The following is a 115343-nucleotide window of genomic DNA, read 5'->3' as shown; positions in this document are numbered from 1 at the left end:
TACCGGCACACCGGCACCCTGCCCAACGCCGGAGGCGCAGGCATCATCCTCCTCATCACCGCAGGCGCGCTCGGCATCGCGACCGCCAAGGCCAACCGACACCGGCACAACCTGCCCACAACCACCAATACTTCACCTGAGTAAGAGGCCACACAAAGAGGGTTCCCACCCTCCGGCCATCTGGAGGCGGCCCACCCAACATCCCAACACCGGGCCGCCTCCACCCAACACCAACATTACAAACTAACACCCTGTCCACTCCAGCGAGCGCCGACCTCGTCAAGGCTCCGACCATCGAGGCCCAGCACCTCACCATGGCCGCATCTTCGACACGGTGGGTGAAAGACCTTGGGTAGAGTTATGACCATGCAGATCGACATCATCTCCGTTTTCCCCGAGTACTTCGACGTAACCGGCCTCAGCCTGCTGGGCAAGGCTCAGGAGAAGGGCCTGGTGACCATCAAGGCCCACAATCTGCGCGACTGGACCCACGACGTTCACCACTCCGTGGACAGCACGCCGGTGGGAGGCGGGGCAGGTATGGTCATGAAGCCCGAGGTATGGGCCGAGTGCCTGGATGACCTGCTTGGTCTTGATCCCGCAAATCTGACCATGCCCAGCGACGGGGAAGCCACAGCCCAGCCCGATGCAGAGGCGGATGCAGGCCAATCGAACCGGAACACGGTTGAAGCCGGCCAGGAGCATGTGAACCCGTCAGGGGAGGATGGCCCCGTCCTCATCTTCCCCAACCCTTCGGCTCCGCTCTTCACCCAGGCCGATGCCACCGCCCTCTCCCATGCCGGCCGGCTGGTCTTTGGTTGCGGTCGTTATGAAGGATACGACGCCAGGATTCCCACCTACTATCGCAGTCAGGGCATCGACGTTCGAGAGTACTCGATAGGCGACTACGTGCTCAACGGTGGCGAGGTGGCGGTCTCGGTCATGTTGGAGGCCATAACCCGCCTTCTGCCCGGATTCATGGGGAACCCCGAATCCATCGTTCAGGAGTCCTACACCGGCGACGAACCCCTTCTGGAATACCGCCAATACACCCGCCCCACAACCTGGCGCGGTATGGGAGTCCCTGAAATCCTGACAAGCGGCGACCATGGCAAGGTGGATCGTTTCCGCCGGGATGAGGCCATCAGGCGAACCAGCCGAATCCGCCCGGACCTGGTTGCCCGCCTGGACTGCTCTTCCCTTGACAAGCAGGATCGCCGCCTCCTGGATGATCTGGGCTGGCGGACCGACGGAGCCCACCCCGTCAAGGAGAACTGACCATCAGGAGCAAGGGGCGCTCCAAACGACTCAAGCCGGAACGCTACCCCAATCCTGTAGCACCCAAGCCTTATACGGCGGCTGATTCGATGTAGTAGACCACGGTTTCGCCGTAGGACCTGGATGTGGATACAGCCCACCCAGAGGGGGGCAGAGGCGACGCTGAGCGCCCTGAGCGCTCCAGGACAATCACCGAATCATGACCGACGAGGCCACCCTTGACCAGGCCCGCCATAATCTCCTGGCAGTCTTCCGTGGGCAGGTCGTAGGGAGGATCCATGAACACCAGATCGTAGGGGACTGCGGCAGGACCCGACTCGGCATCAGTGCCAGCCGGGAGGGGCCTGACAAACCGCTCCGCCTTGACCCTGCTCACATGGATGCTCATGGCCGGATTCCAGGAAGGATGATGGGTCAGCCTGGCCGCTGACTTGGACAGGAGTCCTGCAGCCCGTCCGGATGACTCCACAGATTCCAGGAGGTCGGCTCCTCGGGACAGGGCCTCGAAGCCCAAGGCCCCGGTGCCTGCATAGAGATCCAGCACCCTGGCCCCCTCCACGGCCCCGATGGCCTCCAGATGGGAGAAGACGGCCTCCTTGGTGCGGTCGGTGGTTGGGCGGGTGCCTCTGAGAGCTGCAGGGATGGGGAATCCCTTGAATCTGCCGGAAATGATGTGCATGTATCCAGTTGTCCTTTCAGGCCGAGACCAGGAAACCCTCGTTGCCGCGCATGAAGTCCAGAACCGCCCCCGCCAGTTCCACCTGCCCCTTGAGGTCCGGGTCTGACTCCAGGAGATCAGAAGCCTCCTGCCGGGCCTGGGTGATCATCTTGGCATCGGTAACGACCCTGAGCAGCTTCAGGGACGAGCGTCCACCGGACTGGGCCTCGCCCAGTACATCGCCGGCCCCGCGTATCTGGATATCGGCCTCGGCTATTTTGGCCCCGTCGGTGGTGCTGCGGATGACCTCCAGACGCTCGGCGGCCGGCGATTCCGCAGGAGCCCTGGAAACCAGGAAGGCCCATGAGTCCGTGCCACCTCGCCCTACACGGCCACGAAGCTGGTGAAGCTGGGAAAGACCGAACCGGTCCGCATCGAAGATGACAATGCAGGAGGCCTCGGGCACATCCACCCCGACCTCAATGACCGTGGTGGCCACCAGCAGGGGGGTCTCCCCCGATGCGAATTCGGCCATCACGGCGGTCTTGGCGCTATCGTCGTCGCGGCCCGTCAGGGTGGCTATTCCGATGCCCTGGAACTGGGGCAGGTCGGCAAGTCGCCTGCTGATTTCCGCCACTGAGTGCAGTGGTGCCCTGGTCCCCTCCGAATCGGTATCGCCCTGGTAAAGGTCCGGCTGGGGACTGTCCTGCTCTCCCCGTCCCTTTCCGGCCCCCTTGCCCTGGTCGGCGGCATCCTGGGCGGGGTCATCGTCCTCGTCAATCCGGGCGCATACCACGTAGGCCCGCTCCCCCGCTTCGATGCGCTCGCGAAGGTGAAGGAACATGCCCCCCATGGTGGCCCCATCGTTCTCGGAGACCACGTAGGTCTTCACCGGTTTGCGGTTGCTGGGCAGCTCGGTCAGGGTGGAGATGTCCAGATCACCGAACCAGGTCATGGCCGCGGTGCGGGGTATAGGGGTGGCTGTCATGACCAGAAGGTGGGGTGAGCGCTCCGATTTGCGCCTCAGTTCCTCTCGCTGCTCCACGCCGAAACGATGTTGCTCGTCAATCACGGTCAGAGCCAGGTTGGGTGCCTGGAAGGTCTTGGAGAATGCCGCGTGGGTGGCAACGACGATGCATGGCCTGCCCGAGGCCGAAACCGCCAAGGCCTGCCTCCGCTGCGCCAACCGCATTCCACCGGTCAGAAGCACCAGCGGCAGGATGCCGTCCTCAATCTCAGTGGACTGGTCGGAACCCATGTCGATCATGGTCACGTTATCGGCCTGGGTGGTTTTCCCACCGGAGCCCTTGGGCCTGACCTCGGTGCCCATGGCGGCCAGCATACCCTTGATGGACTCGTAGTGCTGTTCCGCCAGAACCTGGGTGGGGGCCACCAGAACCGCTTGGTGACCGGCATCAACCGCCTGAAGCATGGCGGCCAGGGCCACCACGGTCTTGCCCGAGCCAACCTCGCCCTGGAGAAGGCGCTGCATGGGGTAGTCACAGCACATGTCCTCGCCGATTTGCTCGATGACCCGGCTCTGCCCGTTGGTCAGCTCGAAGGGCAGGGACTTGATGAACCGTGCACGCAGGGAGTCTGAAGCCGCATCCATCCCGGCATCCCGACAGGGATAGGTCGGGCTCTTTCTGGTCTCCTGACGGGTCTGGAGGAGGGCTGTCTGCGAGACGAATGCCTCCTCGTACCGCAAGGTCTTCCTGGCATCCCCGAAGTCCTTCAAGGAGTCCGGATCATGCATGCCCAGCAGGGCCTGGGCCCGATGCAGCAGTCCCCTTCCGGCGCGAACCGGTTCGGGAATGATGTCAGGAACGCCATGCCCCAGGGCTTCCGGATCTATCCGGGACTGATCTTGGTCACCTTCGCCGCCGCTGGAATCAATCCCGGTATCAGATTGGGCCAGAAGCCGCATGAATCCAAGGATGACATCGTGGATATGGTCGGACGATATGCGTGAGTTGGCATGATAGACAGGTCTGGGACGAGCGACCCTGTCCAGGGCCTCTTGGACGTTGGCCGCATCGGCCTTGAGGCTGCCCCCCTCGCCTGAATCCGGGTCCTCGACGATCAGGGTCTCCGGATGGGTGAACTGGAGTTGGTCCATGTAGGTACCGGGTTCACCGGCCACGACCACCCTGGCCCCGGTTCGGAGCCGCATGCACATCCAGTCCATGTAGGTCTTCCTGTGCGAGAAGAAGACCAGGCGGGCAACCAGGCCTGGCCGCCCCTGCTGTGCCGCGAACTCGGAATCGTCCACGACCACATCGAAGCGGAATCCGCGGCGTCCGTTCAAGGGCACCACCCGGGCACTCTCCACCCTGGCGGCAAAGGCACAAGGCCTCCCCAGGACGATGCCGCTGATGGTGGTGACCGGCACAGGGTCGGTGACACGGAACGGGTAGTATGTCAGCGCATCCCGGACCGTGTTGATGCCCAGGGATTTCAGGGCTCCCACCCGTCGCTTGTTGGTCATCAGGGATGATACGGGGCTGGACAGGCTTGCCTTGACTGTTGCCGCCATGCCGTATCACCTCCTTTGCACCGGAACCAGATCATCATTCGACTCGGCCTCATGCTCCGTGCTGGCGTAGCCTAAGTACCCTAACCATTTTCATGGGACCCCTGCCTCCAAGGAGCCCCGCGGTGCGCTCTGACCGTTTTGAACCTATGTGTTCCTGTATAGCAAGAACCCCCGGAGACTGTTGCTCCGGGGGTTCAATCAAGACGAAAACCGCACTCAGGCGGCGACGCGCTGCACCTTGCCGGCCTTCAGGCACTTGACGCAGACGCGAACGCGAACGTTCTCCCCGTCAACCTTGGTGTGCACCGACTGCAGGTTGGGACGGAAGACGCGCTTATTACGAATATGCGAGTGAGAAACAGTGTAACCGGTCTGCGGGCCCTTGCCGCACACCGCGCAACGAGCTGCCATGATGACTCCCTTTACGTTGTTTTTCCAAGTCGTTCCAGGTGTTCATACCGGCAGCACAAGGCTACGGTCAAACACACAACTTTGTCAGATTACTACACTCAGCCGACTAAGGCAAGTCAAGGGGTCGGGCACCCGACACCCCCGCCCAGCATGGATGCGGTCGTGGGCCTGTAGGGAGCTACTGGCCCAGCTCGGGCAAATCCATCCGATCGGCCTCGGTGATGGTGCGTATCACCCGGCAGGGCACGCCCACCGCCAGGGAGTTAGCCGGAATATCGTGGGTCACCACGGACCCGGCCCCGATAACAGACCCCTCCCCTATGGTGACCCCACCGGTCACCGTTACGTTCGAGGCCAGCCAGCAGTTGGAGCCGATGGTGATTGGTGCACCGAACTCGTAGTCATAGAGGGACCCGTCCTCATGGCGACGCAGGTTCCGCTCCTGCCAGCGGAGGGGATGCAGCGGGGTTGCCAGGGTGACGTTGGGGCCAATCATGACGTCATCGCCGATCACCACCGGGCAGGTATCGAGGACCGTGAAGTTGAAATTGGCGAAGATACGGGACCCGAGTTTGGTGAAGCATCCGTAATCGAAGTAGATGGGCCCCATGAAATCGGCGTCCTGGCCGTGTCCAGGAACCAGATCATCCAGAATCCGGGTGCGCAGGTCCCGCTCCTCTTCGGATGAGGCGTTGAAGCGACGGCAGAGCTCGTGGGCCTTGACCCGCAGGCGACTCAGCTCGGGGTCCGAGGCATCGTAGAGTTCGCCTGCAAGCATGCGGTCCCTCTGCGGGCGGCTGCTCTTCTGAGAGTCCATGCCTACGGCATCCTCTGGATTACGGTCCTTGCCCATCGCCATTCCACCTTTCATGTGTCATGTACGCGCAGGCCCCTATTGCCTGCGATCTCTCCATCCATGTAATCGTCCAGGTCAGACAGGACCAGCACACCCCCGACAGGGCGATCGGGGTGGGAGGCCACCGAATCGTCCATCGGCATCACCGACCGGAATCGGCCACACTCCCAAGGGTCGCCCCCTGCTCGTTTCCGCCCGGAGGCGGCCTTGGTACATTGGAACCAGTCAGGGTCCGACAAGGAGGAACCATGAGGTATGAAGTCAGCGAGCGCATCCCCCAGGATGCCAGGTCCATCCGGGAAGCCGTCTTCGTGGATGAGCAGGGCTTCCATGACGAATTCGACGAGACCGATGAAATCAGCCTCCATATCGTGGCCTATGACGGCGATGCGCCGGTAGGGGTCTGCCGCGTCTTCCCCAACGAGGGGAACACCTGGACCCTGGGCCGCCTGGCCGTCCTGAAACCCTACCGAGGCAGGCACCTGGGGGCCGGACTGGTTGGCGAGGCCGAGAAAACCGTCCGGAGCCGTGAAGCGGACAGGCTTATACTCCATGCCCAGGAACGGGTGAAGGACTTCTACCGGTCACTCGGATACAGGGATATGGGCATCCACGACCTGGACGAAGGATGCCCCCATATGTGGATGGACAAGCCCCTGGCGGAAACCGTCGGGAACAAGGCAGGAGATGACGAGGAACTATGAACCTGATGCCTCCTCTTCCCGGCGGGCTTGCAACCCTGGCCGTTGGGACCTTCGCCACCCAGGTCCGGACCGCCGAGTCCGGCAAGGTACCCATGGATCGGCCCGAGCGGGCCATTTCCGGCTTCACCGATGCCGTGGTGGGCTGGTTCCACCAGAACTTCGGCAAGATCATCCTTCTCATAATCGTGGCGGCCTGCGCCACCCTCATCTCCAGGATTGTGGCCGCCGCCATGCGGCGCACTCTGGAGCGGACCAACCTCCCCAGCGCTTCCATTTTCATCAACATCGTCCGTGCCCTGATCTGGATCTTCGCCGCCGCCACGGTTCTCCAACCGGTCTTCGGCATCAACCCGTCCACCGTGGTGGCCGCCCTGGGAGTCAGCGGTCTTGCCCTTTCCTTCGGCCTGAAGGACACCATCTCGAATATCGTCGGCGGTTTCGGGCTGATGGTCAGCAAGGTGGTTCAGCCCGGCGACATCATCACCATCCAGGGCACCACCGGTACGGTCCGTGACGTGACCTGGCGCCACACCATCGTCATCGACAGGGCCGGCAACCAGCTGTTGATTCCCAACTCCATCCTGAACACCACGGCCCTGGAGAAGATCACAGAGGCCGGGGAGGCGGCCACCACCATCCCCTTCACGCTGCGTGGGGATGCCGATATGGCCAGGTCCTCCCGGTCCATCGCCATGACGGTCACCCAGGCCACCAAGGGCATGTCCATGTCCACCAACCCGCCCATCGTCCAGTTCCAGGGCTTCACCCCGTACGGCATCAAGGGCCAGGTGGTCATGTTCGCCAAGCAGGGTGTCGTCGCCGCCGACATGCAGGATGCCGCCACCCGTGCCCTGGCCGGACAGGATTACCTGGTCCAGGAGACCGAACTCGAATCGGATACGGCCGCCTAGCCAGAGGCCCCTCGGGGTTCGTCAGCGTCCAGACAAAGGCAGCACCCCGCCCGGGAGCACCATGCACCCGGCAGGGATGGGCGTCAGGTCAGGCTGATACACCCTCGATCAGCTCGGTAATCAGGTCGGTGTAGGTGACACCGCTGGCCTCCCAGGCCTTGGCGTACATCGATATGGGCGTAAAGCCGGGCAGGGTGTTGATTTCGTTGACGATGATTCCGCCCTTGGCGGTGACAAAGCAGTCGACACGGCTCAGACCGGTAGCGTCCACGGCCTTGAAGGCCCTGGAGGCAAGGGCTCGTATCCTGCTCAGGGTCTCGTCGGGCAGGTCGGCGGGGACCTCCACATGGGAGGCCGAGGAGTCCACATACTTGCTGTCGAAGTCGTAGAAGGCCTCATCCTGGTCCGTCCTGTCCAGCACAACCTCGCCGGGCCATGCGGTGCGGGGTTCACCTTCGCGGTCGGGAGCGAGCACGGCACACTCGATTTCACGGCCGTCCACACCCTCTTCAATCAGGATCCGCCAGTCATGCCCGGATGCCTCATCGACGGCAGCGGCCAGAGCATCGGCACCGGTCTCCTCCACCTTGACCACACCGAAGCTCGACCCGGCGCGGGAGGGCTTGACGAAAAGCGGATAATGCAGCCCAGCCTCTTCCACAGCGGCCTTCAGATCAACACCGGACAGGCGGTCGCGGGCATCGATGGTGATTCCCGGTGCCACGGGAATACCGGCCTGGCTGAGAAGAATCTTCGTATAGTGCTTGTCCATGCAGGCGGCAGAGGCGAAGACCCCACATCCCACATAGGGCACGCCCATCATTTCAAGCAGCCCCTGTACGGTGCCGTCCTCGCCATACGGGCCGTGGAGCACCGGAAAGACCGCATCCACATGCCCCAGAGGTTCCAGAGAGCCGGAGGCCTGCGTGGAGTCCGTTTTGAGGCTGTCGGGACCGGAAACCAGGTCGTCATGATCACCGACCATGAACCCATCCCCGCCACGGGCCATGTCGAGAATGACCGGACAACTGCCCTCGGTGACCTGCACGGTGGGCAATTGGGTGTCGTCCAGGCTCCACCGCCTGGGATCCTCGCCGCCTACGAGCCAACGACCGTCCTTGGTGATTCCGACCGGAATGGGCTCATAGCGGTCGGTATCGATGGCATTGAGCACACCGGCCGCCGATACACAGGATATGGAGTGCTCGTCGGCACGACCGCCATACAGCACAACAACACGTTTCCTGGCCATCATTCCTCGGCTTTCCTCATGCAGGGCATGAACCGCGACACGGCACCATGCAGCGGGAGGAGGTCTCGCGCGTCAGCCCGTGCGTTTTCGTCACTTACTACAGCAGAATATCCCCTCGGCAGGAGGTAGGGGGCCGCCGGAAACGCTCATCCACAAGCCTGGCACGAACCAGGCATGACTGAACCGGTCGGCGCCTCCTGCCGGCGAATCAAATCCGGTGGATCGGGGTTTGCCTGCCGTACAACCTACTCCGGAGTAATCTCCCCGCCGAACAGCTCCTCAATCATGCCCCGGCAGTCCAGACCCTGGTCCAGCACATGGCTCATGGCCGTTGCCAGCGGGGTCTCTACATGAAGGCTGCTGCCGAGGGCGACCACGGCATCGGTCGTGGGCACGCCTTCGGCGACGCCCTTGCTGACCCGGGTGGCCTCCTCGATGCTCTTGCCCTGGCCCAGATTGAATCCGAAGGTATAGTTCCTGCTCAGCGGAGATCCACAGGTGGCCACCAGGTCACCCACCCCGGCCAGACCGGCAAAGGTCTTGGCCTTGGCTCCGCAGGCTGCACCAAGAGCGGTGAGTTCAGCCAGTCCCCTGGCCTGGATCATGGCGGCCGTGTTCTCGCCGTATCCGGCCCCGCGCGACATTCCCACGGCCAGTGCTGTGACGTTCTTCAGGGATCCGCACAGTTCCAGACCAATCACGTCGTCGGTCACGAAGGCCTTGAAGTAGTCGGTGGTGCAAGCCCGGGCAACCCGCATGGCCGTGTCGGCATCAGAGCTGGCCACCACGGTGGCACCAGGCTCACGCGCTGCCACCTCCTTGCTCAGGTTGGGGCCTGAAACGGCGGCGAACCGCGACTGATCCAGGTCCAGGGTCTGGCTGACCACCTGGTCCATGCGCCTGTGGGTCCCCCGCTCGATTCCCTTCATCAGGGAAATGACGATGGTATCGGGCCCGAGCAGACCCTTGAACTCCTTCAGGGCCTCACCGGCATATTGCGCGGCTATGGCGACCACGACCATGTCGGCACCCTCCACGGCCTTGACCCTGTCACCTTCTGCACCGATGGCATCGGGCAGCTTCTCGACAGTCGGCAGGCGGCGCGCGTTCGAATGCCTGAGGCTGATTTCCTCGACCACATCCGGGTCGATGTCCCACATGACCACTTGATTGCCTGCATCGGCCAGTACCTGGGCGAAGGCGGTCCCCCATGCACCTGCTCCCAATACCGTGATCTTCGCCATCATTCTCCTTTGCGTAATGCCGTGCGCACGGGAACGCCGACCAGATGCCTTATCTTTTCGTCACCATCCTATGACACCGTGCCCGATGAGGCGGAATCAAGGGTGAGTTTCGGCCCTATTGCTCACTTCTGGGCCGACGTGTCATGGTTACGTAATCGAAGTACCCCTCTGCCGGAGGCTCCTCGCCGCGAATCTCCGCCATGACCTCCTCCATCCGGTCGCGCAGGCGGACACAGAGGGTATGCACAGCCTCCTTGGGAGGCTCCGGACCCCACTGGTCCATGCCCTCAAGGAGGTCCGAGTAGTCCAGGGGCCGGTCGTAGCACATGACCACGTTCTTCCGGGGCCAAGGCCACTTGTGATTGATCGAGGCAGCACCCCAGGTGATGCTGGGATACAGGGGAACCATCCCCCCCAGCTGCCTTGAGGCCTCCAGGGCGATGAAACCGACACCGGGTTTGAGCGACATGGGCCATTTCAGGGGATCCCGGGTCACGGTGCCTTCCGGCCATATGGTCAGGGGGCGGCCCGAGGTGAGGATGCCTATCGACTCCTCCTCGATGGATCGGGCCTTGCCGGACTTGCGCTCCACCGGCTGCATTCCGACCATCTGGAACCAGTTCCCGATCAGGGGCCAGTGGGCCATCTCCGCCTTGGCCATATAGCGCGGTCTACGACCCAGGTGGAACATCGACATCATGGGGATGAAGACATCGAACTGGGTAACGTGCGTGGCCGCCGTAATGAAAGGCCCCGTCTCGGGCACCCTCTCCAGACCCCATGCATAGAGTTTGCAGGAGCTGCGCATCACTTGCACGACACCATGCAAAAGACGGTGGGTGCCGGTCGGATGCTGCCCGCCTATCTCATCCAGGGCCGGTGCCCGGTGCCCGGTGGGATAGTACCGGGTCGGGTCCACCAGGTGGTGCCGCTCGCCCAGGAGGGCCACCTGCTGGTCAGACAGGGGCTTTACCGCGGAACGCGGTGACGGTTTGCCTTTGGAAGCCATCCCATCATTGTGCCCTCTGTTCCGTGCAAGCACGCCGGTGGGCCCGTAAAAACCATGATTCCATTACGAGCCCATCCGGCTCTCAGTCTATCTGGGCGTCCAGGGCCGCGAGCTTGTCGCGGAAGTCCTCGTAACCACGATCGATCAGGGAGATGCCGCGGACGGTGGAGGGACCGGATGCCGTCAGCGCGGCAATCAGATGGCTGAATCCACCGCGCAGGTCCGGCACGTCGATATCGCGGCCGGTGAGCGGCGTCGGCCCGAAGATGACCGCTGAGTGTTCGAAGTTCTGCTGCTGGAACCGGCAGGGCAGGGACCCCAGGCACTCCCTATAGAGCTGGATGGTGGCGCCCATCTTGATCAGAGGCTGGGTGAAGCCGAACCGGTTCTCATAGACGGTTTCGTGAACGATCGAAAGGCCCTTGGCCTGGGTCAGAGCCACGACCAGGGGCTGCTGCCAGTCGGTCATGAAGCCCGGATGAACATCGGTCTCGATGGCCACAGGCTTCAGGTCGCCACCCGGATGCCAGAAGCGGATGCCATCGTCACGCACGTCGAATTCGCCGCCGATTTTGCGGAACACATTCAGGTAGGTCATCATATCGGGCTGCTGGGCACCCTTGACCATGATGTCGCCATGCGTGGCCAGGGCCGCCGAAGCCCAGGAAGCGGCCTCAATCCTGTCGGGCAGGGAGGTGTGGGTGTATCCGTTCAGGGACTCGACCCCCTCGATGCGGATGGTCCTGTCGACGTCAACCGAAATCTGGGCGCCCATCTTCTGCAGGACGGCCACCAGGTCCATGATCTCAGGTTCGGTGGCGGCACCAGAGAGCTCGGTCTTCCCCTTGGCCAGGACGGCCGCCAGGAGGGTCTGCTCTGTGGCCCCGACCGAGGGGTAGGGCAGATGGATCTTGGCCCCGTGCAGACCATCGGGGGCAGTGATGTGGATGCCGGCCTCGTGCTCCTTGTCGACCTTCGCCCCCAGCTTGCGCAGGGTCTCCAGGTGGAAGTCAATCGGCCTGCTGCCGATGCGGCACCCACCCAGGGCCGGAATGAAGGCCTCCCCCAGCCTGTGCAGGAGGGGGCCGGAGAAGAGAATCGGGATGCGGGATGAGCCGGACAGGGTGTCCACATCGGCCACATCCGCCAGTTCCACATGCTTGGCATCGATGGTGACGGTGCCCTCACGGGGCTTGACATCGACCCCGACGCCGTGCAGTCTCAACAGGTCGGAGACCACCTGCACATCGCGTATCTCGGGTACGTTCTTCAGGACGGACACATCGGATGCCAGCAGGGCCGCAACCATGGCCTTGCTTACGAAGTTCTTGGCACCACGCACCTGAATGGTGCCGTGGAGCGGTCTGCCACCGACCACATGCAGAAGATCGTTCTCGGGATTCACCTTGGCCATATCGGTTTCCTTATCCTATCGGCTCCAGACCAGGGCACCTCCACCTGGTCAGACCACGTACATTGCCAGTCTGCCATACAGGGTGTGGGGGCAACGTGAATTGTCACCGTTGGGCGTAGCGGAATTCAGGAGAGAAGCAGATGCAACATGGATATGCCCTCTGTAATCAGCAGGACGACGAACCAGGGAGCGGCCCAGCTGCTGTAGGCGTTTGAATAGGTGCGGTTTGCCATGACAAATGCACGAATCCTACGCTCGCTCAGACTGGGGACCACAATCAAACCCACGAAGCAGGCAATCAGCAGCATGAGAGCAACGAGGTCGGCCACGTTCCCATCCAGGCCGCTGATCCAGGGCCCCAAGAGATTGCTGACAATCAGGTTGTTGCTGATGTGGAGGAGAATGGACCAGAAAATGGAGTACTCACATGAAAGGTAGCCCAGAACCAGCCCAACAACGAAGGCGAACAGGCCCTGGGTCAGGTCTCCGTGGAAGAAACCGAACATGGCGGACGTGGTGACAATGGCGAAGACCTTGCCGTATGGCTTGAGGGAGTTCAGTATCGCCCCCCTGAACAGGATCTCCTCGACGACGGGCGCAACGAAACAGGTATAAGCGAGCATGGGCAGGGTGTCACCGGCCGCCTCGATGATCTCGCTTGTGGTCCTTATGGGACCCAAACCCATGACCTCCGTGGTCCAGTCAAGGCCGGTTCCATAGATTCCCGCAATGAGCTGGGCCGAGAAGAGCAGGAGGAAGCAGCCCAGGAAGACCGACCAGGTCATCCGGTACCGCGAGCGGTGGAAGATACCGGTCGGTCCTCCGTCGGCGATTTGACGACGACGCATCAAAACCAGGAAAGCCAAGCCGCACAGACCCATAACCAGGTTGATCGTACCGGCATACTCGGCATCGGTGTGCTCAACAATATACTCGATGCTCCGATGCGATTCATCGGGGTCCGCCAGGATGTTCCACTCCAGCTGGGCCAGAAGCCCGACGAACAAACCAGCGAAGTGGGTAATCAGGGCATAGAGGAGGAGGAAGCCGGCTTGACTGTTGAGCACCCGGCGCAACGATTGCATCCATTTGCGTCCGGACCACCCGGATCTACCGGTTGCAGGGACGCCGGGCATGGGGGCACTGGCGCTTCCATGATTCGGGTGCATCGCAACCCCGATCCCCTCATTCACCTCTGCCAGCTGCATGCTATACACCCTTCCGGGCGTTGCGAATCATTCCACCACCCGTGTTCCATCCAAATGACTCAATCCTACCCTACGAGCCCCACCTTGCCACCGGGACATTGAAGGCCTCTGGAGGCTGAGGGGCCTACATGTACTGGAAGACCGCCACGGCAAGACTGCACAGGCAGAAAATAACGAACCAGGACTGCCTCCAGGAGGCATAGACTCCCTTGGGGGCCCGGTACTCCCTGGCATATGCGCGCAGTGAGGAGAACTTCCTGACCAGGATGACCAGCCCGGCCACGACAATCAGGGCAAGCACAACGGCCACGGCCCAGCGGACCTGGACAGGGGCATTGGAGAGCCAACGAGGAATCAGACCGGAATACCCCACGCTTGCGAGAATATGCGCGCCGATGGCCCAGACCAACCCGTACTCCATGGACAGGGCACCGAGCACCAATCCAATCAGGAAGGCCCAGATGGCCTGCACCGGCTGCATCTGCATAAAGGCACAAAGGAAGGCCGAGGTGATGATGGCGAAGACCCTGCCGAACCGTCGCAGCCCGTTCATGATGACACCCCTGAAAATAATCTCCTCGGTCAGGGGCAGGATCAGCAGGGCGTAGAGCATCATGGGAATCGACCCATACAGGTCGTTCAAGGGGCTCATGAGTACGGCCGGGGTGACATGAATCATGGGCACCAAGGCCTCAAGACCCCGGTTCAATCCCAGAACGATGCCCTGGCCGACCACCAGGAGGGCCAGCGCGAGAACCAGGGGCCACGCCACGATTCGGCGTCCGATATTCCATCGGACCTCGTCATCACCGTGCAACTCATGTCCGGTCATGGTCTGCCGCTCGCTGCTGAAGGCATAGACGACGGCAACCAGGCAGGAAAGCAGATAGAGGCCACCGCGCAGGAGGAAGTTCTGTGTCTCACTGCTGATTCTGCCGCGAAGGTAGGTGATGACCACACTGCTGCCGAGCACGACGACCATGATGTTGATGGCCAGGTAGACAAAGGCGAAGGCGCTCTGTCCAACAGCCGCATCCATGGCCTGGTTGACGTTCACCCTGATTTTGGCCTTGTGCTCCTTGACCGCCACCGCCTTGCCGGTCGGTGTTGCGGGCTTGCGCGAACCAACCTGCTTTCCGGAAATGGCCTTCTTGTTGGGATTGCGGGAAACGGTCTGTTTGCTTGGGCCCCGAGAACCAGCAGGCTTACCCGATCTTGGCGTGCTGGTCGGCTTATCGACCTTTCGGGCTTCGCTCGGCTTGATGCGCTCTTTCGAGCCGGCAGACTTTCCGATCTTGACCGAATCGACCGGCTTGTCCGTTCCGACCTTGGGCTTGGTCGCAGCAACCGTCTTCTTGGCAGTGTCGGCAACACCTCGTACCGTCCGCGCCTTCTGAGGAACAGTCGTCCGCTTGGCATGGCGGATGGCCTTGCTGAATCCTGCGGTCTTACCTGCTCCACCGATGACCGAAGACCAGGTTGTATGGGTACCGCCGGTGGAGCCTGCATCACCAGGGTTCAAGTCCTTCTTGGGCGAGCCGGAGACCGACGCAGGCTTCTTCTGCGCGGGCTTGTCATTGGCCTTGTCCGAACTTGCGGCTTTCTTCCCCGAGCCGCCGTCAACCTTCCCGGCCTTGACAGCGTCCTTCGGGGATTCAGACTTGCGGGCAGGCTTGGACTTAACCACTCGCCCCGATCCCGATGGGGACTCAGAGCCGACGGACTGTCGCTTCCTTGCAGTCGACGGTCGGGGCGTGAAGGAGGGGCTCTGCTCAACAGCTCCGACCGTCGCACTGGGCGCAGTGGGTTCAGGCTCACTTGAGGGCCTAGATACCTCTGCAGCGGCAGGGGTCGTGGCGAAGGACCATCCGGCATTGGCTGCGGACGCCTGCTTGGCGTTGGGGACCGATTCGGAGCGCGACTCCGGCTTGGCCTCTGTCCGAGACTCGGATCGGTGCTCGGTTGGAAGAACAGGCTTCTGCCAACTCCAGCCTTGCTTGGGAGCCACCCCCACGGCCATGGAACTGGCCGCAGCGGGGAAGGTGACCTTGGGCGAAGCAACCTTGGGCGAAGGTGTTCCCGTCCCTGTCCCCTCGACGGAATGCACAGCCTGTTCCGGCTGTGACGAAACCGCCTGCACCGATTTCGGCACATCAGCCTTGACTTCAACCGGATCACCAGCCTGAAGGGATATCGGCTTCGATGCCGATACAACATCACCATCGCCTGCGGAGTTGGCAGTCAAAGACGTGGGCAACGACGAGACCGGCGAAGACACGCCAACGCCAACCGGGTCATCAGTCAACGGAAGAACCGGAGACGAAGCCGAGCCAACGCCATCAGCAGCAGCCGGACCAGCCGAATCATCAACCGATGGAAGAACCGGCGAAGAGGACAACCCAACGTCACCGATACCGACCGGGTCATCATCCAGGGGAAGAATCAACGACGCAACCGGCAAAGAATCATCAACACCCACAGGATCATCATCCAACGGAAGGACCGGAGACGAAACCGCAGCACCAGCACCAGCACCAGCACCAGCACCAGCACCAGCCGAATCATCAACCGATGACAGGGCCGGCGAAGACACCGTACCGACATCACCGACACCCACAGGATCATCATCCAGGGGAAGAATCAACGAGGCAACCGACGAAGAGCCTCCAACACCCACCGGGTCATCAGCCAACGGAAGGACCGGAGACGAAACCGCACCAACGCCATCAGCGACAGCAGCCGGACCTTCAGTCAACGATGCGACCTCTACAGGGTCTGATCGGAGCGATCGGGGGGTTCCTGTCTTCGAGGAATCCTTGGAAGACTTGACGGGGTATAATTTGGCCTTCCCGGATTCAGTCGGTTTATTGGTCACGGGAGCGGCCAGGTCTTTCCCCTGCTGCTTCTGTTCTGCCTGGGTCTTCGGGGACTTCCCCCCGGTCGGCTTCCCCTTGACGGGTTTCTCCTTACCGGCCTTGCCCTTGGCTGGCTTGTCTTTCGTGGGTCCACCCTCCGCTGATCGCACCTTGGCGACTTCGTCCTTTGTGGATTTGGTCTTCCTGGTCACGGCCCCTACTGGCTTTGCCGCCGCCCGCTTCCCGCCGCGCGTCGAACCTGCCTTATCGTCCCAACCTTCGAAATCCCCATCCTCAAAAATCCTCTTGTCTGGAATCCAGGCTACGGAACGGGTTCGACCTCGACGCCCCACCCCATGATCGGCGCCCGTACCCAGCTCCCAGTGCTTGGCGTGATTCTCTTCGGCGGATAACCGCTCGGTCCATGAATACCGAGGGGACTCCTGCCCCTCCCGGTGCGCGTTTGGGGGTCGCTGAGCCTCTTCCTGGCTACTCGCCCCCCGCTTGTACGCATGCCTCATGGCCGACGTCCTCCCCGAGTGTCAACCTACCGTTCCAACCTAACCCGCCATCCGCACAGATAATACACGAATAGTCAGGAAAAACCGACCCGGAAGCGTCGGATGGACAACCATGGGCGGGTCTCGATCAGGCCCAGCCGGGAATCAGCTCGACCACAGCCATGACCAGGCAGACCACCAGGAAAATCAGGAACCAGGGGGCCAGCCAGGATGCATACACACCCTTGGGCGCCCGGTTGCCCTTGCAATATTCCACCAGCGAGCGCGCCTTGACCACCATGCCGATGACCCCCGCCAGCAGCACCATCAGAATAACCACTCCCACGCCGATTCTGATCTCTGCGGGGACCGATTCCATGACCCGGGGAAGGATACCCGAATAGATGCCGTTATTGAAGATGTGGAGCACCAGGGACCACACCAGGCCGTACTCCATGGCCACATACCCCAGAACCAGCCCGGTAAGGAACCCGAACAGACCCTGAACAAAGCTGCCGTGCATGCAACCGAACAGGAGGGCCGATGTGATGATGGCGAAGACCCTGCCGAACCGCCTCAGCCCATTCATGATGACTCCGCGGAAGACGACCTCTTCGGCCAGCGGTCCGAAGATGAAGGCGTAGAAGAGCATGATCGCCGAGGTTGAAGGATCGGAGGTGTCGCCTGCCTGGCTGGGCATCCGCAGGCCCACGAATGACACCAGGGAGCTCATACCCGCACTGGCAGCCGTGGCCACCAGTTGGGCCAGGAAAAAGAGTGTCAGGCTGATTATCAGTGCCATCAGGGTGATTCGCCGCCCTGTCAACCACTGGACCCTGTCATCGCCTGCACCCTCAGCATCGAAGATGACCCTCCACTGGCTGATCAGGGCGACGACCAGGGCCACCACGACCGAAAGGAAGAGGAGCCCGTCGCCATAGCGGGCGTCGAGCTGGGACGCGGACATATCGGGGAACATCCTCGGCAGGACCAGCTTGGCCCCGACCAGCCCGATCAGTGTTTCGATGGCCAGATAGACCAGGGCGAAGGCACTGAGCCCGTTGACCCTTGACCAGACCTGTCCTGACTTGCCGTTGGTATTGCCGTGCCTCATAATCCCTCCCTGTCTCGATGGAATCGCCTACACTTCCATCCTAGGAGGCCAAAGGGCGCAATCCCGAGATACGACACCTCGGGCTCGAAGACCGGAATCGAATCAGATGATGCCCTTCTCGGCCAGCGGGCCGCCCCACTCGACCTCCTGCTCCCTGGCCGAGGTGATGTGCCGCTCGGGCATATGCTTGGCGGGTAGGGTCTTGGGCTTGAAGGGGAAACGTTCGGCCCGCATCTTCTCGTAGGCCACGATGTCATCCTCATGATGGAGGGTCAGATCGATATCGTCATACCCGTTCATGAGCCTCCAGCGCACATAGTCGTCCACCTGGAAGGGCAGGACCACATCAGCGCAGGTCACCGTTCGGGTTTCCATGTCCACGGTCATCTCCAGCCCTGGCTCCTGATCCAGGAGCTTCCACAGGAGCTCAACCGACTCCTGGGGCATGATGGCTGCCAGAACGCCGTTCTTGGCGGTGTTCCCGTAGAAGATATCCGCGAAGCGGGGGGCGATGACCACCCTGAACCCGTAGTCACGCAGGGCCCAGACCGCATGCTCGCGGGAGGAGCCGATGCCGAAGTCGGGACCGGTCACCAGAATCCGCCCCTTGGCATACTCAGGACGGTTGAGCAGGAAGTTCGGATCCCTGCGCCAGGAGTAGAAGAGGGCATCCTCGAACCCGGTCTTCTTCACCCGTTTCAAAAAAGCGGCCGGGATGATCTGGTCCGTGTCGACGTTCGATCGACGGAGTGGGACCCCGACACCGGTGATGACGGTGAGCTTTTCCATGATTACCTCGTTTTCCTGCCTTTGGAAGAGTGGGTTGCCGCAAGCGGGACTACAGGTCGGCGGGGCTGGAGATAGTGCCCCGTATGGCCGTTGCGGCAGCCACCTGGGGCGAGGCCAGGTGGGTGCGCCCACCCTTGCCCTGACGTCCCTGGAAGTTCCTGTTGGATGTTGAAATGGACCGTTCACCCGGGGTGAGCTGGTCGGGGTTCATGCCCAGGCACATGGAGCAACCCGCGTTGCGCCACTCGGCCCCGAAGTCCTTGAATATCTTGTCGAGCCCCTCGGCCTCCGCCTGGAGCCTCACCCTGGACGAGGCCGGCACGACCAACACCCGATGGAGGTTCTTGGCCTTGTGGTTCCCCTTCATGATGGAGGCGGCAGCCCGCAGGTCCTCGATGCGTCCGTTGGTGCACGATCCGATGAAGACCGTATCGACGGCAATGTCCTTGATGGGCATGCCGGGCTTGAGCCCCATGTAGTCGATGGCCTCCTGGGTGGCCTGGCGCTTGGCCGCATCGGCGATATCCTCAGGTACAGGCACCTGGGAATTGATGGGCAGGCCCTGGCCGGGGTTGGTCCCCCAGGTCACGTATGGCGACAGGTCGGACGCATTCAGGGTCACCTCGGCATCGAAGACGGCATCGTCGTCGGTCTTCAGGGTCTTCCAATACTCCATGGCCTTGTCCCACATCTCGCCCTCGGGTGCATGGGGGCGTCCCCTGAGGTAGTCGAAGGTGGTCTGGTCGGGCGCGATCATGCCGGCCCTGGCGCCCGCCTCGATCGACATGTTGCAGATGGTCATGCGGGCGTCCATGGAGAGGTCGCGAATGGCCTGGCCCCGGTACTCCAGCACGTATCCCTGCCCACCACCGGTGCCGATCTTGGCGATGATGGCCAGGATGATGTCCTTGGCGCTGACCCCTTCGGGGAGCTTCCCCTCAACATTGATGGCCATGGTCTTGAAGGGCTTGAGGCTCAGGGTCTGGGTGGCCAGCACATGTTCCACCTCGGAGGTGCCGATACCGAAGGCGAGCGCCCCGAAGGCCCCGTGGGTGGAGGTGTGCGAATCCCCGCAGACGATGGTCATGCCCGGTTGGGTCAGACCCAGTATGGGGGCAAAGGCATGGACGATGCCCTGGTCGGCATCCCCCAACGGATGGAGACGGACCCCGAACTCCTTGCAGTTCTTCTCCAGGGTCGAAATCTGGAGGGCCGAGACCTTGTCGGCGATGGGCCGGTCGATGTCGACGGTCGGGGTGTTGTGGTCCTCGGTGGCGATGACCTGATCGACATGGCGGATGCCTCGCCCGGCCAGGCGGAGCCCCTCGAAGGCCTGGGGGCTGGTCACCTCATGCATGAGTTGCAGATCTATGTAGATAAGGTCCGGCTCGCTTCCCTGTCCCTTTCGCACCAAATGATCGGCCCAGACCTTTTCCGCCAACGTCTGCCCCATAACTCCTCCTAAACCAATGCTCTTAAGCCGGATCGGACCTTGAGCGGGCCCCCATCCGGCTTCTACCCCGAGTATGAAACCCCGCAGCCCTTATGAACTTTTGCATTTCACATACTGAGATGCCATAATGCAACCATGACCGAACCAGCCAGAACCGCCAGCGGGGCACAGGATTGGCCCCCGGAAAAAGCACCCGCCCTCAACCTTCAATCCCAAGGTTCGCATGAGTCTCATGATGGTGAGATTCACTCGGGTGTCGGCGTTCTGGACAAGACGGTCAAGATTCTTGACACCCTGGAATCTGGGCCGATGACCCTGGGCCAGCTGGTCAACGCCACCGGCCTGGCCCGGCCCACGGCACACCGCCTGGCCATCGCCCTGGAGCGCCATCGTTTTGTGGTGCGTGACGCCCATGGTCGCTTCGTCCTGGGTTCACGGTTTGCCGAATTGGCCGCCGCTGCAGGCGAGGACCGCCTCCTGACGGCGGCAGCCCCCATCCTGCGGACCCTGCTTGACCGCTCCGGCGAGTCGGCGCAGATTTTCCGCCGCCAGGGCGACATGCGTGTCTGCATCGCAGCCGTGGAGAGGGCCTCCGGCCTGCGTGATTCCATCCCCGTGGGTGCCCTCCTATCCATGGATGCGGGTTCTGCCGCACAGATACTCCTTGCCTGGGAGGACTCCGAACGGCTCCACCAGGGGTTACGCCACGCCAAGTTCAACGCCTCCACGCTGGCGGCCGTCCGCAAGCGCGGGTGGGCCGAGTCCATCAACGAACGCGAGGAGGGTGTCTGCTCCATCTCCGCCCCCATCCGCAACGGATCGGGACAGGTCATGGCCGCCATATCCATCTCCGGACCGGTCAACAGGATGTCCACCACACCCGGGCGCCACTACGCCCCGCTGGTCATGGCCGCCGGCAAGTACCTGACCGAGGCCTTGCAGAGGGCATCATCCGGCACCCACCGCAGGGCCTGACCTGATTCGGTCACGGTCTCTTGCGCCTGGATGACCCCCAGGAGGCGACCAGCCCGGCCAGGGCCGTGAGCCCTCCTGCCAGGAACCCCGGTCGACGCAGGAGATTGACCGCGTCTCCGGTGGATGTGGGTACATGGCTCATGGCGAAGGTATAGACCTTGTGGGAGCTGGGTCTGCCGACCAGATCACCGAACTCCAGGAGCTGGGTGCGCGGATGGTGGGGGTGGCGGATATCGAACTCGAAGAGCCTGGCCGCCCGCTTGCGCGGCACAGGCCCATAGGACCCGAAACCGCAGGTCGGCGTGGCACCCAGGACAATCCCATCGGTCTTCCCCACAAATCCGTTGCGGTGGTCATGACCGGCGAAGAGGGCAAAGTACCCCTTGCCCCTGGTCAGGATGTCGAATTCCCCACTGTCCTCGTCGGGGCAGGAGACTCCCTCGCCCAGGTAGGAACCGGCATAGGTGCGGGACTCGTCCAGGATGTAGCACTGGGAGTCGAAACGGCGATATCCCTGGACGGCATAGGCCGTGGTGGACGATACCGGCTTCAGGAGATTGTAGAACTGGGGCAGGGGCATGTGCTGGAAGACCATGGACCGGTTGCCCACCAACCCCGGCACGGCACCCAGGAAGTCCAGAGCCTGGCGGGATGGGGACCCATAGCCACCGGACTGGGCATAGTCACCCGAATCCAGCAGGACCAGTCCCATCACCCTGCCCTTCCCCTCCGTATCCGCCACGGGTAGGGCGAAGGTACCCGGCTGGCAGACATAGGCCTCCTGATCGGGCAGAACGGAACCGCGCAGTGCATACGGTTTGGTCGGCCTGGCGGCTGTGGCTTCAGGGTTCAGGCAGCCGGGGAATTCACGGTAGATGGCATCCATCTGGTCGGTATCCAGTCCGCACTGAAAGTCGTGGTTCCCGTAGGTCACCGCAAAGGGTATCCCCCGCTCCACCAGCGGGCCCGTGATCAGTTCGACGGTCCTGCGCACCAGGTCCTCGGTATGGTTGAGTTCCTGATGCCGGACCTGGTCCGCATCCCTGCCGGAAGCCCCCGACCCTTCGGCCTGGGAAACGGCACCGTTGGATGCCGCCGATCCGCCATTGACACCTGAACCGCCGGTCCTGGACACCGATGCACCGCCAAAGCCCAGGGCACCGCCCATGCTCAGACCTGCGGAGTAGACCCCATCCAGGGGTGTGCTCCAACGGCGCTTCCGGAAGGTCCGCTCGTAGGCTGTGTCGTATCCCGCCAGCTGGTTGCCGGTGAAGACGACCAGGTCGGGTCGGGAGGCATCGCAGGCTGCGGCAATCAGCTTTACGGTGTCCGGGGAGACCTTGGGCCCCTCCTGGACATCAGCCAATTGCAGGAGCCTGAATTTGCCGGAATGGTGGAACTGCAGGCGCCCCAGCCGGGCGGATACCGACAGGGGACGTCCGTCATCCTCACCGGCCTCCCCCGGGGAGACCTGGGCCAAGTGGTTATGCTGACTCATACCAACCAGACTACTTCACTTGGCTGGGAGCCCGCGGTCGCCGGAGTCTTCCCCTCCCTGCCGGCCCTGGTACCGACCCGGGTATGGTGGTCGCGACTTGCTATATTGAGTACATTGCATTCACTGATGAGTATGAGGGAGCGGTTCTCCATGGCAGAAGGGCAAGAGCTCCTGGTACGCAAGGACATGAAGCGGGTCGTTGCCCGTCTCCACGAGGAGGAGACGAAGGTCGAACCCTATAGGGACGACTACCGCAGGCTCCTGGACAACCACGGAAAGATGATTCGGGCGGCAATGGTCGTCGTCTTCGCCCGGGCCTGCGGGCCCACCCGGGAACCCGTGGACGAGAGCGTCATCACAGGAGCCGCCGCCATCGAGATGCTTCACCTGGCCACCCTGGTCCATGACGATGTTCTGGATGACGCCCCCATCCGGCGTAAGCAGCCCACGGTCCATACGATTCGGGGCAACAAGGCGGCCATATACCTGGGAGATCTGATCCTCTCCCGGTACATGGAAATCATGGCGGAGATTGCCCCGGATACCGACTTCATCAGGGAACAGGCCGGGACCGTCTGCGAAATCGTGGGCGGGGAGCTCTACCAGGAGTCCGGCCGTCACCACACCGACATCACCGTGGACTACTACGACAAGGCCATTTCGGGGAAGACCGCCGCCCTCTTCCGCCTGGCCTGCCTGACCGGCATCCGCCTCTCCTCCCCCCGGCCCGGCAGCCGCATGGAGGAGGCCGCCCGGGCTTTTGGGGGGAACCTGGGCATGGCCTTCCAAATCATCGACGACATCAACGACTTCGACCTGGGCAAAGACACCGGCAAACCCAAGCTGGAGGACATACGCGACGGCATATACACCCTCCCCGTCCTCCTCGGGCTCCGGAAGGACAGGGGGTTCAGGTCCGTCATCGAATCCGACAACCCCGAGGAGGTACTGGGGTACCTCCAGGCTCACCCCGAATTGCTTGAAGAGAGCCGGCAGACGGCCCGTACCTATCTGGGCAGGGCCGACCAGGCCCTGGAGGGTTCACCACTCAACGAGGATGTCCGCAACCTCCTGGGTAAGATGGTCACGGCCCTGACCCGTCAGGTCTGAGGCAAGCGACACCGGGCCTCACCCGGAATCGCTTACGAAACGACCCTGCCGACGTCGCCGACATCCATTCGGTACAACTCACGGAATCGCGGATTGGTCCGGTAGAGGTCAACCGGGGAACCCTGCATGGCGATGTGTCCGTCCTCCATGAAAATGACCTTGTCGGCATCCTCCAGACCCTGGAGGTGGTGGGTGACCCAGAAGAGCGTGCGCCCGAGACTCACCTGGAAAATCATCTCCATCAGGTCACGCTCGGTAATGGGATCAAGTCCGATGGTGGGTTCGTCCAGCAGGATGATCGGCGTGCGTTTAAGCACTATCCGGGCCAGGGCCAAACGCTGCCGTTGCCCGCCGGAAAGCCTGTTGCCGGCCTCATCGACCGGGGTGTTGATCCCCTCGGGCAGGGACTCCGCATATTGATCCAGTTGGACGGCCTTCAAGGCCTGGCGAACCTGGTCGTCAATGGCCTCGGGAGCACCCAGACGAACGTTGGATGCGATGGTCGTGTTGAAGAGGAAGGCCTGCTGGTTCAGGTAGCCGAAGAGCTCCGGACGTTGATCCTGCAAGGCGGCAACCGGTGTTCCATTGATCAGAATCCGCCCCTGGGAGGGTTGGAGGTCGCCAAGGAGCAACTGGAGGACGGTGGTCTTCCCCTCCCCGCTGGGCCCCAGGAGGGCCACCCGCTGCCCGGCCTCGATATGGAGGGAGAAGTCGTCCAAGAGGAGGGGGTCGTTCGGCCCATAGGAGAAGCTGACATGCTCGAAGTCGATGGTTCGGACCGGCCCGTCCAATCCGGATTGGTCCACTTCGACCTGCTGTCGTGATTCCACACGGTCGGTCAGGTCATTGAGGTGGTTCAGGGAATCCGTATACAGCGGGACCTCGGCCACCGCCTGCGAGACCACGATGAAGCAGTCGACCAGGGGGAAGACCGAGAGAACCACAGCGGCGGCAAAGTCCGCCAGTGAAGTCGATCCGGTCATAAGGAGGTCGGCTCCGATGATGAGGGCGACCACCATGACGGCGAAGATCATCTGGATGCAGAGGTTCCGCCACCGCTCGAAGCGCTTCTGGTCATGCCTGTCACGGGCGATGTCCTGGAAGTCGTCGGCGGCCGTATCCACGAACTGCCTTTGACGGTGGGTGATGACCCAGTCGCCCAGACCCATGTAGCTTTCGGTCACCTTGGTGTACTGGTCCTGCTGTCTGGACTTCTCCTCGGCGTACCGACTGTCGGAGTATGCCAGGGAAACGAGGGGAACCAGGACCAGGATCAGGGCGAAAAGGAGGAAAAGCAGCAGGGAGGTCACCCAGGAGAAGACACCCACAGCTATGGTCACGACCAGCCACATCAGATAGGCCACAACCGTCGGGAAGATGGTACGCAGGTAGAAGTTCTCCAGATGGTCCAGATCGTCGGAGAGCATGCTCAGGACGGTGCCTGTCCGTTCGTGCTCGTTCAGGAAGGCCGCATCCTTGGATAGGGTCCGGTAGAGCTGGACACGCAGCTTGGAGACCACCCTCAGAACCCAGTCGTGGCTCTTGATCCGTTCAAGATACTTGAAGGTCGGGCGACCGATGCCGAAGGCCCTGGTCAGAACCACCGGCACATATACCGCAAAGATGTTGTAGGGGTGGCGGGCCGACCTGCTGATCAGGAAGCCGGACGTGAACATGAGCCCGGCTGCGCAGACGAAGGTGAGTGTGCCCAGGAAGAAGATCAGTGCGAGCAGACCCTTGTTCTGGCGCAGGTAGGGCCAGAACCAGTGATCCTTATGCCAGATGCTGAGGTAGTTCGTGCGACGGCCGGGCTCTGCCGGTGTCCCCTGACCGGTTTCAGTCCTGCTGGTAGTCGGCAATCTGGTTACCTCCCATCTCATTGATCAGGGCATCCAGAGGGCCGCCCTTCCCTATCAACTCCCCAGGGCTTCCCTGGGCCACGACCCGGCCACCGTCCAGCATGATGACCTGATCCGCCTCCGCCAGCCAATGCAGGCGGTGGGTGGCAAAGATGACCAGGTGCCCCTCCATGATGGGCAGGATGGTCTTCTTCAGCTCGTATTCGGTCTCGATGTCAAGGTGGGCGGTGGGCTCGTCGAAGATGAGGATCTCACGGTTCTTGTCCAGGAGCACCCTCGCCAGGGCGATGCGCTGGGCCTGCCCCCCGCTGATGCCGCGGTTTCCCTCCCCGATTTGGGTATCCAGACCCTCGTCCAGGGTGTTGATCCAGCTGGTCAGGCCGGCCTGGTCGGCCGCCTCGGCAACCGCCGTCGCCGGGGCATCCGGATTGTAGAAGCGGATGTTGTCAGCGACTGTACCGTTGAAGATATAAGGGTTCTGGGGTATATAGCTGATGTGGCGCTGCCAGGTCCGAACATTGAAGTGGTCCAGGTCATGCCCGTCGAGGTCGATTCTGCCCGACTGGGGAAGGTTGAAGCCCGCCAGGAGGTTCATCAGGGTGGACTTGCCCGCCCCTGACCTCCCGACCACCGCCACCTTGGTCAACCCGCTCAGGGTGAAGGAGAGCCCCTGGAGGGCATCTGGCTGAGGGGCATCATCGCTGTCCACACTCCCGCCGGACTTGGCTATGGCATCCATCTGCGAGCCACCGGACTCCCGACCCTCCTCGAACTTGGGGCCGGGATAGGAGAAGTCCATGCCTTCGACGGTCAGGCGACTGTCGCTCCCCCACCCGTTCCAGTCCAGGTCCTCCATGTACTCGGGTTCCGGGGCTGCCAGCATGGTCATGATATCGTTCAGGGCGTTCTTGCCGTTCAGGGTGGCGTGGTAGTCATCACCGAACTGCCTGATGGGCATGAAGTACTCCGGGGCCAAGATCAGAGCCAGGAGGGCCGGGAAGAGAGCCACGCTCCCGTTGATCAGATTGTTGCCCAGGAAGACGGCCATGATGGCGATGGCCAGGGTGGCAAAGAAGTCCAGGGCGAAGGTCGAGGTCATGGCCACGCGTATCACGCTCATCGTCCGCCTTCGGAACCTGTCGGAGACGGAATATATCTCGTCTTCGTATTCCTCACTGATTCCCAGCATCTTCAGGGTGGGCAGACCCAGAACCGTATCCATGAACCGGGTGTTCAGCTTGCGGAACTGGGCATACTGCTTGTTGGACCTGTCCCGGGCGGCCATTCCCAGGATGGCCATGAAGAAGAAGAGCAGCGGAAGCATGAGAAGGAGGACGATACCGCTGAGGGCATCCTGAATCCAGACCACCACCAGGATCATCAGGGGGATGAAGACCATGTCCATCATCTTGGGAAGGACCGTGAAGACATAGGTCCTGACCTCATCCAGCCCGTCAATCAGCATGGTCACCGCCGATCCGGTGCCCCGCTGTGCCAAGGCAGCAGGCCCCAGGCGAAAGACCTTACGCTGAATCCGTGGTCTGAGTTCGCCGACGATACGGTCTGCATGGTCCGTCGCCACCCGCTGCTTGGCTACGTCGCAGAGCTGGCGGATGGTGAAGGCCACGAAGAAGATCAGAACCGGTCTGACCAGGCTCCGGAGACCATGCCGGCCCCAAATCTGCACCAGGGCCAGGGTGAGCCCGTAGGCCTGGGCGACCACACTGGCTCCCTGCACCAGGGAAAGTGCGGCCAGGAGGCCCATGATTCGCCTGATTCCGGTGAACCGGAAAAGACTCTTGTCAATCACTGGGCCTCCTCAACCTGATCTCAGCCGGCTGCCTGACCGCTACATCCTACTTGGACACAGCTGCCGTGGCCGTAGACCGACTCACCTCAGCAAGGTCGGAGTCATCGGCGACCAGCCGCTTCCGCTGGATGAAGTAGCTCCAGATGAAGTAGGCCAGCATGATGGGCAGGAAGATGCAAAGAACCACGGTCATGATCTTCATCGTGTAGGGGGATGCGGCGGCATCCTCGATCATGATGCTGGAGGCCGGGTCAGTGCCTATCATCACCCGCGGGAAGAGCCCGTTGAAGATGAATGCGATGATGGCCATCAGCGTGATGCCGGAAGACGCGAAGGCGAACCCTCCACGTTTCTTGGTCACAGCCACATGGGCGCAGATGGTGGCAGCCAGGATGATCACGGTGATCAACCAGGTGGAGATGGGCCGGACCCTATAGAAATCGGTCCTGAAGAAGGCCAGGAGAACGAAGACGACCAGGGCCGGGTAGGCAATCCAATACAGCTTCTCGCTGATATTGAGCATCCGGCGCGATGCCACGGGTCCCAGCTTCAGGCTCAGGAAGTGCAGGCCATGGACGAAGCTGAAGAAGACGACAGCCACACCACCGACCACCGAAAGCCAGTTGACCACCCCGAAGAACCCGGGCCTGGCATCACCGTTGACATCCAGAGGGATGCCCTGGATCATGCTCGTCAACATCATGCCGAGGAAGAAGGGGGCAAATAGGGAGCCGATGAAGTTGGCCCACTGACAGAACCCGCGCTCACGCACAGTCAGGGCATGGCTGGCGAACTCGAAGGAGACGCCACGCAGGATCAGACTCACCAGAACCAGGAAGAGGAGGATGTAATACCCGGAGAAGAGGGAGGCGTACCAGAGCGGGAAGGCGGCGAACATGGCGCCTCCTGCGGTAATCAGCCAGACCTCATTGCCATCCCAGTGGGGACCGATGGCCCTCATGAAGGTGGCGCGCTCGTCACCATCCCGGGCAACGAACCGGGTGGCCATGCCCACGCCGAAGTCGAACCCCTCCAGCAGGAGGAATCCGGCGAACAGGAGACCTATGACAAAGAACCACAAACCTTGTAGGATACTCATGCCAGTGCCACTCTCCTCTCGTTCCTGCCGGTCTGCATCTGCAGGCCGAGACCTTCACCCTGGTAGTCGGGGCCCTGGTGCAGCACCCTGCGCGAGTAGAAGATCATGACCCCTCCCAGGAAGAGGAAGAGCAGGAAGTAAACGATATTGGTAAACAGGAGGCTGGGAACCGTGGCCGTGGGCGAAACCCCGTCCGCGATAGTCTGCAGTCCGTAGACCAGCCAGGGGTAGCGTCCCAGCTCAGTAATCAACCAGCCACCGGTGTTGCCCACGAAGGGCAGGTATGTGCACAGGCCCAGAATCCATAGTTTCCAGTTGCTGGACCAGAGGGTATCCTTGGCCTTCCTGGTGAACCACAGCACCAGTATCGATAGAAGCAGGACACCGAAGCCAACTGCGGCCATGAACCTGAAACTCCAGAAGAGCACCGTGACCGGCACGTAATAGTTCATGTCCTTGCCGAACTTGGCATCGTACTGCTGATGCAGCTCCTCATTGGCTGTGTTCATGCCCTTCACCGAACCGGAGGGACTGTGATAGGCCAGGAGGGAGAGCATGTCGGGAATCTCTATGCTCTTGGCGGTCTTGTCCTTTTCGTTGATCAAGGAGACCACAGCCCAGGGGGCGGGATCCTTGGTGTCCTCATAGATACCTTCCGTGGCGGCGAACTTCATGGGCTGATCATCGATGATGAAGGTGGTCTGAAGATCGCCTGCGATGATGACCAGGATTGCCCCAATCAGGGCGATGATGGCGTTGAGCCTGATCGACCGGGTGTAGAAGGCCCGCTTGGAAATATGCTCGGATCCGTCAGCCTCAACAGTGGGCTCGACCTGGGCCGCGCCGTCCTGCTCCTGCTTGTGTGCCCGGAGCAGACCCCAGGCGCTCATGCCGACCAGAACCATGCCGCCTGTCATCACGGCGCCAAAGAAGACATGGGGGAAGGCTCGCCAGAGCTGCGGGTTCCCCAGGACATCCCAGAAGTTGGTCATACGCACCCGCCCGGTGGCCTTGTTGATCTCGAAACCGGTGGGATGCTGCATAAAGCTGTTGGCTGCCAGGATCCAGATGGCGGAAACCGAGGACCCCAGGAAGGTGAGCCAGATGAAGATGGCGTGGACAGCCGGCTTGAAGCGGTTCCAGGTGAACATCCAGACGCCGATGAAGGTCGACTCCATGAAGAACGCCAGAAGCGCCTCGATGGCCAGCGGGGCTCCGAAGATGTCGCCCATGAACCGCGAGTAGTTCGACCAGTTCATACCGAACTGGAACTCCTGAATGATGCCGGTGACCACACCGACGGCGAAGCTCAGCAGGAATATCTTCCCCCAGAACTTGGTCATTTTCTTGTAGATTTCTTTCCTCTTGACCACATACAGCGTCTCCATGATGGCCACGCAGAGCGCCAGGCCTATGGAAAGAGGTACATAGAAGAAGTGGAATACGGTCGTCATCGCGAATTGGAATCGCGACAGACCCAGAACGTTAAGCATCTTCCTTGCCTTCCCAATTCTCTCTCTTGTTCAACCCGGACGGGCGAATCAGTTGCCTTCCAGCATGGTCCTGATGTTGGCGAGCTCAAGGACGGAACGGTCGTTGACGATCTTCTTCACGATCCCAACCACAGCGCCCTTCAGCTTCCACTTGCCCATCATGTCGATCTCGGCAACGCCCACATGTGGTCCCAGGGAGCAGACGGTACCGATGCTCTTGAAGGTGAACCGTTTTGTTGGGCGCCCCTGCACCCTGGCGATGACGTTGGCTGCAGCCGTATCAGCCTGGGCGATCGAGATCTGTGCTGTGGTGGGGAACAGCCTGCCCGACTCGGGATCAGGAACGGCGCTGATATCGCCGATGAGGTATTCCTCAGGGTGATCCTTGAGCGAGAGGTCATCCTCCACTACAACGCGGTTGCGTTTTTGATTATATCCGGAATCGGCAATGACGTGGTTACCACGCACCCCTGTGGTCCAGATGATTGTATTGGCCTTGAACTCCTGGTCGTTGCTGATTACAGCACCCGGCCGGACCTCGGTGATGGCCGTGGAGGTGTGGAATTCGACGCCCTTCTTCTTCAGGTAGCCAACGGCCCAGTCAACCAGCTTCTGCGAGAACATGGGGAGGATCTTGGGCGAGGCCTCGATGCATGAGATTTTGATCTGATCGGCCGGCAGACCATACTCGGCGACCAGCTTGGGCATACGGTAGACCAGCTCCCCCAGATACTCGATGCTGGTGAACCCTGCACCACAGACCACCACGTGGAGGTCATTGGGGTCGTGGCTGTTCCGGTAGTTGGCCAGGGTCTGCTCCAGGTGGTGCCTGGCGGCCAGGGATGTGTCGATGTCGACCAGGGGCCAGCCGTTCTCCTCGGCCCCCTTGATGCCGAAGGTCTCCGATTCGAACCCCAGGGCGTTGATCAGGTAGTCATATCGGAGGGGTTCATGCTCCTCCAGGGCAACCCGGCGCTCCTCCTGGTCGATGCCCGTCACCGTGTCGATGAGGACCTCGACCTTGGGTGAGACGACCTTGCGAATATCGAAAGTCACATCGGCCGGTTCCTTGGTGCCGGCGGCAACCTGGTGGAGCTGGGTGGCCTCATAGTGATAGGGGTGCTGATTGACCAGGATGATACGGGCATCAAGATTGGCATGAGCCAGCTTCTTTGCGGCACGCATGCCGGCATACCCTGCGCCCAACACAACGATAGTATTCATAGTCCTTCACAACCTTTTGCTCGAACAACCTTGTACAGCATGCAACGGGACAGTCAGGACCGATTCCATCCGTACCGGCCCACCTGCCGTTTATCTCTATCGTATCGGCTCGGACACCCCGAAAGGCCGAACCTGACCTTACGTGGCGAAATCATGTTGTGACCTAGACGACAAATCCGACGGCATATGGCAGTCGGGACTACAAGCCTTCAACGGAAAAGGGGCCGAGAACGGAAAAGCCGCGGCCCCCTGAGGGAAACCGCGGTTGAATACTCGCTGGGGTACCTGGACTCGAACCAAGAATGGATGAACCAGAATCACCTGTGTTGCCAATTACACCATACCCCAATTGGCTATGTGGCAACCGCTTGGACGGTTGCCACATAATCGTACCCCCGACCGGATTTGGACCGGTGTTGGCGCCGTGAGAGGGCGTAGTCCTAGACCGCTAGACGACGGGGGCTTTCTCTTTTCGTAGCGCGCCGACCTGATTCAACAAGCCGGTAGCACAACAAAAAGATAATATACCCGCTCAGAGATGTTGGCGCAAGTTGGTCAGCCGCTGGAGTGTTGCGGTCTTGCCGATAATCTCCAAGGACTCGAAGAGCGGGGGCGACACCCGGCGACCGGATACGGCGATCCGCACGGGCCCGAAGGCCAGACGGGGCTTGTACCCTCCCTGCTCAACCAGGGCTTCGGTAAGAAGGTCATGAAGATGGTCGGTGGTCCAACTCTGGTCGGGCACCTCCCGGAGCGCCTGCTCGGCCAGCTCCAGAACGGCAGCGGCCGACTCCTTGAGCTGCTTGCGTGCGTCGGGGTCGGGCTCGATGTAATCGGCATCGCTGAGCAGGCTCCCCATCATCCCGGAGACCTCGCCCAGAAGACGGACACGGGGCTGGACCAGGGGGCCGGACGCCGTCAGGACCTGACGCTCACGGTCGGTCAGGTCATCCCAACTCTCGGCAGTGACCAAACCATCACGCTTCAGATAGGGCAGGGATCGATTCAGGAAATCCTGCGGATCCAGCATACGGATGTGCTCGGCATTGATGGCGATGGCCTTGTCGATGTCGAAATGAGCCGGATTGGCCTTGACATCGCGAACATCGAAGCGCTCAATCATCTCATCCATGGAGAAGACATCGCGGTCGGGGCCTATCGACCAGCCCAGGAGGGCCAGGTAGTTCAGGAGACCCTCGCGGATGAAGCCATGCTCACGGTGCAGGAAGAGGTTGGACTCGGGATCGCGCTTGGAGAGTTTCTTCTTGCCCTGACCCATCACATAAGGCATGTGGCCGAAGAGGGGCATGGCCTGGGCGACACCCAATTCCATCAGATACCGGTAAAGAACGATCTGCCTGGGCGTGGAGCTGAGGAGGTCCTCCCCGCGCAGAACCACGTTGATCCGCATCATGGCATCATCAACCGGGTTGGTCAGGGTATAGAGGGGGTCCCCATTCGGGCGGACAATCACATAGTCGGGCACCGATCCGGCCTTGAACTCAATCCGGCCGCGAATCAGATCGTCGAAGGCAATGTCCTCATCGGGCATGCGGATACGCAGGGCGGGCTTACGGCCCTGGTCGCGGAAAGCCTGCCGCTCCTCCTCGCTCAGGTTCCGGTCGTACCCGTCGTACCCGAATGCCTCGGGTCGTCCGGCGGCAACATTACGTTCCTTGATTTCGTCCGCGGTGGAATAGGATTCGTACGCGTAGCCGGCATCCACGAGCTGCTGGGCGACCTTCTTGTAGATGTCGCCCCGCAGGGACTGGCGGTAGGGACCATCGGGGCCACCTACCTCCACCCCTTCATCCCAGTCAAGCCCCAGCCATCTCAGGGCATCCAGGATCTGCCCGTAGCTCTCCTCGCTGTCGCGCTGGACATCCGTGTCCTCGATCCGGAAGACGAAGGTCCCCTTGGAATGACGGGCCTGGGCCCAGTTGAAGAGGGCCGTACGGACCATGCCCACGTGGGGGGTGCCCGTGGGGGAAGGGCAGAACCGCACCCTCAGATCCTTGGGCAGTTCGGGTTTCGAGTCGTGATCATGCTCATCAGTCATAGTCACCATTGTGCCCCGGCAAGGCGACGTTCGGAAAGAGGCCCGGTCAGCCCCGCTTCTGCTCCTGCTCCCTGTTCTTGCTGTAGGTTTCGGGAATGAACCTGGTCTGGTCGTGGACCTTCGCCCAGAGAACCAGCTGACCGGTTTCAAGAGACTTCGGAACGTCGATGATGCGCTGGTTGGCCGATCCTCGGAATTGGAGGAGGGAGTTCTTCTGGTCCTCCAGGTAGCGACCATCGACCAGGACATCCAGGTAGGAAATCAACTCGGCCTTGTCAGGGGTCTCACCCGGGCGATTCAGCTCCTCCCAGGTGTAGCCCGTCCAGCACCAGATGTCCTTTTCCTGGCCGAACTCCTGACGGATTCGCTTGGAGAGTCCGAGAAGCATGGGTGTATTAAGGAGGGGCTCACCACCCAGGTAGGTGATGCCCTGCACATAGGAGAGGGAGAGGTCCCTGATTATCTGGTCCTCCAACTCCTGGGTGTATGGGTGCCCGGCCTTGAAATCCCAGATGGAGGAGTTGTAGCACCCCTGGCAACGGAAGGGACAGCCACTGACATACAGGGAGGAACGGATGCCTTCCCCGTCGGTCATGACCAGTTGCTTGTAGTCGGCCACAATGCCCTGGCTGAGCTTGCGTCCGTCCCACTGACCGGCTTTGGGGTTGTTGGTCAGGAGGGAGGGAATTCCCGGGCCCCTGTCCTGTTCGTCGGCCGCGAAGTCACGGTGGCCGGCAGCACCGGTCTTCCTCATGACACCCTGCTTACCCATTGCCATCCTCCAAACTCCGCCCGGTCTGGCCGCCGGTCACGAAAATGGCGGGCCGTCACTGCACGGCCCGCCATCGGTATTGCTCTTCGACTCGCTTGGTCAGGGCCTACTCGGCCTTGTCGTCGAACCACTCCTTGGTGTTGCCGTCCTTCAGGACCACGCGACCGGTCGCGCCCTGCATGTGCTTGACCCTGTGGGCGATCTCCTCATGGCGACCGTGGACCATGGGCCGCTGGACCGGATTGCCCAGGTAGCCGCAGGTGCGCTTGGTCACGTTGCACTTCTCAGGATCGTCGTTACCGCACTCCGGGCACTTGAATCCCTCTTCAGTGGGCGCGAAATCGCCCTCGTACCCGCAGACGAAGCAGTGATCGATGGGAGTGTTCGTGCCCAGGTACCCTATGCCGATCTGATAGGCGTAATCCCAGACGGCTTCCAGGGCCTTGGGGTTCTGCTGCATGGAGGGGAACTCGCAGTAGTTGATGAACCCTCCCGAGGCCAGGTAGGGGAAGTCGCGCTCATAGCTGAGCTTCTCCATGGGGGTGGGACGCAGCCAGACCGGGTAGTGGAAGCTGTTGGTGTAGAAGTCGTGGTCGGTCACACCCTCGACGGAACCGAACTTCTCCTTGTCCATTCGGCAGAAGCGGTCGGTCAGGGATTCGGCGGGGGTCGAGTAGACCGAATAGTGATACCCCTCGGACTTCTCCCACTGCTTGCAGAGCTGGCTCATGCGACGCACGATACTCAGGGCGAATTCCTTGCCCTCCTGGTCCCAGGTGTGGTCCTGCATCCAGTCCTTGCCGAAGAAGACGCTAGTGGCCTCATACAGACCGATGTACCCCAGGGAGACGGTGGAGCGGCTGTTACGGAAGAGGGTATCGACGCTGTCGGTAGGCTTCAACCTGCCGAAGGCGCCGAACTGGTAGAGGGTCGGGGCGTTGATGGGCGTGGCCTGCTTGCAGCGCATGATGCGGAACTGCAGGGCGTGGTGGGCCACCTCCATACGCTGGTCGAACAGCTTCCAGAACCGGTCCTTATCGCCACGGGATTCCAGGGCGATACGCGGGATGTTGACGGTGACAACACCCAGATTCATACGGCCGTCCTCTTCGTCCTCCCCGGTCTCCGGGTTGGTCCAGGCCTGGAGGAAGGAGCGGCAGCCCATGGGGGCCTTGAAGGAGCCGGTGATCTTGATCAGGTTCTCATAGAAGACCACGTCGGGGTACATCCGCTTGGTGGAGCACTCCAGGGCCAGCTGCTTCATGTCATAGTTGGGGTCACCCTCGTCGGCGTTCAGCCCATGCTTGATGGTGAAGACCAGCTTGGGGAAGATGGCCGTGTGACGGTCCTTGCCAAGACCACGGATGCGAATCAGGAAGATGGCGCGCTGAATCTCCCGGGCGAACCACGAGGTGCCCAGGCCGAAGCCCACGGTAACGAAGGGGGTCTGGCCGTTGGAGACGCGGTTGGAGTTGATCTGGTACTCCATGGTCTGCATGGCATCGTAGATGTTCTTCCGGGTCAGAATCTTGGCGTAGACCTGACGCAGGCGAACCATTTCAGGGGCATCCAGATCGAAGGGGGCATCCTCACCGATGGGCTCACGGTCGTCCAGGTGGAGCCAGTCGGCCTCACGGGCCTTGAGACCGCGGACGACCTCCTTGGCCACCTCGATGGGCTCCTCGTCGGGGAGAACGGCCTCGGCCATGGTGTAGTTCTTCTTGTAATCAAGCCGGGCATAGCTGTCGAGCATCTCGTCGCAGCGGTTGACGGTCTGGCCACCGTACTGGGAACCGGCGATGTCCTTGATGATCTGAGTGATCTGCGTGGCAGCGGTACCGATGGACTTCGGTGAGTCCATCATGGCATTGCCCAGCTCGAACCCATGCTCCAACATGTCGCTGAAGTTCGGCAGGGAGCAATTGGTCTCCGCGGTGAAAGGCGAGTAGTCGGCATCATGGAAGTGGATGTCGCCCTTCATATGGGCATTGGAAACATCCTTGGGCAACATGCTGAAGGCCGATGCCTTGGACACGGCACCCGCCAGGAGATCACGCTGGGTGGCGTAGACGTTGGCGTCCTTGTTGGCGTTTTCCCGTACCAGGGACTCGTCCTTGCTGGTCAGACGGTGGACGGCCTCATTGACATCAGTGGCCTTGGCCCTCTGAATGTCGCGATCAAGACGGTAGGAAGTGTAGGCCCGGGCGATCTCGTAGAGATGGGCATTGACCAGGGCGTGCTCGACCAGGGTCTGTATGTCTTCGATCTTGACCGGATTGGTATAGCGATCACGGATCTCCGACTGAACGGTCAGGGCCATCCTGCGGATCTCCTGACGGTCGTCCGGCCCGATCTCGTGCATGACATCCGTAAAAGCGGCCTCAATGGCGTTCATGATGTTGACGGGATCGAAATCGACGATCCGGCCATCGCGCTTCTCGACCAGAATGCCATCGACCGAGTCGCGTTCGGAGGTGTTCTTCTCCTCTGCGCGGCTTGCCACCACCTGCGTATCCATCGTCACTCCTTGCATTGCCGCTCTCCATGCCCGCGAAACCGCTGAAAGGCCGCGAACTACATTCTTGTCATCTGTGATAACGAGATAACTCTACCACCATACGCCACAATATCTAGTGCGAGTCACAAAGATGAGCACTAGATATAGTGCAATGGCGCAAATGTGATTTGACTCACATTTGCCGGCAATCATGCCGACTCACTGAGCCGCGTTATCCCGGGAAAAGTGGATGACAACATGTTGGTCAGGGACGACACGGCCCTCCAACACACCCTCATCCTGTCTATGGGACCATCCACATGCATGGAGAAGAAGTACCCGACGGAAGTCCTCGTCCTGGATTTCGCGCGGTCCATTTATGGTAGGTTCTAGAGTGGTTTTGTTCGCGCGGTTGGTGGCAGCAACCGTGTCACGACACGTTTCATACACGGAATCGACTACACCGGTCAGGAACGTCGCGCGGGCTCCTCACCTTCCCGTCGAGACACCTCACCGGTCATGGCACCAAGGAGTGCCGGGAAGGCAAGGTGACGAGCATGAGGAAATCCATGGCGGGCGCAGCTCAGGCAAGAGGACCACACGGATTGGCCTTCAGACTGGCTGCCCTGACGAGCGCAGCAGTCATGGGGCTCTCTCTGGCAGGCTGCGGTGCCGGCAATCAGGCCGAAAACGCGGATGACGACTCCCACATCTCCTTCATGCTGGACTGGACCCCCAACACCAACCATGTGGGCATCTATGCAGCCCGTCACCTGGGATACTTCAAGGACGCCGACATCGAAGTCAGGATACTCCCCACCGCGCAGGCCGGTGCCGAAACCTCGGTGCAGAACAGGGTGGCGGATGTCGGCTTCTCCAAGCTGAGCAATCTGGCCACCTTCAACTCCCAGGGATCCAGCCTCAAGCAGGTCTTCAACCTGGGGCAGCACTCCGTGGCACGTTGGTGCTCCCTGGCCTCACGCACCGATATCCAGACCCCCAAGGATTTCGACGGCAAGACCTTCGTCAGCTTCGGATCAGCCGAGCAAACGGCCGTGGTACAGCAGATGATCAGGCATGCGGGAGGCAATGGCGATTTCAAGCGGGTGACCAGCGGGACCAACACCTTCGCCACCCTGACCAGCGGCAAGGGGGACTTCGCCGGCTTCTACGCCAACTGGGAGGGCGTGGAAAGCGAGATCGAGGGCCCGGCCCTGCACTGCTTCACCCAGTCCGACTGGGGGGTGCCCGGCAACCCCGACCAGCTGGGCTTCGTGGTCAGGAACTCCTGGCTCGATCAACCCGGGCACCGCAAGGCCCTACAGAAGTTCATCACCGCCAGCATGAGGGGATACGACTACTCCCTGGCCCACCCCGATGAGGCCGCCAGAATCCTGGTCCAGGAGACCAAGGGATCGAACATCGACCCGGAGCTGGCCAGCAAATCAATGGAGAGCATCGTAAAGGAAGACTACTGGGTCGAGACACCTGGCCAGAAGACCATCAGTGGAATGATCGACATGGACGATGCCCAGAGTTATCTGGACTTCCAATTCAAGGCCGGCACCTACAAGGACGCCAAGAAGGGAGACCCCGACAAGGCACCCCAGGCCAGCGACCTCTGGACCGACGAGTTCGTCAAGGAGGCAAGGAAGCAGTGAGGCGGACCAGCCCCAGACCCGGATGGACACGGCTCCTGGCACCGACGCTGACCCTGGTGGCCCTCTTGGTCATATGGGAGGCCGCCGTGCGTCTGGGAGGGGTGTCGGACCAGGTCCTCCCCTCCCCCAGCCAGATCGCCCAGGCCACCTTCGACAGCCTCGACGATTTGATTCCGGCCACGGCCATCACCGGAATCGAGGGACTTCTCGGTTTCCTCCTGGCCACCGCCCTGGGTCTGGTTATCGGCCTGGCGATCCATGCCTGGCGGACCCTGCACGATGCCATCTATCCGCTGATTGCCGGGGCACAGATGATTCCTCTGATCACCATCGCCCCGCTCTTCATCATCTGGTTCGGGTTCGAACCCCTGGGCAAGGTGGTCATCGTGGCCATCTTCGCCCTCTTCCCCATCGTCGTTCAGACCTGCCGGGGCCTGGATGCCGTGCCACGTTTCTACCAGGACGTGGCTCTGAACTGCGGGGCGACCAAGGCGTGGGCCCTATGGCATGTGAAGCTGCGGGTGGCGGCCAGGCAGATCTTCGGCGGATTGCGAATCAGTGCCGCCTATGTCTTCGCCACCGCCGCCACGTCCGAATACCTGGGCGCCCAGAGTGGTTTGGGAATCTGGCTCCAGTCGGCTTTCAACTCCTTCAGAACCCCGCTGATATTCTCCGCCACCCTGGTCATCGTGATTCTGACGGCTGCCCTCCTGGCACTCATCACGCTGGTCGAGCGTCTGCTCCTGGGAGCACCCGAGAAGGACTAGAGGGCCTGCCTGCCAAGAATCGGAGTAACTCCGTGATGAAGCCCACCCGAAGCACACGGACGATTGCTGCAACGATTTTCTTAGGAAACACACTGTCCCAGCCAGGTACCAGCCCCGGATTCAGGCTGTTATACGTATCCTCTGAGACACGGATATGGAAATATTGAAAAACTCTTGCAATAATATTTACATACCGCTAATTGGTATGCGGGGATTTTCGTTTATTACACAAGGGGAAGAAGTATCTATGAACCAGCCGAATAATGGCAATGAGGGTAATCTGCCTGACTTCTGGACGCAACCCGACCAGAACCAGCCCGAACAGGCAGCGGGAAGCACCCCCGATTATGCGTATGGGGCGGGGCAGGACCCGGCTGGCGCACAGGGATACCAGGGAGGGAACAACCCCTACCCATCATATTCAAATGAGCCGGTCCAGGAACAGCAGTTCCCCCCGGCCCAGCCGACCCCTCAGGAGCCTTCTTACACTTACACCGAGCAGCAGCCCCAGGAAACACCTGGAATCGGTACTGAGCAGACCTACCAGCCGACGTACCAGCCGATGCCCACACCCGAGCCCACTCCGGTCGAGCCGGCCTATGGAAGCCAGGCGGCGTACACCAACAACCATCCGACTCCTGCAATGCCCGACTACCAAGAGCAGGCATACGGCCAGCAGCAGGCGGCCTACCAGGGTCAGGACCCTTATGCACAGCCGGTCGGATATGAGCAGGGGGCATACCAGCAAGGGACTTACCAGCAGCCGGGTGTGGGACCGCAGATTCCGCAGACACCTGCCTACCCCACAGGGGCGGGTTACGCCTACACCGGTGTTCCACCGATTGACCAGCCCTGGTACGGCATCGACTTCATCAACGCCAGCAAGCGCTTCTTCAACAAGTACACCACCTTCAAGGGGCGGGCCTCCAGGGGAGAGTACTGGTGGTCCATCCTGCTGAACATCCTGATCTATATGGCCTGTGGCGTGCTCCTCGCTCTGGCCCCTGACACTGCCGCCGAGGCAGTGGCGGACGCTGTTTCGATCGCGCTGTTTGTCCCCAACATCGCGGTTGCGGTGCGCAGATTGCACGACAGCAACATGTCCGGCCTGTGGTACCTTCTGCCTATCGTCACCACCACTGTCGGCGTCATATTGTTGATCTTCGGAATCGCGGCGGCTTTCATGCAGACACCAGGGGTAGTCATTACCCTCATCGCGCTGGGTGCCATCATCACGCTGGGGGGAGGCATCGCCAATCTCGTGTTCATGCTTCGGCCCAGCGACCCACGCGGCGCCCGCTTCGACAAGTGAGGGCGATGCCCTGGGTCAGATAGAGACAGCAGGACTCCGAACATAACCGAACCCCCGATACCGAGCAGTTCACGACCATGCAGGTCGAGATCCGAGGTATCGGGGGTTTGTCTATTTATCCAGGTCGAAACTCAGAGTTCCACAGGAGGCTTGTTCGGGTCTTCCGGGACATGCGCAAACTTCGCCTGGAGAGCCTCGCGACTCTTGCGCTCATCGTCCTCCTTGGCCTGGCGCTTGGCCTCTTCCGGATCCCAGACCACCTCATCCAGGTGCTTATTCCACTCGGCAGCCACCTCGGGGGCCAAGGTATCCGCCAGATCGTGAATCGTCTTCGACGAAATGACGGCAAGGGCCCCACGGACCTGCTCATCGGTCAGGAAGACCCTGGGGATACCCATTCGCTCATTGAGCTCGTTCAGATAGAGCAGAATCGGCAGGATTCTGACCACCTGATCCCCGTCGGCATGGACTGCCGAGGCCAACCGGTCCAGAGCGATCACGGACGTGGCCAGGCGTCGGCCCACCTCGGCCTGCTCCGCCGAAGACTCCAGGGGCTCCCCTCCTGGCGTGACCTCCTTGGCGAGGCAATCGACCAGGTCGCGGGCGGCCTTGACATCCTCCTGGTTCCAACCGGCCCCGAGGACCTCGGCGGCCTGGACCAGCTTGTCCGATTGACCCTGTGCCGCCCCGCCGACCATGCCCTCATATGCGTCGTTGGCGGCCAGGAGGGCATCAACCAGTTCCTGCGGCCGGCCGGGAATATCCTCGGCTCCTTCATATACGTACTCGGCATCGGGGATGGTCACATCCTGGCCTGTCATCACCCGAGCCAGGACCCTCGTTATCCTGACCTGCAGGGTCTCGGCGTATTTGGCGTCGTTCCTGAGCCTGACCGCATCGGTCAACGGCCACAGGTCAATCAGGTCGACCCCGGCCTGGATGGCCTCCCCCATCGACGGCCTGGATGCCAGCTCTTCGACCAGATTCTGCTCATAGACCACAATCATCACGCTCCTTCACCTGAGTCGCGGTCCAATCCGCGTTGCAATCCTCCTGCCATCCTATGACACCGGAGACGGCCTTACACACCTGCCGCCGGATCCGCATATGTGATGCCAAGCACCTTCCGGGAGCCGCAGTCCAGGGTGATGGAGGTGACCGAGGCAAGAGCGGTGCCACGACGCAGCATATTGTGCTCGGGATGGCCCGTCTCCAACAGGTGCCGGAAAGTCCAGATGGGCGACTCATGGGAGACGGCCAGAATCTGTGCATCCGGATACTCCTCGACCTTTTCGTATACGAAGTCCGAAACCCTGCGGGCTATCTGCCGGTAGCTCTCGCCCCAGCTTGGTTTGGAAAGATCCAGGACCAGTTTCAGATTGGAGGGGTACCAGAGGGCACCCGCACCCCGGCCGATCCGTTTGCCGCGGAACTCATTGCCGGCCTCGATCAGCCGCTCGTCATAGTGCGGATTCAGTGGGTCCAGGCCACGTTTCCCCCTGGCGGGATTGACCTCTTCCAGAAGGATGTCCGTGGTCTCCCTGGTCCGGTCCAGGGGGGAGGAATAGACGGCGGCGATGTCCCTGAAGCCAGGCGCTGCCGCCAGGAATCTACCCGTGGCATGGGCCATCCCCCGCCCACGTTCGGACAGATGGAAGCCTGGAAGGCGTTCGTAGAGAATATGGTCGGGATTGAATACCTGACCGTGGCGGATGAAATGAATGGTCGTTGCCGGCAAGTGACCTACCTCCCGATGGCTCCCCGGGTCTTCCCTCAGGACGAGAGCTCGGGGTAAACTTATATCAGCCCGAGACCGGCTTCAAGGGTCCGGAGCGGTTACCAGTCTAACAGTCCGTAACAGCCACCAATTCAACCCTTCTTCCCCTGTTTTCCGGGATTCCCCGGAGCGACCCGCGTCTTTGCGGATGGAGGGAGCGGAAGCACTACGTTGAGCGGCAGGCCCCGAGGAAACCAAGCACATAGGCATACGAGCAGAGGAAAAGGCAGGAGGAGCAATGCCGCAGCAGGTAAGGGATGCACTGGGTCAGGTCGGCCATCGTATTTTCGGGGGCTACGCGTCACTTTTACGTATGCCCCACACAGCCCGCTTCGCAGTCGGCTCGGTCATCGCCTCCATGCCCTTCCCCATGGTCGGCATGACCATCACCATCTCGGTCCAGCATTACTACGGCAGCTACTCACTGGCCGGAGCCCTGACCGCCGTCCAGGCCATATCGCTCGCCCTGGTGAGCCCGATCCTGGGTAAACTGATTGACAAGTTCGGCCAGCGACAGGTCTCCATCCCCACCGTGGTGGTATGGATGGTCGCCGCCGCGGCCCTTATCACCTCGATCACCTCTCATGCGCCGGCCTGGGTGTTGTACTGCATCACCCCCTTCATGGCGGCGATACCGCCGTGGGGAGCCATGAGCCGCAGCAGGTGGACCAACATCCTCAGGGGAGACAGGAAGGCCACCGACCAGGCACTGTCCCTCTCCGGGGTCTTCGACGAGGCCATGTGGGTCATCGGAAACCCCTTGGCTTCCATCCTGGCCGTCATATCCGGGGTATTGGCCTTCTCCTTCACCGGAGTCTGTGTCCTGGTCGGCGCCTGGATGTTCCTTTCGATCGCCACAACAGAACCACCGTCCCAGACCAGCCTGGCCAAGGCCCAGGGCATCACACGCAAGGAGTACCGGGCCAGGCAGGCTGCCAGGGCGGCCGAACTGCAGGGGCAGGAGGGGCAGAGTGCCTTCTGGAGCTCGGGCATGATAGCCGTATGCGTCACCTGGTTCGGCCTGGGTGCCTTCCAGAGCGCCGCTTCCATCTCCATCATCTCCTTCGCCACCGAGCAGGGCATGAAACAGATGACCGGGTTCGTCTTCGCCTGTTTCTCCTTCAGCTCCTTGATAGGCGCCCTGCTCTATGGTGCCAAGAGCTGGACCATTCCCCTCTGGAAGCGCTTCTACTTCTGCCTCCTGGTGGTCAACCTGGGCATTGGCACCTTCCTCTTTGCCGGAAACCTCTGGACCATCATGCTCATCTACCTGGTCATCGGCATCTGCCAGGCACCGACCTGGATCAACGGGAATCAACTCATGCTCCACCTGGTCCCCCCTGCCAGATTCACCGAGGGGATGGCCTGGCTGAGCGCCATGAACTCCATCGGGTCATCGGCAGGGTCCGCAATCGCCGGTCAGTTCATCGACCGATACGGCTCCCGGGGCGGATTCGGGGTTGTCACGGCTCTAGCACTGACCTCCCTCACCATCGCCTTCGTAGGGTTCCGTCAGATTCGAGACAGTACCGAGAAGCCCATTCTCACCGAGCTCAAGGCCTGAACCCTCTGCCTCCAAGCCTGGGTACGGCATTCCGGCTCCGTCGGAATCATCAACATGCACCGGTGCCGTTGCGATTCCTGCCGTCGTGAGATTTCTGCATACAATTCTCCGGCAGTATCGGCCCGGCTGCCGGGGAGTGGTTCAATGGTGCCTTATGCGCAAACTCATCGAGCAACTTGTCAAGTTCGGCATCGTGGGCGCCATCGCCTTCATCATCGATGTCGGCATCATGAATCTGCTGATCATCCTGGTCCACTTCAACAACGTGCTGGCCGGCGCCATATCCTTCCTGATCTCCCTGGCCTTCAACTACCTGGCCAGCATGAAGTTCGTTTTCAAACACCGGAACGATATGGCCCGTTGGATGGAGATGACGGTCTTCCTTATCTCCTCGGTCATCGGATTGGGCATCAACGAGCTCATCCTCTGGGCAGGCACGGCCATGCTGCCCGCCGACGCCATCCACTCCATGCACAGCAAGTATGTGCTCTACTCCAACGCAGCCAAGATAGTGGCAACCGTCGTCGTGGCCATATGGAACTTCATTATCCGCAAGTGGCTCCTTGATGCCCCGGCACCCGGCCAACCAGCCAAGGAGGGCTCCCTCTCCCATCGCCTCGGGGCCTGGTCCCTGACGCATCGTCCTTTCGGATGGAACTGACCGGCACCGTCTAGTATTGAAGGGGTCGGCGGGCCAAGTCCAGGCCCTCTCCAGTCCAGTCAGGAGGAACATCATGCCTGTTATCCATACCCACGTCAGCACCTCGATAAGCGCCGAACAGCGTGAACGGATCAAGACCGCCTACGGCAAGGCCATCACCGCCGTTCCCGGCAAATCCGAGGGGTGGCTCATGTGCCCCTTCGAGTCGGACATGCCCATCTACTTCGCGGGCGACGACTCCCAACCGGCCGCCTATGTGGAGGTCAACGTCTTCGGCAGCGAGGTTCCCAAGTCGGCCTGGGAGAGCCTGACCAAGTCCATCATGCAGATTCTGGACACCGAGCTGTCCATCCCCCAGGACAGGACCTACATCCGCTACACGGCCACCAAGGACTGGGGCTGGAACGGCGGCAATTTCTGAGCCGAGGGATTGTCCGGAAATGAGATACCGGACACATGAAGAAGGTCCCCCGCACCACATCGGGTGCGGGGGACCTTCTTCATATCTTGCTTAAGCCCTGATGCCGGGACCGGGAATACCGACCCCGAACCCTGGCATCAGCATTACCTGGGTCTCATCCAGGGTGGTTCACTCGCCGGCAATCACCTTGACGGTGAAGTTGGCGGTGATTTCCGGATGCAGGGCTACTGTTGCCGGGAATTCGCCGGTGGTCTTGATGGACTCAACGGAGATGGTCCTGGGGTCCACATCGGCCATGGGTCGAAGGGCCTGGGCGATTGCCTCGTTGGAGATACCACCGAAGAGCTTGCCGGAATCGGAGACCCTGGCGCTGATCTCGACGCTCTGGCCTTCGACGGCGTTCTTGGCTGCGACTGCATCCTCACGGGTTGCCAGCGACTTGGCGCGACGAGCCCTCTGCATGGCCTCGATCTGGGCCGCGGCACCCTTGGACCAGGCGAAGGCCAGGCCCTGGGGAATCAGGTAGTTGCGGGCATACCCGGGCTTGACGGCGACGACATCGCCCTTGTGCCCCAGGTCGGTCACGGTATCAGTGAGAATAACCTTGGTTTCCTTTGCCATGTCTGTATCCTCCCTCAGCGACCGGTGGTGGCGTAGGGCAGCAGGGCCATCTCACGGGCATTCTTGATGGCCGTGGAGATCTCGCGCTGCTCCTGGACGGTGACGCCGGTGATACGACGGGAACGAATCTTGCCGCGGTCCGAGATGAACTTGCGCAGCAGGGCGACGTCCTTGTAATCGATGGTGTGAACCTTGGCGGCCCTGAGCGGATTCGGCTTCTTCTTGAAGGGCTTGACCGGTGGTTGCGGCCTCTTGCGTGACATATGTTCTCCTTATTGCACTTATGAAATCTTGCCTTGAGCCATCAGCTCAGAACTCGGGCTCATCTCCTGCGCCGCCGAACTCCCCCGAGGACCCGAAGGATCCGAAGGAGTCACCGGAACCGGTGGACGACCAGGGATCCTGGGCAGGAGGCTGAGCCCCCTGCTGGGGCGCGGCTCCCGCCGCGGCACCGCCCTGGTAGGAGGATCCACCCTGGTAACCGCCGTTCCCGGCGCCTGCGAACCCACCACGGCCGCCCCCGTTGGGGGCACCAGTATTGGAGTTCCGGGTCACCTGGGCGGTGTTCCTGGTCAGTGCAGGGCCAATCTCATCCAGACGCAGCTCCACGACCGAGCGGTTGTTGCCCTCACGGTCCTGGTAGGAGCGCTGTACCAGACGACCCTGGGCAATGACCCGCATACCCTTGGTCAGACTGGCCTGAATGTTGGAGGCCAGGGGGCTGTAGGTGGAGTCCCATGCGGAGCACCGCATGAAGAGGGCGTCCCCGTCCTCCCACTGACCCGAGTTCCTGTTGAACTGCCTGGGCGTAGAGGCGATGGTGATGTTGGCCACCGTACCGCCATTGGAGGTGGTGCGCACCTCCGGATCCGCAGTGAGGTTCCCCACCACGGTGACGTATGTATCTCCTGCCATCTCACGACCTTTCCTCTTGTCGGGAATCCCGGATGTTCTGCCATCCTGTGGTTCCCCTGCCCACGGCGGACGGATGCCCCGCAGGGTCCGTCAATGCTCGATAGCTGTTTTTACTTGGCATCCTTACGAAGGATCTTCGTACGAATGATGGATTCGTTCAGGTTGAGGACACGGTCGAGCTCGGAGCTCACAGCCGGCTCGCAGCTGTACTCGACGACCACGTAGTTGCCCTCGTTGTTCTTGTCGATCTCATAAGCCAGCTTGCGGCGGCCCCAAATGTCGATATTGTCGACGGACCCACCTTCCTTGGTGACCACCTCGAGATACTGATCGGTCAGCTTCTTCAGGGATCGCTCATCCAGGCTCGGATCAGCAATGAACATCAGTTCATACTTGTGCGCAGACATCACCCACCTCCTTTGGACCTAACGGTCACGGACTTTCCGTGACAGGAGGGTGTATAAAGCCGGCGGCCCAATCACCACATGGCGCCGGAACCACCAGACAATGTTTCGAGTATATATCGCCATCAGGACCGAAGTCGAACAGCAGACTACACTGGAGCCAATCATCGCCCGGCGCTGCCGGAAACCCGTTCCCGTCGAGAAAGATGGCAGGGCCTGCGGTTCGGCTCAGGCATCACACGGGCCATACCCACCCCTGACCTTGCCGACCCTTCATACACGTCGCAACCCGACCATGAGGCTTCCACTAGACTGGCTTCTATGACAGTCAGCCAAGACCTGGTATCCATCATCGTTCCCGTTTACAATGCGGCAGAATACCTACCCCGCTGCTTGGATTCCATCTGCGGGCAGACCCATGACAATCTGCAGATCATCCTGGTGGATGATGGATCCACCGACGGGTCCGGCTCCATTTGCGACCGATATGCGGCCCGGGACCACCGCATTCAGGTGATACACCAGGAGAATCAAGGCATCTCTGTGGCCCAGAATGCCGGACTGGACGCCACCCGAGGCACCTACCTGGCCTTCGCGGACAATGACGACATCCTTGATAGAAGGAACATTGAGTTACTGCTCCACGCCCTCAAATCCACCGATGCCGACATGAGCAAGGCCAGATGGCAGCAATTCGGCCCCTCGCATATGGACTCAATCGTTAGCGAAGCTGCTCAAGGGGCGGTCACGCCTGAGAGCATCAAGATCTTCTCCGACCCCCTCAAGGCTTATCAAACCTACTTCTGCAAGAGCCTCCGTCTCTTCATGGATATGATCGGCAAGGCTGGCGAAGCCAGGTATTTCAACGAGGCCAATTGGTGCAGACTATACAAAGCCGAGCTGTGGGAGGGTATCCGCTTCCCCCCCGGTCGCTACGCACAGGACATCATGGTGGCTGGCCCGCTATACCGACGAATGTCCAAGGTTGCCGACATCAATACAGTCCTGTACTACTGGCTGCAGTCGCCCTCATCCGTGACCCACTCCCTCCGCAGCGTGGGCTTCTACCGCGACAATGTGGCTGCGGGTCTGGCCAACTTTGAGCTGGCCCTGGACGACGGAATCACCCCTATGCGCAGTTACTATTCCATCTGGGATGGGCTCCGTTCCGAGACGGCTGCAGCTGGCTCGGACCCGCAGAGCCTGGAGGAACTGCACCAGGACCGGCAGAGGGCGTCGGCCCTCTTCCACAAAATGGGTATCGCCCGACGCGCCCTCTGTACCGTTGCCACCTGGGTCAGGCATCTGGAGAAGCTCGTATATGATGCCAGGGTCAAAAATATGGCTTAATCTGCTGGGTGTTCAGTCCTCCCGGACCCAGAAGTTGCCCGAGGTCCGGGAGAGATTGGGATTGTAGTAGGGGTCATTCTCGACTGCCTCCGCGTGTCTGCTCCTGAATTCCGCGGACTCCTTTTCCAACCTCGCCCTCTTCTTTTTGTCTTTGGCATCCTTCCCGCGAGTCACCGACTCGAAGTGATAGAGCTCGACCTCATGGGCCCAAACGTTGTCTCTGCCCAGCTCATCGTGGATTCGTGCGCAGAGATCGACATCGTTGTATGCAACCGCCAGAGTCTCATCAAATCCGGAAACCGCCTGGAAGTCCTCGGCCTTGACCATGCAGCATGCTGCCGTCATGGCGTAGTAGTTGACATTCTCGATGAGTCTGCCGAAATAGCCAAAGTGGGTCCGTGGCGTGCCGACCATGATATGCCCGGCCACGCCTCCAAGCCCCAGAACAATGCCTGCGTGCTGAATGGTGTTGATCGGGTAATAGAGCTTAGCGCCAACCACTCCTATCCGTTGCAGCTGAGCGAAAGAGACCAAGCGCGTCATCCAGAGCGGGCTGATGACCTGGGTGTCGTCGTTAAGGAAGAGAAGGTACTTGCCCTTGGCCTCCTTGGCAGCCAGGTTGTTGATGCGGGAGAAGTTGAAGGGGATGTCGAGATCAAGCACCCTGAACCGGTCCCCCAGGCGCTCCTTGTACCTGGCGTACAGCCTTTTCATGGCCGGGTTGGTGCTGCCGTTATCGGCAATGAGCACCTCATAGTTGGGGTACTTGGTCTTTTCGATCACCGAATCCATGCACCGCTCGATGTTGTCATACCCATTTTTGGTAGGGATAATCACTGACACCAGGTCAGGGTCTTGAATGCCGTAGTGGACGTTGTAGATGCCGCTCGGACCGGCAGAGACCACCTCAGCGTCAATCCCCCTGCGTTCCATGGCCGAGCTGAGGGCGCGCAACCCCGCGTCCGAAGCGTAGTCCTTAGCACCGCCGCTAGAGGCAGTCGATGTGGGCAGAGTCCTCCAGTGGTAGAGGACCTTGGCTATGTGCTGGACTCTTGATGGCTCGGTACGCTCCATGAACCGCAGGAGCATGTCATAGTCCTGGGACCCCTCATATCCCACCCGGAAGCCACCGATCTCATTAACGATGGATCTGCGGTAAACACCCAGATGACTGATGTAGTTGGTGCTCAGAAGAAGATCAGGCTCATAGTCGGGCTTGAAGTGCGGGTCGAATCGATGACCCTCTTCGTCCTCCTTGTCCTCATCGGTGTAGACCAGGTCGGTTTCAGGCTTCTCGTTGAGCCGCTTGACCACTTCGTAGAAGGCCTGGGGAGGCAATTCATCATCGTTGTCGACCAGAGCCACGAACTCCCCGGTTGCGATCTCGAGAGCCGAATTGGTCGCCTTCGATATATGCCCGTTCTCCTTTCTGAATACGACCTTGATCCGGTCATCCTCTGCGCTCATTTGCTTGAGGACTTCAGCTACACGAGGATCTGTGGAACAATCATCGGCCAGGCAAAGCTCCCAGTTGGGATAGAACTGGTTACGGATGGAATCCACACAGGCTCGTAGCCACTGCGGCTCAACATTGTAGACAGGCACCAGAACGGAGATCATGGGTCTGTATGTGAATCCATCGATCTTGGATTCGACATCAGCTTTGTCATATTGCTCGGTACGCGCGATGAGCTTCCTGTACGCCGTCTTCTGCCGACGTGGCACCAGATATCGATCGAAAACACGCCTGGCGAAGCTACGGGGATGCCTGATGGCAGCAGCTTTTCTGAGCAGTAGTTCGAACCTCGACATGGCTTGGGAACGAGGCACTTTCAGGGTCAAGGAAACCTGTCCGGACGGCCCGGAGATAACCAAGGACGGATGCTCGGCACGGAAAGCAGCCAGGCCGTCCGGCAGACTGATCCGCAGCTTGAATCCAAGCTCGGAATCAATGGGCATGGCCTTGGTCATGTTGACATCCGGCCGAAGAATCCGCTTCACATCATTCAAGCGGGCATGCTCGCAGGGAGATATACCGACAGAAGCCGGCTCATGCGCGTCCAGATCGGCTGCCCAACCCGTCACCGTGATGACGGAGGAATCCGATGAGACCAGAACCTGATCAATGGACGCCTCTACAGGGGCATGGTCCGGTTTCTCGGAGGGGAAGAAGGCCGAAGCGAAGGGATCCACAATGCCCTGGTGGGAAGCCAAGTACCGGTCCAGGTCTTCCTGGGGTATCTTCGCAGGGTTTTTCGCCTCGTCAACGAAGAGGGAATATGGTTGCCAGAGGGTGGTAAGACCGCATTCCTCCTGCAACCTGACACAGTAGTCAATGCCTTGAAGACCGGAAGAAAGAGACTGATCGAACCCCTTTATCCTCTCAAAATCACGGCGACGAGTAAGCAGGCAATCCTCCGTGACGGCGAACATATCACGAGGCAGGAGATCACGGAAGTAGTATCCGATGCCCTGGTCCCAGTCTCCGCGCATCTCGAAAGGCTGGCCTGTCTTCATCGCTCGCAGGGTCACGCCCACATTCGCAACCCGTCCACGGTCATCCAGGATTTTGCCTCCGACAACCCCAACCTGATCGTCGCGAATATAGTTGACCATTTCGGTCAGCCAGTCCGCCCTCCTGGGGTTCTTCCCATCCAGGAAGACCAGAAGGTCCTCATCGCATTCTCGCGCCGCTGCGTCGGAGCCGGTCTTGCCAGCGGACACAAATCTCACCCGAGGGTAGTCTGTTCCGAGCTCAAGATCATGGAGCTTCTCACCCGTATACCCGGAAGCAATAACAGCCACCGAGGGCACTTCTCCATGGTAGTCGATCTTGTAGGTGCCGAGGTTGTCGAGCATACGGACGCTGCCATCTATTCCCCGGCGCTCAAGGGCGGCTTCAAGCGCAGCCTTGCCTGCCTCATAGGCGTACATCTTGCTGCGGGGATCACCGGCCACTGAACTGGAGAGGGTCCTCCAGTGATACATGATCTTGGGAATGTGATGGACCTTCTGCGCCTGCTCGGTCGCCCTCAGGACGAAGTCATAATCCTGACTACCGTCGAAGGCGGAATCCAGATCCCCCACCTTCTGCAGCAGGTCCCTTGAGACGGTCACGAAGTGAGTGATGTAGTTATGGCCCAGCAGAAGGTGCGGCGAGAAATCAGGCTTGAAGAAGGGATCGAATCTGATCCCCCTCTCCGTGATTTTGTCCTCATCGGTATAGATGAAGTCAATTGATGGATCGGAGTTGATTGCCGAAACCACCTCATAGAGTGCACTGGGAGCCAGCTCGTCATCATTGTCCATGAAGCCGATGTACTGCCCCTTGGCCAGCTCTATCGCAGAGTTCGTTGCGGCAGCTATGCCACCGTTCTCATCCCTGTACACGGCATGGATTCGGGGATCACCGGCGGAGATCTCCTTCAGCAGGGTTCTCACCGACTCATCAGGAGAGTGGTCATCGGCCAGGCATAGTTCCCAGTTCGGATACCACTGGGCATCCATGGACTCCACACACTTGCGCAGCCATTGCTCATCCACGTTGTATACGGGAACCACGATGGAGATCAATGGCTTTTCAGCGAAGCCCTCCATGACCTGCATGGCATCCGCGGGCTTAGTAACCTCATGAGTCCGTATCCACTGGTCATAGGACTTCTGCCGCTTGGTAATCTTCCTCTTGGCGCGCTTCACCAAGGACCTAAAGTTAGACGAGAAGGAATCATGAAGAAGACGGTAACTGATTTGCCTCAAACGTTGTTTCTTCCTGTCATTGCTGAGTTTACGCTCCAAACGGTTCAGATCGATCTGAACCGGCCGTTCAGTACCGTTGATCATGAAAAGAAGTTGGAATGATCCCTTGTTGGAAAGGGTTGCAGCGGTAAAACCGGGCCGGGCGGAAGAATCCAGATCGAAGACCGTGGCAATGTCATTCCTATCTTGCCGTTCAACGGTGACATCCTCATCTTGGGGACGAATGCGTATTCCGGTCTTACGATAGGTATCCACAGCCCAGCCGGATACCGTTACGGTGCCGTCTATGGGGTTCTTCACCAGATCCTCGATGGCAACCTCATAATTTACGGCGCTATGAACGATCATCCTTTTTTCTTCCTCGTCTTCGCACTATCATCAACAAGGCCACGTGTGGCTGACTTCTGAATATGTGTCACCGCTCCTTCTCGGAACGGAATCAGGCCCGAAACAGCAGATACATCCTAATGAACTCCCAGCGGTAAAAACATGCGTACCCACTATGCGTCTATATGCCGTCATCAGGTCAGTTTCACACTGACTTTCGGATGAGTCAAACTTTGATCGTAGAGTTTGGCCTTGCGAACCTGGAAGTGGTACACAGCCGACTGCTTGAGCAGAAGGTCATCTCCCGAGGCAGCAGTGATGTTAACGTCATAATCACCAGAGGCCAGAACATTCTCGATCTTAAATATGATCTCGTGACGACCCTTGGTAAAAGTGTCCTTGTCTGAATTGACCAGGTTCGAGGTAGCCAGAACCACCCTGCCCTGCTGGTCTACCAGATTGATCTCGAAGATGCCGTGTGGAACGTTCCGCTCGCATTCGAAGGCGATCCTGATGTCGAAGTTCTGGTTGATGTCGAGGAGCTGGGTGTTCTTCCCATCGGCTGCGACCTGCATGTCGATCATCCGAACACCATCGCCTTGCTCCAGTCGGACCGCCTCATTGTCCTTCTGGACGGCCTCCTGCTCCTTCTCTATGAAGTAGTCGGAATAGGCACTGGCGACTTCGTCCGGTTCGCCGAACTTGGCAATGACACCGTCCTGTATCAGCATGGCTTTGTTGCAGAACTGTCGAACATCACCCATGGAATGAGTGACCAGTATGATGGTCTTATTCTCTCTCTTGGCCTCGAAGAAATAATCCCGGCACTTCTTCTGAAAAGCTTCGTCTCCCACGGCCAGTACCTCATCAAGGACGAGAATGTCACCCTGCGACTTGATGGCTACTGAGAAGGCCAGCCGAACCTGCATACCACTGGAGTAGTTCTTCAGCTTCTGTTCCATGAAGTCGCCCAGCTCGGCGAAATCGACAATATCGTCATACATATTGTCGATCTCTTCCCTGGAGAACCCGAGCATGGCACCGTTCAGATATACGTTTTCCCTACCCGTAAGCTCAGGATTGAAACCCACTCCCAGCTCGATGAAAGGCACCAGTTTCCCATTGACCTGAACCTTGCCACTGTTTGGAGAGTATATGCGAGAGATGATCTTCAGAAGCGTGGACTTGCCGGAACCATTCTTGCCCACAATGCCAAAGAAATCACCTTTCTTCACCTCGAAGGAAATGTCCTTGAGCACATGCTGGATGGTATATCCGTTCTGCCTTCGGATGGTATTGAAGACGAAACCCTTGAGGCTGTTGGTCTTCTCATAGGGCAGTTTGAAGTCCTTTGACACATGGGAGACACTAAGTGCCACGTCATCAGGCAGATTATCGGTTTTATCGGAAAGTTTCATTTATACCAGCTCCGCGAAGTACTTGGATTTGACAGTAAAGAACTTCAAGCCCAGCAGGAAGATCAACAGGGAGAAGACAACAGGCCAGCAGGCGACGAAGAAGTTGCTTGTCCATCCCCACAAGGTCGGATTGGCCGGGGATATCAGCACATGACGAGCATCCTGCACAATCTGGGCCATAGGGTTAAGCATGAGGTCCAGCTTGGCGAAAATAGGTCCGTTGTTACCGGCCCTGGAAGAGATCATGCTGATTGGATAGATGATGGGCGTAGCATAAAAGCCGGCTTGCGTCACGACCTCCCAGATGGGGTTCAGATCACGCAGGTCGACATAGAGCGCACTGAGGAAGAATGAGATACCCAAGGCCAGCAAGTAGAGCTCAAAGACTATCGGCAGAATGAGTAGATTCGACCATGCCGGCTTGACTCCGTTGATCAGGGCAAAGACAATCACGACGATGAAATTGAACCCGAAGTTGATCAGAGCGCTCATGGATGACGCAACGACTACCACATACTTGGAGAAGTGTATCTTCCGCAGAAGATCTCCATGCCCCACAATCGAGAGCATACCGCCAGTTGTTGTTTCGTTAAAAAGATTCCACAGAATGATACCAAGCAAGAGAGCCACGGCGAAGTGCGGAACATCCGCTCCAAACCGCATGAAGCGCACGAAGACGACATACATAATGGCAAAGAGCATAAGGGGCTTGAGAACCGACCACAGGTACCCCAAGACCGATTCCTTATACCTCAGTTTGAAATCCGTGGAGACCATGGCTTTGAGCAGAAGCCAGTTCTTCTTGCTGAAAATCTCTAATCTCTTCAATTTCCTCTCCTTGGTCGCACTCGACAATAGAACCCGTGCTTGAAGGTGCGGGTTCCTGAATCGTCAGGCTTGATCCACATGCTTCTTGAAGATGATCTTGTTGTTGGCAACATCCAGCAGATGCTGTCCATATGGAGACTTGCCATACCTTTGACCTGCTTCTACCAGCTCTTCACGGGTGATCCAGCCATTCTCGTAAGCTACCTCTTCCACAGCGGCGATGGGAAGACCCTGGGCCCTCTGAACGGTTCTGACGAACTCCCCTGCCTCGTAGAGGGAATCCATGGTCCCTGTATCCAGCCAGGCATAACCGCGACCCAGGGTCTGAACACGCAGGGATTCGTCTTGAAGGTAAAGACGATTCAGATCGGTGATTTCCAGTTCGCCACGTGCAGAAGGCTTGACCTGCTTGGCAAACTCAGTGACTCGCTCGTCATAGAAGTAAAGCCCGGTAACCGCGTAGTTGCTGGCCGGATGCTCAGGCTTCTCCTCAATGCTGACAACCTTGTTGTCTTTGTCGAACTCGACCACGCCGTACCTCTGTGGATCGTCCACATAGTAGCCGAACACCGTTGCCCCGTGCTGGCTGCCCGCCGCATTTCGCAGAGTACGACCAAGACCATTCCCGTAGAAAATGTTGTCGCCCAGAACCAAAGCGCAAGGTTCGCCGCCGATGAAATCCTCGCCCAGGATGAATGCCTGGGCCAGACCATCCGGGCTGGGCTGGATCTTGTAGGAGAGACTGATGCCAAACCGGCTCCCATCACCCAGTAGACGCTGGAAATTGCCGATATCCATGGGCGTTGAGATGATCAGTATCTCATTGATACCTGCCATCATGAGCACGCTCAGGGGGTAATAGATCATAGGCTTGTCGTACACCGGAAGCAGCTGCTTGGAAGTGACGGTGGTCAGCGGGTACAGACGCGTGCCCGAACCGCCGGCAAGAATGATGCCTCTCATCGCGTGACGCCTCTCTTATGATTCATACATCCGTGTCAAACTCAAGATAGCTTACTGCCGACCGCCAACAGGAATCGATGAGTGGCAAAATCTCTGCGGTTCCCACGCATAGCGGCCGGGCCGGAAGCGAGCCGCTCAGCGGGAGTCGATGATGGACTGGACGTAATCCTCCAGGGCGCCCTCCCAATCACCGGGATGGAAGCCGACGGCCCTGATTTTATCCAGGGAGAGGGCACTGTTGGTCGGACGCGGGGAAATAGGGCCGGCGGCTCCCGCGTAGTAGTCCTCGGTCGATACCGGTTTCACCTTGTCGCCGTTGCCATTGGTCTGATCGAAGACGCGACTTGCAATCTCGGCCCAGGAGGTGATGGACCCCGAGCCGGTCAGGTTGTAGGTACCGTATGGTGCCTGCGAATCCAGAAGGTGGAAGATGGCTGCGGCCATGTCTTCGGTGAAGGTCAGCCTGCCAACCTGGTCGTCCACGACGGTAACCGAGTCGAGACCGTCATCCGGGTCAGCCACTCGGTCGGAAAGCCCCATCATGGTCTTGACGAAATTATGCCCCTGACCAATCACCCAGCTGGACCGGAGAATATAATGGCGGGGTATATTCGAAACCGCGATGTCACCGGCGGCCTTGGTCTGACCGTACACGCCGAGGGGTGCGAAGGGTTCGGACTCAGCGTGCTCCTTTTGCTGCCCATCGAAAACGTAGTCACTGGAGACATGCACCAAGGTCATGTTGTGTTCTTCCGCGACCCTGGCCAGCATAGCCGGCCCCACGGCGTTGGACTTCCAGGCATCCTGCCGCCCCTGGTCCGTCTCGGCCATATCGACCGCGGTATAGGCACCTGCATTGATGATGGTGCCATACAGACTCCAGTCGAACTGGTCGTAGGCCTCAGGATCGGAGAAATCGAAGTCCTCGATGTTCGTGAACTCGAACCCTTGGAGATCGTGATCCTGCACGTACTGACGGATGGCCTGCCCCAGCTGGCCGCTGGCACCGGTCACCATGGTCCGGCGCGGAGCCATGGGCTTGGCCTGGGCCAGCATGGGATGATTCGCATCCGCTTCACTCAGCTCGCACTGGTCAAGCGGTATAGGCCACTCGATGCCGAGCTGGGGGTCGGCGAGGTTGACGAAGGTATAGGTCTTCTTCTGTTCCAGGGACCAGTGAGCATTGACCAGATAGGTGTAGACCGTGTTATCGGCCAGGGCTTGGAAACTGTTGCCCACTCCCCTAGGCACATAGATGGCCTTGGAGGGGTCCAGCCGGGTGGTGAACACCTGTCCGAATCCTTCGCCTGGGCGGAGGTCAACCCAGGCACCGAAAATCTCACCGCTCCCGATGGAAATGAACTTGTCCCAGGGCTCAGCATGGATACCACGGGTAACGCCACGGCTGGCATTGAAGCTGATGTTGTTTTGCACCGGGTGGAAGTCAGGCAGACCAAGTTCCGTCATCTTGGCCCGTTGCCAGTTCTCCTTGAACCAGCCGCGGTTGTCACCGTGCACCGGCAGGTCAAAGACCAAAAGCCCGGGAATGTTGGTCTTGCTGACCTTCAGCTCTTTTTCGAAATCAAAAGACATGGTTACTACTCAGTCACTTTCTAGCGGAATCGGAAATCGCTCCTCAGAGAGGAATCAGTCACACACCGATCGACGCAGAAGGCAACCCCCACCCCCGACCGGTAGCGGTCCTTGTCACTGTCCGTTACGTCGGTACTTCTCTTCGGTGGCGGCCTTGGCGGGCTCCCACCAATCCCGGTTGTTCCTGTACCAGTCTATGGTCTGCTCCAGGCCGCTTTCGAAATCGGTATGCGCAGGGTCCCACCCAAGCTCGGTACGGAGCTTGGTGGCATCGATTGCATAGCGGCGGTCGTGACCGGGGCGGTCCTTGACCTTGTCGAAGGCATCTTCAGGTTGCCCCATGACTTTGAGGATGTCACGCAGGACGTTGATGTTGTTGCGCTCCCCGTCCGCCCCAATCAGGTAGGTCTCACCCAGGCGCCCCTTGGTCAGGATGGTCCAGACCGCACTGGAGTGGTCTTCGGTGTGAATCCAGTCCCTGACATTGAGACCGTCGCCGTAGAGCTTGGGACGAATTCCATCCAGAATGTTGGTGATCTGGCGGGGAATGAACTTCTCCACGTGCTGGTAAGGACCATAATTGTTGCTGCAGTTGGAGATGGTCATGCGAACCCCGAAGGTCCGGTACCAGGCGCGGACCAGGAGGTCCGACGAGGCCTTGGTGGACGAATAGGGGCTTGAGGGATGGTATGGGGTTTCTTCGGTGAACCTTGCGGGATCATCAAGCGCCAGGTCGCCGTATACCTCATCAGTGCTCACGTGATGGTAACGGACATCGTACTTCCTGGCGACTTCAAGGAGTCTGAAAGTGCCCACCACGTTGGTCTCGACAAATGGCGCAGGGTCCTTGATTGAGTTGTCGTTGTGGGACTCGGCGGCATAATGCACGATGGCATCGTGACCTGGCACGATTTTATCCAGCAGGTCCGCATCACAGATGTTGCCGTGGACGAACTCGACCCTGTCCTCCGGCAGCCCCTCGATATTCTTCAGGTTGCCGGCATAGGTGAGCGCGTCCAACACGGTGACGTGCACATCAGGGTGGTGGTCAACCACATAGTGCACGAAGTTGGAGCCGATGAAGCCGCATCCGCCGGTCACAAGAATGTTCCTGGGTGAAAAGAAATCTGCCATGCGGACCATTATACGATACCGGTGCCTCCATTTTTATGTGTGCTAATGTACCCCTGTTGTATTCAGCTACGAGCCTCTATGACCACTAAGCAAAGGGGGCCTGCGTGAAACTGCAAGCCAGACGATTGAACAGTCACAGCACCTATGCAGTACTGCTCTTCCTTGTCATCTCCATTCTCGAAGGCACGGTCTTCCTGACCAACGTCGGAGCCCTGACTCTGCCGGATGGCGATATGCACGCAAACGCCTCATATGCCATGGCAACCGGACAGATCTTGAACCTGCCTGAGCGCAGTACGGACCAATTCGGGAACCCGGTAAAGAGCCAGCATATTTCCGGAGACTCCCGATACCTGCATAACAAGGCCATGCACAACGCCCTGGTGATGGACATCATCGCCGACCCCATGGCCACAGACCCCCATATGGCGAATCAGCGTCTTGCCGACCATCTGCCGTCAACACAGGTAACCCTCCCGGACAAGTCGTTCCCCTCTCGAACGAACCAGTACTTCCCCCTGGTCTATCTGCCCCAGGGGATAGGCGTTTGGGTTGGCCTGCACACCGGACTCGGCCCCTACAACGTCTGGCAATGCGGAAGAATAGCGAATTTCATCTTCTACCTGTTCCTATTCGGCCTGTCCATCGTGATGATTCCCAGGGGCAAGTACCTCATGGCTGTACTGGGGTCCCTGTATCCGACCATATTCATGGCGACCAGCCTTATGTCGGATGCCATGTTCATCAGTGTCTGTGCGTGCTTCATCGCTTACTTCTTCTCCCTTTCAACCCGCGAGAGACCAGTAACCCGTGTTCAGATGGGAATCCTGATAGGGCTCACCGTCTGCCTCTTCCTTTTCAAGACGGTGTACGTGGCATTGGCTCTCCTGGTATGGGCCCTGCCAGGGTCGCTGCTGACGACGAAACGCAAGGCTGTATTCACGGGTCTGTCCGCCCTCATCGCCCTCCCGATTTACGGCCTGTGGAGTTCGCTCTATCAGAATGTACCGGCAATCGCCAGTATCTCCGGCAACACTCGCTTCATGTTCAGGCACCCCCTGAAGGTCATATTCACCATTTCTTGGAACCTCGTGGAATTCCCGAAGACCCTGATGAAAATCGGTTCGGCTGTCATCGTCCCGACACTCTTCATACTGGCGGCCTGGCTCATCCTGTTCATGACCAGCAGGCCTGCACCGGCTGACCAGAGTTCCCCGACCGCATCCGTACGCCGGTACCGGTACGTCTGGGTCTCCATGGTCGCTTTCTTCTGTGCTGCCTTCCTGGCATATCTCTTCATTGATCTCACCTGGAACGATATGATGGCCATGAAGAACGCCCACGCGATACAAGGATTCCAGGGCAGATATCTCACCCCGCTCCTACCCCTCCTGACCTGCATATGCTTCTCCCCGCCCGAGAGCACCGCTGATGCCTTGCCCTCTCACACTGTGGCCGACACCATCATTGAAACTCTCGAAGCAGAGGGTTCTTCTCCAACGCGATAGCTATAATCCTTGACACTGCTGATGCCCGTCTCCATTGTCCGGCACCGGCAGGTTCCGATTGTCCATTGACTTACCGATCGGCAGGTGTTCAAATATGGAAAAGCAGGCAATACAGGCCCTGAAGAAAAGCAGGGGGGCCATGTTGTTCTTTCTCGTGTTTGCCCTGTTACAAGGCAGTTTCTTCATCACTACGATTGGGGCATTGTCCTTCCCTGATCCGAACATCCATGCCTACGCCTCGTACTCAGCCGCCACCGGACAGATTCTCAGCAAACCCGACCGACAGATTGATGAGTACGGGAATGCAGTCAAAGTCCAACAGCTTCATGGCGACCCACGCCTTCTGAGCCTTCAAGGATGCCGGAATGAGCTGGTGGTGACCCTTCTCAATCAGACCTCGAACTATGATTCCAAGCTCGAGGAGCAAAAAGCCGTTGACGACCTGGCCCCAAGCAAAGAAGCCACCGCCGCATCCGCTAAACACACAAACCGAGCGAACCAGTATTTCCCTGCGGTATTCCTCCCCCAGGCAATCGGCATCTGGACAGGTCTACACACCCATCAACCCCCCTACCAGACCTGGCAACTCGGGCGAATAAGCAACCTGGTGGTTTACATCCTCCTGTTCTGTCTGGCCATCGCCATCATCCCCCGGGGGAAGATGTTCTTGGCTGTCATAGGCGCCTTGCCGCATGGCATGTTCATCGCTTCAAGCCTTATGGCGGATGCTCTTTTCATCAGCCTCTGCGCCGTGTTCGTCGCTCTCTTCATGGCTGTCGCCACCCGCAACGAACCGGCATCAAGAGGACAGCTGGTGGCCTTATCAGTACTGACGGTGCTCTTGTTCATGTGCAAAACCGTCTATGTCAGTCTTGCGGTCCTCATTCTCGTCCTGCCCAGACGGATTCTCTCGACCAAGCGCAAGGCCCTGTGCCTGGGTTCCTCCGCCCTTGCGATCCTCGTGGTCTATGGCACCTGGTCTTCCTTGTACTCAACGGTTTGGGCATCGGCATCCGTCTCCCAGAATCTGAGATTCATGCTTCGCCACCCCTTCAAAATGTGCATGGCAGTGGCGTGGAACTTCATGAGGGAACCGCTTCATCTACTGGGACTGGGAGCTCCTTCAGTCCTCCTGGTAATCATCCTGGGACTGGCATGGGGTGTGCTCTTCCACAACTCTCACCCGACCCGACGGAAGGTCACATCGACACGTGGATTCTTCAGTCTGTACCGTTATCAGATTGCCTCTGCTCTGGCCTTCCTGCTCCTCATCTGCCTGGTTTATGCGTCCATGATGCTCACCTGGAACAACCTGCCGCAGATGAAAATCGGCGACCCCATCAATGGAATCCAGGCAAGGTATCTTGAGCCTTTCCTGCCTCTCCTGGTCTCCACCGTCTTCCATCCTGCCGATGAAGACATAGCGGATACGGCAGGCCTCTCGACGAAATCCGACGAGACTGGTTCAGCAGTAGTGGAAATCGAAAATCACGGGCCCGAAAAGAAAGCCCTCAAGCGCGAAACGGCCTGAATTCCCAATCGCTGCGGCCTAGTTAACTTCGTCAAGGTCGGTAATCACCGACCTTCAGTCACGCTCTTTGCGTCTCAGTCGGCAGGTTGAATGCCCTTGCGCTGAATGAAGCGGTTCTTGAAGATCCACTTCAAGTGACCAAGACCGGTCTTCAGATAGGACTGCTTCGTCTCCCCGAACCTGCTGCCCTGCCGTATCCTGACTTCACCGAAACGGGGACCCAGGTACTTATGGGCATTGAGCTTGATCTGGGGCGACAGGTTCCAATCGCCCTCAGTCAGATGAAGGGAGGGAACCACATCACGCTCGAACACCCACATCCCCGACAGGGAATCATGGATGACCTTGGCGTAAAGAAGGAACATCTCGAAGTTCAGAATCTTCACCCCGAGCTGTAATTTCAAAGGAATGCTCTTATCGGGATACCTGGAGCAGGAGGCGAAGCTGAGGCCACGCTCCTTCATGACACCCATGATGCGAGGGAGGTCCTCAATCGGGTACGTGCCATCGGAGTCCGCACACACGATGATTGAACTCTTGGCCTTGTTGATTCCAGTCATGTGGGCGAACCCATAACCGATTCCCGAGGCGACCCTGTCATCGACAAGCATCTCGAAACGAGGATTCGACCGCTCAATCTCACGGCCGACCTTTACCGTGTCATCGCTCGACTTGTTGCTGACACAGATTATCTCATCGTAGAAATCCGGAATGTCGGCGACCATCCGGGCCAGGTGCTTTGCCTCATTGCGGCACGGCATGACCAGGGAAACAGTCGAACCGTTCAACATGACTTGCTACTCCTTCGAATCGTATCTTCGTCTTATCGGACAACCAGCCGACAGCAATGCAGGAACGAAGGCGTGGCCAGGTCCCTCACATCATAACCCACTCCCCCCACGAGAGAGGGCTTCATCCCAGCCTCCTGTCCGCCGCAGAGCTTGCGGATCAGCGTGTCAGCCGATGTTCCACTTCTGGTTGACCTGCTCTCGGAATGTATAAGTGATGACAGGAGTGCCCGGGGTGAGACCGCCGGCGTAGATGTCAATGGCCTTGTTGTTGACCATGCTGCGGATGGCATACCCACCCTGGTACTTCTGCAGGTACCACATCTGATTGGACCCGTCCGTTTGGGTGTACTGAACGATATTGCCGCCGTCTCCCGGGAAACCGTACTGGAGATCCAGATACATCTGGGAGTGCACAACCCTGATTTTGTATCTTCCATTGCCGGTATCGATAAACTCGAAACTCTGATTGGGACCTCCGTTGTACGGCCATGTCTGCAGGCGGGTATCACGATCCAGGCTGCCGGCGGGTACATCAAGGCTGTTCCCATTTGCATATGGACTGGTGATGGACCTTTTACCACCGGGGAGGGCTGCTGCCTGCATCAGTCTGAAAGCCTGGTTCTGTCCACCGTTGTACTGCCAAATCTCCATCTTGGTGCCCAGTGCCATATTGCCGCTGGTCACGTCGAGGGCCACGCTTCTACCGTCCCCAAGCGCAGAGATGATGAAGACGTATCCCTGTGGTGACCGATAGAAGTACCAACGCTGATTGGGGCCCATATTGGTCGAGTACTGGATGACCGTGTTCCCGTTAAGGGTAGAGCCTGTACTGACATCCAAGGCCTTGCCGGAGTTCTTCGACGTGATGATATATGACCCGTCGCCGTGCGGTGTTACGTGGTACAGCTGGTTCCAACCGTTGGTGGGTGACCACGTTCCCACCGGGGTCTCGTCCTGGTGGCTGCCGCCCGGTATGTCCAGGTACCGGTCTGGAAGGGCCGAACCGATGAAGTAGTCACCTTCGGTTATATCCGTGATTCTGTCGGCCGGGGAGAGCTCGGGCACTCTCCCCCCTACGTCCACCGGATTCCTGTACCCGCAAGCGTTCAGATCCACGCTGTTGCCGATACCGTTGATTCTGCCGTTATCCGCATACTGCCAGCAACGCTGGTTGGCGGAGAAGTTGAAGCCGGTACGGGCACCATAACTGGCCACCCAGTGGGTCCTGGAGCGGATGGTGCCGCTGTTCAGAGCCGTGTTCAGGTAGTAGGTATAAGAGTAGATCGAGAGATTGTTGTACCCCGCGGACTGCAAACGGTTGTACCAGGAGTTGACGATGCTGTCGTACACGGCGGGAGATGTAGGAGGGGCGTGGCCGGTCCAGACCCACTGCTCCAGGTCATAGTAAACGGGGTAGGTCAAATCTCCGGGCTGCACACCCGCACGGCGAAGAAGATCCACCGTGCCGTCTCCCTCGGCCCAGCCGGTATTGCCGTCGTAAGCGTAGGAGTAGAGGTAAAGGCCGAAGGGGATACCCAGACGTTTGCACTCATTGATGTTGTATAGGGCGGTATTATCGAAGCCGTTTCCCCATCCGTACCCGATACGGATGATGGCGCCTTCCACGCCAGCGGCACGGGCTGTTGCCCAGTCAATTCGCCCCTGCCATTGAGAGACATCGATGACGCCCTTCGCCTGCTGAGCAAACAGGGTGCCATCTGCTTCGAAGAATGCCTGGGAGCCGTTGTAGGTTCCCCAGTGGGCCCCATATGCGTTGTTGCCCAGCGAGGCCGTTTTCACAGCAGCTTCCGACCTCCCTTGCGGGCGGTAAACACCGCTTCGCGCTGCGGAGGAATTACTATCGTCGATCTGCCTTTTAATGACCGGATTTGCCGACCCTGTCCGGTCGGACCTGTCCAGCTGCTCCTTGACTTCACTGACAGGAACCGGGATGAAACTCTTTCCTCCGGTCTTGGCCAGTGGATCGGCGGGACGGTCCGGGGTACCGACGACCGAGGCATCGGTCACGGGCCGGCCGGTGGTGATATCCCTGGCCTCGCCCCGATCGGTGACGGCCACACTCTTGGATACCATCGTGGCATCTTCGGGAATGGAATCATCGATGGCGTCAGGAAGCATATCGCGGGGTACGACACCTGTCTCCCCCGTCGCCGCGGAGTATGTCTGGTTGCTGGTCTGGCTCGCCAGCCCAGCTGCCTGGGCCGGATTGACACCTGCGAACGGCATCAGGGCCAGGAGGGCCATAACGGTTCCTGCCGCACATGCTCTGCCCAGGTGCCTTTTCCACTGCAACCCCATATCCGACACCAGCCACACGCTCCTTGCCATGGCGACCACACGAACCCTCAAGAAGGAAGGTACCTCCTGCCTCCTGTCGCCGAGAATCCTTGTAAATCACAACTCGTAGGATAATCAGATTACCTGTATTCCTTCTGACGGACCCGCACACCCCAGGAAGATAACAGAAGATTCGCAAACAGCAAGGCCACGCCGGCTTCCGAGTTCAGGCGAGCCTACCTGAATCATGTGTAAATCAGGCAGTACAACCAAAAACGACGGTGCGAACACACATGGGCGGGAGCGGTTGAACGACCTTGGTTACCGGCAGGCGAACCGGTAGAGCGCCCAGTGCTCCCCGTCACCGGCAGGAGCACCAAAGTCCTCCACCTTCTGCAAGGCACCCGAGCTGACATACCCGTCAATGAGGTTCTGATCGTGGAAGGGGTCATACTGGGCCCTGTAGGTGAACATCTGCAGGTCGGGTGCCTGAGGCCCCATGGTCAGGAAGTACTTCGGAGCCGCGACGGCGCCACCGGGACCATGATGGGTGAAGCTGGGATCCACCGGACAGACCGTGGTCAGGAGCCTATCGGCATCACCAGAGGCAAAGGCATGTTCAACCTCCCCGAATACCTTGCCGTTTTTGGTGTCCATAGGATTGTAGACAGGGTAAAGCATGTTGAGCCCATACAGGGTCATCCCATACATGGATCCGTTCAAAGGGTCGGAGACAATCACCGCATCGTCCCGACCGACCCGGTTCCTGACAGTGGTCAGCGCCTCGAACTTGGCCCTCGTCAGCTGCGAGTGCGGATCCTCCCTGTCCAGGACGGTGTTGGCCTCAGCCAGCAGAGCCAGATCATCGCGTCGGGGATTGTGTATATTCCCCGCCACAACCAGGACCAGAGAGAGTGCAGTAACCGTCAGCACCCGGAAAGCACCATTCACGGCCGGCGCAGACAGCCGGTCGGTGGTCACATCCGCCGGACCTGTCAGGACCTTCCTGCCGCACTTCCACACCACCGGTTGTGGATTCAAGAGGCAGCGCGCCCCGAAAACAAGGAGGGGAACTATCGCCAGGGGCAACATGGCCAGGGGCCTGGTCTCACCTCGGTACCAGGCAGCAGTCAGGATATTGGCAAGGGGGCCGGAAACCGCCGCACTGCAGACGTAAATCAACCCAATCAGCAGGAAGGAGAGGACCAGGGATAGCCCTTCGCGGAAACGCCTGCCACTCAGCAGGAGTGAGGCGGTCAGGGCCAGTACGATGCATACCGCCATGAGCAGACCAGCGAACCCGGACAGGTTCCCGGTAAAGAGGACGCCTATGGCATCGGGCAGACTTCTGGTCGGCTGGAAGGTATGGAACCACGTGGACGGATGCAGGTAGTCCTTTCCATGGTCCCGGCGCATCACGTAGACGGCAAAGAGGGCTGCTGCCAGGCAGCCGAATCCGGCCGCCCCTGCAATCAGCTTCCAGGAAAGGCGGAAGAGGATGAAAAAGACCATGAGCACCAGGTAGGTGAAAGCAATCCGCGGATGGGCAAGGAGTACCAGGACCGCCAGAGCCAGGTTGACCGGCACCCAGAAGACCAGCCCCCTGCCTGGGGTATCCGGCTTCCTCCGGTCAGCAATTGCATCCATCAACCTCAGCCCCGAGTACAGGGAGAATGGCAACAGAGCCGTTGCCAGCCCGTAGGCGAAAAGAGGGCCCGCGTCGAACAACCAGAAGGGGAAAGCGCCTGACGTTACCGAAAGGACCGGCACCAGGAGGCACATCCCAGCAACCTGCAACCTCGGCATATCACCGAAGAAGTAGGAGCACCACAGCAGCATTCCCATAGGGAAGAGCAGTCCGGAGGCAAAAATCCAGACCAGGTTGAGCCCGGTGAAGATGTTGACCGTGCAACCGAAGAAATCGGCCACCTTGATCAGGCAGTAGACCATAAGATGGAAGAGTGGCGGATAGAAGGAGTCATTGGGATTCAGCTCGAAAGCGACTGGGAGCCCATTTCGAAGAAGTTTGCGAATGAAGTAATAGTGGGAGGGGGCGTCGATGGCCTGGATGGGCATGTTCCACATCTCCCAGGTCTTGGGAAACCAGGCGACGACCAGCCCGAACGCCATGGCCACCCCGGCCACGGAGGCAAGAGGAACCAGCCAGGCAGACTCCAAGAAGCGTGGCCCGGCCGCATGGGAGTGGGAGGTCCCTGATGGAACATCCGGCTCTGCAGGTACGACCACGTCCACCGCGTCGACTGTCTGAGACGTCATATCCATCCTCCTGTAGGGCGGCAACTGCATAAGAGACTACACGCAGGGCGGCCCCGCCCATCCCCATCCGGATAAGACCAGGTCTGCGATTACCGGAGATACGATTACCGAAGAACACCAATTACATCCGAAAGGTTCACGAGCATGTCGAAGTCCATTGCGGTGATCTCCCTGATTGGCGACTGGCTCCTCTTTTCCTTCCCGCTCTACCAGGGACTTATGGAGCTCAAGGAGTTCAAGGCGCTCTTGGAGGAATTCAAACAGGTCAGCAAACGATGGAGCCCAATCTCACCATGGTGGTGGCTGATTCCGCCCCTGAAGGTCCACAAGGAACGAACACGCGGCAACAACATCCTCCGAGAGGCGGCCGACACCAAGCGCGAGCGCGGCCAGGTCGTCAACTTCCTGGACAAGGCCACAGCCTGGTACTTCGTGGCTCTGGCCGGCTGGCTGAAGATGATTGCCTCCTTATACGAACTCCTGGAGCAGTATGAGGTCGAGAGCATCTGGATCCTGGTCGGACTGGTGTCCATCCTGACGGCTGGCGGCATCTTCAACGCCCATTACCGAATCGACTCCAGGCGGGTGGTGAAGAAAGAGACGGAGCTCGACTCCGACCTCGAGCGAGCGAAGGAATAATAGGAGCCGCTCGGCGCTCCTGATGCCACGTAAGAGGATGTAAACCCTACGCGAGGGCCGGACTGACCTGGATCAAGGCAGCCTGAGCGAAATTCAGCTGCAAATCATCGCCCTGCCTCCCGACGGCCTGGTCCGGCTGATCCTCAGAATCGGTCACCACCCGCAGCGTGACCGGTTCTTCCTGTTGTTTACGGACCACTTGAAGCAGGGTCCCATGGCCGATTCCGTGCTTACTCAGGTACCTCAGCATCGTCGAGTCCTCATCGCTGACACGGTGCACACGGATGGTGTTCCCCTCCTCCACTTGCGAGAGGGGCTGCGTCTCGGGGATGACCGGGATGGTCCCGGTTTCAGAAGGTATGGCATCACCATGCGGGTCCAGCGTGGGGTGGTCGAGATACTGATCGATTTTCTCTACCATCTTGTCGGAAACGGCATGTTCCAGGGCATCCGCTTCCTCATGCACCTCGTCCCAGCTGTAATCCAGCACCTCGACCAGGAAGGTCTCCAAGAGGCGGTGGCGGCGGACCATCGTAACGGCCGAGCGTACCCCGGCGGGGGTGAGCCCCACCTTCCCATACGGTTTGTGCTCCACCAGGCCGGCATCAACCAGCCTGCTCAGGGCACCGGAAACGGTGGACAGCTTCATCCCTGTCCGTTCGGCCACCGCCGAAGGCTGGACCGGACCCTCGTCCCACTCCTGCAGGTCCCAGATGACCTTCAGGTAGTCCTGGGCATTGGCCGAAAGCTGCGTGACATCCATGTTGCACAGTTTATAGCATGGCGATTCACACCCTCTTCGCCCCGGCGACAGGATATGGCCGCTCCACCCATGCAGATGGCAGCACCGGCCGGACGAGATGTTGGCAGGGTCACAGGACAATCTTCCATAGGGGATGGAAATATCGGCAGGGCATCATTAGACTTCGAAGGGTCGAAGTTTTACCGAGGGCCGTCAGGCAGACCAGATTCCCAGGAAGGTGCCATGCTGAAATCAGAGGCAAGACAAGCAGTAGAGTCCGTACCCCGGGGCGGCGCCGACCAGGCCAATCCAGCCAGCAATGAACCGGGCCGGGGACACTCGATCATCGAGACCGCCAACGGTCGTTCCCTGGAGGAAATCAACGCCACGGTGGCAGTGCCCAAGTCAACCACTTCCTTCTGGAAGAACCTTGTGGCCTTCTCCGGTCCAGGCGCCCTGGTGGCCGTGGGCTACATGGACCCCGGCAACTGGATCACCTCCATCGGCGGCGGAGCCCAGTACGGCTACCTCCTCATGAGCGTCATCCTCATATCCAGCCTGATTGCCATGATGCTCCAGTACATGTCGGCCAAGCTGGGCATCGTGACCGGTCTGGATCTGGCCCAGGCCACCCGCCTGCATACCGGCCGCAAACTCAGTTTCGTCCTCTGGATCTGCACCGAGCTTGCCGTCATGGCCACCGACATCGCCGAAGTGATCGGCGGGGCCATTGCCCTCAAACTCCTCTTCGGTATCCCCCTGGTATTGGGCGTGGCCCTGACCGTTCTGGATGTTCTGATACTGCTCCTCCTGACCAAGATCGGATTCCGCCGAATCGAGGCCATCGTGGCCACGCTGATCCTGGTCATCATGGTCGTCTTCGTCTACGAGGTGGTCCTGGCGCGACCCGACCTGCCTGCCATGTTCGAAGGATTCGTGCCCACCCCGGAGATTCTGGGCAATGGGCAGCTCACCATGGCATTGGGCATCGTCGGTGCCACGGTCATGCCCCACAACCTCTACCTCCACTCCTCCATCGTCCAGACCCGCGACTTCGACCGGGAGGACGAGAACCAGGTCTCCAACGCGGTCCGATTCGCCACCTGGGACTCCAACATCCAACTCACGGGCGCCTTCATCGTCAACTGCCTCCTCCTGGTACTGGGTGCCGCCATGTTCTTCGGCCACGGTGAAGGACTGGACACGTTCACCGCCCTGTACAACGCCCTGGGCGACAAGACCATCGCCGGACCTGTGGCGTCAGGACTTCTCTCCACCCTCTTCGCCGTGGCCCTGCTGGCCTCCGGACAGAACTCGACCATCACCGGCACCCTGACCGGACAGATCGTCATGGAGGGCTTCATCCGCATGAGGATCCCACTCTGGTTGCGCCGCCTTGTGACCCGTGTCGTCTCCATTATCCCTGTCCTTATCTGCACCATCGCCTTCGGCGGCAAGGAATCCGCCCTGGACAGTCTCCTGGTCTACTCCCAGGTCTTCCTCTGCGTGGCCCTGCCCATATCCATGGTCCCCCTGGTCTGGTTCACCTCCTCCAGGAAAATCATGGGGAAGCATGCAAACCCCCGGTGGATGGCCTTCCTTGCCTGGATTATCGTGGCAATCCTGACCGGACTGAACCTCCAGCTGGTCATCCAGGATGTGGGCGAGCTGATTCAGATGCTCTGATTTGCGGGCCGGTGATTCCACACGCCAAGGCCTGCCAAATCCGGCACCTATGTTATAGTTTCTAGTTGTGTCGTTACGACAGGTTCATACGAACTGGTCGCAGCAGACATCTGGAGGATTCGCCTAGTGGTCTATGGCGCACGCTTGGAAAGCGTGTTGGGTTCACGCCCTCACGAGTTCGAATCTCGTATCCTCCGCCAACAAGGGCTTTGAACAATCGTTCAGAGCCCTTTTCATATAGCAAAGCACTTCCGTTGCACACATATCCGAGCTCGTTTGACTGTCTTACCGTTGTCTCGCTCGGCTCTATTTGATGACGACGGCATGGAAAAGTTATGGGTCAGGCGTGCATAAAAAGTGCGACAATTCCAACCGTACCTATATGACCTGCCTGGATACGTCAGAGGGTGATAGTTGGCGGAATCACGGGAATCAGACGAAGAATGACAGAGACCACTGAAAGCAAGAGCATACGAACACCGTCAGAGTCGAGAAGAACGACCAGCAAACCACTGTTTGCAACTCCCGCCATGCTCGCCAAGCACTACAAAGCGGACGACGATTCATAAAGAGATACTCGGCCGCTGCGACGGGTTCATCGACTTCGCGGTTCATTGTTTCCTATCTCCGAGCCGCGATACAGGCGGGATTCTTGCGGAAAACAAGGAAGTTTCCCTACCTGGTTTCAGAATTACGTGACTTGAGGAAGAACGAAGCACCTAGACCGACTACAGCTATGAAAGCCAGGAAGAGGAAGGCCCATCGGTAGCCCCGATCGAGAGCCTGAGCCGACAAGGCTCCGCCATGGCGTCCGCTCTGTGCGCCGATTGTGACAATCATCATGGCTGCGGCAGTGCCCAGCGAGCCCCCGACCTGTCTGACAGTTGAGGCGGCCGCATTGCCGTGGGCAGCAAGTTCCGGAGGAAGAGCGTTGATGCCCTCGGTAAAGGTGGTCATCATGACCAACGCGACACCCGCCAAGCGTAGGGCATAACAAGCGGCAACCACGATAAGGCTGGTAGTGGTTCCGAACCATATCATCGGCAAGGTGCCAGCAAGCAGCACCGTATACCCCAAAAGGGAGATTCTCCTTGCCCCAATCCTTTGATAGATCATCCCGGAAAGCGGGTTGAATATGCCCATGACGACAGCTCCCGGCAGCATGACCAGGCCCGAGACAAGCGCGCTTAACCCTCGCGTGTTCTGCAGATAAAGAGGAAGAACCAGCTCCACTCCGACCATGGCAATGTTGCTCAGGGTGCTCAGCAGACTGGTCAGATTGAAAGTGGCGTTCGCAAAGACCCGCAAATTCACCAGCGGAGATTCCAGATGCAGCTGACGCCAGCAGAACAAGACCACCACCATCAGGCCAGCCAAGAGCAATCCCAAATCAAGAACCGATGCCCCGCCCCTGTCCCCAATGGCGGACAGGGCATAAAGAAGAAGCCCGAAACCCAGGCAGGAGTAAATCACGGACGCCACGTCCAGATGGGTCCTCGTCCGGTCGTTGACCGTGTAGACCAGGAAGAAAGACATCACCAAGATAGCGGCACTCAGAATGGCAAGCAGGATGAACAGAGCCCGCCAGGACCAGTGCTCCAAAACAAACCCAGAAAGCGTGGGGCCCACCGTAGGTCCCAAAGCCACAACCAGCCCCACCACACCCAGGGCCACGCCACGCCTATCCGGCGGAAACATCAGCAGGACCACGTTCTGAATAAAAGGCATCAAAGACCCTGCGGCTACAGCTTGGATGATTCTTCCCGTCAGCAGTAAAACAAAATGCCCTCCGGAAAAGGTACAGACCAAGGAGCCCGTCAGGAAAGTCGTCATCATCGCAATGAAGGCATACTTCGAGCGGAAGTTCGAGAAAATCCAGGCCGATACGGGAATCATCAACCCCACCACCAGGAGATAGGAGGTACTCAGCCACTGGGCAGTGGATTGGGATACATGAAAATCGTTCATGATGGTGGGAAGCGCATTGTTGAGGAAGGTCTCCGCCATCAAGGCGATGAAAGCCCCCGCCAGAAGCGTCCCCATCATTGCAAAGCGATTTCCTCCAACACTGCTTTTGACGTCATCCTTGTCCATATCGCTTCCTCCATCGCATCTCCAGGACCCCAATCCGATTACCATTCCGCTTGATTCAGCGAGGCAGTTCAAGATTCCATGTTTCCGATGATTCGTTCCAGGTAGTTGATTAACTGTCTGCTTTCCTGATCGCTGAATCCATTCAGGGCCAACTCTCCCGTAGCCTGCAGCGCATGCCGGACCTCGGTTCGGTGGGAAGTCAAATCCGCCCGTGCTCGGTCTGTGAGGATCAGAACCATCTGACGCCTGTCATCGGCCTGTGGTTCCGCAATAAGCCATCCTGCTTTGACCAGCCGTTTGACGATTCCCCGGACCGTGGGATGACTCAATCGGAATCTGTCCGACACCGCTTTTTGAGTTACTTCCAGGCCATCATGCTCATACAGGTAATAGACAATGACGAACTGAGGGCCGGTCAATTCGGGGAAGATGCCCCGCACAGATTCATTCATTTGCTTTTCCAACAAGGTGTTGGCTATCTTGACCAGCCCCTCCGGTCGATGCTCAGACAATTCCGGTTGCATTTCCCGCCCTTCAAAAGTATAGCTTGCTACATTATTGGAGAAACCGATCTCGTTGTCAAGGCAAGGCCCAGAGCCGGGAGCGCTACGATTGCCCACACCGACGCTAACCACAGCATAGATGGCGGTCATACGCACACTCCTCCGCGCCGACGACACCCAAGTGGACAACCCGAGTCATACTCGTTATACTCGCACCATAACGTTATATAACGTTATGTGATGAACAAGGAGGTTATCATGCAGGATATTACCGATGTGGCCAAGCGTCTGGTCCAGCACAACAAGGGCAAAATCACCGAGGTCTATTTCGTGGCCTGCGGCGGTTCACTGGTCGACATGTATGTGTCGGACTATTTCATCCGCAGCGAGTCCACAACCATTACCAGCGGGTGGTACACAGCCAACGAATTCGTCCACGCCACCCCCAAGCGCCTCGGCAAGAACTCTGTGGTGATCGCCTGCTCCCACGGCGGCAATACGCCCGAGACGGTCGAGGCCGCCAGGATTGCGAAAGCAGCCGGGGCGCAGACGGTCGGACTCACATACAACGACAAGGCCGACCTGCTCGCCGTTTCGGACTATAGCTTCCTCTACGAGTGGGGCGACGAAACCCGCGTCCACAACAACCCCATGGCAATCATGTTGGAACTGACCGTCGGCATGGTAAACGAATTGGAAGGTTACGATCACTACAACACCTTTATGGAAGGGATGAAGCTGATCGATACCATCGTGGCATCCGCGGAAAAGCAGGTCGAGCCCAGGGCCAAGGCCTTCGCCAACGCCTACAAGGACGAGGAAATGTTCTACGTGATGGCCTCCGGAGCATCCTACGGCCATGCATACGGATTCTCGATTTGCTCCTTGATGGAGATGCAGTGGCTGGATGCAACGGCCGTGCACACCGGCGAGTTCTTCCACGGCCCACTGGAGATCACCGACGAAAACACCCCCTTCATCCTGGCGATGGGTCTTGGACGTACCCGCGAGCTGGACGAGCGAGTGCTGAAGTTCCTCAAGCGGTATGCCAAGAAGATCGAGGTCGTCGACGCAAAGGAACTCGGACTGGACATGATTGACGACTCGGTCAGCGAGTACTTCAACCCCGTGCTCTTCTACAGCGTGCTCAGCAAGTACCGCTATGCCCTGTCCAAGGTCCACAACCATGACCTGGACGTGCGGAGGTATATGGGCAAGGTGGAGTACTGATATGCCGGGCCATATTCCTCACGAGAGCACAAAGGTCATCGGCCTGGGAGACCAGGTTGTTGACCAGTACGTCAACAAGAACGTCATGTATCCCGGTGGCAACGCCCTGAATTTCGCGGCATTCGCCAAGAAGCTGGGGTATGAGGCGGCATTCATGGGGGTATTCGGCGATGACCGTCAGGCCCGGCTGGTCGAATCCAGTATTGACGACCTGGGGATAGACCGCAGTCACAGCGTGGTACGCCACGGTGAGAACGGCTGTGCCAAGGTCAACATCATCGATGGCGACCGCGTTTTCATTGGAAGCAACGAAGGCGGCATCGCGGGACAGGAGCCCCTGCAACTGGACGAGGGCGATCTGGATTACCTGCGGGGGTTCAGCCTCATCCACATGGGAGTATGGGGAAACGCCAATCATCTGCTGCCCGAGGTCAGCAGGCTGGGCATTCCGATCTCCTATGACTTCTCCGACGAGTTCGACAATGCCATGGTTGATGCCGCAATCGGGTACGTGCAGTATGGCTTCTTCTCGGTCAGTGGGATGGAGACCAATCAGGTGGAGGTGTTGCTCAAACACCTCTTCACGGAGCCCAACAGGGCCCTGATCGCCACACGAGGATCCCGGTCCACCGTGGTCTATGACGGACAGGAATTCCATGAGCTGACACCCCACGTCGTCGAAGCCGTTGACACCATGGCGGCCGGAGACTCGTTCCTGACCGCCTTCCTGCTGAATCACGTTGTGCAAGGGCGCGGTTTGGACGAGAGCCTGGTCGCAGGCCAGGACTTTGCAGCAGAGGCGGTGCAGTTGAATGGCTCTTTCGGATATGGCGCACCCATCAGGTAGCCATATCACCATCCAGGTCCAGGCAGTTCGGATCGGGATGTAATCGGATATAGATATGAACCCGGGCAGCAAGGATCAACCGAACCTTGTAAGAGCGGTATGTCAGCCTCGATGAGGTAGCATACTGTGTTACATGACCGATAGGGAGAACCTGATGCTCAAGGGCGATACGCAGATACCGAAGTACGCTCAGATCAAGGCGCTCCTGCTCTCCGAAATTCGGTCCGGCCAATTGGCCCCCGGTGAGAAGATCCCTACTGAGCCCCAGTTGTGCGAACAATTCGGCGTATCCCGTATCACCGTTCGTCGTGCCATTGAGGAACTGGTGGACGATGGTTATCTTCTCAAGAAGCAGGGGAAGGGCACCTTCGTCAGAACCCACAAAATCGACCGGAGAGTCGAATACGTCATGGGATTTACAGAGAGCCTGACCAAGGCCGGCTACAAGCCATCAAGCAAGGTGCTTGAATGCCGTCTGATCCATGCCGAACAGTGGATTACCGAGCAACTTGGCGACCAGTCGTCCGAGGATGTGGTCTATCTGAAGCGGTTGCGAATGGCCGACAACCAACCGGTCATGGAAGAGAACAACTACTTCCCTGCCGATAGGTTCGCCTTCCTCATGCACGAGGATCTGTCAGGGTCCCTCTATGATCTGCTTGAGAGGAAGCACGGAATCCGGCCCATCAATCCCAAGACGACAAGGCTTGGTATGACCTTGGCCGATGCCCGGCTGGCCAAGGAGATGAAAGTGGTCATAGGCACTCCCTGCTTTGAGGTTCATACACTTATCTGCGATCAGGATGACCGACCGGTTCATGTTGGTCATCAGTTTTATCTTGGGGAGTTCTATACCTTCAGCCTCTAACAAGGTGGTCGGCTGAACCCGGAACGCGCATCCTCTTGCCATCTCATAAGGGCAAGTGCGCCCAAAGGACTCCCCAAGTCCTGACGATAAGGACAGACAATGAGGACTGTTGTAAGGTCCCGTCATATCTTTGACGGGATTTCCCCGCACCTCTTCAAGGGGTTTGTGGAGTTTGAAGGATCGACCATCACCAAGGTTGGTCGCGACTGGAATCACGAAGATCCTGGACCCGATTGCGAGGTGCTCGAATATGACGAGTGCCTGGTCATGCCGGGCCTTCACGACAACCATGTTTTCTTCTCCGGATGGATGGCGGCAAACGCCGGCCTGAATCTGTCATCCGCGGATTCCGAAGAGGAGGCCGCACTTCTCTTGGCCAAGGAGCACAGGGAGAATCCGACAAGACCCATATACGCCCATGGATGGAATCGGCAGCTATGGGGCCAAGACCCCGAGCGGGACAGTCTGGATGACATCAGCGACCAGACCCCGATAGTGGCCATCGACTCACTACGCAGCCGTTACTGGATGAATACAGCGGCGGTTCGGCGGTATGGATTCTCCGAGGACCAGCTTGGGGCAGAGGACCGGGCCCTGCTGATCAAAGAGATGACCGGTGACCGAGAGCTGGTTCGGGCTTCATGGAGACGATTCGAGCAATTGCTCCTCGAAAGAGGAGTGGTTTCCTGCAAGGACATCGTTTTCGACGACACAGGCGTACATGGCTGGCTGGCCGATAAGCGCCTGAGGGCCGATCTCTACATAGAGCCCGTAAGGGAGCAGGTAACCGGAGCAAGGCTGAAGCAGATCGCCACACAACCGCTGGGTTCCAAGACCAGGCTACGCGGAGTCAAGCTCATGGTCGACGGAGTCGTCGCTGACGGAACCGCGGATATTCACGGTCGCTATGCCTCCGGTGAGCCCACCCCACAAGTCGATTACCGCGAATTGGAACATCGCGTCCAAGACATCGCAGGCAGCGGGTTTTCCTGTTGCATGACCGCCGAGGGCGACAGGGCCATAGAGGAATCCGCTCGGATACTGTCCTCTGCGGCCGCGCCGGGATTGCACCACTCCATCAGCGACTTGGAGATGATCAATGATCGGGCAGCCGGCGTAATGGCCCAGGCAGGCATCACAGCCGAGTTATATCCGCAGATATTGGGCTTGAACCCATCCGCCCAGGATGCCTACATGCCAAACACCATTGCCGACGATGACGGCAGTGATTTCTTCCATTACAGCAGTCTGACGACGCCTGGGCTGAATCTGACATGTGGTACGGACTGCCCCCTCTTCCTGCCCAGCCTTCCCGAATCCATCCTGCGGGCCAGTCTGCGGGAATTCGACAAGGGAGGCGAGCAGTGGTTCCCCCAGTACGCCCTCCCGGCAATGGCTGTATTGTCCGCCTGGACCAATGATGGTCACTCCAACCGGAATGACCCTGATCCGGATTCACCCGATGCATCCCCGAGTCTGCGACCCGGACAGAGAGCCACCATGGCCATCTTCGACAGGGATCTGGTCCATGCCGACGCGCAGGGCCTGCGCGAGGCCCGGGTGGCAGCCACCTACGTCGATGGACAACCCGCCTACGAGGCCTGACCCGCATTACCCGTATACCCCAAGAAATGAGACAATCATGTCCACAACCAAGACACGCAAGTCATTTACATTCCCCCATAGCTACGCCCTGCTGTTCTTCATGGTCATTCTGGCCGCAGCATCGACCTGGTTGATTCCGAGCGGCCAGTTCGATTCCAAAAAACAGATGGTGGACGGCACGGAGAGGACCGTCATCCTTCCCGGGACCTTCCATGAAATCGGCAAGATCAGCGACGGTCTGGACCACCGTCAGGGTCTGGCCGCCATCCTGGAAGCACCCGGCAACGGAATCATCCAGGCCGTGGAGGTCATCTCCTTCGTGCTCATCCTGGGAGGAGCCTTCGGCATCATCCTCAAAACCGGTGCCATCGATCGGGGTCTCAGGGCACTGGCCGACTCTTTGGGGGCCAAGGGCATTCTGGTCATCCCGATCATGATGCTCCTTGTCAGTCTCGGCGGCTCAACCTACGGCATGAGCGAGGAACTGATTCCCCTGTTCATCATCTTCATCACGTTCATGCTGACAATGGGGTTTGACTCCATGACGGCCATACTGACTCTTTTCCTGGCCAGCCAGGTCGGGTATATCGGTTCAACCATCAACCCCTTCAACGTGCTGATAGCCCAAGGCATCGGCGAAGTGCACGGGAATCCCCTGCTGATGTGGCGTATCGTCTGCTGGGCCATCTTCACCCTGATAGCCGTTGCCTTCACCATGCGGTACGCCTACCGGGTTCGCAAGACCCCCCAATCCTCAATCGTCTATGACAGCGACCAACGCCTGCGCGCCCGACTGCTTTCCGGAAATGAGGGCGCGAACGGCAAGGACGAAACCGGCAAGACCGACACTTTCACCACTCGCGACAAGATCATCATCGGCATTTTTGTCCTCGGATTGGCCGTGATGGTATACGGCATCCTGGCCCTGGGCTGGTATATGACCGAAATCGGCGCCCTCTTCCTCGCCGTGGGCCTCATTATCGGGATTGTGGCGCGTTTCTCGCTCAATCAGATATGCGAGAGCTTCGTAAGCGGATGCGGGGACTTTGTCTATGCAGCGGTAATCATCGGTCTGGCCCGCAGCATCCTGGTCATTCTCCAGGACGGCATGATCATCGATACCATCCTGAACTGGCTGGTGGGACTGCTGGGCAATCTGCCCAAGGGTCTCTTCACCACCATTCTGCTTGCCGTCCAGTCGATACTGACCCTGTTCGTCCCCTCATCCTCCGGCTCCGCAGCCTTGACCATGCCTGTCATGGGTCCCCTGGCCGATCTGGTCCATATCAACCGTGACGTGATCGTGCTGAGCAACCAGTTCGGCAACGGCCTGATGAACATCATCAACCCGACCGGCGGCGTGCTTCTGGCCGGGCTGTCCGTGGCCGGAATCAGCTTCGGTAAGTGGCTGAAGGTCGGCGGGAAGATATTCGCCATTCTGTTCGTTGCGGCAGCCATCCTGCTTTGGGTGGCCACACTCCTCTGACACCGGAGCCGGCCGCGCAGTACAGACCGGAAAACACGGGGCCACACTCCTGCCTTTCGGGTGGATCGAATCGCAGGAGTGCGGCCACGTTGTCATTCATGACGCTATCGGTCTATGCGCCAGGCTTTCCACCGACTGCCCGTAACGGGCCTGTTCAAACCCCCTGGCAGAGCAGGCCCGATTCGGGCTTTCCGCACGACGATTACTTGGCGTAAACGGAAATACGCTCACCGACATGCTTGCCGGATTCGGCCTCGTCCACCATGGCGATTGCATAGTCGGCATAGCTGATGAAGCTCTGACCCTCCGCATTGGTGGTCAGCTCCTCCCCGGCCAGCCCGTAGGAGCCGGTACGCTCACCCTCGGCCTGGAAGTCGGCGGCCGGACTGACATAGGTCCAGCGCACATCGGAACGGGTGCGCAGGTGGGCCAAGGCCTTGCCATGGGCACTGGAGACCGGCTTGTGCGCATCAAGGAAGTCCGGGGTGTCCTCAAGGGCCAAGGTGTGGTCCTTGTTGACGAAGAGGCTCCCGGCGCCACCGACCACAAGCAACCGGGTATCCGTTCCCGACAACAGGTCAGCCAGATGCTTGGCCGCATCGGCGATGTAATGCAGGGTATCCGGTGTCCAGGCTCCCGCCGCATCCACCACCACATCGAATCCGGCAAGGTCGGCCGCCGTCAGATCGAACAGATCCTTGATGATGGCGTGCTGAGCATCGGTCTTGTTGTCGCTGCGCACCACCGCAGTCACTTCATGGCCGCGCTTCACTGCCTCTTCGACAATGAGCCGGCCCGCCTTACCATTTGCCGCAACTACTGCAATCTTCATCATGTGTCCTTTCGTTCAACTTTTTGGAGGTCACTCCGTTTTCCTTGTCGTGATGTACCCTATTACCATACGGATGAAGAAGATAGTAGGCATAAAGAAGTTCCATAGTTACCAAAAGGGAACGTTTGTGGAATTTCATGGTGTTCTGGAATGGAGATTCCTCTGATGCAGGATGAACTACCGGCGTGTCCCGTCGAAACGACACTGTTGCTGATTTCCGATAAGTGGAAGGTCCTGATATTGCGGGATCTGCTGGGCGGGACACTACGTTTTGGAGAGCTGCGCCGCTCCCTGGGCAGCGTCTCGCAGAAGGTGCTCACCGCCAATCTGCGCCAGATGGAGCGCGATGGCCTGGTGCATCGCAAGGTATACCCGGAAGTCCCCCCGCGCGTGGAGTACTCCCTAACGGAAACAGGGAAGAGCCTCAGGCCCGTCATCGAAGCCATGCGCGATTGGGGTAGCAACTACCAGGCCGAACACGCCGCCTGATGCTCCCGCTTGGCGGTATACGGGCTCAGCCGAGCAGAGGCAGGATATACCCCGCCCTTGTCGGGCCCCTGTATTCATGCTCCCTGGTATTCTGCCCATCGGGAGTCCCCAACAGGATTCATGCCGGGAAGACTGGTCGGCGAAACAGACAACATACATCTCTCAGAAGGACCAACGACCGTATGTTTGCGCGCCAGACCAACCCACTCAGGCCTATTCGACACCTCGTCACCAAAACCTGGCTGCACCTATGCAGCACCGCCCAGAACGACCGCAGCACCGCCTTGCTCATGGTATCGGCTGCCATCCTGGGACTTGTTGGGGCCAACTTACCGGCCACTCTCGATACCTATCAGGCGATTTCCACATGGGTTCCCCTGCATGCCCTGGACCACCTCATACCGGGTCTGGACCTGACCGTCAAAGAATGGGTGCAGGACGGCATGTTGACCCTGTTCTTTCTGGTCATCGGCCTGGACCTCCGGCAGGAGATGTCGACGGGAACACTGCGCAACCCACGCCAGGCCCTGACACCGATGCTTGCGGCAATCGGAGGGGTGATCGCCCCCATCGGCATATACTGGGCCATCAATCACTCCGACCCTACAGGACTACGGGGCTGGGCCATACCGACTGCAACAGATGTGGCCTTCTCCCTGACGGCCCTGCGGATACTCGCCCCCGGCACCGGTGCAGGACGCCAGTCATTCCTCATGACCCTGGCCGTATTCGACGACATCATCGGCGTACTGCTGATTGCCGTAGGCTATTCACACCTTTCTCAGCCCTGGATGCTGCTCCCCGCCATGCTCTGTCTGGGCGGCTGGTATCTGCTTATGCGGATGAGGCGAGTCCTCCGCCCAATCGCCCTACTCGCCGCCCTGGGCGCCTGGTACGGGTTTCTTCGTGCAGGGATTCATCCGGTCCTGTCAGGCGTGGCTCTCGGGCTGCTCACCCCGGTCAGGTCTTCGCTTCAGGGCAAGGAATCGAGAGCGGAGAGCTTGAGCAGGAATCTCACCCCCCTATCCGCGCTGCTGGCACTGCCCCTGTTCGCCTTCCTATCCATGGGAATACCTCTGCGCGACTTCAGCCCCATCTGGCTGACGAGTCCCATTTTCCTGGGGATTACCATCGGGTTGGCATTAGGCAAACCACTGGGAATCATGTCCGTGGTTCTGGTCTGCTCGCGGCTGGGACTGAGACTCCCCTCCGGAATCCGTACGGTTGACCTGGGCGCAGTGGCCCAGTTGTGCGGGATCGGGTTCACAATGTCCTTCCTGATCGCCGACCTTGCTTACTCCGGCACAAGTCACATCAGCATGGCCCTTGTGGCGGTCCTGGCCGGATCCGCACTCTCCTTCCTTCTGGCTGCCGTCACCATCGCCTTCACGAAAAGAAAGACCACCAGCCGCGGTTGAAGACTATGCTTGGGAAACCACGAGGAGTGACAGTCCAGGATCGGGGGCAGGTATGCGGCTGTGGCATCAGGACCTGATTGAGGCACTGCCCCGGCAGCAACTCCTGGGGCAGCATAGGGAAATCACCGCCCTCAGGGGGCTTGGCTGGGGCCGCAAGCATGCCACCGTGGATTACGTCTTCTCCCACTCGCCATACAAGCTCTATCAATTCCACATCCTGGTCATGGATGAGATGGCGGCCAGGGGATACCATCCGGATCCGGACTGGCGCGATCCCCTCTATCGCGGCAGGCACTGCGACCCCTATGAACATCTGGAGGCCGTCCGACTCACCTCGCCAATCTATCCGGAGCACGATGAGGCCTATCTGGAGGAGTGCCTGGAAAACCTCAGAGGCAAGGGCATCATCATCAGCCCGGACAACCTTCACACAGCATAAGGCCGCCTCGACAACAGGCGGTCAGCCTTTTCTGCTGACCGGCCTGACCAGCAGGGTGACCAGAACCAGGACCAGCGCCAGGGGCAGGAGGGCGGGCCGGACACCGGTATGGTCGGCCAGGAAGCCGATGGCGGGCGGGATGATCCAGGAAACCCCGTAATAGGCGGTCGAGATGACCGAGGCCCGTTGGGCCGCCATGGACGGGTCCCGTGTAGCCAGGGTGGTGACGATGGGGACGCCCAGGGCCGCACCGATGCCCCAGATGCAGGTCCCCACGAGGGAGACCACCAGGACCGGCGAAAGGGAGTAGACCAGGATGCCCAGAGCCGAAACCACAAGGGTCAGATAGAGACTGACTGTGTTGCCCAGACGCTCGACAACCCAGGGACCCAGCACCCTGGAGACGATCATCGCGGCCGCAAAGACCGTTGGAGCCAGGTTGGCCGTGGATTCCGGCGCGCTGAAGGAATCGACCAATCCGATGCTGCTCCAGTCATTGACGGCACCTTCGCTGGCCTCCAGGGCCACATTGATCAGTGCCAGCATCAGCACCAGGGAGTCCCCCCAGGCCGCCATCTGCTTGCGCATGGGGCTACGGTCGTCGCCAGCGCAATCAGCACCTGAATCTCCGACGGGGCCGGTGTCATCGCCCTGGGGATCGGCCGGGCAAATAAGAAGGCAGCAGGCCATCAGACACAGGGTCACCAGAGCATTGACCGCCAGGTGGACCTCCACCGGTATGCCCAGATGGGAAATCAAAGAACCCAACCCCAAGGCCAGGAACATGCCGAGGCTGTAGGAGGCATGGAATCTGGCCATGACCGAGTGCTCGGCGTTGCGCTCAACGGCTCCGGCCTCGACGGTGTTGACCGTTCCCCAGAGGCTGATTCCCGCCGAATTGAAGAGAAGTCCCAAGACCACGCCAGGCAGCGAGAGCCGCCAAATGGCAACCGAGGCCATCAGCATGCCCAGGCACCAGGTAGAAGCACCCAGAAGCATGGCACGACGCACACCCAGACGGTTGGTCAGAACGCCGGAAACCACCATGCCCACCAGGGCGCCGCACCCGCCAAGGATGGTCATAAAAGCCAGGGAGGAGGGCTGCAACCCCAGTATCTCCTTGACCGACGGCAGACGGGAGAACCAGGCAGAGGTTCCCGTCCCCATGAAGATGAAGAACCCGAAGGTGGCCAGACGTTCGCGCACATTGCGCCGACCGGTATTGACAGCCATCGAATCCTCTCTTTCCTCTTCTCCCCAGCGAGCTGTTTCCATCCTCACACCCTATGGGGACCACGGCGGGACCCGCACGAATCTATCCGTGCAGGCCCGACCATCTTTCTGTACACTTAGGACCGTCAGTTCGTTCTATCAAAGGAGAGTAGTATGACTGATCGTCTCAATGGCAAGGTTGCCATCATCACCGGCGGAACCGGCGGAATCGGACTGGGTGTGGCTGAGTGCTTCGTACGGGAGGGAGCCAAGGTGGCCCTGACCGACATCAAGGAGAGCGACGCATCCAGGGAATTCATGGACAAGTACCATGACCAGGTCATGTTCACCCCCCTGGACGTGACCGATGAAGACCAGTGGATCGAGGCCATCGACAAGGTCCAGGCCGAACTCGGCGAGCTGACCACCGTGGTCAACAATGCAGGCATCGGCGGCAGCGGTGCCACTCTGGACCAGGAGAAGTACGAGGACTGGAAGAAGGTCATCGACATCAATCTGAACGGCACCTTCCTGGGCACCAAGCACGGCATGCGGGTGATGAAGGGCCGCGGCGGCTCCATCATCAACATCTCCTCCATCGAGGGATTCGTGGGCCTGAGCGGGGCCGGTGCTTACAACGCCAGCAAGGGCGGCACCAGGATCCTGACCAAGTCGGCGGCCCTGGACTCGGCCAACAACGACTATAAGGTCCGAATCAACTCGGTCCACCCCGGCTTCATCAAGACACCGTTGATCAGCCAGGACCTTGAGGATCGTATGAGCAAGCTGACCCCCCTGGGGCACATCGGCGAACCCCGCGACATCGGCGAGATCTGCGTCTACCTGGCCGCGGATGAGTCCAAGTTCGCCCTGGGCTCCGAGTTCGTGGTCGACGGCGGATTCATCGCCCAGTGATTCGACCGCCCGGGGGCCGGATCGGCTCCCGGGCACCTAACCCGACCAGAGACGCCATCCTTGCACAGGACAGATGGCGTCTCTCTATCACAAGGTTCAAGTATGGCTGAAGGCGCAGGCACCTCGGACACCCGGGGGCACAAACTCCGACGATCGAAGAAGGTTGCCCTGTCTGTGGCCCTGCTGGTCCCGCTTGCCCTGGTCTCCGGGCTGGCCGCCTACAGACCCGTTTACAACCACTACAGATCGAGCATCTCCAGGTGCATGGAATGGGGTAACGCCTGGAGAATCAGTGATGCCCACCTGAACAGGCTCCTGGATGCTATGGAAGCAGGTCAGGGCGGAGCCCAGCCATCGGCATCCACACAGAAGATCCTGGACAGGATACGGCTTCAGGAAGGCAGGGACCGCAAACAGGCCATGCAGACGGGCGCGTTCGGCCAGGACGGATGCACGGCCCGGCAGATGCCCAGCCACCGGCACAGGATGGCCGATACCCTGAGCGGTCTGACAGCTAAATCCGAGCGGGCCATCGTCGACCTGCACAAGCTGGATACCCGCCTGCCTCCCCGGGCGGACGACCTGGACCGGCTCAGGGCAATCATGCCAGGCATGGCCGAGTTCGCCGAGGACTCCAAGGCCCTGGTCGGCCAGAACAATGCCGACCGATTGACCCTGGTGGAGGACCTGAAGGTCGCGGAGAATCAGACGGACCCGTACAGCGCCAGGACCTTGGAAGAGACCCTCTACAGAGATGCCGACCGCCTGGTTCAGGCCGGGAACAACCGCAAGGGCATCGACTGCGCCCGGCAGTCCTGCCTTGCTCTGACCTTCGACGATGGACCCGACACGAAGCTCACCAACCAGATACTTGATGACCTGATCGACAGCCAGTCACCCGCGACCTTCTTCCCCATAGGGCAAAAGGTCGGCCCTCGGACCACCAGGATCCTGGAGCGGATGACCCAAAAAGGGTACCCGGTCGGCAACCACACCTGGAGCCACCAGGACCTCCCCGACATCATGGCCAGGCATCAGGAGGAACTGCAGATTGCACAGTCCGGTCAGGTAATCCGGAATGCGGCCAAGCGGGCCGTCACGATGGTCAGACCTCCCCATGGCAGGGTGGACGAGGCCAGCAGGTCATACATCGGCAATCATCTCGGGGCGGCCATCGCCTCGTACAACGCGGACTCCTACGACTGGGCCCGTGGCGCCTCCCCCGGCTCGATCACCGGAAAGATCAAGGCCGAACTCCAGCCCGGCTCCATCGTCCTCATGCACGACATCCAGCCCCACACCGCACGGACCCTGCCCGGTCTGCTGGATGACCTGCGCAGGAAGGGATACCGCCCGGTCACCATACCCGAGCTGACCGGGGAATACCCTCGCGCCGGGGCGGTCTATATCTCCCGCACCAACATCCTCAGACCCTGACAGACAGAACCTGCGACCACTTCGTATGTCAACCTGAGGCAATCCCAATTGTCGCGTGGTTTTCGACCGCGACATTTCCTCGCCCACCATCCCACTTTCCGCCCCGGAATTTGCTAACGTAAGAAATGGAAGCACTGTTGCATCCAGGCGGGTCGTCAGAAATTGATGGCCAGCCACTTGTCATGGCACTGCACGGCCATGACATCTGCTTGACCCCGTGCAGGCGGACCAATCAGAAAGGTCAGTCATGGCAGAAGATACACTCATCGTCGTCGATACGTCCATGTTTGCAAAGGACGCTGCATCAAAGACGGCCAAGGCCAACGAGGTGGCCAAAAAGTTCGGGATCAGCGATGAGGCCTTGAAGCAAGTCGAGGACTACAAGGACCAGCTGAGCTATCACCAGGCATGGGACCTCCCCTTCCTGGGATATGTGGACGAGGATGGTTATGGTTATGCCTACGTGCCGGACGAAGCGGTGGCGGCCGACGGGTGGGATGCCCACAAGGCCTTCCTGGATCTGCCTGACGATGTGCAGACGGCCTTCGCCATCCGCATGCTCTTCACCCACCGCGACCTGGACCGCCACGGCGCCGAGATGTTCCTCCACCATGGCCGCGGCCTGACGGTGCGTTTCGAAGGCCCCACCTCAACCAGCTACTGATTCGCTGCCTCACACCGATGCCCCGGAAGGCCAAACCTTCCGGGGCATCGCCTGTTCCCGGAAACTCCGCCCCGCCCCACGCTCCAGATAATCCCCGGGAACTCGGCAGGGTCGGAGGGTCAGGAGACCAACCCGAAGATGCCGGGAAGAACCACACCAATCACTGCACCAATGCAGGGGCCTACAAAGGGAACCCAGGCGTACCTCCAATCCGCGTCCCGCTTGTCGGCCATGGGCAGGAGCGCATACGCCACCCGGGCGGAGAAGTCACGGGCGGGATTCAAGGCGGCACCGGAGATGCCACCCAGGGCCAGAACCAGAACCGTAATGACCAGGGCAACCCCGAGCGGACCGACCTGGGTGGGTGTTCCGCCATTGACAAAGACCCAGGTGACCAGGACGGCCGTACCGACAATCTCGGATACGGCATTCCAGAAATTCGACCTGATGCCCGGCTTGGTGCAGAAGACCGTGAGTTTCACATCAGGGTCGGTGTGCAGGTCGAAGTGTTTGCGGGTGGCCAGGTATCCGATACAGCATCCCACAAAGGCACCCAGGAACTGGGCCAGGATGAAGATACCGACATTGGCGGCCGTGACAGGTATGCCGCCCTTCCCCATGGGCATCCCGTTCAGGGTGGCGCCCGGATTGAACCAATGGTTGACCACCCTTGCCAGGGTGATCGAAGGGTTGAGGTGGCCTCCGGTCCGCCAGCCCACATAGACACCGACATAGACGGCAAGCCCCCAGCCCAGGGCCGCGTTGATCCAGTCGCTCCTGAAGGCGGCGCTCTTGGGCAGTGACCTGCTGGCCGAGACCATGCAGGCGATGGCCATCATGACGGCCGTTCCCAGAAACTCCGAACCGAACATCTCAATACCGCTCATCATGCCTGACCTCATCGTTTCTCGTAATCGAACGCGCGGAGTGCAGCCACCCCCGTAACCCGGGCGGTCAACAACGACCAGCCCGGCAGGTACCGGTAAGGCACCCGTCAACCCTATGCGGCGCAACCGCCGGATAGCATCAGTCCATCAAGCGTAGCCGGAACAGGGTACTCCTGCACAACCGGGGAGATACCGCCACCTTCCCGGCAGACCTACAGTCCGGGTCAGCCCAGGAGGGCAAGGAGGTCTCTGCGGCTCAGGCGGCCGATATCGGAGGCGCCGGTGACCGCTGCGGAATCAACGAACCGGGAGGCCAGATCGCTCTTGGTGTGTTGGAGACCAAGAATCCGCTCCTCAATCGTGTCCTTGGCCACAATCTGATACACATTGACGTCCTGAACCTGTCCAATCCGGTGGGCACGGTCGTTGGCCTGCTCCTGGGCGGCGGCGTTCCACCAGGGGTCGGCGTGAACCACCACACAGGCCCCGGTCAGATTGAGGCCCGTGTTGCCGGCCTTCAGGGAAATCAGGAAGACGGGGGTCTGGTCCTGATTGAACCGATCGACCAATTCCAGGCGCTGCTTCTTGGAGGTGGCGCCGGTTATCATGTCGTACCCCACGCCCAGACCACGCAGGCGTTGGGCAATCAGGTCCAAATACGAGGTGAACTGGGAGAAGATCAGCATCTTCCGGCCAGCGTCCTGACAGGAAAGGACCAGGTCCTCGATGGCATCGAGCTTGGCCGACTGACCATGCCGGTCGGTTTCGGACTGGGTTCCGCCCTCCGGAAAGGCTTCATAGACCAGCCTCGGATCACAACAGACCTGTCTCAACCTGGTCAGCTGGGCCAGAACCTGAATCTTCCCGGTCTCGTACTCCCGGTCCTTCTCGCGGTTCAGGGTGGAGCGGAGTTCCTGTTCGAGAGCGGCATAGAGCTTGCGTTGGCGCCCCTCCAAGGGGACGGTGATGACATTCTCGATCTTCTCCGGCAGGTCGGTCAGGACCTGGGACTTGAGCCGGCGAAGGATGAAAGGACCGACCAGGGCCTGGAGTCTGGCCTGGGCGTCCTGGTCACCACTCAGGATGGGCATCTCGAACCTGTCGCGGAAGTGGCTGTACGGCCCCAGGATTCCGGGCATGAGGAAGTCGAAGATACTCCAGAGTTCGGAGAGCCGGTTTTCCACGGGTGTGCCCGTCAGGGCAAATCGATGGCGAGAATCCACGGTTCGCACGGCCCGGGAGGCCTTGGTGGCGTGGTTCTTGATGTACTGGGCCTCGTCCAGAACCAGGGTATCAAAGGAATATCCCTGGTAGTCCTCGATGTCACGACGGAGCAGGTCATAGGAGGTGATCAGGAGGTCATAGGATCCACTGCCCTCAAGCATGGAACGCCTGTCGGTCTTGCGCCCTGCCAGGATACCAACCTTCAATTCGGGCGCGAAGCGACTGGCTTCGGCAGCCCAGTTATAGACCAGGGAGGCAGGGCAGACGATCAAGGAAGGCAGGGACACCTCGGAATCGCCGAGTGTCCGATTGTGACGGGAGAGCAGGTAGGCAAGCATCTGCACGGTCTTGCCCAGACCCATCTCATCGGCCAGGATGCCGCCGAATCCCCTGTCACTCACCGTGTTAAGCCAGCGGAACCCTTCAATCTGGTAGGGCCTGAGCTGTCCGTGGAGGGTCTCCGGCACCCGGTAGGCCTGGGGGTCCACGGCTTTGAGTCCCTCCAGATAGGAGCTGAAGTCCGGGTCCCGCTCGTCCTGCCCCACCTGGTCATCCAGATAGTAGGACTGGTAGGCCGGCACGGGCACCTGGCCGGCATCCAGAGTCGCAACAGGAATGCCCAGATCCGAGGCCACGGCATCGACCTGGCCGGCATCCAGGGTGGTCAGATCCACAAAGGCCCCGCTACGCAACCGGTGGAATCGCCGACGTTTACGGTACTGGGCCAGCAACTCGGGCACCTCGTCCGGGTCGATCTCCTTGGCGATGGGAGATATTTCAACCAGACCCGACTTGAGTCTGACCCCCACCCTTATCTGGGTATGACTGGTTACGGTCAGGCCATCGAAGGCGGGGGTGGAGAAGACATGACCCATGCCGCGCAGAAGAGGCAATCCCTGGGTCAGGAAGGCATAGACGGCCTTTTCGTCAGACTCCGGAATCCTGGCCACGCCCTCCTGGGGAGCGGGGAAGTACTGACGGACCGCCTCCCTGGCCAGGCGCTCGCTGTCCAGGTCTCGCACGGCATCGGCTGCTGTGGGAAGGTCTTGGAACACAGGGTACCGATGCTCCCCGTACTTGGCCTCCAGATCGCAGCTGATCCCCTCCTGGTCCCGGTCCAGATAGAACTCGATCTGGCATGGGGGACGGCGCAACTCCACGAGTTCAGGTGGGAGGCTGGCGGTCAGGGCAGGGCTGCGCAGCCCACCGCGACCCTGCCTGGGCTCGGCACCTGGCCTACCCAACTCGGGCAGTACGGTCCGGATGAAGAGTTCAAGGTCGTCCCGACCCAGGTAGAGCCGGGAATCCTCCTGGCCCCCACATAGGGTCTCGATAAGCTCACGGTCCCTGATGAAGCCGGGGGAACACCTATGGAATAAGGGGGCGGCATCCTGAATCCCACCGGAAGCGACGGACCTGACCACCACGAACGAGGCGGCCTGGCCTGGAATGAACCGTTCCACCGATGCCTTGTGCTCAATCACATAACCGTCGGAACCGGCATCACCGGATCTGTCGGAGCTGATGCGGATTCCCAGGTCCGGGTCCCCGTCGACCACCCGAGCCGGCAAGGTCTGACGCAGGAAGCGTTCGGAAGGCGTGTAATCCAGGGTCAGATCGGAATCCAGGTAGAGCTCGAGAAGCTGGGCCACCTCGTCGTCGGTAAGGGTCATCCGTCCGAGGGACGACCTGGACACGTGTCGGCCAAACGGATCCTGCTGGGCGGCCAGGCTCCGGCGGATGGCTGCGGCCCGCTCAATCAGCCCAAGCAGGGAGAGCGAACGCTGGTCAAAGGTGTCCCGGGAATGCACAAAGGCCAGGCGCCGACCGTAAGAAACGAATTCGGTCTGGTCCACGGCCCGAAGAAGGGCGGGAATGTCCTTGACCAAGTAGGAGACACCCCTGGAGGCCATGCCGATATGGAGTCGAATTTCCCACCCGCCGGACAGATCGGACAGGTCGGGTCTGAGCCCCACCGACCCGATCGGCAGATGACGCTTTTGGTCAGTGGCGGGAATGGCCTGACCCTCGGCACGAGTGCCGACCTCCCGAAGGAGCTTGAGCTGCCTTTCCCGATAGGAGCGCCTGATGTTCCCGTCCTCCCGGAGCATATAGGCACCCAGGGCATGGGATGTTCTGCGGGTGCCGGTCCTTCGAGCGCCCTGGACCGTTCTACGGTCGAATTGGTCCGGATTCTCGTTGTAGGCCATTATCAACGCAATCACGTGCTTGCACACGGACCCCTGCCGCCCGAAGGCCTGACAGGTGCAGGATGAGCCGACGACCTCGCCGGCGGATTGGTCAAGTCGGGTCTGCACCAGGTAGTCATCGGTCAGGTCATACGTGGAACGGATCCTGGACGAGAGGGTGAGGATATCGCCCTCCTCACGGACCTTCAAATCGGTCATGCGGTGGGCATCCAGAATCTCGTGGGCACGGAAGTAGGCCCTCCCGCCCAGACGGCGCAAGGTGGAATCCGCTATGGTGTCCAGACTGCCGTATGTGGTTGAGTCGTCATCATCGCCTATGTCGAAGAACCCGGAATCGTTACCCCTGCCGGACCTTCCGCCGTAGACCGCCGCATGCCAATCCAAACCCAGGACCTCCTCTGCTGACCATCTTACTTAGGGGAGAGGGGCAAGACTTCTCGTCTCTCCAAGAGCCCACAGACAACGTTCCGAGTCTACCAAGCGAGACACACCGATGAATTGATAAGAAAACCTATATGATTCCTTGCCGCCGTATGATATGTTCTTTGGAAGTTTCATCACGAGGGGGACCGCCTTTTGTGCTGACTCGTCATTGGGGTGGCGAGTGCGGAGACCGATAGTCTCTCAGTTGCAAGAGGCGGGATTATTGGGGAGTTCTCGCTATGCACAATAACAGCGTATCCAGGCACATCGCCAGGCCGATCATAGGCGCGCTTGCCGTCCTGGCCGCCATGGGGGTTGGCCTGATGGCAGGTTCCAACCCGGCTGACGCACAGTTGGCGGACCAGTCCGCACTGTCCCGGACAGAAGGTGATGCAGGTCTTCAGACCCTGAACCCCGGCAAGGGTTCCACCTTGTCTCCCTCGGATACGCCTTCATCGCCGCTCCCGACACCGTCTGCCTCACGGCCCGCTGAACCGGCACCATCGTCAACCACTTCCACCCCGCAATCCGATTCCGGACCGTCCCAGCTGGCGACCCCCAATCCACTGTCAGGCGAGGACTCAGACCAGGCGGCCGCAAAATCCCGTGAACCGGCGGCCAGATCCGGTGACAGCCATACCGTTACATTCACCTCCGAGGCCGGCACCCAAGGCATGCCTGCCGCCCAGACGGTCGTCGACAGAAGGACCGCCACCCGGCCTCTCAGCGATCCCACCCGGCCTGGGTGGACCTTTGCCGGATGGTTCCAGGGAGACGTCGCCTACAACTTCACCCGGCCGGTAACGAAGGACACGGCTCTTACTGCGAAATGGGGCAAGTGGTCCATCAGCCCGACCCAAGGACCCTGGAGGGGCGGCACCGACGTCCAGGTGAATTTGCCCACGGATCAGAATCGGTTTGCTCAGGTTTCGACGGGTGCCATGCACTCCATGGCAGTGGGCAGCGACGGGAACGTATACGTATGGGGATCCAACCGTCACTCCGAGTTCGGCATCGCTGACATACCCTACTCCATGGTCCCGCTAATGGTCCCCATGCCCGAGGGCGTGAAGTTCATTCAGGTATCCGCAGGCTATCAGTTTTCCATGGCCCTGGACAGTCAGGGTAGGGTATGGACTTGGGGTGACGACGGTTATGGAAAACTGGGCCGCAGACCCGATGCCGCCAGCCCCGCCAACAGACCCGGTATGGTCCCCATGCCGACAGGCGTGACATTCACTTCCATCAGTGCCGGTCAGGGACATGCCGTGGCCCTGGATCAGAACGGCGAAGTTTGGACCTGGGGGCCTTCATGGGGCGGCCTAATTGGACGCCCCAGCAGTAGCTCCGCCTCCGGAGATACACCCGGCAAGGCACAGCTACCTGCAGGCACTGTTTTCACAGCCATCAGTGCGGGCATAAACCACTCCATGGCCCTGGCAGCTGACGGGACCGTCTGGACCTGGGGAAACGGCGGGGACTGGCTCGGTCACACCGGCACATCACCCGCAGCGGTCAATACCAATCTGAAATTCACTGATATCAGCGCCGGTGGAGATCACTCCATGGCTTTGGATACGGGCGGCACCCTCCAAACCTGGGGAAGCAATGATTACGGTCAGCTGGGACGCGCGCCCACAACAGACAACCCGTCCACCCAGCCAGGCCCCGTCCCCGGCCTGACCGACATCAGCGTTATTCACGCAGGAAACCAATATTCCGCAGCCACCTCCGGCACCGGGAGCTGGGCCTGGGGACGCAATAATCAAGGACAGCTCGGCACAAACACCACCACAGACTCAGCCACACCAACACGCATGGTCGCTCCCGACGGGGCACCCGCCGGATTCAAGTACATTGGTTTCGCAGCCAATGGTACGAGCTCTTTCCGGACCTTGGTAATCGGATCCGACGGCAACGTCTACGGTACAGGAAACGGAACCTCCGGAGAGCTCGGACAGAACACAACAAAAAGCTCCCTCAAGACGGTGATGGTTTGGAGACCCACCAGCAGGGAGATCACTGCCGTCATATTCGGCGACAGAAACAACGCAGCCGGAGTGTACCGCCGTGCTGACGGGTGGCACACCTCCGCCCCCAGGCAAGGCATCGGCACCGTCGACCTCATCATCCGATCCACCATCGACGGCATCGCCCAACCCGACGAGACCGGCCACCAGTTCACGTACACCGGCACCGCCACCACCGTGACTTTCCAATCCGAACACGGAGCCCCCATACCCCAGCAGGAGGTGGCAGTCGGTGACGTGGCCCAACGTCCAAGTGATCCCTCCGAGGATGGGTGGACCTTTGACGGATGGTTCCAGGGCGACGTCGCCTACGATTTCATCACCCCCATTACCGGCCCCACCACGCTTAAAGCCCGGTGGACATATGGGAACGGCCAATGGTCAGTCCATCCCAGTTCAGGCCCGCGGACAGGCGGCAATGATATACGGCTTGACCCACCAAGCCGTATCGCCTTCAGCCAAGTGGTAGCAGGTGGTTGGTTCTCGTTGGGCTTGGGAAGCGACCAGAACATATACGCTTGGGGATCCAGTTCAAACGGCGAACTGGGCAACGGCACCACGACAGGACATAACACTCCGGTGAAGGTACCCATGCCTGAAGGCGTGAAATTCACTCAAGTATCCGCAGGCAACAAACATGCCATGGCCCTGGACAGCGAGGGCAGAGTCTGGACCTGGGGCAGCGACTTTTACGGCCAACTCGGCCGTGTACCGGACGGTGCAAATCCGGCCAACAAACCTGGCATAATCCGCACGCCGACAGGCGTATCGTTCATTGCCATCAGCGCCGGCTCCGAATTTTCGGTGGCCTTGGACCAGGACGGAAACATCTGGACCTGGGGCGACAACGGCTGGAGAACGCTCGGACGGTACGCCACCACCGCAGAAGAAAGAAGAACTCCCGGAAAAGTAGTAATGGCGAGTGGAGCCACCTTCGTTGCCATCAGCGCCGGCAGCTGGCACTCCACAGCACTGTCCGTCGACGGGACCGCCTGGACCTGGGGTTACCTTGACGAGCGGTCCGGACGCTTCGGAAGTACTGACTCGCACAACGGCACAGGCCCCGCTCCGGTCAACAGCAATCTGAAGTTCACAAAAGTCAGCTCAGGCAGTGATTACTCCTTGGCCATTGCCACAGACGGCACCGTCCTGAGCTGGGGCCGCAACGGGTATGGCCAATTAGGTCGCACACCCGACGACACCAACCCCGCCGGCAGACCAGGGCGCATCGATAACCTGTCCGGGGTCACCGACATCAGCACCTCGCAAAATTCCTCCTCCATCGCCATCACCTCCACAGGTACCTGGGCCTGGGGCCACAACAACAGTGGGCAGCTGGGCATCCCCACCAGCATGGGCAGTGACAGCAAGGGTGTGCCCGTGCCCACCAGGATACCTGCGCCCACGGATGCACCCAACGGTTTCTCATACCTCAGGGTCGCACCCTCCAACAGCTATGGTCACACGCTGATCATCGGCTCCGATGGCTCCACCTACGGTTTCGGTTACGCCGCAGCCGGCCAGCTTGGACGCGGCACCGTCGTACAAGCAGAAACTTACGAATCGGCCAGCGTATGGTTTCCGTGGCCGTTGACCCTGTCCGGCGTCACCTTCGACGGAGTACCGGCCCAGGGCGTGGTGACACGGCAGACGGACGGTTCCTGGATTGCGCGTCCTCCTGCCCACTCGCCGGGACAGGTGGAGCTACGGGTGCCCTGGTCACGACCAGGTCTGGACCAGGGTGTGGAAGTCCTGCCCTATACATATCTGCCATTGAGGCACCAGGTCAGGTTCGACCCAGGCAACGGAGACCCGGTTATCGTCCAGACCGTGGATGAGTGGGGGCTCGCCAGCCGGCCTGACACGGATCCGACCCGTGCCGGCTACCAGTTCGACGGATGGTTCCAGGGCGAAGCGGCCTACGATTTCACCCAGCCCATCTCTGAAGACACCACTGTGACGGCCAAATGGAGCCATCCAGGTTCCTGGTCACGGTCACCCGCATCCGGCCCCACCGGCGGCGGCACGGCCATAACCCTCACCGCCCCCTCCGGAGCATTAGGCGCACGCCTGGCCGGCATCAACGCAGGCGGATCCCATTCCGTGTCCGTTTCCAGCGACGGACAGGTATACGCGTGGGGCGACAACACCCACGGCCAAATCGGCGACGGCACCCACACCGGACGCACCCTCCCCACCGGCACAGCCGCACCTGCAGATGTGCTCTTCACCCAGGCGACGGCAGGCAGGAACCACACGGCAGCCCTCGACACCGCCGGGCGGATCTGGACCTGGGGCGACAACTCAGATGGACAGCTCGGACGCGGAACGGTCGGCGGAGATGATTCCACACCCGGCCTTGCCGCCACTGGCGATACACGATTCACCCAGATCAATGCCGGCGACGACCACACCATCGCCCTGGACACGACCGGGCACGTCTGGACCTGGGGCAACGACACCTACGGCCAGCTCGGACGCGGAGCGGCCGGCAGCGCCACCGGCACACCCGCAATACGCCCGATGCCCGAAGGTACGCCGCCCGGGCTGGCCTACACACAGATACAGGCCGGAGGCAATCACTCCCTCGCCATAGCCAACAACGGCACCCTGTATGCCTGGGGCGACGACACCTACGGCCAGCTGGGCGACAATAAGACCGGGACCACCACGGCCACCCCCTCCCCCGTACGCACCCCGACCGGCGCACCCCCTAGCTTTACCTGGTTGTATCTGGCCGCAGGCAAGGACCACACCCTTGCCATCGCAACCAACACCACCGCCAACACCACCGCTGTATACGCATTCGGCTCCGGCCAGCACGGCCAAATCGGCAAATACCCTGCAGAGGCCGACAACCCCCTGCCTACCAAGTCCGACCTGCCCAACGGTGCCACTATCTTGAGAGTCTCTGCCGGGGGTCAGACCTCGCAGGCCATCATCTCCACTGGAGCTCTCTACACCTGGGGAAGCAATACGAACAGCCAGATCGGCGACGGCACCAATACCGACAGGACCGTGCCAGTCGCCATCACCACCCCGGGCCGGGCAAACTTCACATGGAAGCGGGCCGCAGTGGGAATGAGCCACACCCTTGGCATCGACTCGACAGGCACCCTGCATACCTGGGGCGACAACACCCACGGCCAGCTCGGCGAAGGAACCGACACGCCCCGATCCACGCCCGGAAAGACCTCTTTCCCCACCTTGCAGGTCACCTCGACCGCATTCGGGGCTCGACCAGGCGGAAACCCCAGCCCACAAACCGACGATTCCTGGCAGGTCACTGCACCAGCGAGGAAGCACCGGCCCGGTCGGGTACCCCTGACTATCCGATGGAGTCTGAACGGCAAACCACAACCCGACACCGACCTGGACTACACCTATGCCCCGAGCCGGTACACCGTCACCTACGACACCGACGGAGGGACACCCGTCCCTCCCGATGACACAGTGGACGAGGATGGGACCACGGCACGGCCTGCCACCGACCCCACACGAGCGGACCATGTGTTCGACGGATGGTTTGACGGAGATACGGCTTACGACTTCACCCAACCCATCGATCGGGACATGACCCTTACCGCCCACTGGCACCAGCCCGGCCGCTGGACGCTGAGTCCGGACCACGGCATTGACTCCGGCGGCGAGACCGTCACTCTGACCCCTCCCGCACCAGGCGGCATGCGCCTGGCCCAGGTCAGCACAGGAAGTCGAAACTCACTGGGCATCGGCTCCGACGGCAACGCCTACGCCTGGGGATCCAACGATAGCGGTCAGCTCGGTGATGGGACCCGTACCGACCGATCCACCCCCGTAAGAGTCGCCACTCCGACCGGAGCAGGCAGCGGATTCACCTGGACCCAGGTCCAGGCCGGAGACTCCATGGGCATCGGCCTGGGCTCCGACGGCAACGCCTACGCCTGGGGATCCAACACCAGCGGCCTCGGCGACGGCACCAGCACCATCTCCGCCCTGCCCGTCCGAGTCGCCACCCCAACCGGCACCGCACCCGAATTCCGGTACACGCAGGTCGCAGTCGGCGGTCAGCAGCTCATGGCACTCGGCAGCGATGGCAACGCCTACGCCTGGGGATCCAACACCAGCGGCCTCGGCGACGGCACCAGCACCTCCTCCGCCCTGCCCGTCCGAGTCGCCACCCCAACCGGCACCGCACCCGAATTCCGGTACACCCGTATCAGCACTGGAGACGGATTCGCCCTGGCACTCGGTAATGACGGGCAGGTATACAGTTGGGGTTCCAACTCCAACGGCAGGCTCGGCCAAGGCAGCACGAGCAGCGGAAGCGGACTGCCCGGGCCCATTGCCACACCCGCAGGAGCCGACAAGGCCCCCGTCTTCACCCAGATCAGCGCAGGTGCCTACCATGCCCTGGCCTTGGACGAGGACGGGCACGCCTGGGCCTGGGGCCGCAACGACAACGGGCAGGCCACCCCTGCCTTGAGCGGAGACCAGGCCGTACCCGTCCAGGTACCGCTCCCCCAGGGCGCACCCGAAGGGTTCGCCTACACCCAGCTGGCGGCAGGGGGAAGCCACAGCCTGGCCATCGGAACCAATCAGGTGGTCTACGGATGGGGCGACAACACCCACGGCCAGCTCGCCGACGGGCGCGCTTCACAGCAACCCGCACAGGCCAAGAACCCTGATACCCCCAATCAGGCACTCACCGCCCGCGCCATCAGCGCCGCAGGTGACCACAGCCTGGCCATCGGAACCAATGGAACGGCCTATGGATTCGGGCAGAACACCAACCACCAGGGTGGCACAAGAGCCGGATCCGCCGACCTCACCGAAGCAACCCCCATCACCATTCCAGCCGACGGAGTACCCACCCGAATCTCCTTCGACGGGCAGGACAGCACCAACATCCGTCAACAACCCGACGGCACCTGGCAGATCACCACACCTGCCCATGACCCCGGATCGGCCACCGCTCGCATCCAGTGGACCATCGCCGGGTACCCCCAACCCGACGACACCTCCAACACCTACACCTTCCAGCACACCGCCAGGCTCCCCAACGCCGGCGGGATCGGCATCGTCCTCCTGCTGGTCGTAGGGTTGCTGACCATGGCAGCTGCCGCTGCGAGGCAACGACAGCTGAAGGGACCGCGGGAGTAGACAACCCGGAGGGGCATGCATCAAGGGGTGGCGGGATATCCTGCCACCCCTTGATTGCAATCTGAGAGCCGACAGGAAAGCCGGGACCACACGTTGGGTCTTACGGACTATCTATGGACTTTTCGTCTTTTTTTGATTCTTTTTCGGGATTCATATTATAAGGTGGAAGCAGTCCCTGATCACTTTGTGCGCACGGAGCCTGCAGCAGGGTGTAGGGGTAGTGAGATGAGGACTGATGACATACAGGTTGGGCGGTAAAGGGACAGGTTGTGGTTCCCTGTCTTCTGGGGACTTTACGTCCCGCGCCAAGACCTGTATAACGAATCTGCTGGTCATCGGTCTACTGGGCACACTCACGCTCCTGGGCGTGCCGCAGAGCGCCCAGGCAGGCGAAGCCGGCGGCACGGAGACACCTGAGCAGACACAGACCTCGAGTCAGCCATCACCTGGCCAGGCGCAACCGGACCAGTCAACACCGACCCAGACATCAGGGCAGACCCCGAACCCACAACCCCGGCAGGAGCAGGGAAACCAGGCACAGAGCCAGGAAGCCCAGACGACCACGACCTCCGGAGACGGTGGATGCACCGTCGCGGCCGAACCCGATAAGTGGAACTGGACCATCACCAGCGAGGCCAACAAAACCGCCGAACTCGGCAAGTACATTCCCAACTGGGGGTGGATCCCGGCCGGAGGCGAGGTCCGCCTGCCCGGCACCTTCACCAAGAACGGGAACACCTATACGGTGACCTCCATCGGCGAACAAGCCTTGATATATCAACCCGGCAGCCTTGTCATCAACCATCTCTGCATACCGGACACGGTGGAGACCATAAAGACCGAAGCCTTCTACAACACGAAGATCGCCGACATCCACCTGTCCTCAAATCTGAAGACCATCGGCGAACAGGCCTTCGCATACAGCGACATCCCCTCGATCACCATCCCCAGCAAGGTGGAAACCATCGGGAACTCGGCCTTCCTCAACAATGACACCCACGCCAACAGGCTCAACACCCTCGATCTCAGCCAGGCCACCTCCCTGACCAGCATCGGAGCCTACTCCTTCTACGGGTCCGGTCTGACCTCGGTAGCCATCCCCGGCAAGGTAAAGACCATCGGCGACAACGCCTTTTCCCACAGCCCCAACAATTCATCCGCACTGTCCACCGTTGACTTCAGCCACGCCACCTCCCTGACCAGCATCGGGAAGAGCGCCTTCTGGAACACCCACCTGACCTCGGTCGCGATACCCCCAAAGGTGGAGACCATCGGCGACAACGCCTTCGGCAGCATATCGAACCTGACCCAGCTGGACATGAGCGGGGCGGACTCCTTGTCCAGCATCGGCACGGAGGCCTTCATATACGGCAGAATCCAGAACAGCATCACCCTTCCGCCAAACCTGAAGACCATCGCCGACAGAGCCTTCTTCGGCAATCTCATCAGCAGGTTGGATCTACCGGCCACCTCGGCCCTGCAGACCATCGGCAATTCCGCCTTCGCCTACAACCGCATCATGGGGGGCGCGAATTCCAAGGACCTCATATTCCCCGACAACCTGACCAACGTCGGCCAGCTCGCCTTCGTGGGCAACCTGATCACATCGGTGCATTCCACCAAACCCGTCAGCATTGGCGACCATGCCTTCGACTACAACAACATCTCCGAACTGTTTCTTCCCTCGGCCCGGTTGAGTGGCACCTCGCCAGCCAATACCGAGAACGCCACCATTTACTTCGCACCCAACAAGCCCAGCATCACTCTTAGTGAGCTCTTCGGCGAAACCGATGTCGCCGGACAGAAGCTGGACCATATCGATATCAATCCCAACAACGTGTGGTCTTCCACCGGGGTCTCATACTCCCCGACCGACGGGAAATTCACCGTTCCACATGGCACAAGCAGCTTCCGCTTCGCCTGGGACATGGAGATGAACGGGCGGTCCGTCTTCAATGGCTACTACCAGGTATATCTGAACGCGGACAGAATCAGGGTCCGTGACTCCTACAGCTCCTATGGAGCCAGGTGGACGCCCTATGAGAACCTCATGTCGGCCACGGATGGGAACGGAAACCACCTGACCCTCGACGACCTCGATATCATCCTGACCAATCCCCAAGGCGTGGTGCAATCCAATAGCAGCCCGGATCACAGCAACATGTCGCAGACGCTGAACGGGGAGGGTGCCTGGCACGTCCAATTCAGATACCCCAGGGGGAGCACCAGTGCTCTTTTAATCGGCGATGCCAACATCAACGTCACACACCATCTCACGGCGAAGCTCACCGGAAGCTCGTCCGTAGCAAGGACCGGGGAGATGCTGAAACCCGAAACCGGGAAGTACTCCGTGACCATCTACGATACCGATGGGACCACCGTTTACCCGGCCAACCTCTCCCTGACCTCAGGCGATCTGCAGGTACAGAAGGATGACGGTACCGTTCTGGGCGAGGGGGCCACTGCGGCGGGGACCTATCAGGTCAGACTGAGTGCACAGGGAAAGGCCCACATCGCCAGCCAGCTGGATGTGAACCACGTGGGTACCAAGTGGTTCGATGTCGATTACAGCACGAACGATGCCACCTTCATCATCGTGGCGTCCTCCTACCAACTGCCGCTGGCAGGGGGAAATCCAACCAAGGTCATCATCGGATCCCTGCTGGCGGGAGCCTCCCTTCTTGGAACCTCCATCTTCCTGACAAATCTCTTCCTCAAGCGCCATGGAGGGTGGAGGAATTACCTGGCCGGATAGGAACCGGTCAGAGGTCACGGAGTTCCTCCGTTCGTCGGCGACATGATTCATCGCCCTACCCGCGCGCTCTCAGGAAAAGCCCGGGACTTCAGCAGACATGCCGACTTACGAAAAGTCGTTTCACTCCCTAATATGACAACCTGTTTGCTTTGAGAAGGAGAGGAACATTGGAAGAAACGTCCAAGCCTGCAGCCCCGACACAATCGAGGGTCCAGGTCGACCACCCCTGGCCCGCCATCGCCGCCTTGATGATAGGCGCATTCGTGGGCATGTTGAGTGAGACCTCGCTCAACATCGCCCTGCCCAACCTGATGGAGAGCCTGCAGATACCCGGTGCCACGGTCCAGTGGCTGGTCACCGGCTACATGCTGGTGATCGGCATCGTCCTGCCCTTCTCCAGCCTGATTTCCAAGTGGTTCACCACCCGGCAGACCGTGATCTTCGGGCTGGCCGCTTTCCTGGTGGGCTCGGTCATCTCCGCTTTGGCCCCCAACTTCGGCATCCTCCTTGCCGGCAGGCTGATTCAGGGTATCGGCACGGGTCTGATATTGCCGCTCATGTTCACGGTGGCCATGCTGATCTTCCCCCCGGCCAAGCTGGGCACGGTCATGGGCATGTGCGCCCTGGTCATCATGTTCGCTCCGGCCATTGGCCCCACCCTGACCGGCCTGGTCCTGGGCAGCTTCTCCTGGCGCTGGGTCTTCTGGCTCTTCACCCCCTTCCTGGTCGTTGCCCTGATCTTCGCCATCTTCTTCCTGAAGAACGTGGGAACCATCACCAGGCAGAAGCCCGACTTCCTCTCCATTCTGGAATCGATCATCGGCTTCGGCGGCCTCGTGGCGGGTGTCAGCCTGGCCAGCGAGTACGGATGGAACTCCCTTGTCACCCTGACTGTGCTGGTTGTGGCCATCATCGCCCTGGTGCTCTATGTGCGCCGCCAGCTGGGCATGGAGAACCCCGTGCTGAACCTGCGCATCTTCTCCATCCCGGCCTTCCGCTATGGCGCAACCCTGGTCATGCTGGACTTCGCGGTCATCCTCTCGTCCATGTACATCCTGCCCCAGTTCCTCCAGCGCGGACTCCTCCTGCCGGTGGCCATGACCGGTATCCTGATGCTCCCCGGAGGGGTCATCAACGCCCTGGTCTCGGCGTTCGCAGGCAGGCTCTATGACGGATTCGGCGCCCGCATCCCCGTCAGGGTCGGTTTCATCGTGGCTCTGATCGGCGGCGTCATGCTGCTCTTCGCCACCCCGAACAGCCCGGCCCTCTTCGTGGTGGCGGCCCACGTCATCCTGATGATCGGCTGCCCCCTGGCCATGTCACCGGCTCAGACCTATGCCCTGAATTCCCTGACCGGCGCCCAGTCCGGCGACGGCAGCACCATCATCAACACCATGCAGCAGATCGTTGGTGCAGTGGCGACGGCTGTGGCGACTTCGCTCCTGGCCATTGGCGAATCCCACGCAAGTACCACCGACAAGGCCGCGGCCTTCACCAACGGGACCCACTATGGCATCTGGTTCACCATCGTTCTGATTGTCATCGCCCTGGTCATCTCGCTGAAGGTGCGTAGATTCTCTCACGCGGACGATCAGGAGGCCTGACCCAGGGTCCGGCCTTCGTCCATCTTCCGGGCGCCCGGCCCCTGCGGGAAGCGATTCCCAGCCAGGGGCGGGCGCCCGACTTTGTTCAGCAGACATTCAGCTTTCTCCATGATTGACTCCCTACTCTTGGCACCGTCTTTCGCTAGACTGGAATTCGGCGAATCGGTACCCCTGGCCGCCCTGACCTGAGGGACCGACCCGAACCCCGGGCGGTCGGCCCCGACCGCATCCGGGTGCTAATCAGGAAGGGTGCAATGTTCGTTCTCAAGAACGCCTGGCTCACCATCAGGCGGCATCTGGCCCGCAGCCTCGTCTTTTTCCTGGCCTGCCTGGTTGTGGCCGCCCTGACCCTGGTCGGAGCCACCGTGGTCAAGATCGACCGCACAGCCAGGACCAGCGGCTATGAGGCCCAGACGGCCGATGCGGTCATCACCCCCAAAAAAGGTTCCAAGGCCAAGCCCCTGGGCTGGGAGGAGTACTCCAAGTACGCACAGCAACTCCAGCCCACCCTGCAGTACAAGGCCTACTTCACCGAGACCTCACGGGTGGGCGTCGAGGGACTCACCACCAAGGGGACCTTCTCTATCCTGGGAATTTCGAGCAAGGATGCCGAACCCAGCCTGCCCTACGGGACCTTCCGGATAATCGAGGGCAAGGGAATCGACTACACCTCCCAGGACAACTCCGGCGTGCAATCAATCCTGATATCCGAAAAGACCGCCAGGGCCAACAAGGCCAAGGTGGGCGACAAGGTGTCGCTGACCAACCCCGTCAAGACCGACATGACCGCCCAGGTGAAGGTGGGGGGAATCTACACCTACGGCAAGCGGTCCGTACCCGAGTCGGCATACGACACCATCTACACCGGTTACCCGGTCTTCGCCAATCTTGAGCTGGATACGGCCAGCGAACCCGGATCCGAAGGGCATGACCTGCATGTGGCCTTTGTGCTCTCCTCCCCCTCGGACTACCGAGAGTTCATCAAGGCCATGCGTAAAAACGGGCTGAAAGAGTCCAAATACGACATATCTTCACCCAGCCTGGACCGGTACGAGAAGCAGCTCCAGCCCGTGCACCAGGCCGCCGACCAGGCCAGGACCGGCATCATACTTGTCTCGATACTGGGCGGGCTGATTCTTCTGGTCTCGCTGTTCCTGATGCTGAAATCGCGTAGGAACGAAATCGGAATGGCCGTGACCATCGGCATCCACAAGGCACGCCTGGGATGGCAGTTCGCCCTGGAGACCCTCCTCCTCTCCATCCCCGGTCTGGGACTGGGCCTGGGGCTGGGAGCACTGGTCAGCAAGCCGCTGATCCAGGCAAGGTTCGACCTGGGCAAGCTGGCCGTCGCGGCCGACATCAGCCTGGTCTGGCGGGTGGCACTGATCGGCATGGCCGTCTGTGCGGTCATGGCCCTGGTGGCCTCCCTGCGGGTGGCTGCATTCAAGACCTCACAGCTGTACACCAACGACCTGGAGGAGCGCGCATGAGCGACCAGAAGCAGGACCGTGACGACCAGGACGAGATGGACGAGGACATGCTCCGCGAAGAGTCGGATGCCGCTGAGGCTGCTGGGGCGCCCGAAGAGGACGTGGAGGAGATGACCTTTGATGTGGTCATCGAGCAGAAGGCCCCTGACGGGGACGAGGATACGGACACGGCCGAAGACCCCCTCCTCGGGCAGATGGACGGGACCGTCCTGGTACCCGGCGGATACCCCGTACTCTCCCTGAGGCATGTGGAGTTCACCAGAAAGGTCAAGGGGCAGACCGAGCTGGTCCTTGATGACGTGAACCTCGACTTCCAGATGCGCCGCCTCTACTCGGTCGTGACCAGGTCACCCGCCAAGCAGGCCGCCCTGATGGCCCTGATGACCGGGCTCCGCGCACCCACCGAAGGCAACGTGCTCTTCCGAGGCACCGACCTGCGGCAGCTGGAGGCCTCGGACTACCGCGGACACCAGATCGGGGTCATATTCGGCACCGACGCCCTAAGGGACGACCTGACCGCTGTGGAGAACCTGGTCTACACCATGGACGCCAGCGGAAGGACCTTCCTGGGCCCCAAGGACAACCTGGCCCGGCACATGCTCGACAGGGTCGGTTTCCCCGACAACCTTCAATCCAAGCCCGCCAAGGACCTCGACGGCCTGAACTACCGTCTGGCCTCCGTGGCCCGCGCCCTGTGCTGCGAGTGCGATGTGCTGATTGCCGACGAACCGACCGAAGGCCTGGAACCCGGAGACTGGGACACCATCCTGGCAACCTTGAAGAAGGTCTCGCGCCGAAACGACTGCTCTGTGGTCATCGTCACCTCCGACAGCACCGATACGGCCGAGGAGTGGACCTACGACGATCGATTCATCGTCGACTGATCCGGACAGGCTCCCACCCGGGCCCGATACCGCCGTGCGGTCAACCTGCCACATCGTTTCGCATGACGGGTGGATTGCCCGGACCATCCGTCAGGCCCTCCCCTCGGATACCGCCTGGGACCTGGTCCGGCATGATGGCCTGGCGCCGACGCGGGACCTGGGCGACAATGACGCCCTTTGGATAGACCCCGGGCTGCTGATTGCGCAGAACGCCTGGTTGGAATCCCTGGGGCGGCCCCCCATGACCCTGATGACCCCGCCAGCCGACTGTCTGGGCGGACTGGGCGAGAGTCTGCTGGGGCGCAGGGTCATGGTGGCCTGCGCCGGCGAGGTTCGGCAGTGGCGGCACCCTCCCGCAGGCTTGGGGGACCGACCCTGGTCCCAGATTGCCGGCGGCAGGGTGCCGGCATTCCGTGCCGCACGCCGGACTCTGTCTCAATTGCGCCAGGACCTGGCCGAGGCTCCCGATGATGCACGGATTCAAATCAGCCGGCATATTGATGACATCGACCAGGAGTGGCGGGTGGTGGTCCTGGGTGGTCGCGCCGTGGCCTCCAGCGGATATTGCCGCCATATCGGATCGGATGACCACGGCATCATCACGGTCTTCGATGGGGCCTCCTTCGATCCGAACCTGCGTGCGCCGGCCGAGGAGACAGCCGTTCACGCGGCAGCGCTCGGGGGCATGGACGCGGTCTGCATCGACCTGGCCTTCCCGGCGAGTTCCTCTCCGAACCGGGCGCCCGAGCTGATGCACCCGTTCGTGCTGGAGGTCAATCCCGCCTGGTGCTGCTCCCCCTATGACTACGGACGGGCGGGCATGGCCGGATTCCTTGCCGCCATCGCAGCCGGACGCAGACCCGAAGGCACGCACCTTGCGGGCGCAGCCCCCTACAATCCGGATCCCTGGATGGCCGACCAATTCCGCAATCGGTATCGGTCCTACTGGGGCAGGGCCTAGGTCTCAGACAATCTCCATGCCGTAGTGATCGGCGAGGGGTTTCAGGTCCGGCACCCCGTACTTGGCGACCAGGTCCTGCCAGCGCTTCAGGTTGTCCGGCCCGTACTTGGCGGTGCGCCTGGCGGCCGTGGCCTCCGAGACGAATATGGGAGGCTGGCGTTTGCTGTGGAACTTGTCCGCGTACATGACCACCTCCTGTTCCAGGTTGACGGGTACGTAATCGTCAGGTGGAAGGTTCAGATGTTCCTCCTCGACCTGCCGACGGGTCAGCCCGACCCCAGTATGGTTCCGGGCGAACTGGGCCACGGACTCGTCGACCCCCTCGTCGATGAGGAGCCTGTATCCCTCCAGGCCGTGCTGGATGTAGCGCTCACCCTGGAAGGTCAGGGGGCGGCCCTCGGCACCATCATCCTTGAGTATCAGGTAGGTGCCGATGTCATGCAGCAGGGCGCCGACCTGCACCAGGTCGCGGTTGAGGAGACGGGGCGGGATGCTTCCCCCGCCCTGTGCCGGGTCACGCTCGGGCGCATCCTGTGGCAGGGTGCACTGCTTGAGGAAAAGGGCATTGACCCGATCGGTGATTCCCACGGCGATGGTGGAGATTATCGAGCAGTGGGTGTGTATCAGATCGTAGGCGGCCTGCGAGGGGGCCACCTTGCGGTGCAGCGCCTCGGCCATTTCAACATTCGGAACCATAAGAACCATTCTAGGGAGGTCGTCCGGGAAATGTGACTTTACCGACTGTTGCCCTACATTCACGAACATATCCTTTCCCTTGGGGGAGCAAATACTAGACTGGTGAGCACATATTCATGAGGAGCACTATGGCCACTACACCCAACCGGCGCCCCGTGGAGGATTCCGCCCACAGCGGCGGCAGTCCATCCATGCAGGAACCCTGGCATAATCCACTGCTGGATCCGCGCGATCTGCGCATGCCCCGTATCGCCGGTCCCAGCTCGCTGGTCATCTTCGGTGTGACGGGCGACCTGGCCAAGAAGAAACTGCTACCGGCCGTCTACGACCTGGCCAACAGGGGCCTCCTGCCCGCCAGCTTCGGACTGATCGGATTCGGTCGACGCGACTGGGACGACCAGGCCTTTGCCTCCTTCGCCGAGGAGAACGTACGAGCCTACTGCCGGACCCCCTTCAACGAGTCCACCTGGCGGCACCTGAGCCAGGGCATGCGGTTCGTCAAGGGGACCTTCGACGATTCGGAGGCCTTCCGCCACCTCTCGGCCACGGTTTCCGAACTCGACAGGGTGCGCGGCACGCGCGGCAACCACGCCTTCTACATGTCGGTGCCGCCCAAGGCCTTCCCCATCGTGGCCCGCCAGCTGGCCGAATCCGGCCTCTCCCACTCCAAGGAGGGAGCCTGGCGCAGGGTCATCATAGAGAAACCCTTCGGCCGCGACCTGGCCTCGGCCAGGGAACTCGACCGGGTGGTCTCCGAGGTGTTCGAGCCCGATTCCGTATTCAGGATCGACCATTACCTGGGCAAGGAGACCGTGCAGAACCTGCTCGCCCTCCGCTTCGCCAACATGATGTTCGAGCCGGTCTGGAACTCCAACTACGTATCCCATGTACAGATCACCATGGCCGAAGACATGGGCATCGGTGGCAGGGCCGGTTACTACGACGGTATCGGCGCCGCCCGGGACGTGATCCAGAACCACCTCCTGCAGCTCATGGCCCTGACGGCCATGGAGGAGCCGGTGTCATTCGCGGCCGAAGACCTGACCGCCGAGAAGACCAAGGTGCTTTCGGCCATCCGCCTGCCCAAGGATCTGGCCGCCCATACCGCCCGAGGGCAGTACGCCGCCGGCTGGCAGGGGTCGCAGCATGTGGCCGGCTACCTGGATGAGGAGGGAATCAGCCCCGATTCCACCACCGAGACCTATGCCGCCATCCGCCTGGATGTTGACACCCGACGCTGGGCGGGGGTCCCCTTCTACCTGCGTACGGGCAAGCGCCTGGGCAAGCGGGTGAGCGAAATCGCGGTGGTCTTCAAACGCGCCCCCCACCTCCCCTTCGAGGCCACGGCGACCAGGGAACTCGGCGCCAACGCCGTAGTGATACGTGTCCAGCCCGATGAGGGGGTCACCATGCGGTTCGGTGCCAAGACCCCTGGATCGGCCATGGAGGTCAGGGACGTGAACATGGACTTCTCCTACGGTCGGTCCTTCACCGAGGCCTCCCCGGAGGCATACGAGCGCCTGATTCTGGATGTCCTTCTGGGAGATCCGCCCCTCTTCCCCACCACAGAGGAGGTCAACCTCTCCTGGAAGATCCTCGATCCGATTGAGGAATTCTGGGCCGGGCAGGGTCAACCGCAGCCATACCGGGCCGGTACCTGGGGGCCGGAAGAGGCCGACAGGATGCTCGCCCGAGATGGATACCATTGGAGGATGCCATGATTGTCAGGCTGAACAACACCACAACCTCCGCAATAGCGCGCGAGATTGATGAACTCCATGTGGAGCGAGGAGAGGCTGCCCAGGGCAGAGTGCTGACCCTGGTCATCATCACCGATGGCCCTCATCTGGAAACCGCCCTGGAGACCATCAACTCAGCCAGTCGGGAACACCCCTGCCGGGTGATTGCCATGGTGACCGATGCCGAGGGGCACACGACCGCCGAGCCAGGACCCGAGGAATCCGGGCCCGCCCGTCAGGTCGATCAGGATGACGATTGCATCTCCTACAAGGCCACCGAGCACGGGGGCGAGCACACCCTGGATGCCGAAATCCGGTTCGGCTCGGACGCGGGGGCGGGCGAAGTGGTGGTGCTGAAGCCGGTCACGGCGCTCCTGGACCACTCCGATGCCCTGGTCATCCCCCTCCTGGTTCCTGATGCACCCCTGGTGGTCTGGTGGCCCGGAAACCCGCCACAGGACCCGTCCAAGGACCCCATTGGAGCCATGGCAACCAGCCGCATCACCGATGTGATGGGATCCGATGACCGCCAGGCCGCCTTCGCCTCGCTTCTGGAGCACTCCGGCGCGGAAGACGTGGACCTTTCCTGGACAAGAACCACCATCTGGCGGGCTCTGCTCGCCTCTATGGTCGACCAGCCGCCCCACCTGCCCATCACCTCCGCACGGGTGACCGGCCAGTCCCACTACCTGCCCTTGGAGCTCCTGGCCTCATGGCTGGCCCTGAAACTCCATGTGCCGGTAAGCGTGGAACGGGACCCTGAAGCCCGGGCCATCACAGGCGTGTACTTCGAGCGCAGCGACGGGACCATGAGCATGGAACGACACAAGACGGACCAGGCCAGGATCAACCAGCCAGGCCAGGCAAGCCAGGCCATCTCCATGCCTCTGCGCACGGCCGTGGACTGCATGAGCGAGGAACTTGGCCGTCTCGACCCCGACGAGGTCTATCAGGACGTGATTCGGCAGGGCTGGCCCATGGTCGACCACAACAGCCAGGACCAACCCTGATTCATCCAGGCAGCCGGAACCCGCGCACGGTCGGTAATGACCACAAGGAGAATCGTATGAACGAGCGTCAAGTCATCGTCTATAAGGACACCTATGCGATGAACAGTGCCGTGGCCTACCGGGCGGTGCTGGAAATGGGTGATGTCATCGCCAGGAGGGGACGGGTCGACGTGGCCCTGACCGGCGGGCGAGACTCCGTGGACATATACCTCAAGATGGCCTCATTCCCCCAGAAGGACCTGCTGGATTGGAGCAAGGTCCACTTATGGTGGAGCGATGAGCGGTTCATCAGCGCAGAGGATGGCGAACGCAATTCCCTGCAGGCCCGACAGTGCTTCGACAAGGACGTCTTCAGTGAGGGCAACGCACTGGCCGAGGAGCATATTCACGAGATGCCCGCCGACCCCCGTACCCCCGAGCAGGTTGCCGCCGCGACCGACGAGGAAAACGAGGAGTACCTGATTCGGGCCGCCCAGTCCTACCAGGACGAGATCATCAAGGAAATCGGCCCTGACGGACACATGGACCTTGCCGTCTTCGGGGTGGGCCCCGATGGCCACTACGCTTCGCTCTTCCCTGACCGACCCGAGGTCCTGATTACCGACGAGAGCAAGCTGGTGGTCGGAGTGAGCCACTCCCCCAAGCTCCCCCCGCTCCGGCTGACCATGACCAACCCCTTCATCCGCCGGACACCCAAGGTCTGGCTCTTCACTTCCACCAAGGAAAAGGCCTGGGCGGTGAGCCAGGCCCTGGCAGGCGTGGACAATCCGCACGTCCCCTCTTCCTTCGCACGGGGCACCGAACAAACACTCTGGCTCCTGGACAAGGATGCCGCTGGCGAACTGCAACACGTGTAGGCCTACCGGTTCCAGTCGATACGGGTATACCGGCCAGACCGGGGCCATTCGACCCTCATTCGGCATTACGACTTGGCTCCGGCTACAACCACTCGTTCTGGCGGCATCATTCAGCCCTACTCACCGTCGACAGGGCTGGTGCACCTACAATTCACTACCAGCGTGAAACAATTTGTTTCATCCTGCGGGTCGACCGCAGGGTGCAATGGTACGGTATACCTCTAATCTGATGTTGGGATAGCCCTTGATCCGGTCCTGATTCGCCACGGGGGAGGCGAATCTGTCACCGTTGATCGGACGGGGGTGTGAATTGATGAGGAATCAACACGCATGCGTATGTGGAACGTGTTCCAGAGCCGTCGTCGTTTGGCTCGCCCGGTGGTTGCCGTCGTGTCGGTGATGACGGTCTTGAGTGCCGGCCTGGTGTCCATTGCGCAGGCGGTTGATTCCCCGGTGTCCGCTGGGGCGGCACCCGGGGTCCTGGCCCCTGCCGACGGCGGCCAGGCTCGCCCCATCCAGGTGGATGGTCCGGATCGGGTCCCTTCCCCGTCGCCCGATGCCTCGTCGTCCTCTTCTTCCGATGCCTCGTCGTCTTCGTCCGGTGGCTCCCTGTCTTCCGGCGTGTCCTCGTCGGGTGGCCCCACTGTTTCGGGTGTGTCCTCTTTGTCGGCTGCCGGCCGGTCCCGTGTGGTGTTGCCTTCGGGTCCGGCGGGGTTGGCGACGTCGAGCCCCTTGTCGTCCCACGCCGCGGACGCCCCTTCCGTGCAGACGGCGGTGGGTGTGCGCGCGGGTGTGGTGCATACGGTGTCGTTCTCGTCGGAGGCGGGCGGCGCGGGCGTGCCGGGGGCGCAGTCGGTGCCGGACGGGGGCACGGCGTCCTGGCCGCGTGAGGATCCGTCCCGGCCGGGGTGGACGTTCAACGGGTGGTTCCTGGACGACGCCGCGTACGACTTCTCCGCGCCCGTGACCGGCGACGTGACGCTGACCGCCCGGTGGGGCCGCCGGTCCGTGACCCCCGACCGGGGCCCCTGGCAGGGCGGCACCGACGTCAGGATCTCCGACGCGGCCGACGGGGTGAGGTTCGCCCAGGTCGCCGCCGGGGCCGGGTTCTCCGTCGCGCTCGGCAGCGACGGCAAGGCCTACACCTGGGGCGACAACACCACCGGCCAGCTCGGCGCCGGCGACGACGCGGGAGCCCACCGCGCCGCCCCGGCCATGGCCGCCATGCCCGACGGGGTCGGATTCACCGCCGTCGCCGCGGGCGACTCCCACGCCATCGCCATCGCCCGCGACGGCACCGTCTGGACCTGGGGCGACAACACCACCGGCCAGCTCGGCCGCGGCACCACCGGCGGCACCTCCACCCGGCCCGCTCCCGCCGCCACGCCCGCGGGCGTGAGGTTCGCCGCCGTCAGCGCCGGATCCCACCACTCCATGGCCATCGACACCGACGGCGGGGTATGGACCTGGGGCGACGCCAACCTCGGCCGCTCCGGCGACGGCGCCACCCCCGGCAGGGTCCCCACGCCAGCGGGCACCGCCTTCACCGCCGTCAGCGCCGGATCCCACCACTCCATGGCCATCGACACCGACGGCGGGGTATGGACCTGGGGCGACGCCGCCGGCCCCGTCGGCCACGACGGCCCCCGGGACACCCCCGCCCGCGTCGACACCACCCAGCGCTTCACCGCCGTCAGCAGCGGCAACGACCACGCCATGGCCATCGCCCGCGACGGCACCGTCTGGACCTGGGGCGGCAACGACCACGGCCAGCTCGGCCGCACCCCCGACACCGCCAACCCCGCCAACCGGCCCGGACAGGTCCCCGGACCCGCCGGCGCCACCCGCGTCAACGCCGGCACCGGCGTCTCCACCGCCATCACCGCAGACGCCGCGTGGGCATGGGGCCTCAACAGCCACGGCCAGCTCGGCGACAACACCACCGACGACAACACCGCACCCGCACGCACCCCCGCACCCGGCGGCGCCGCACCCGGCTTCCGCTACACCGCCGCCGCACCCGCCACCGGCACCCCGGGCCACACCCTCCTCCTCGGCAACGACGGCCGCACCTACGCCTGCGGCGACAACACCACCGGCCAGCTCGGCGACAACACCCGGAACCCCGCCAACCGGCCCACCACCACCTGGCAGCCCACCCACCTGCAACCCACCGATGTCCTCTTCGGCCAGTCGCACAACCTTGCCACACCCCACCGCGAAGCCGACGGATGGCACACCACCTCGCCCAGGCACCCCATCGGCACCACCACCCTCACCATCAGACACACCGGCAACGGCACACCCCAACCCGACGACACCAGCCAGCGCTTCACCTACACCGGCGACACCGCCACCGTCACCTACCACACCGACCACGGCACACCCCCACCACCCCAGACCGTCGCCAAAGGCGACACCGCCCCACGACCAGACGACCCCGCCACACACGACGGATGGACCTTCAACGGCTGGTTCCAAGACAACACCGCCTACGACTTCTCCCAACCCGTCACCCACGACCTCACCCTCACCGCCAAATGGGCACAATGGACCACCACACCCACACAAGGACCATGGCAAGGCGGCACCGAAGTGCACCTTAGCCGAAGCACCTCCGAGGTACGATACGCCCAAATAACTGCAGGCAGGAACTGCTCTCTGGCCGTCGGCAGCGACGGCAACGTATACGGATGGGGTTACAACCACTACTCGCAAGTAGCCGAATATGAAAAAAACGACATGCCTGCCCCGATACCGGTCTTCACGCCTGAGGGAGCGAAAATCATTCAGGTATCCGCCGGTTTTTATCACGTCATGGCTCTCGACAGCGAAGGCAGAATCTGGACCTGGGGATTCGACTCGGACGGACAGCTGGGCCGCACTCCCACCGCGGCAACCCCTGCAAGACGACCAGGCCTGGTCGCCGCACCCAAGAACGTAGGTTTCATCGCCGTCAGCGCCGGGCGGACACACTCTGCAGCCTTGGACCAGGATGGCAACATCTGGACCTGGGGAAATAACGCCTACAAACAGCTGGGGCGCGACACCAGCGGTACCAACGATGCAACACCTGAGAAAATAAGGCCATCGAGGGGAACCGCATTCACTATGGTCAGTGCCGGCTTCACGCACTCCATAGGCCTATCTGCAGACGGAACCGCATGGTCCTGGGGTGGCGGCATCGACAACAGCTACATCAGCACCGACACCGTACTCGGTCACGCCGGCGGCACCGATCTCGCCCCGGTAGATACCGACCTACGATTCACAACCGTCAGCGCCGGCTACTACCACTCCCTGGCAGTTGCTCAGGACGGCACCGTTCAGTCTTGGGGAACCTGGTCGACCAGGCAGCTGGGCCGATCCCCAACCACCACCACACCCGCGAACCGGCCCGGACGGGTCCCCGGCCTCACCGGAGCAACCGGCATCAGGGCCGGCCGCAGGTACTCTATCGCCATCACCGGCACCGACGTTTGGGGATGGGGCCTCAACGCCCAGGGCCAGCTGGGCACCGGTACCAACAACGGATCCAGCAGCGGTGTCGACACCCCCGAACGCATACCGGCACCAGAGGGGACACCCGCGGGGTTCGTGTATACCAACGCCGTCGCCAGCATGACGGGCGAGCACACACTGACCATCGGTTCCAACGGCGAAGCATATGCGTTCGGAAGTAACGCCAGCGGGCAGCTCGGAGACAACACCATCAATAAAGCGACTGTTGGCCTGGCAGGGGCAAATAAACCGACGATGGTCTGGCATCCAGTGGGCGCCTCAATCACGAGTGTTCTGTTCGGCACCAAACCGAATATGGGTAAAGTGGAGCGCACCGCGAGCGGGTGGCTTGCCGTCTCGCCCCGGCACAGGCCTGAGACCGTCTCCCTGACCGTCAAGTCCTCCACCGGCATTCGCTCAGCCCCAGTCAGAACCGAGGACACTGGTCTGACGTTCACTTTCACGGGCAACATCGTTACTCTGAGCTTCGTGTCCGATCACGGCGCCCCCACACCCGCGCAGCAGGTTGCCGCGGGAGAGCCCACCCAACGCCCCGCGGACCCGTCCGAGGAGGGGTGGACCTTCGACGGGTGGTTCAACGGGGACGTGGCCTACGATTTCGCCGCGCCCCTGGAGCACGACCTGACCGTGACCGGACGCTGGCACCGCACCGGCCGATGGGTCCTGAGCCCGGACCACGGCAGTGAACACGGTGATGACACGATTACCCTGACCGCACCCGCAGCACCCGGCTTCCGCCTGGCGTCCGTGGATACGGGCGGATCGTCCTCCCTGGGCATCGGATCGGACGGCAACCTGTACACCTGGGGCGACAACACCAACGGCCAACTCGGAGACGGCACCACAAGCCAGCACACCACACCCGTCAAGATTCCCCGCCCAGACGGTACCGACAACGGGTTCTTCTGGGTGCAGGCCACGGCCGGACGCAACCACAGCGCCGCCGTCGGCTCCGACGGCAACCTGTACGCATGGGGAGACAACACCTGCGGGCAACTCGGAGACGGCACCAACACCCAACGCACCACACCCGTCAAGGTCATCCTCCCTGACGGGAAGGGGTTCACCTGGATTCGGGTCGCAGCCGGCGACGGATACACCTTGGCGATCGGGTCAGACGACAACCTGTATATCTGGGGCAGTCTGCCCGGTGGACTCGGTGACACCAATGGCACCACCGCCAGCACCCGACCCGTCATGGTCGCCCTGCCTCAAGGCGTGCCAACCACGTTCCGCTTCGAGAAAATCGCTGCCGGTGACAGGCATGCCACGGCGATTGGGTCGGATGAGAACCTGTATACCTGGGGATCGAACACACATGGGCAGCTCGGCCACGCCGACACCGGAGTACCTGCCGCCGCGGCCACGCCCACCGTGGCCGCCTGGGACGACCCGCAGCAGCCTGTAGGCTACGTTCAGGCCAGCGCCGCAGGCGACCACACTATGGCCATCGACCTGCGGGGACGCCTCTGGGTCTGGGGCGATCTCGCCGACGGCACCGACACCGCAACACCCGCACGCATTTGGCCCGCAGGCACGAACGATACGTACCGGTTCACCCACACGTCCACCGGGCGCGCCCACTACACCGCCACCGGAGAAGACCACCGCACCTGGACCTGGGGCGACAACACCAATGGACAGCTCGGGCACGCCACCAGCACCCCAACACAGCCCACGACCATACCCGGTCTGAATACCACCGTCACCGCCAGCATGGCCGACACCACCATCGCCATCGACACCAACGGCAACACCCAGGCATGGGGCGACAACTCCAACGGGCAGGGCGGACACGGAGACACCGGCGAAACCCCCACGCCATGCACCTCCGCCATTCCCCCTCACCCAACACCCACCGACCTGACCATCGACTCCACCACGCTCCCCCTGCGCCGGACAGGACCGAACACCTGGGAGGCGACCACCACGGCCCACGACCCCGGGGCTGTGCCCGTGCGCGTCAGATGGACCCTCGCCGGACAGGCCCAGCCCGATGACACCTCCAACACGTACACCTATCTGCATATCTTCACCCTGCCCAACGCTGGAGGCACAGGCATCATCCTCCTGATCATCGCAGGCACCCTTATCCTTGCCGCCACCACAGCCAACCGGCAGCGGCGCATCCCCAAACACCACTAGTACTTCACATGAGTAAGAGGCCACACCAAAAGGGGTCCCAACCCCCTGGCCACCGGAGGCGGTCCGCCCCCACACCCCAACAACGGACCGCCTCCACCCCCAACACATCAAACCGACCCACGACTCGCAACCAGTCGCGCACACACCGCAACGGCGGCGTTCCATACTGTGTATACCTGTACTCGGCCTGCGT

General features: G+C 60.6%; 85 protein-coding genes and 3 tRNA genes (1 of these 88 only partly in view). 39 read left to right on the top strand and 49 right to left on the bottom strand.

Annotation, left to right across the window (positions count from 1 at the left end; translation table 11 throughout):
* A protein-coding gene (locus H3V08_RS00645; protein ID WP_198181261.1) for a hypothetical protein crosses the window boundary here: on the top strand, nucleotides 1-144 show its 3' portion. Its footprint begins 429 nt before the window's first position; 144 of the gene's 573 nt are visible here — the last part of the coding sequence; its start codon lies beyond the left edge, outside the window; it ends in the stop codon at nucleotides 142-144.
* A gap of 222 nt (nucleotides 145-366) precedes the next feature.
* Complete coding sequence (gene trmD / locus H3V08_RS00640) at nucleotides 367-1278, top strand: tRNA (guanosine(37)-N1)-methyltransferase TrmD (protein ID WP_198181260.1); 912 nt, start codon at nucleotides 367-369, stop codon at nucleotides 1276-1278.
* Between the two features lie 70 nt (nucleotides 1279-1348).
* Here the strand turns inward: trmD and H3V08_RS00635 are convergent, their stop codons facing one another.
* The 5 genes from H3V08_RS00635 to H3V08_RS07570 form a co-directional block, all read right to left on the bottom strand.
* Nucleotides 1349-1957: an RsmD family RNA methyltransferase gene (locus tag H3V08_RS00635; protein ID WP_198181259.1), complete on the bottom strand. Its 609-nt coding sequence runs from the start codon at nucleotides 1955-1957 to the stop codon at nucleotides 1349-1351.
* Between the two features lie 16 nt (nucleotides 1958-1973).
* A complete protein-coding gene (locus H3V08_RS00630; RefSeq protein ID WP_198181258.1) occupies nucleotides 1974-4472 on the bottom strand; it encodes an ATP-dependent DNA helicase RecG in 2499 nt (832 codons plus the stop codon).
* A gap of 216 nt (nucleotides 4473-4688) precedes the next feature.
* Nucleotides 4689-4883 carry a 50S ribosomal protein L28 gene (rpmB, locus tag H3V08_RS00625; protein ID WP_033491413.1) on the bottom strand — a complete coding sequence of 65 codons (195 nt, stop codon included), beginning with the start codon at nucleotides 4881-4883 and terminating at the stop codon, nucleotides 4689-4691.
* A 178-nt stretch (nucleotides 4884-5061) separates the two neighbouring features.
* Nucleotides 5062-5736, bottom strand: a complete 675-nt coding sequence (locus tag H3V08_RS00620) for a sugar O-acetyltransferase (protein WP_269748700.1) — start codon at nucleotides 5734-5736, stop codon at nucleotides 5062-5064.
* 14 nt (nucleotides 5737-5750) lie between these two features.
* On the bottom strand, nucleotides 5751-5876 hold the full coding sequence (locus tag H3V08_RS07570) for a hypothetical protein (protein WP_269748699.1): 126 nt from the start codon (nucleotides 5874-5876) through the stop codon (nucleotides 5751-5753).
* A gap of 111 nt (nucleotides 5877-5987) precedes the next feature.
* Here H3V08_RS07570 and H3V08_RS00615 point away from each other — a divergent pair, with 111 nt between their 5' ends.
* Nucleotides 5988-6443, top strand: a complete 456-nt coding sequence (locus H3V08_RS00615; protein ID WP_198181256.1) for a GNAT family N-acetyltransferase — start codon at nucleotides 5988-5990, stop codon at nucleotides 6441-6443.
* Nucleotides 6440-7354 carry a mechanosensitive ion channel family protein gene (locus tag H3V08_RS00610; RefSeq protein WP_332461783.1) on the top strand — a complete coding sequence of 305 codons (915 nt, stop codon included), beginning with the start codon at nucleotides 6440-6442 and terminating at the stop codon, nucleotides 7352-7354. Before H3V08_RS00615 ends, H3V08_RS00610 begins: the two co-directional genes overlap by 4 nt.
* Nucleotides 7355-7442: 88 nt before the next feature.
* Here the strand turns inward: H3V08_RS00610 and H3V08_RS00605 are convergent, their stop codons facing one another.
* The 9 genes from H3V08_RS00605 to leuC form a co-directional block, all read right to left on the bottom strand.
* Entirely contained in the window at nucleotides 7443-8606 is a 1164-nt protein-coding gene (locus H3V08_RS00605) for a D-alanine--D-alanine ligase family protein (protein WP_198182054.1), read from the bottom strand.
* A gap of 245 nt (nucleotides 8607-8851) precedes the next feature.
* On the bottom strand, nucleotides 8852-9853 hold the full coding sequence (locus H3V08_RS00600; protein ID WP_198181255.1) for an NAD(P)H-dependent glycerol-3-phosphate dehydrogenase: 1002 nt from the start codon (nucleotides 9851-9853) through the stop codon (nucleotides 8852-8854).
* Between the two features lie 112 nt (nucleotides 9854-9965).
* Nucleotides 9966-10859: a lysophospholipid acyltransferase family protein gene (locus H3V08_RS00595; RefSeq protein ID WP_052109048.1), complete on the bottom strand. Its 894-nt coding sequence runs from the start codon at nucleotides 10857-10859 to the stop codon at nucleotides 9966-9968.
* Nucleotides 10860-10941: 82 nt separating this feature from the next.
* Nucleotides 10942-12273 (bottom strand): UDP-N-acetylglucosamine 1-carboxyvinyltransferase, encoded by a 1332-nt coding sequence (gene murA / locus H3V08_RS00590; protein WP_033491405.1) that lies wholly within the window; start codon nucleotides 12271-12273, stop codon nucleotides 10942-10944.
* A 125-nt stretch (nucleotides 12274-12398) separates the two neighbouring features.
* Nucleotides 12399-13358 carry a CPBP family intramembrane glutamic endopeptidase gene (locus H3V08_RS00585; protein WP_198181254.1) on the bottom strand — a complete coding sequence of 320 codons (960 nt, stop codon included), beginning with the start codon at nucleotides 13356-13358 and terminating at the stop codon, nucleotides 12399-12401.
* A gap of 247 nt (nucleotides 13359-13605) precedes the next feature.
* Complete coding sequence (locus tag H3V08_RS00580; RefSeq protein ID WP_198181253.1) at nucleotides 13606-16857, bottom strand: CPBP family glutamic-type intramembrane protease; 3252 nt, start codon at nucleotides 16855-16857, stop codon at nucleotides 13606-13608.
* 127 nt (nucleotides 16858-16984) lie between these two features.
* Nucleotides 16985-17950 (bottom strand): CPBP family intramembrane glutamic endopeptidase, encoded by a 966-nt coding sequence (locus H3V08_RS00575; protein ID WP_198181252.1) that lies wholly within the window; start codon nucleotides 17948-17950, stop codon nucleotides 16985-16987.
* A gap of 102 nt (nucleotides 17951-18052) precedes the next feature.
* Complete coding sequence (gene leuD / locus H3V08_RS00570; RefSeq protein WP_198181251.1) at nucleotides 18053-18739, bottom strand: 3-isopropylmalate dehydratase small subunit; 687 nt, start codon at nucleotides 18737-18739, stop codon at nucleotides 18053-18055.
* Between the two features lie 49 nt (nucleotides 18740-18788).
* On the bottom strand, nucleotides 18789-20192 hold the full coding sequence (gene leuC, locus H3V08_RS00565) for a 3-isopropylmalate dehydratase large subunit (RefSeq protein ID WP_033491397.1): 1404 nt from the start codon (nucleotides 20190-20192) through the stop codon (nucleotides 18789-18791).
* A gap of 135 nt (nucleotides 20193-20327) precedes the next feature.
* Here leuC and H3V08_RS00560 point away from each other — a divergent pair, with 135 nt between their 5' ends.
* Entirely contained in the window at nucleotides 20328-21167 is an 840-nt protein-coding gene (locus H3V08_RS00560) for an IclR family transcriptional regulator (RefSeq protein WP_232340024.1), read from the top strand.
* A 10-nt stretch (nucleotides 21168-21177) separates the two neighbouring features.
* Here the strand turns inward: H3V08_RS00560 and H3V08_RS00555 are convergent, their stop codons facing one another.
* The gene (locus H3V08_RS00555) at nucleotides 21178-22665 is read right to left on the bottom strand and encodes a serine/threonine protein phosphatase (protein ID WP_198181250.1); all 1488 of its coding nucleotides are present in this window, start codon (nucleotides 22663-22665) and stop codon (nucleotides 21178-21180) included.
* A gap of 150 nt (nucleotides 22666-22815) precedes the next feature.
* Here H3V08_RS00555 and H3V08_RS00550 point away from each other — a divergent pair, with 150 nt between their 5' ends.
* Nucleotides 22816-23775 carry a polyprenyl synthetase family protein gene (locus tag H3V08_RS00550; protein ID WP_198181249.1) on the top strand — a complete coding sequence of 320 codons (960 nt, stop codon included), beginning with the start codon at nucleotides 22816-22818 and terminating at the stop codon, nucleotides 23773-23775.
* A gap of 32 nt (nucleotides 23776-23807) precedes the next feature.
* Here the strand turns inward: H3V08_RS00550 and cydC are convergent, their stop codons facing one another.
* From cydC to nrdD, 10 genes are all read right to left on the bottom strand, one after another.
* A complete protein-coding gene (gene cydC / locus H3V08_RS00545; protein ID WP_232340023.1) occupies nucleotides 23808-25634 on the bottom strand; it encodes a thiol reductant ABC exporter subunit CydC in 1827 nt (608 codons plus the stop codon).
* On the bottom strand, nucleotides 25612-27444 hold the full coding sequence (cydD, locus tag H3V08_RS00540; RefSeq protein ID WP_332461784.1) for a thiol reductant ABC exporter subunit CydD: 1833 nt from the start codon (nucleotides 27442-27444) through the stop codon (nucleotides 25612-25614). Before cydD ends, cydC begins: the two co-directional genes overlap by 23 nt.
* Before the next feature lie 46 nt (nucleotides 27445-27490).
* A complete protein-coding gene (gene cydB, locus H3V08_RS00535; protein ID WP_198181247.1) occupies nucleotides 27491-28543 on the bottom strand; it encodes a cytochrome d ubiquinol oxidase subunit II in 1053 nt (350 codons plus the stop codon).
* Entirely contained in the window at nucleotides 28540-30036 is a 1497-nt protein-coding gene (locus H3V08_RS00530) for a cytochrome ubiquinol oxidase subunit I (RefSeq protein ID WP_198181246.1), read from the bottom strand. Before H3V08_RS00530 ends, cydB begins: the two co-directional genes overlap by 4 nt.
* A 48-nt stretch (nucleotides 30037-30084) precedes the next feature.
* On the bottom strand, nucleotides 30085-31260 hold the full coding sequence (locus H3V08_RS00525; RefSeq protein ID WP_198181245.1) for an NAD(P)/FAD-dependent oxidoreductase: 1176 nt from the start codon (nucleotides 31258-31260) through the stop codon (nucleotides 30085-30087).
* Nucleotides 31261-31536: 276 nt separating this feature from the next.
* Nucleotides 31537-31608 (bottom strand) — tRNA-Gln (locus H3V08_RS00520).
* A gap of 42 nt (nucleotides 31609-31650) precedes the next feature.
* Nucleotides 31651-31723, bottom strand: a tRNA-Glu gene (locus tag H3V08_RS00515).
* A gap of 69 nt (nucleotides 31724-31792) precedes the next feature.
* The gene (gene gltX, locus H3V08_RS00510; protein WP_198181244.1) at nucleotides 31793-33319 is read right to left on the bottom strand and encodes a glutamate--tRNA ligase; all 1527 of its coding nucleotides are present in this window, start codon (nucleotides 33317-33319) and stop codon (nucleotides 31793-31795) included.
* Between the two features lie 46 nt (nucleotides 33320-33365).
* Nucleotides 33366-34091, bottom strand: coding sequence for an anaerobic ribonucleoside-triphosphate reductase activating protein (gene nrdG / locus H3V08_RS00505; protein ID WP_198181243.1), 726 nt, complete (start codon nucleotides 34089-34091; stop codon nucleotides 33366-33368).
* Nucleotides 34092-34197: 106 nt separating this feature from the next.
* Entirely contained in the window at nucleotides 34198-36609 is a 2412-nt protein-coding gene (gene nrdD / locus H3V08_RS00500; protein WP_232340020.1) for an anaerobic ribonucleoside-triphosphate reductase, read from the bottom strand.
* Between the two features lie 536 nt (nucleotides 36610-37145).
* Here nrdD and H3V08_RS00495 point away from each other — a divergent pair.
* The 3 genes from H3V08_RS00495 to H3V08_RS00485 all read left to right on the top strand — a co-directional run bounded on the left by H3V08_RS00495 (nucleotide 37146) and on the right by H3V08_RS00485 (nucleotide 40328).
* Nucleotides 37146-38249 (top strand): ABC transporter substrate-binding protein, encoded by a 1104-nt coding sequence (locus H3V08_RS00495; protein WP_232340019.1) that lies wholly within the window; start codon nucleotides 37146-37148, stop codon nucleotides 38247-38249.
* Nucleotides 38246-39016, top strand: a complete 771-nt coding sequence (locus tag H3V08_RS00490; RefSeq protein ID WP_198181242.1) for an ABC transporter permease — start codon at nucleotides 38246-38248, stop codon at nucleotides 39014-39016. The genes H3V08_RS00495 and H3V08_RS00490 overlap by 4 nt, the downstream gene beginning before the upstream one ends.
* Nucleotides 39017-39263: 247 nt before the next feature.
* Nucleotides 39264-40328 (top strand): DUF805 domain-containing protein, encoded by a 1065-nt coding sequence (locus tag H3V08_RS00485; RefSeq protein WP_198181241.1) that lies wholly within the window; start codon nucleotides 39264-39266, stop codon nucleotides 40326-40328.
* Nucleotides 40329-40459: 131 nt separating this feature from the next.
* Here the strand turns inward: H3V08_RS00485 and H3V08_RS00480 are convergent, their stop codons facing one another.
* Both H3V08_RS00480 and H3V08_RS00475 read right to left on the bottom strand, forming a co-directional pair.
* Nucleotides 40460-41335, bottom strand: a complete 876-nt coding sequence (locus H3V08_RS00480) for a hypothetical protein (protein ID WP_198181240.1) — start codon at nucleotides 41333-41335, stop codon at nucleotides 40460-40462.
* Nucleotides 41336-41409: 74 nt separating this feature from the next.
* Nucleotides 41410-42066 (bottom strand): histidine phosphatase family protein, encoded by a 657-nt coding sequence (locus tag H3V08_RS00475; RefSeq protein WP_033491379.1) that lies wholly within the window; start codon nucleotides 42064-42066, stop codon nucleotides 41410-41412.
* Nucleotides 42067-42343: 277 nt separating this feature from the next.
* Here H3V08_RS00475 and H3V08_RS00470 point away from each other — a divergent pair, with 277 nt between their 5' ends.
* From H3V08_RS00470 to H3V08_RS00460, 3 genes are all read left to right on the top strand, one after another.
* On the top strand, nucleotides 42344-43669 hold the full coding sequence (locus H3V08_RS00470) for an MFS transporter (RefSeq protein ID WP_198181239.1): 1326 nt from the start codon (nucleotides 42344-42346) through the stop codon (nucleotides 43667-43669).
* A 154-nt stretch (nucleotides 43670-43823) separates the two neighbouring features.
* Complete coding sequence (locus H3V08_RS00465; protein WP_198181238.1) at nucleotides 43824-44330, top strand: GtrA family protein; 507 nt, start codon at nucleotides 43824-43826, stop codon at nucleotides 44328-44330.
* A 73-nt stretch (nucleotides 44331-44403) separates the two neighbouring features.
* Nucleotides 44404-44751, top strand: a complete 348-nt coding sequence (locus tag H3V08_RS00460) for a phenylpyruvate tautomerase MIF-related protein (RefSeq protein WP_033498201.1) — start codon at nucleotides 44404-44406, stop codon at nucleotides 44749-44751.
* A gap of 168 nt (nucleotides 44752-44919) precedes the next feature.
* On the opposite strand, the gene rplI is transcribed toward H3V08_RS00460, so the two are convergent.
* From rplI to rpsF, 4 genes are all read right to left on the bottom strand, one after another.
* Nucleotides 44920-45372, bottom strand: coding sequence for a 50S ribosomal protein L9 (gene rplI / locus H3V08_RS00455; protein ID WP_033491371.1), 453 nt, complete (start codon nucleotides 45370-45372; stop codon nucleotides 44920-44922).
* A gap of 14 nt (nucleotides 45373-45386) precedes the next feature.
* Nucleotides 45387-45635: a 30S ribosomal protein S18 gene (gene rpsR, locus H3V08_RS00450; protein WP_033491370.1), complete on the bottom strand. Its 249-nt coding sequence runs from the start codon at nucleotides 45633-45635 to the stop codon at nucleotides 45387-45389.
* 46 nt (nucleotides 45636-45681) lie between these two features.
* On the bottom strand, nucleotides 45682-46287 hold the full coding sequence (locus H3V08_RS00445; RefSeq protein WP_045921023.1) for a single-stranded DNA-binding protein: 606 nt from the start codon (nucleotides 46285-46287) through the stop codon (nucleotides 45682-45684).
* 110 nt (nucleotides 46288-46397) lie between these two features.
* On the bottom strand, nucleotides 46398-46694 hold the full coding sequence (gene rpsF, locus H3V08_RS00440; RefSeq protein WP_033491368.1) for a 30S ribosomal protein S6: 297 nt from the start codon (nucleotides 46692-46694) through the stop codon (nucleotides 46398-46400).
* A 318-nt stretch (nucleotides 46695-47012) separates the two neighbouring features.
* Between rpsF and H3V08_RS00435 the strand changes: the two genes are divergently transcribed.
* Nucleotides 47013-48041 carry a glycosyltransferase family 2 protein gene (locus H3V08_RS00435; RefSeq protein WP_198181237.1) on the top strand — a complete coding sequence of 343 codons (1029 nt, stop codon included), beginning with the start codon at nucleotides 47013-47015 and terminating at the stop codon, nucleotides 48039-48041.
* 12 nt (nucleotides 48042-48053) lie between these two features.
* On the opposite strand, the gene H3V08_RS00430 is transcribed toward H3V08_RS00435, so the two are convergent.
* The 6 genes from H3V08_RS00430 to rfbB all read right to left on the bottom strand — a co-directional run bounded on the left by H3V08_RS00430 (nucleotide 48054) and on the right by rfbB (nucleotide 58060).
* Complete coding sequence (locus H3V08_RS00430; RefSeq protein WP_198181236.1) at nucleotides 48054-52145, bottom strand: glycosyltransferase family 2 protein; 4092 nt, start codon at nucleotides 52143-52145, stop codon at nucleotides 48054-48056.
* Between the two features lie 173 nt (nucleotides 52146-52318).
* Complete coding sequence (locus H3V08_RS00425) at nucleotides 52319-53542, bottom strand: ABC transporter ATP-binding protein (protein WP_198181235.1); 1224 nt, start codon at nucleotides 53540-53542, stop codon at nucleotides 52319-52321.
* Nucleotides 53543-54370 (bottom strand): ABC transporter permease, encoded by an 828-nt coding sequence (locus tag H3V08_RS00420; RefSeq protein WP_033491365.1) that lies wholly within the window; start codon nucleotides 54368-54370, stop codon nucleotides 53543-53545.
* 63 nt (nucleotides 54371-54433) lie between these two features.
* Entirely contained in the window at nucleotides 54434-55333 is a 900-nt protein-coding gene (gene rfbA, locus H3V08_RS00415) for a glucose-1-phosphate thymidylyltransferase RfbA (protein WP_033491363.1), read from the bottom strand.
* 135 nt (nucleotides 55334-55468) lie between these two features.
* Nucleotides 55469-56926 carry a sugar nucleotide-binding protein gene (locus tag H3V08_RS00410; protein WP_198181234.1) on the bottom strand — a complete coding sequence of 486 codons (1458 nt, stop codon included), beginning with the start codon at nucleotides 56924-56926 and terminating at the stop codon, nucleotides 55469-55471.
* A 114-nt stretch (nucleotides 56927-57040) separates the two neighbouring features.
* Entirely contained in the window at nucleotides 57041-58060 is a 1020-nt protein-coding gene (gene rfbB, locus H3V08_RS00405) for a dTDP-glucose 4,6-dehydratase (RefSeq protein ID WP_198181233.1), read from the bottom strand.
* A gap of 104 nt (nucleotides 58061-58164) precedes the next feature.
* Here rfbB and H3V08_RS00400 point away from each other — a divergent pair, with 104 nt between their 5' ends.
* Together H3V08_RS00400 and H3V08_RS00395 are read left to right on the top strand one after the other, a co-directional pair.
* Entirely contained in the window at nucleotides 58165-59568 is a 1404-nt protein-coding gene (locus H3V08_RS00400) for a DUF2142 domain-containing protein (protein ID WP_198181232.1), read from the top strand.
* A 94-nt stretch (nucleotides 59569-59662) separates the two neighbouring features.
* On the top strand, nucleotides 59663-61099 hold the full coding sequence (locus H3V08_RS00395) for a DUF2142 domain-containing protein (RefSeq protein ID WP_198181231.1): 1437 nt from the start codon (nucleotides 59663-59665) through the stop codon (nucleotides 61097-61099).
* A gap of 74 nt (nucleotides 61100-61173) precedes the next feature.
* Here H3V08_RS00395 and H3V08_RS00390 read toward each other — a convergent pair whose 3' ends face one another.
* The 3 genes from H3V08_RS00390 to H3V08_RS00380 all read right to left on the bottom strand — a co-directional run bounded on the left by H3V08_RS00390 (nucleotide 61174) and on the right by H3V08_RS00380 (nucleotide 66465).
* Nucleotides 61174-61890 (bottom strand): glycosyltransferase family 2 protein, encoded by a 717-nt coding sequence (locus tag H3V08_RS00390; RefSeq protein WP_198181230.1) that lies wholly within the window; start codon nucleotides 61888-61890, stop codon nucleotides 61174-61176.
* Between the two features lie 165 nt (nucleotides 61891-62055).
* Complete coding sequence (locus H3V08_RS00385; RefSeq protein WP_198181229.1) at nucleotides 62056-64239, bottom strand: RICIN domain-containing protein; 2184 nt, start codon at nucleotides 64237-64239, stop codon at nucleotides 62056-62058.
* Nucleotides 64240-64509: 270 nt separating this feature from the next.
* The gene (locus H3V08_RS00380; protein WP_198181228.1) at nucleotides 64510-66465 is read right to left on the bottom strand and encodes a DUF6541 family protein; all 1956 of its coding nucleotides are present in this window, start codon (nucleotides 66463-66465) and stop codon (nucleotides 64510-64512) included.
* A 144-nt stretch (nucleotides 66466-66609) separates the two neighbouring features.
* Between H3V08_RS00380 and H3V08_RS00375 the strand changes: the two genes are divergently transcribed.
* Complete coding sequence (locus H3V08_RS00375; RefSeq protein WP_198181227.1) at nucleotides 66610-67104, top strand: hypothetical protein; 495 nt, start codon at nucleotides 66610-66612, stop codon at nucleotides 67102-67104.
* Between the two features lie 46 nt (nucleotides 67105-67150).
* Here the strand turns inward: H3V08_RS00375 and H3V08_RS00370 are convergent, their stop codons facing one another.
* Complete coding sequence (locus tag H3V08_RS00370) at nucleotides 67151-67867, bottom strand: metal-dependent transcriptional regulator (protein WP_198181226.1); 717 nt, start codon at nucleotides 67865-67867, stop codon at nucleotides 67151-67153.
* A 222-nt stretch (nucleotides 67868-68089) separates the two neighbouring features.
* Between H3V08_RS00370 and H3V08_RS00365 the strand changes: the two genes are divergently transcribed.
* Both H3V08_RS00365 and H3V08_RS00360 read left to right on the top strand, forming a co-directional pair.
* A complete protein-coding gene (locus H3V08_RS00365; protein WP_232340018.1) occupies nucleotides 68090-69532 on the top strand; it encodes an Nramp family divalent metal transporter in 1443 nt (480 codons plus the stop codon).
* 112 nt (nucleotides 69533-69644) lie between these two features.
* Nucleotides 69645-69732, top strand: a tRNA-Ser gene (locus H3V08_RS00360).
* A gap of 475 nt (nucleotides 69733-70207) precedes the next feature.
* Here the strand turns inward: H3V08_RS00360 and H3V08_RS00355 are convergent.
* The gene (locus H3V08_RS00355) at nucleotides 70208-71626 is read right to left on the bottom strand and encodes an MDR family MFS transporter (protein WP_198181225.1); all 1419 of its coding nucleotides are present in this window, start codon (nucleotides 71624-71626) and stop codon (nucleotides 70208-70210) included.
* A gap of 68 nt (nucleotides 71627-71694) precedes the next feature.
* Entirely contained in the window at nucleotides 71695-72279 is a 585-nt protein-coding gene (locus tag H3V08_RS00350; protein ID WP_198181224.1) for a MarR family winged helix-turn-helix transcriptional regulator, read from the bottom strand.
* A 108-nt stretch (nucleotides 72280-72387) separates the two neighbouring features.
* Here H3V08_RS00350 and H3V08_RS00345 point away from each other — a divergent pair, with 108 nt between their 5' ends.
* The 5 genes from H3V08_RS00345 to H3V08_RS00325 all read left to right on the top strand — a co-directional run bounded on the left by H3V08_RS00345 (nucleotide 72388) and on the right by H3V08_RS00325 (nucleotide 78165).
* Nucleotides 72388-73359 (top strand): SIS domain-containing protein, encoded by a 972-nt coding sequence (locus H3V08_RS00345; RefSeq protein WP_198181223.1) that lies wholly within the window; start codon nucleotides 72388-72390, stop codon nucleotides 73357-73359.
* A gap of 1 nt (nucleotide 73360) precedes the next feature.
* A complete protein-coding gene (locus H3V08_RS00340; RefSeq protein ID WP_198181222.1) occupies nucleotides 73361-74206 on the top strand; it encodes a PfkB family carbohydrate kinase in 846 nt (281 codons plus the stop codon).
* 133 nt (nucleotides 74207-74339) lie between these two features.
* The gene (locus tag H3V08_RS00335) at nucleotides 74340-75074 is read left to right on the top strand and encodes a GntR family transcriptional regulator (protein WP_198181221.1); all 735 of its coding nucleotides are present in this window, start codon (nucleotides 74340-74342) and stop codon (nucleotides 75072-75074) included.
* A 99-nt stretch (nucleotides 75075-75173) separates the two neighbouring features.
* On the top strand, nucleotides 75174-76679 hold the full coding sequence (locus H3V08_RS00330; RefSeq protein ID WP_198181220.1) for an amidohydrolase family protein: 1506 nt from the start codon (nucleotides 75174-75176) through the stop codon (nucleotides 76677-76679).
* 37 nt (nucleotides 76680-76716) lie between these two features.
* On the top strand, nucleotides 76717-78165 hold the full coding sequence (locus H3V08_RS00325; RefSeq protein WP_198181219.1) for a YfcC family protein: 1449 nt from the start codon (nucleotides 76717-76719) through the stop codon (nucleotides 78163-78165).
* 202 nt (nucleotides 78166-78367) lie between these two features.
* Here the strand turns inward: H3V08_RS00325 and H3V08_RS00320 are convergent, their stop codons facing one another.
* Nucleotides 78368-78997 carry an NAD(P)-dependent oxidoreductase gene (locus H3V08_RS00320; protein WP_033498239.1) on the bottom strand — a complete coding sequence of 210 codons (630 nt, stop codon included), beginning with the start codon at nucleotides 78995-78997 and terminating at the stop codon, nucleotides 78368-78370.
* 165 nt (nucleotides 78998-79162) lie between these two features.
* On the opposite strand from H3V08_RS00320, the gene H3V08_RS00315 reads away from it, so the two are divergent.
* The 3 genes from H3V08_RS00315 to H3V08_RS00305 all read left to right on the top strand — a co-directional run bounded on the left by H3V08_RS00315 (nucleotide 79163) and on the right by H3V08_RS00305 (nucleotide 81343).
* Nucleotides 79163-79486, top strand: a complete 324-nt coding sequence (locus H3V08_RS00315) for a winged helix-turn-helix transcriptional regulator (RefSeq protein ID WP_110444487.1) — start codon at nucleotides 79163-79165, stop codon at nucleotides 79484-79486.
* A gap of 182 nt (nucleotides 79487-79668) precedes the next feature.
* Nucleotides 79669-80904 (top strand): Na+/H+ antiporter NhaA, encoded by a 1236-nt coding sequence (locus tag H3V08_RS00310; RefSeq protein WP_198181218.1) that lies wholly within the window; start codon nucleotides 79669-79671, stop codon nucleotides 80902-80904.
* 52 nt (nucleotides 80905-80956) lie between these two features.
* Nucleotides 80957-81343 carry a TIGR02328 family protein gene (locus tag H3V08_RS00305; RefSeq protein ID WP_198181217.1) on the top strand — a complete coding sequence of 129 codons (387 nt, stop codon included), beginning with the start codon at nucleotides 80957-80959 and terminating at the stop codon, nucleotides 81341-81343.
* Nucleotides 81344-81364: 21 nt separating this feature from the next.
* Here H3V08_RS00305 and H3V08_RS00300 read toward each other — a convergent pair whose 3' ends face one another.
* Nucleotides 81365-82576: an MFS transporter gene (locus tag H3V08_RS00300; protein WP_198181216.1), complete on the bottom strand. Its 1212-nt coding sequence runs from the start codon at nucleotides 82574-82576 to the stop codon at nucleotides 81365-81367.
* 153 nt (nucleotides 82577-82729) lie between these two features.
* On the opposite strand from H3V08_RS00300, the gene H3V08_RS00295 reads away from it, so the two are divergent.
* The 3 genes from H3V08_RS00295 (at nucleotide 82730) to H3V08_RS00285 (ending at nucleotide 85571) form a co-directional block, all read left to right on the top strand.
* Nucleotides 82730-83470 carry an SDR family oxidoreductase gene (locus H3V08_RS00295; RefSeq protein WP_033491331.1) on the top strand — a complete coding sequence of 247 codons (741 nt, stop codon included), beginning with the start codon at nucleotides 82730-82732 and terminating at the stop codon, nucleotides 83468-83470.
* A 102-nt stretch (nucleotides 83471-83572) separates the two neighbouring features.
* Complete coding sequence (locus H3V08_RS00290; protein WP_198181215.1) at nucleotides 83573-84907, top strand: polysaccharide deacetylase family protein; 1335 nt, start codon at nucleotides 83573-83575, stop codon at nucleotides 84905-84907.
* 247 nt (nucleotides 84908-85154) lie between these two features.
* The gene (locus H3V08_RS00285; protein ID WP_033498156.1) at nucleotides 85155-85571 is read left to right on the top strand and encodes a hypothetical protein; all 417 of its coding nucleotides are present in this window, start codon (nucleotides 85155-85157) and stop codon (nucleotides 85569-85571) included.
* A 119-nt stretch (nucleotides 85572-85690) separates the two neighbouring features.
* Here the strand turns inward: H3V08_RS00285 and H3V08_RS00280 are convergent, their stop codons facing one another.
* Complete coding sequence (locus H3V08_RS00280) at nucleotides 85691-86461, bottom strand: MIP/aquaporin family protein (RefSeq protein ID WP_198181214.1); 771 nt, start codon at nucleotides 86459-86461, stop codon at nucleotides 85691-85693.
* 221 nt (nucleotides 86462-86682) lie between these two features.
* On the bottom strand, nucleotides 86683-90276 hold the full coding sequence (locus H3V08_RS00275) for an SNF2-related protein (RefSeq protein WP_198181213.1): 3594 nt from the start codon (nucleotides 90274-90276) through the stop codon (nucleotides 86683-86685).
* Between the two features lie 278 nt (nucleotides 90277-90554).
* Between H3V08_RS00275 and H3V08_RS00270 the strand changes: the two genes are divergently transcribed.
* From H3V08_RS00270 to H3V08_RS00260, 3 genes are all read left to right on the top strand, one after another.
* Nucleotides 90555-97487: an RCC1 domain-containing protein gene (locus tag H3V08_RS00270; protein ID WP_198181212.1), complete on the top strand. Its 6933-nt coding sequence runs from the start codon at nucleotides 90555-90557 to the stop codon at nucleotides 97485-97487.
* A gap of 235 nt (nucleotides 97488-97722) precedes the next feature.
* Nucleotides 97723-100242 (top strand): leucine-rich repeat protein, encoded by a 2520-nt coding sequence (locus H3V08_RS00265; RefSeq protein ID WP_198181211.1) that lies wholly within the window; start codon nucleotides 97723-97725, stop codon nucleotides 100240-100242.
* Between the two features lie 167 nt (nucleotides 100243-100409).
* A complete protein-coding gene (locus H3V08_RS00260; protein WP_198181210.1) occupies nucleotides 100410-101846 on the top strand; it encodes a DHA2 family efflux MFS transporter permease subunit in 1437 nt (478 codons plus the stop codon).
* Here H3V08_RS00260 and H3V08_RS07565 read toward each other — a convergent pair.
* A complete protein-coding gene (locus H3V08_RS07565) occupies nucleotides 101834-101956 on the bottom strand; it encodes a hypothetical protein (RefSeq protein ID WP_269748698.1) in 123 nt (40 codons plus the stop codon). The two genes, H3V08_RS00260 and H3V08_RS07565, sit on opposite strands and share 13 nt — an antisense overlap.
* A 144-nt stretch (nucleotides 101957-102100) precedes the next feature.
* On the opposite strand from H3V08_RS07565, the gene H3V08_RS00255 reads away from it, so the two are divergent.
* Genes H3V08_RS00255 through H3V08_RS00245 form a run of 3 tightly spaced genes read left to right on the top strand, consistent with a single transcriptional unit; the run spans nucleotide 102101 to nucleotide 105181 of the window.
* A complete protein-coding gene (locus H3V08_RS00255) occupies nucleotides 102101-103336 on the top strand; it encodes an FtsX-like permease family protein (RefSeq protein ID WP_198181209.1) in 1236 nt (411 codons plus the stop codon).
* Nucleotides 103333-104220 carry an ATP-binding cassette domain-containing protein gene (locus tag H3V08_RS00250; RefSeq protein ID WP_198181208.1) on the top strand — a complete coding sequence of 296 codons (888 nt, stop codon included), beginning with the start codon at nucleotides 103333-103335 and terminating at the stop codon, nucleotides 104218-104220. Before H3V08_RS00255 ends, H3V08_RS00250 begins: the two co-directional genes overlap by 4 nt.
* 34 nt (nucleotides 104221-104254) lie before the next feature.
* The gene (locus H3V08_RS00245) at nucleotides 104255-105181 is read left to right on the top strand and encodes a hypothetical protein (RefSeq protein ID WP_198181207.1); all 927 of its coding nucleotides are present in this window, start codon (nucleotides 104255-104257) and stop codon (nucleotides 105179-105181) included.
* Nucleotides 105182-105184: 3 nt separating this feature from the next.
* Here the strand turns inward: H3V08_RS00245 and H3V08_RS00240 are convergent, their stop codons facing one another.
* Nucleotides 105185-105886 (bottom strand): HD domain-containing protein, encoded by a 702-nt coding sequence (locus H3V08_RS00240; RefSeq protein ID WP_198181206.1) that lies wholly within the window; start codon nucleotides 105884-105886, stop codon nucleotides 105185-105187.
* Between the two features lie 182 nt (nucleotides 105887-106068).
* Here H3V08_RS00240 and zwf point away from each other — a divergent pair, with 182 nt between their 5' ends.
* The 4 genes from zwf (at nucleotide 106069) to H3V08_RS00220 (ending at nucleotide 115150) form a co-directional block, all read left to right on the top strand.
* On the top strand, nucleotides 106069-107598 hold the full coding sequence (gene zwf, locus H3V08_RS00235; RefSeq protein ID WP_198182049.1) for a glucose-6-phosphate dehydrogenase: 1530 nt from the start codon (nucleotides 106069-106071) through the stop codon (nucleotides 107596-107598).
* Nucleotides 107595-108626 carry a glucose-6-phosphate dehydrogenase assembly protein OpcA gene (locus H3V08_RS00230; RefSeq protein WP_198181205.1) on the top strand — a complete coding sequence of 344 codons (1032 nt, stop codon included), beginning with the start codon at nucleotides 107595-107597 and terminating at the stop codon, nucleotides 108624-108626. Before zwf ends, H3V08_RS00230 begins: the two co-directional genes overlap by 4 nt.
* 56 nt (nucleotides 108627-108682) lie before the next feature.
* On the top strand, nucleotides 108683-109483 hold the full coding sequence (gene pgl / locus H3V08_RS00225; RefSeq protein ID WP_198181204.1) for a 6-phosphogluconolactonase: 801 nt from the start codon (nucleotides 108683-108685) through the stop codon (nucleotides 109481-109483).
* A gap of 330 nt (nucleotides 109484-109813) precedes the next feature.
* Nucleotides 109814-115150 carry an RCC1 domain-containing protein gene (locus tag H3V08_RS00220; RefSeq protein ID WP_198181203.1) on the top strand — a complete coding sequence of 1779 codons (5337 nt, stop codon included), beginning with the start codon at nucleotides 109814-109816 and terminating at the stop codon, nucleotides 115148-115150.
* Nucleotides 115151-115343: the final 193 nt, after the last annotated feature.

The organism is Bifidobacterium sp. M0307, assembly GCF_016100445.1.
In the GTDB taxonomy this organism is placed as follows: Bacteria; Actinomycetota; Actinomycetes; order Actinomycetales; family Bifidobacteriaceae; genus Bombiscardovia; species Bombiscardovia coryneformis.
This window is presented reverse-complemented; position numbering and strand designations above follow the sequence as displayed.

What these genes read in the sequence shown, in the direction of transcription:
- rplI (WP_033491371.1), bottom strand. Translation starts at nt 45,372, where the DNA reads ATGGCAAAGGAAACCAAGGTTATTCTCACTGATACCGTGACCGACCTG.
- leuD (WP_198181251.1), bottom strand. Translation starts at nt 18,739, where the DNA reads ATGGAAAAGCTCACCGTCATCACCGGTGTCGGGGTCCCACTCCGTCGA.
- H3V08_RS00630 (WP_198181258.1), bottom strand. Translation starts at nt 4,472, where the DNA reads ATGGCGGCAACAGTCAAGGCAAGCCTGTCCAGCCCCGTATCATCCCTG.
- H3V08_RS00465 (WP_198181238.1), top strand. Translation starts at nt 43,824, where the DNA reads ATGCGCAAACTCATCGAGCAACTTGTCAAGTTCGGCATCGTGGGCGCC.
- zwf (WP_198182049.1), top strand. Translation starts at nt 106,069, where the DNA reads ATGCAGGAACCCTGGCATAATCCACTGCTGGATCCGCGCGATCTGCGC.
- pgl (WP_198181204.1), top strand. Translation starts at nt 108,683, where the DNA reads ATGAACGAGCGTCAAGTCATCGTCTATAAGGACACCTATGCGATGAAC.
- H3V08_RS07570 (WP_269748699.1), bottom strand. Translation starts at nt 5,876, where the DNA reads ATGGACGATTCGGTGGCCTCCCACCCCGATCGCCCTGTCGGGGGTGTG.
- H3V08_RS00220 (WP_198181203.1), top strand. Translation starts at nt 109,814, where the DNA reads ATGCGTATGTGGAACGTGTTCCAGAGCCGTCGTCGTTTGGCTCGCCCG.
- H3V08_RS00330 (WP_198181220.1), top strand. Translation starts at nt 75,174, where the DNA reads ATGAGGACTGTTGTAAGGTCCCGTCATATCTTTGACGGGATTTCCCCG.
- H3V08_RS00485 (WP_198181241.1), top strand. Translation starts at nt 39,264, where the DNA reads ATGAACCAGCCGAATAATGGCAATGAGGGTAATCTGCCTGACTTCTGG.
- rfbB (WP_198181233.1), bottom strand. Translation starts at nt 58,060, where the DNA reads ATGGCAGATTTCTTTTCACCCAGGAACATTCTTGTGACCGGCGGATGC.
- H3V08_RS00575 (WP_198181252.1), bottom strand. Translation starts at nt 17,950, where the DNA reads ATGAGGCACGGCAATACCAACGGCAAGTCAGGACAGGTCTGGTCAAGG.
- H3V08_RS00370 (WP_198181226.1), bottom strand. Translation starts at nt 67,867, where the DNA reads ATGGATGTCACGCAGCTTTCGGCCAATGCCCAGGACTACCTGAAGGTC.
- H3V08_RS00460 (WP_033498201.1), top strand. Translation starts at nt 44,404, where the DNA reads ATGCCTGTTATCCATACCCACGTCAGCACCTCGATAAGCGCCGAACAG.
- H3V08_RS00435 (WP_198181237.1), top strand. Translation starts at nt 47,013, where the DNA reads ATGACAGTCAGCCAAGACCTGGTATCCATCATCGTTCCCGTTTACAAT.
- H3V08_RS00495 (WP_232340019.1), top strand. Translation starts at nt 37,146, where the DNA reads ATGAGGAAATCCATGGCGGGCGCAGCTCAGGCAAGAGGACCACACGGA.
- H3V08_RS00325 (WP_198181219.1), top strand. Translation starts at nt 76,717, where the DNA reads ATGTCCACAACCAAGACACGCAAGTCATTTACATTCCCCCATAGCTAC.
- H3V08_RS00555 (WP_198181250.1), bottom strand. Translation starts at nt 22,665, where the DNA reads ATGAGTCAGCATAACCACTTGGCCCAGGTCTCCCCGGGGGAGGCCGGT.
- H3V08_RS00265 (WP_198181211.1), top strand. Translation starts at nt 97,723, where the DNA reads ATGACATACAGGTTGGGCGGTAAAGGGACAGGTTGTGGTTCCCTGTCT.
- H3V08_RS00305 (WP_198181217.1), top strand. Translation starts at nt 80,957, where the DNA reads ATGCGGCTGTGGCATCAGGACCTGATTGAGGCACTGCCCCGGCAGCAA.
- H3V08_RS00335 (WP_198181221.1), top strand. Translation starts at nt 74,340, where the DNA reads ATGACCGATAGGGAGAACCTGATGCTCAAGGGCGATACGCAGATACCG.
- H3V08_RS00285 (WP_033498156.1), top strand. Translation starts at nt 85,155, where the DNA reads ATGGCAGAAGATACACTCATCGTCGTCGATACGTCCATGTTTGCAAAG.
- H3V08_RS00550 (WP_198181249.1), top strand. Translation starts at nt 22,816, where the DNA reads ATGGCAGAAGGGCAAGAGCTCCTGGTACGCAAGGACATGAAGCGGGTC.
- H3V08_RS00410 (WP_198181234.1), bottom strand. Translation starts at nt 56,926, where the DNA reads ATGTCTTTTGATTTCGAAAAAGAGCTGAAGGTCAGCAAGACCAACATT.
- H3V08_RS00390 (WP_198181230.1), bottom strand. Translation starts at nt 61,890, where the DNA reads ATGTTGAACGGTTCGACTGTTTCCCTGGTCATGCCGTGCCGCAATGAG.
- H3V08_RS00425 (WP_198181235.1), bottom strand. Translation starts at nt 53,542, where the DNA reads ATGAAACTTTCCGATAAAACCGATAATCTGCCTGATGACGTGGCACTT.
- H3V08_RS00255 (WP_198181209.1), top strand. Translation starts at nt 102,101, where the DNA reads ATGTTCGTTCTCAAGAACGCCTGGCTCACCATCAGGCGGCATCTGGCC.
- H3V08_RS00395 (WP_198181231.1), top strand. Translation starts at nt 59,663, where the DNA reads ATGGAAAAGCAGGCAATACAGGCCCTGAAGAAAAGCAGGGGGGCCATG.
- H3V08_RS00310 (WP_198181218.1), top strand. Translation starts at nt 79,669, where the DNA reads ATGTTTGCGCGCCAGACCAACCCACTCAGGCCTATTCGACACCTCGTC.
- H3V08_RS00595 (WP_052109048.1), bottom strand. Translation starts at nt 10,859, where the DNA reads ATGGCTTCCAAAGGCAAACCGTCACCGCGTTCCGCGGTAAAGCCCCTG.
- H3V08_RS00380 (WP_198181228.1), bottom strand. Translation starts at nt 66,465, where the DNA reads ATGACGTCTCAGACAGTCGACGCGGTGGACGTGGTCGTACCTGCAGAG.
- nrdD (WP_232340020.1), bottom strand. Translation starts at nt 36,609, where the DNA reads ATGGATACGCAGGTGGTGGCAAGCCGCGCAGAGGAGAAGAACACCTCC.
- H3V08_RS00365 (WP_232340018.1), top strand. Translation starts at nt 68,090, where the DNA reads ATGCTGAAATCAGAGGCAAGACAAGCAGTAGAGTCCGTACCCCGGGGC.
- H3V08_RS00635 (WP_198181259.1), bottom strand. Translation starts at nt 1,957, where the DNA reads ATGCACATCATTTCCGGCAGATTCAAGGGATTCCCCATCCCTGCAGCT.
- H3V08_RS00585 (WP_198181254.1), bottom strand. Translation starts at nt 13,358, where the DNA reads ATGCAATCGTTGCGCCGGGTGCTCAACAGTCAAGCCGGCTTCCTCCTC.
- H3V08_RS00470 (WP_198181239.1), top strand. Translation starts at nt 42,344, where the DNA reads ATGCCGCAGCAGGTAAGGGATGCACTGGGTCAGGTCGGCCATCGTATT.
- H3V08_RS00615 (WP_198181256.1), top strand. Translation starts at nt 5,988, where the DNA reads ATGAGGTATGAAGTCAGCGAGCGCATCCCCCAGGATGCCAGGTCCATC.
- H3V08_RS00250 (WP_198181208.1), top strand. Translation starts at nt 103,333, where the DNA reads ATGAGCGACCAGAAGCAGGACCGTGACGACCAGGACGAGATGGACGAG.
- H3V08_RS00385 (WP_198181229.1), bottom strand. Translation starts at nt 64,239, where the DNA reads ATGGCAAGGAGCGTGTGGCTGGTGTCGGATATGGGGTTGCAGTGGAAA.
- rpsF (WP_033491368.1), bottom strand. Translation starts at nt 46,694, where the DNA reads ATGTCTGCGCACAAGTATGAACTGATGTTCATTGCTGATCCGAGCCTG.
- H3V08_RS00525 (WP_198181245.1), bottom strand. Translation starts at nt 31,260, where the DNA reads ATGAATACTATCGTTGTGTTGGGCGCAGGGTATGCCGGCATGCGTGCC.
- H3V08_RS00300 (WP_198181216.1), bottom strand. Translation starts at nt 82,576, where the DNA reads ATGGCTGTCAATACCGGTCGGCGCAATGTGCGCGAACGTCTGGCCACC.
- H3V08_RS00240 (WP_198181206.1), bottom strand. Translation starts at nt 105,886, where the DNA reads ATGGTTCTTATGGTTCCGAATGTTGAAATGGCCGAGGCGCTGCACCGC.
- trmD (WP_198181260.1), top strand. Translation starts at nt 367, where the DNA reads ATGCAGATCGACATCATCTCCGTTTTCCCCGAGTACTTCGACGTAACC.
- rfbA (WP_033491363.1), bottom strand. Translation starts at nt 55,333, where the DNA reads ATGAGAGGCATCATTCTTGCCGGCGGTTCGGGCACGCGTCTGTACCCG.
- H3V08_RS00350 (WP_198181224.1), bottom strand. Translation starts at nt 72,279, where the DNA reads ATGACCGCCATCTATGCTGTGGTTAGCGTCGGTGTGGGCAATCGTAGC.
- H3V08_RS07565 (WP_269748698.1), bottom strand. Translation starts at nt 101,956, where the DNA reads ATGGAGAAAGCTGAATGTCTGCTGAACAAAGTCGGGCGCCCGCCCCTG.
- H3V08_RS00270 (WP_198181212.1), top strand. Translation starts at nt 90,555, where the DNA reads ATGCACAATAACAGCGTATCCAGGCACATCGCCAGGCCGATCATAGGC.
- H3V08_RS00295 (WP_033491331.1), top strand. Translation starts at nt 82,730, where the DNA reads ATGACTGATCGTCTCAATGGCAAGGTTGCCATCATCACCGGCGGAACC.
- H3V08_RS00605 (WP_198182054.1), bottom strand. Translation starts at nt 8,606, where the DNA reads ATGGCCAGGAAACGTGTTGTTGTGCTGTATGGCGGTCGTGCCGACGAG.
- H3V08_RS00280 (WP_198181214.1), bottom strand. Translation starts at nt 86,461, where the DNA reads ATGATGAGCGGTATTGAGATGTTCGGTTCGGAGTTTCTGGGAACGGCC.
- H3V08_RS00345 (WP_198181223.1), top strand. Translation starts at nt 72,388, where the DNA reads ATGCAGGATATTACCGATGTGGCCAAGCGTCTGGTCCAGCACAACAAG.
- H3V08_RS00315 (WP_110444487.1), top strand. Translation starts at nt 79,163, where the DNA reads ATGCAGGATGAACTACCGGCGTGTCCCGTCGAAACGACACTGTTGCTG.
- H3V08_RS00230 (WP_198181205.1), top strand. Translation starts at nt 107,595, where the DNA reads ATGATTGTCAGGCTGAACAACACCACAACCTCCGCAATAGCGCGCGAG.
- murA (WP_033491405.1), bottom strand. Translation starts at nt 12,273, where the DNA reads ATGGCCAAGGTGAATCCCGAGAACGATCTTCTGCATGTGGTCGGTGGC.
- H3V08_RS00560 (WP_232340024.1), top strand. Translation starts at nt 20,328, where the DNA reads ATGACCGAACCAGCCAGAACCGCCAGCGGGGCACAGGATTGGCCCCCG.
- H3V08_RS00320 (WP_033498239.1), bottom strand. Translation starts at nt 78,997, where the DNA reads ATGAAGATTGCAGTAGTTGCGGCAAATGGTAAGGCGGGCCGGCTCATT.
- H3V08_RS00530 (WP_198181246.1), bottom strand. Translation starts at nt 30,036, where the DNA reads ATGCTTAACGTTCTGGGTCTGTCGCGATTCCAATTCGCGATGACGACC.
- H3V08_RS00290 (WP_198181215.1), top strand. Translation starts at nt 83,573, where the DNA reads ATGGCTGAAGGCGCAGGCACCTCGGACACCCGGGGGCACAAACTCCGA.
- H3V08_RS00480 (WP_198181240.1), bottom strand. Translation starts at nt 41,335, where the DNA reads ATGATTGTGGTCTATGAGCAGAATCTGGTCGAAGAGCTGGCATCCAGG.
- H3V08_RS00375 (WP_198181227.1), top strand. Translation starts at nt 66,610, where the DNA reads ATGTCGAAGTCCATTGCGGTGATCTCCCTGATTGGCGACTGGCTCCTC.
- rpmB (WP_033491413.1), bottom strand. Translation starts at nt 4,883, where the DNA reads ATGGCAGCTCGTTGCGCGGTGTGCGGCAAGGGCCCGCAGACCGGTTAC.
- H3V08_RS00340 (WP_198181222.1), top strand. Translation starts at nt 73,361, where the DNA reads ATGCCGGGCCATATTCCTCACGAGAGCACAAAGGTCATCGGCCTGGGA.
- H3V08_RS00355 (WP_198181225.1), bottom strand. Translation starts at nt 71,626, where the DNA reads ATGGACAAGGATGACGTCAAAAGCAGTGTTGGAGGAAATCGCTTTGCA.
- nrdG (WP_198181243.1), bottom strand. Translation starts at nt 34,091, where the DNA reads ATGGGTAAGCAGGGTGTCATGAGGAAGACCGGTGCTGCCGGCCACCGT.
- H3V08_RS00580 (WP_198181253.1), bottom strand. Translation starts at nt 16,857, where the DNA reads ATGAGGCATGCGTACAAGCGGGGGGCGAGTAGCCAGGAAGAGGCTCAG.
- H3V08_RS00620 (WP_269748700.1), bottom strand. Translation starts at nt 5,736, where the DNA reads ATGGGCAAGGACCGTAATCCAGAGGATGCCGTAGGCATGGACTCTCAG.
- H3V08_RS00445 (WP_045921023.1), bottom strand. Translation starts at nt 46,287, where the DNA reads ATGGCAGGAGATACATACGTCACCGTGGTGGGGAACCTCACTGCGGAT.
- gltX (WP_198181244.1), bottom strand. Translation starts at nt 33,319, where the DNA reads ATGACTGATGAGCATGATCACGACTCGAAACCCGAACTGCCCAAGGAT.
- H3V08_RS00610 (WP_332461783.1), top strand. Translation starts at nt 6,440, where the DNA reads ATGAACCTGATGCCTCCTCTTCCCGGCGGGCTTGCAACCCTGGCCGTT.
- cydB (WP_198181247.1), bottom strand. Translation starts at nt 28,543, where the DNA reads ATGAGTATCCTACAAGGTTTGTGGTTCTTTGTCATAGGTCTCCTGTTC.
- H3V08_RS00600 (WP_198181255.1), bottom strand. Translation starts at nt 9,853, where the DNA reads ATGATGGCGAAGATCACGGTATTGGGAGCAGGTGCATGGGGGACCGCC.
- leuC (WP_033491397.1), bottom strand. Translation starts at nt 20,192, where the DNA reads ATGGGGCAGACGTTGGCGGAAAAGGTCTGGGCCGATCATTTGGTGCGA.
- H3V08_RS00430 (WP_198181236.1), bottom strand. Translation starts at nt 52,145, where the DNA reads ATGATCGTTCATAGCGCCGTAAATTATGAGGTTGCCATCGAGGATCTG.
- rpsR (WP_033491370.1), bottom strand. Translation starts at nt 45,635, where the DNA reads ATGTCACGCAAGAGGCCGCAACCACCGGTCAAGCCCTTCAAGAAGAAG.